This window comes from Methanoculleus caldifontis (assembly GCF_032842345.1).
Taxonomy (GTDB): Archaea; Halobacteriota; Methanomicrobia; order Methanomicrobiales; family Methanoculleaceae; genus Methanoculleus; species Methanoculleus caldifontis.
On record NZ_WBKO01000003.1, the window covers coordinates 1 to 108,297 of the forward strand.

The 108,297-nt window shown below is 63.2% G+C and carries 118 protein-coding genes, 4 tRNA genes and 4 rRNA genes (1 of these 126 only partly in view); 47 read left to right on the forward strand and 79 right to left on the reverse strand.

The window, feature by feature from the left end:
* The first annotated feature begins 98 nt into the window (after positions 1–98).
* From F8E02_RS11685 to rrf (F8E02_RS11710), 6 genes are all read left to right on the forward strand, one after another.
* A 16S ribosomal RNA gene (locus tag F8E02_RS11685) occupies positions 99–1,565 on the forward strand.
* Positions 1,566–1,636: 71 nt separating this feature from the next.
* A tRNA-Ala gene (locus tag F8E02_RS11690) sits at positions 1,637–1,709 on the forward strand.
* Positions 1,710–1,831: 122 nt separating this feature from the next.
* Positions 1,832–4,762, forward strand: a 23S ribosomal RNA gene (locus tag F8E02_RS11695).
* Positions 4,763–4,812: 50 nt separating this feature from the next.
* Positions 4,813–4,934, forward strand: a 5S ribosomal RNA gene (rrf, locus tag F8E02_RS11700).
* Between the two features lie 102 nt (positions 4,935–5,036).
* Positions 5,037–5,108 (forward strand) — tRNA-Cys (locus F8E02_RS11705).
* A gap of 91 nt (positions 5,109–5,199) precedes the next feature.
* A 5S ribosomal RNA gene (gene rrf / locus F8E02_RS11710) occupies positions 5,200–5,321 on the forward strand.
* The 16S, 23S and 5S rRNA genes sit together here with 2 tRNA genes alongside, the layout of an rRNA operon.
* A 182-nt stretch (positions 5,322–5,503) precedes the next feature.
* On the opposite strand, the gene F8E02_RS11715 is transcribed toward rrf (F8E02_RS11710), so the two are convergent.
* Positions 5,504–5,941 (reverse strand): hemerythrin domain-containing protein, encoded by a 438-nt coding sequence (locus tag F8E02_RS11715; protein ID WP_317065773.1) that lies wholly within the window; start codon positions 5,939–5,941, stop codon positions 5,504–5,506.
* A gap of 128 nt (positions 5,942–6,069) precedes the next feature.
* Positions 6,070–6,519, reverse strand: coding sequence for a hemerythrin domain-containing protein (locus F8E02_RS11720; RefSeq protein ID WP_317065775.1), 450 nt, complete (start codon positions 6,517–6,519; stop codon positions 6,070–6,072).
* Between the two features lie 154 nt (positions 6,520–6,673).
* Here F8E02_RS11720 and F8E02_RS11725 point away from each other — a divergent pair, with 154 nt between their 5' ends.
* On the forward strand, positions 6,674–7,987 hold the full coding sequence (locus F8E02_RS11725; RefSeq protein ID WP_317065777.1) for an APC family permease: 1,314 nt from the start codon (positions 6,674–6,676) through the stop codon (positions 7,985–7,987).
* A gap of 72 nt (positions 7,988–8,059) precedes the next feature.
* Entirely contained in the window at positions 8,060–8,941 is an 882-nt protein-coding gene (locus tag F8E02_RS11730; RefSeq protein ID WP_317065778.1) for a phosphate ABC transporter substrate-binding protein, read from the forward strand.
* Positions 8,942–8,959: 18 nt separating this feature from the next.
* Here F8E02_RS11730 and F8E02_RS11735 read toward each other — a convergent pair whose 3' ends face one another.
* Together F8E02_RS11735 and F8E02_RS11740 are read right to left on the reverse strand one after the other, a co-directional pair.
* On the reverse strand, positions 8,960–10,456 hold the full coding sequence (locus F8E02_RS11735) for an MBL fold metallo-hydrolase (protein WP_317065779.1): 1,497 nt from the start codon (positions 10,454–10,456) through the stop codon (positions 8,960–8,962).
* A 141-nt stretch (positions 10,457–10,597) separates the two neighbouring features.
* Entirely contained in the window at positions 10,598–11,104 is a 507-nt protein-coding gene (locus F8E02_RS11740) for a flavodoxin domain-containing protein (RefSeq protein WP_317065780.1), read from the reverse strand.
* 88 nt (positions 11,105–11,192) lie between these two features.
* Between F8E02_RS11740 and F8E02_RS11745 the strand changes: the two genes are divergently transcribed.
* Entirely contained in the window at positions 11,193–11,834 is a 642-nt protein-coding gene (locus F8E02_RS11745) for a tetratricopeptide repeat protein (RefSeq protein WP_317065781.1), read from the forward strand.
* Between the two features lie 150 nt (positions 11,835–11,984).
* On the opposite strand, the gene F8E02_RS11750 is transcribed toward F8E02_RS11745, so the two are convergent.
* The 31 genes from F8E02_RS11750 to F8E02_RS11900 all read right to left on the reverse strand — a co-directional run bounded on the left by F8E02_RS11750 (position 11,985) and on the right by F8E02_RS11900 (position 36,064).
* Entirely contained in the window at positions 11,985–13,205 is a 1,221-nt protein-coding gene (locus F8E02_RS11750) for an ABC transporter permease (protein WP_317065782.1), read from the reverse strand.
* Positions 13,202–13,873, reverse strand: coding sequence for an ABC transporter ATP-binding protein (locus F8E02_RS11755; RefSeq protein ID WP_317065783.1), 672 nt, complete (start codon positions 13,871–13,873; stop codon positions 13,202–13,204). The genes F8E02_RS11750 and F8E02_RS11755 overlap by 4 nt, the downstream gene beginning before the upstream one ends.
* 16 nt (positions 13,874–13,889) lie before the next feature.
* Positions 13,890–15,143, reverse strand: a complete 1,254-nt coding sequence (locus F8E02_RS11760; protein WP_317065784.1) for a COG1361 S-layer family protein — start codon at positions 15,141–15,143, stop codon at positions 13,890–13,892.
* A 713-nt stretch (positions 15,144–15,856) separates the two neighbouring features.
* A complete protein-coding gene (locus tag F8E02_RS11765; RefSeq protein WP_317065786.1) occupies positions 15,857–16,066 on the reverse strand; it encodes a helix-turn-helix transcriptional regulator in 210 nt (69 codons plus the stop codon).
* Positions 16,050–16,544 carry a DUF2178 domain-containing protein gene (locus F8E02_RS11770; RefSeq protein WP_317065787.1) on the reverse strand — a complete coding sequence of 165 codons (495 nt, stop codon included), beginning with the start codon at positions 16,542–16,544 and terminating at the stop codon, positions 16,050–16,052. The genes F8E02_RS11765 and F8E02_RS11770 overlap by 17 nt, the downstream gene beginning before the upstream one ends.
* 113 nt (positions 16,545–16,657) lie before the next feature.
* Positions 16,658–18,343, reverse strand: coding sequence for a glutamate--tRNA ligase (locus tag F8E02_RS11775; protein ID WP_317065788.1), 1,686 nt, complete (start codon positions 18,341–18,343; stop codon positions 16,658–16,660).
* Positions 18,344–18,347: 4 nt separating this feature from the next.
* On the reverse strand, positions 18,348–19,313 hold the full coding sequence (locus tag F8E02_RS11780; RefSeq protein ID WP_317065789.1) for a polyprenyl synthetase family protein: 966 nt from the start codon (positions 19,311–19,313) through the stop codon (positions 18,348–18,350).
* 13 nt (positions 19,314–19,326) lie between these two features.
* Positions 19,327–20,664 (reverse strand): RNase J family beta-CASP ribonuclease, encoded by a 1,338-nt coding sequence (locus F8E02_RS11785; protein ID WP_317065790.1) that lies wholly within the window; start codon positions 20,662–20,664, stop codon positions 19,327–19,329.
* A gap of 30 nt (positions 20,665–20,694) precedes the next feature.
* Positions 20,695–21,747, reverse strand: a complete 1,053-nt coding sequence (gene fni / locus F8E02_RS11790; protein WP_317065791.1) for a type 2 isopentenyl-diphosphate Delta-isomerase — start codon at positions 21,745–21,747, stop codon at positions 20,695–20,697.
* Positions 21,744–22,505 (reverse strand): isopentenyl phosphate kinase, encoded by a 762-nt coding sequence (locus F8E02_RS11795; RefSeq protein WP_317065792.1) that lies wholly within the window; start codon positions 22,503–22,505, stop codon positions 21,744–21,746. Before F8E02_RS11795 ends, fni begins: the two co-directional genes overlap by 4 nt.
* Positions 22,498–23,367 (reverse strand): mevalonate kinase, encoded by an 870-nt coding sequence (gene mvk / locus F8E02_RS11800; protein WP_317065793.1) that lies wholly within the window; start codon positions 23,365–23,367, stop codon positions 22,498–22,500. The genes F8E02_RS11795 and mvk overlap by 8 nt, the downstream gene beginning before the upstream one ends.
* A complete protein-coding gene (gene amrB / locus F8E02_RS11805; protein ID WP_317065794.1) occupies positions 23,368–24,156 on the reverse strand; it encodes an AmmeMemoRadiSam system protein B in 789 nt (262 codons plus the stop codon). It lies immediately after the preceding gene.
* Between the two features lie 27 nt (positions 24,157–24,183).
* On the reverse strand, positions 24,184–24,792 hold the full coding sequence (rpsB, locus tag F8E02_RS11810; protein ID WP_317065796.1) for a 30S ribosomal protein S2: 609 nt from the start codon (positions 24,790–24,792) through the stop codon (positions 24,184–24,186).
* A gap of 1 nt (position 24,793) precedes the next feature.
* Complete coding sequence (gene eno / locus F8E02_RS11815; RefSeq protein ID WP_317065797.1) at positions 24,794–25,981, reverse strand: phosphopyruvate hydratase; 1,188 nt, start codon at positions 25,979–25,981, stop codon at positions 24,794–24,796.
* 7 nt (positions 25,982–25,988) lie between these two features.
* Positions 25,989–26,156 carry a DNA-directed RNA polymerase subunit K gene (locus F8E02_RS11820; protein ID WP_317065798.1) on the reverse strand — a complete coding sequence of 56 codons (168 nt, stop codon included), beginning with the start codon at positions 26,154–26,156 and terminating at the stop codon, positions 25,989–25,991.
* A 28-nt stretch (positions 26,157–26,184) separates the two neighbouring features.
* Positions 26,185–26,258: transfer RNA gene (locus tag F8E02_RS11825), tRNA-Pro, on the reverse strand.
* Positions 26,259–26,447 carry a DNA-directed RNA polymerase subunit N gene (locus tag F8E02_RS11830; protein ID WP_317065799.1) on the reverse strand — a complete coding sequence of 63 codons (189 nt, stop codon included), beginning with the start codon at positions 26,445–26,447 and terminating at the stop codon, positions 26,259–26,261.
* 36 nt (positions 26,448–26,483) lie between these two features.
* The gene (locus F8E02_RS11835; protein ID WP_317065800.1) at positions 26,484–26,885 is read right to left on the reverse strand and encodes a 30S ribosomal protein S9; all 402 of its coding nucleotides are present in this window, start codon (positions 26,883–26,885) and stop codon (positions 26,484–26,486) included.
* 13 nt (positions 26,886–26,898) lie between these two features.
* Positions 26,899–27,321: a 50S ribosomal protein L13 gene (locus F8E02_RS11840; protein WP_317065801.1), complete on the reverse strand. Its 423-nt coding sequence runs from the start codon at positions 27,319–27,321 to the stop codon at positions 26,899–26,901.
* Positions 27,322–27,326: 5 nt separating this feature from the next.
* The gene (locus F8E02_RS11845; protein ID WP_317065802.1) at positions 27,327–27,692 is read right to left on the reverse strand and encodes a 50S ribosomal protein L18e; all 366 of its coding nucleotides are present in this window, start codon (positions 27,690–27,692) and stop codon (positions 27,327–27,329) included.
* A complete protein-coding gene (locus tag F8E02_RS11850; protein ID WP_317065803.1) occupies positions 27,689–28,519 on the reverse strand; it encodes a DNA-directed RNA polymerase subunit D in 831 nt (276 codons plus the stop codon). Before F8E02_RS11850 ends, F8E02_RS11845 begins: the two co-directional genes overlap by 4 nt.
* Positions 28,519–28,908 (reverse strand): 30S ribosomal protein S11, encoded by a 390-nt coding sequence (locus F8E02_RS11855; protein ID WP_317065804.1) that lies wholly within the window; start codon positions 28,906–28,908, stop codon positions 28,519–28,521. Before F8E02_RS11855 ends, F8E02_RS11850 begins: the two co-directional genes overlap by 1 nt.
* Positions 28,909–28,912: 4 nt before the next feature.
* Positions 28,913–29,458 (reverse strand): 30S ribosomal protein S4, encoded by a 546-nt coding sequence (locus F8E02_RS11860; protein ID WP_317065805.1) that lies wholly within the window; start codon positions 29,456–29,458, stop codon positions 28,913–28,915.
* Between the two features lie 12 nt (positions 29,459–29,470).
* A complete protein-coding gene (locus tag F8E02_RS11865) occupies positions 29,471–29,920 on the reverse strand; it encodes a 30S ribosomal protein S13 (RefSeq protein ID WP_317065806.1) in 450 nt (149 codons plus the stop codon).
* Positions 29,921–29,954: 34 nt separating this feature from the next.
* Positions 29,955–30,039: transfer RNA gene (locus F8E02_RS11870), tRNA-Ser, on the reverse strand.
* A 319-nt stretch (positions 30,040–30,358) separates the two neighbouring features.
* On the reverse strand, positions 30,359–31,324 hold the full coding sequence (locus F8E02_RS11875) for a deoxyhypusine synthase (RefSeq protein ID WP_317065807.1): 966 nt from the start codon (positions 31,322–31,324) through the stop codon (positions 30,359–30,361).
* 796 nt (positions 31,325–32,120) lie between these two features.
* The gene (locus F8E02_RS11880) at positions 32,121–32,903 is read right to left on the reverse strand and encodes a CBS domain-containing protein (protein WP_317065808.1); all 783 of its coding nucleotides are present in this window, start codon (positions 32,901–32,903) and stop codon (positions 32,121–32,123) included.
* Positions 32,900–33,739, reverse strand: a complete 840-nt coding sequence (locus F8E02_RS11885) for a CBS domain-containing protein (protein ID WP_317065809.1) — start codon at positions 33,737–33,739, stop codon at positions 32,900–32,902. The genes F8E02_RS11880 and F8E02_RS11885 overlap by 4 nt, the downstream gene beginning before the upstream one ends.
* A 7-nt stretch (positions 33,740–33,746) precedes the next feature.
* A complete protein-coding gene (locus tag F8E02_RS11890) occupies positions 33,747–34,694 on the reverse strand; it encodes a CBS domain-containing protein (RefSeq protein WP_317066042.1) in 948 nt (315 codons plus the stop codon).
* A 54-nt stretch (positions 34,695–34,748) separates the two neighbouring features.
* Positions 34,749–35,504 (reverse strand): CBS domain-containing protein, encoded by a 756-nt coding sequence (locus F8E02_RS11895; RefSeq protein ID WP_317065810.1) that lies wholly within the window; start codon positions 35,502–35,504, stop codon positions 34,749–34,751.
* Positions 35,501–36,064 (reverse strand): CBS domain-containing protein, encoded by a 564-nt coding sequence (locus F8E02_RS11900; protein WP_317065811.1) that lies wholly within the window; start codon positions 36,062–36,064, stop codon positions 35,501–35,503. Before F8E02_RS11900 ends, F8E02_RS11895 begins: the two co-directional genes overlap by 4 nt.
* Before the next feature lie 208 nt (positions 36,065–36,272).
* Between F8E02_RS11900 and F8E02_RS11905 the strand changes: the two genes are divergently transcribed.
* From F8E02_RS11905 to F8E02_RS11920, 4 genes are all read left to right on the forward strand, one after another.
* Entirely contained in the window at positions 36,273–36,914 is a 642-nt protein-coding gene (locus tag F8E02_RS11905; protein WP_317065812.1) for an Era-like GTP-binding protein, read from the forward strand.
* A 6-nt stretch (positions 36,915–36,920) separates the two neighbouring features.
* Positions 36,921–37,289 carry a DUF2073 domain-containing protein gene (locus F8E02_RS11910; RefSeq protein ID WP_317065813.1) on the forward strand — a complete coding sequence of 123 codons (369 nt, stop codon included), beginning with the start codon at positions 36,921–36,923 and terminating at the stop codon, positions 37,287–37,289.
* A gap of 23 nt (positions 37,290–37,312) precedes the next feature.
* Positions 37,313–37,687: a Zn-ribbon domain-containing protein gene (locus F8E02_RS11915; RefSeq protein ID WP_317065815.1), complete on the forward strand. Its 375-nt coding sequence runs from the start codon at positions 37,313–37,315 to the stop codon at positions 37,685–37,687.
* Between the two features lie 278 nt (positions 37,688–37,965).
* Entirely contained in the window at positions 37,966–39,135 is a 1,170-nt protein-coding gene (locus tag F8E02_RS11920; protein ID WP_317065816.1) for a KamA family radical SAM protein, read from the forward strand.
* A 186-nt stretch (positions 39,136–39,321) separates the two neighbouring features.
* On the opposite strand, the gene F8E02_RS11925 is transcribed toward F8E02_RS11920, so the two are convergent.
* From F8E02_RS11925 to F8E02_RS11940, 4 genes are all read right to left on the reverse strand, one after another.
* A complete protein-coding gene (locus F8E02_RS11925) occupies positions 39,322–39,513 on the reverse strand; it encodes a type II toxin-antitoxin system HicB family antitoxin (RefSeq protein WP_317065817.1) in 192 nt (63 codons plus the stop codon).
* A 184-nt stretch (positions 39,514–39,697) separates the two neighbouring features.
* Positions 39,698–41,053, reverse strand: coding sequence for a type IV pilin N-terminal domain-containing protein (locus F8E02_RS11930; protein WP_317065818.1), 1,356 nt, complete (start codon positions 41,051–41,053; stop codon positions 39,698–39,700).
* The gene (locus F8E02_RS11935; protein ID WP_317065819.1) at positions 41,050–42,168 is read right to left on the reverse strand and encodes a type IV pilin; all 1,119 of its coding nucleotides are present in this window, start codon (positions 42,166–42,168) and stop codon (positions 41,050–41,052) included. Before F8E02_RS11935 ends, F8E02_RS11930 begins: the two co-directional genes overlap by 4 nt.
* Before the next feature lie 36 nt (positions 42,169–42,204).
* Positions 42,205–43,173, reverse strand: coding sequence for a hypothetical protein (locus F8E02_RS11940; RefSeq protein WP_317065820.1), 969 nt, complete (start codon positions 43,171–43,173; stop codon positions 42,205–42,207).
* A gap of 181 nt (positions 43,174–43,354) precedes the next feature.
* On the opposite strand from F8E02_RS11940, the gene F8E02_RS11945 reads away from it, so the two are divergent.
* Positions 43,355–44,365: a radical SAM protein gene (locus tag F8E02_RS11945; protein ID WP_317065821.1), complete on the forward strand. Its 1,011-nt coding sequence runs from the start codon at positions 43,355–43,357 to the stop codon at positions 44,363–44,365.
* Entirely contained in the window at positions 44,362–45,138 is a 777-nt protein-coding gene (gene uppS, locus F8E02_RS11950; RefSeq protein WP_317066043.1) for a polyprenyl diphosphate synthase, read from the forward strand. The genes F8E02_RS11945 and uppS overlap by 4 nt, the downstream gene beginning before the upstream one ends.
* A 4-nt stretch (positions 45,139–45,142) precedes the next feature.
* Here the strand turns inward: uppS and F8E02_RS11955 are convergent, their stop codons facing one another.
* A complete protein-coding gene (locus F8E02_RS11955) occupies positions 45,143–45,733 on the reverse strand; it encodes an undecaprenyl diphosphate synthase family protein (RefSeq protein WP_317066044.1) in 591 nt (196 codons plus the stop codon).
* Entirely contained in the window at positions 45,730–47,367 is a 1,638-nt protein-coding gene (locus F8E02_RS11960; RefSeq protein ID WP_317065822.1) for a helix-hairpin-helix domain-containing protein, read from the reverse strand. The genes F8E02_RS11955 and F8E02_RS11960 overlap by 4 nt, the downstream gene beginning before the upstream one ends.
* 86 nt (positions 47,368–47,453) lie before the next feature.
* On the opposite strand from F8E02_RS11960, the gene F8E02_RS11965 reads away from it, so the two are divergent.
* The 7 genes from F8E02_RS11965 to F8E02_RS11995 all read left to right on the forward strand — a co-directional run bounded on the left by F8E02_RS11965 (position 47,454) and on the right by F8E02_RS11995 (position 53,697).
* The gene (locus F8E02_RS11965; protein WP_317065823.1) at positions 47,454–48,086 is read left to right on the forward strand and encodes a metal-dependent transcriptional regulator; all 633 of its coding nucleotides are present in this window, start codon (positions 47,454–47,456) and stop codon (positions 48,084–48,086) included.
* Positions 48,083–49,933, forward strand: a complete 1,851-nt coding sequence (gene feoB / locus F8E02_RS11970) for a ferrous iron transport protein B (RefSeq protein ID WP_317065824.1) — start codon at positions 48,083–48,085, stop codon at positions 49,931–49,933. The genes F8E02_RS11965 and feoB overlap by 4 nt, the downstream gene beginning before the upstream one ends.
* A gap of 14 nt (positions 49,934–49,947) precedes the next feature.
* A complete protein-coding gene (locus F8E02_RS11975) occupies positions 49,948–50,667 on the forward strand; it encodes an RAD55 family ATPase (RefSeq protein WP_317065825.1) in 720 nt (239 codons plus the stop codon).
* A 40-nt stretch (positions 50,668–50,707) separates the two neighbouring features.
* A complete protein-coding gene (dph5, locus tag F8E02_RS11980; RefSeq protein ID WP_317065826.1) occupies positions 50,708–51,460 on the forward strand; it encodes a diphthine synthase in 753 nt (250 codons plus the stop codon).
* The gene (locus F8E02_RS11985) at positions 51,457–52,026 is read left to right on the forward strand and encodes a DUF357 domain-containing protein (protein WP_317065827.1); all 570 of its coding nucleotides are present in this window, start codon (positions 51,457–51,459) and stop codon (positions 52,024–52,026) included. Before dph5 ends, F8E02_RS11985 begins: the two co-directional genes overlap by 4 nt.
* A 133-nt stretch (positions 52,027–52,159) precedes the next feature.
* A complete protein-coding gene (locus F8E02_RS11990) occupies positions 52,160–53,203 on the forward strand; it encodes a lysylphosphatidylglycerol synthase transmembrane domain-containing protein (RefSeq protein WP_317065828.1) in 1,044 nt (347 codons plus the stop codon).
* A gap of 47 nt (positions 53,204–53,250) precedes the next feature.
* Positions 53,251–53,697 carry a bifunctional nuclease family protein gene (locus F8E02_RS11995; RefSeq protein ID WP_317065829.1) on the forward strand — a complete coding sequence of 149 codons (447 nt, stop codon included), beginning with the start codon at positions 53,251–53,253 and terminating at the stop codon, positions 53,695–53,697.
* A gap of 478 nt (positions 53,698–54,175) precedes the next feature.
* Here F8E02_RS11995 and hisE read toward each other — a convergent pair whose 3' ends face one another.
* The 3 genes from hisE to F8E02_RS12010 form a co-directional block, all read right to left on the reverse strand.
* Complete coding sequence (gene hisE / locus F8E02_RS12000; RefSeq protein WP_317065830.1) at positions 54,176–54,469, reverse strand: phosphoribosyl-ATP diphosphatase; 294 nt, start codon at positions 54,467–54,469, stop codon at positions 54,176–54,178.
* On the reverse strand, positions 54,462–54,905 hold the full coding sequence (locus tag F8E02_RS12005; RefSeq protein ID WP_317065831.1) for a NusA-like transcription termination signal-binding factor: 444 nt from the start codon (positions 54,903–54,905) through the stop codon (positions 54,462–54,464). Before F8E02_RS12005 ends, hisE begins: the two co-directional genes overlap by 8 nt.
* An 83-nt stretch (positions 54,906–54,988) precedes the next feature.
* Positions 54,989–56,452, reverse strand: a complete 1,464-nt coding sequence (locus F8E02_RS12010; protein WP_317065833.1) for a sensor histidine kinase — start codon at positions 56,450–56,452, stop codon at positions 54,989–54,991.
* A 505-nt stretch (positions 56,453–56,957) separates the two neighbouring features.
* Here F8E02_RS12010 and F8E02_RS12015 point away from each other — a divergent pair.
* Positions 56,958–57,614: a DUF432 domain-containing protein gene (locus F8E02_RS12015; RefSeq protein ID WP_317065834.1), complete on the forward strand. Its 657-nt coding sequence runs from the start codon at positions 56,958–56,960 to the stop codon at positions 57,612–57,614.
* The gene (locus F8E02_RS12020; RefSeq protein ID WP_317065835.1) at positions 57,611–58,471 is read left to right on the forward strand and encodes a mechanosensitive ion channel family protein; all 861 of its coding nucleotides are present in this window, start codon (positions 57,611–57,613) and stop codon (positions 58,469–58,471) included. Before F8E02_RS12015 ends, F8E02_RS12020 begins: the two co-directional genes overlap by 4 nt.
* Positions 58,472–58,480: 9 nt before the next feature.
* Here F8E02_RS12020 and F8E02_RS12025 read toward each other — a convergent pair whose 3' ends face one another.
* The 5 genes from F8E02_RS12025 to F8E02_RS12045 form a co-directional block, all read right to left on the reverse strand.
* The gene (locus tag F8E02_RS12025; RefSeq protein ID WP_317065836.1) at positions 58,481–59,143 is read right to left on the reverse strand and encodes an MBL fold metallo-hydrolase; all 663 of its coding nucleotides are present in this window, start codon (positions 59,141–59,143) and stop codon (positions 58,481–58,483) included.
* Between the two features lie 123 nt (positions 59,144–59,266).
* Positions 59,267–60,004, reverse strand: a complete 738-nt coding sequence (locus F8E02_RS12030; RefSeq protein ID WP_317065837.1) for an SIMPL domain-containing protein — start codon at positions 60,002–60,004, stop codon at positions 59,267–59,269.
* A gap of 121 nt (positions 60,005–60,125) precedes the next feature.
* On the reverse strand, positions 60,126–60,797 hold the full coding sequence (locus F8E02_RS12035) for a potassium channel family protein (RefSeq protein WP_317065839.1): 672 nt from the start codon (positions 60,795–60,797) through the stop codon (positions 60,126–60,128).
* Positions 60,794–62,041 carry a serine/threonine-protein kinase gene (locus tag F8E02_RS12040; RefSeq protein WP_317065840.1) on the reverse strand — a complete coding sequence of 416 codons (1,248 nt, stop codon included), beginning with the start codon at positions 62,039–62,041 and terminating at the stop codon, positions 60,794–60,796. Before F8E02_RS12040 ends, F8E02_RS12035 begins: the two co-directional genes overlap by 4 nt.
* On the reverse strand, positions 62,031–62,828 hold the full coding sequence (locus tag F8E02_RS12045; RefSeq protein WP_317065841.1) for an FHA domain-containing protein: 798 nt from the start codon (positions 62,826–62,828) through the stop codon (positions 62,031–62,033). Before F8E02_RS12045 ends, F8E02_RS12040 begins: the two co-directional genes overlap by 11 nt.
* Positions 62,829–62,988: 160 nt before the next feature.
* Between F8E02_RS12045 and F8E02_RS12050 the strand changes: the two genes are divergently transcribed.
* Both F8E02_RS12050 and F8E02_RS12055 read left to right on the forward strand, forming a co-directional pair.
* On the forward strand, positions 62,989–63,273 hold the full coding sequence (locus F8E02_RS12050; RefSeq protein WP_317065842.1) for a hypothetical protein: 285 nt from the start codon (positions 62,989–62,991) through the stop codon (positions 63,271–63,273).
* 77 nt (positions 63,274–63,350) lie between these two features.
* Complete coding sequence (locus F8E02_RS12055) at positions 63,351–63,617, forward strand: hypothetical protein (protein WP_317065844.1); 267 nt, start codon at positions 63,351–63,353, stop codon at positions 63,615–63,617.
* Between the two features lie 9 nt (positions 63,618–63,626).
* Here the strand turns inward: F8E02_RS12055 and F8E02_RS12060 are convergent, their stop codons facing one another.
* Positions 63,627–64,058: a hypothetical protein gene (locus F8E02_RS12060; RefSeq protein ID WP_317065846.1), complete on the reverse strand. Its 432-nt coding sequence runs from the start codon at positions 64,056–64,058 to the stop codon at positions 63,627–63,629.
* Positions 64,059–64,172: 114 nt separating this feature from the next.
* Between F8E02_RS12060 and polX the strand changes: the two genes are divergently transcribed.
* Entirely contained in the window at positions 64,173–65,903 is a 1,731-nt protein-coding gene (gene polX / locus F8E02_RS12065; RefSeq protein ID WP_317065847.1) for a DNA polymerase/3'-5' exonuclease PolX, read from the forward strand.
* Positions 65,904–66,128: 225 nt separating this feature from the next.
* Here polX and F8E02_RS12070 read toward each other — a convergent pair whose 3' ends face one another.
* Positions 66,129–66,587, reverse strand: a complete 459-nt coding sequence (locus F8E02_RS12070; protein WP_317065849.1) for an FKBP-type peptidyl-prolyl cis-trans isomerase — start codon at positions 66,585–66,587, stop codon at positions 66,129–66,131.
* Between the two features lie 55 nt (positions 66,588–66,642).
* On the reverse strand, positions 66,643–67,254 hold the full coding sequence (locus tag F8E02_RS12075) for an FkbM family methyltransferase (protein WP_317065850.1): 612 nt from the start codon (positions 67,252–67,254) through the stop codon (positions 66,643–66,645).
* Between the two features lie 320 nt (positions 67,255–67,574).
* On the opposite strand from F8E02_RS12075, the gene F8E02_RS12080 reads away from it, so the two are divergent.
* On the forward strand, positions 67,575–68,825 hold the full coding sequence (locus F8E02_RS12080; protein WP_317065851.1) for a glycosyltransferase: 1,251 nt from the start codon (positions 67,575–67,577) through the stop codon (positions 68,823–68,825).
* A 432-nt stretch (positions 68,826–69,257) separates the two neighbouring features.
* On the opposite strand, the gene F8E02_RS12085 is transcribed toward F8E02_RS12080, so the two are convergent.
* Positions 69,258–70,874 (reverse strand): DEAD/DEAH box helicase, encoded by a 1,617-nt coding sequence (locus F8E02_RS12085; protein WP_317065852.1) that lies wholly within the window; start codon positions 70,872–70,874, stop codon positions 69,258–69,260.
* A gap of 91 nt (positions 70,875–70,965) precedes the next feature.
* Between F8E02_RS12085 and F8E02_RS12090 the strand changes: the two genes are divergently transcribed.
* Positions 70,966–71,691 (forward strand): uracil-DNA glycosylase family protein, encoded by a 726-nt coding sequence (locus tag F8E02_RS12090; RefSeq protein ID WP_317065853.1) that lies wholly within the window; start codon positions 70,966–70,968, stop codon positions 71,689–71,691.
* A gap of 5 nt (positions 71,692–71,696) precedes the next feature.
* Here the strand turns inward: F8E02_RS12090 and F8E02_RS12095 are convergent, their stop codons facing one another.
* Complete coding sequence (locus tag F8E02_RS12095; protein ID WP_317065854.1) at positions 71,697–72,392, reverse strand: Hsp20/alpha crystallin family protein; 696 nt, start codon at positions 72,390–72,392, stop codon at positions 71,697–71,699.
* Between the two features lie 185 nt (positions 72,393–72,577).
* Between F8E02_RS12095 and F8E02_RS12100 the strand changes: the two genes are divergently transcribed.
* Positions 72,578–73,429, forward strand: coding sequence for an MBL fold metallo-hydrolase (locus tag F8E02_RS12100; protein ID WP_317065855.1), 852 nt, complete (start codon positions 72,578–72,580; stop codon positions 73,427–73,429).
* Positions 73,426–73,698 (forward strand): ribonuclease HepT family protein, encoded by a 273-nt coding sequence (locus F8E02_RS12105; protein WP_317065856.1) that lies wholly within the window; start codon positions 73,426–73,428, stop codon positions 73,696–73,698. Before F8E02_RS12100 ends, F8E02_RS12105 begins: the two co-directional genes overlap by 4 nt.
* 2 nt (positions 73,699–73,700) lie before the next feature.
* Here F8E02_RS12105 and F8E02_RS12110 read toward each other — a convergent pair whose 3' ends face one another.
* The 4 genes from F8E02_RS12110 to F8E02_RS12125 form a co-directional block, all read right to left on the reverse strand.
* The gene (locus F8E02_RS12110; protein ID WP_317065857.1) at positions 73,701–73,862 is read right to left on the reverse strand and encodes a hypothetical protein; all 162 of its coding nucleotides are present in this window, start codon (positions 73,860–73,862) and stop codon (positions 73,701–73,703) included.
* 88 nt (positions 73,863–73,950) lie between these two features.
* Positions 73,951–74,610, reverse strand: coding sequence for a hypothetical protein (locus F8E02_RS12115; protein WP_317065858.1), 660 nt, complete (start codon positions 74,608–74,610; stop codon positions 73,951–73,953).
* A 49-nt stretch (positions 74,611–74,659) separates the two neighbouring features.
* Positions 74,660–75,847 (reverse strand): ATP-binding protein, encoded by a 1,188-nt coding sequence (locus F8E02_RS12120; RefSeq protein WP_317065859.1) that lies wholly within the window; start codon positions 75,845–75,847, stop codon positions 74,660–74,662.
* Positions 75,848–75,963: 116 nt separating this feature from the next.
* Positions 75,964–76,521: a GNAT family N-acetyltransferase gene (locus tag F8E02_RS12125; RefSeq protein WP_317065860.1), complete on the reverse strand. Its 558-nt coding sequence runs from the start codon at positions 76,519–76,521 to the stop codon at positions 75,964–75,966.
* A gap of 212 nt (positions 76,522–76,733) precedes the next feature.
* Here F8E02_RS12125 and F8E02_RS12130 point away from each other — a divergent pair, with 212 nt between their 5' ends.
* Positions 76,734–77,897, forward strand: a complete 1,164-nt coding sequence (locus tag F8E02_RS12130) for a glycoside hydrolase family 3 protein (protein ID WP_317065861.1) — start codon at positions 76,734–76,736, stop codon at positions 77,895–77,897.
* Positions 77,898–78,221: 324 nt separating this feature from the next.
* Here the strand turns inward: F8E02_RS12130 and F8E02_RS12135 are convergent, their stop codons facing one another.
* The 4 genes from F8E02_RS12135 to F8E02_RS12150 form a co-directional block, all read right to left on the reverse strand.
* Positions 78,222–78,749, reverse strand: coding sequence for a flavodoxin domain-containing protein (locus F8E02_RS12135; RefSeq protein ID WP_317065862.1), 528 nt, complete (start codon positions 78,747–78,749; stop codon positions 78,222–78,224).
* A 116-nt stretch (positions 78,750–78,865) separates the two neighbouring features.
* Complete coding sequence (locus F8E02_RS12140) at positions 78,866–78,994, reverse strand: hypothetical protein (RefSeq protein ID WP_317065863.1); 129 nt, start codon at positions 78,992–78,994, stop codon at positions 78,866–78,868.
* 59 nt (positions 78,995–79,053) lie between these two features.
* A complete protein-coding gene (locus F8E02_RS12145; protein ID WP_317065864.1) occupies positions 79,054–79,254 on the reverse strand; it encodes a type II toxin-antitoxin system HicB family antitoxin in 201 nt (66 codons plus the stop codon).
* Positions 79,254–79,514 carry a type II toxin-antitoxin system HicA family toxin gene (locus F8E02_RS12150; RefSeq protein WP_317065865.1) on the reverse strand — a complete coding sequence of 87 codons (261 nt, stop codon included), beginning with the start codon at positions 79,512–79,514 and terminating at the stop codon, positions 79,254–79,256. Before F8E02_RS12150 ends, F8E02_RS12145 begins: the two co-directional genes overlap by 1 nt.
* Before the next feature lie 176 nt (positions 79,515–79,690).
* Here F8E02_RS12150 and F8E02_RS12155 point away from each other — a divergent pair, with 176 nt between their 5' ends.
* Positions 79,691–81,463, forward strand: a complete 1,773-nt coding sequence (locus F8E02_RS12155) for an RNA-binding domain-containing protein (RefSeq protein ID WP_317065866.1) — start codon at positions 79,691–79,693, stop codon at positions 81,461–81,463.
* A 218-nt stretch (positions 81,464–81,681) separates the two neighbouring features.
* On the opposite strand, the gene F8E02_RS12160 is transcribed toward F8E02_RS12155, so the two are convergent.
* Both F8E02_RS12160 and F8E02_RS12165 read right to left on the reverse strand, forming a co-directional pair.
* The gene (locus F8E02_RS12160; RefSeq protein ID WP_317065867.1) at positions 81,682–82,059 is read right to left on the reverse strand and encodes an HIT family protein; all 378 of its coding nucleotides are present in this window, start codon (positions 82,057–82,059) and stop codon (positions 81,682–81,684) included.
* Entirely contained in the window at positions 82,047–82,682 is a 636-nt protein-coding gene (locus tag F8E02_RS12165) for an HNH endonuclease domain-containing protein (RefSeq protein ID WP_317065868.1), read from the reverse strand. Before F8E02_RS12165 ends, F8E02_RS12160 begins: the two co-directional genes overlap by 13 nt.
* 366 nt (positions 82,683–83,048) lie before the next feature.
* Here F8E02_RS12165 and F8E02_RS12170 point away from each other — a divergent pair, with 366 nt between their 5' ends.
* Both F8E02_RS12170 and F8E02_RS12175 read left to right on the forward strand, forming a co-directional pair.
* Entirely contained in the window at positions 83,049–83,351 is a 303-nt protein-coding gene (locus F8E02_RS12170; protein ID WP_317065869.1) for a nucleotidyltransferase family protein, read from the forward strand.
* Positions 83,335–83,679: a HepT-like ribonuclease domain-containing protein gene (locus F8E02_RS12175; RefSeq protein ID WP_317065870.1), complete on the forward strand. Its 345-nt coding sequence runs from the start codon at positions 83,335–83,337 to the stop codon at positions 83,677–83,679. Before F8E02_RS12170 ends, F8E02_RS12175 begins: the two co-directional genes overlap by 17 nt.
* A gap of 251 nt (positions 83,680–83,930) precedes the next feature.
* Here F8E02_RS12175 and F8E02_RS13125 read toward each other — a convergent pair whose 3' ends face one another.
* Both F8E02_RS13125 and F8E02_RS12180 read right to left on the reverse strand, forming a co-directional pair.
* Entirely contained in the window at positions 83,931–84,044 is a 114-nt protein-coding gene (locus F8E02_RS13125) for a type II toxin-antitoxin system HicB family antitoxin (RefSeq protein WP_394357934.1), read from the reverse strand.
* A gap of 182 nt (positions 84,045–84,226) precedes the next feature.
* On the reverse strand, positions 84,227–84,409 hold the full coding sequence (locus tag F8E02_RS12180; RefSeq protein ID WP_317065871.1) for a hypothetical protein: 183 nt from the start codon (positions 84,407–84,409) through the stop codon (positions 84,227–84,229).
* Positions 84,410–84,671: 262 nt separating this feature from the next.
* Between F8E02_RS12180 and F8E02_RS12185 the strand changes: the two genes are divergently transcribed.
* The 5 genes from F8E02_RS12185 (at position 84,672) to recQ (ending at position 89,299) form a co-directional block, all read left to right on the forward strand.
* A complete protein-coding gene (locus F8E02_RS12185; RefSeq protein ID WP_317065872.1) occupies positions 84,672–84,869 on the forward strand; it encodes a hypothetical protein in 198 nt (65 codons plus the stop codon).
* A gap of 605 nt (positions 84,870–85,474) precedes the next feature.
* Positions 85,475–86,020 carry a nucleotidyltransferase domain-containing protein gene (locus F8E02_RS12190; protein ID WP_317065873.1) on the forward strand — a complete coding sequence of 182 codons (546 nt, stop codon included), beginning with the start codon at positions 85,475–85,477 and terminating at the stop codon, positions 86,018–86,020.
* 120 nt (positions 86,021–86,140) lie between these two features.
* Positions 86,141–86,440, forward strand: a complete 300-nt coding sequence (locus F8E02_RS12195; protein ID WP_317065874.1) for a nucleotidyltransferase family protein — start codon at positions 86,141–86,143, stop codon at positions 86,438–86,440.
* 16 nt (positions 86,441–86,456) lie between these two features.
* A complete protein-coding gene (locus F8E02_RS12200; RefSeq protein ID WP_317065875.1) occupies positions 86,457–86,834 on the forward strand; it encodes a HepT-like ribonuclease domain-containing protein in 378 nt (125 codons plus the stop codon).
* Positions 86,835–87,040: 206 nt separating this feature from the next.
* Positions 87,041–89,299 (forward strand): DNA helicase RecQ, encoded by a 2,259-nt coding sequence (recQ, locus tag F8E02_RS12205; RefSeq protein WP_317065876.1) that lies wholly within the window; start codon positions 87,041–87,043, stop codon positions 89,297–89,299.
* A gap of 258 nt (positions 89,300–89,557) precedes the next feature.
* Here recQ and F8E02_RS12210 read toward each other — a convergent pair whose 3' ends face one another.
* Positions 89,558–90,409 (reverse strand): HFX_2341 family transcriptional regulator domain-containing protein, encoded by an 852-nt coding sequence (locus F8E02_RS12210; RefSeq protein WP_317065877.1) that lies wholly within the window; start codon positions 90,407–90,409, stop codon positions 89,558–89,560.
* An 80-nt stretch (positions 90,410–90,489) separates the two neighbouring features.
* Here F8E02_RS12210 and F8E02_RS12215 point away from each other — a divergent pair, with 80 nt between their 5' ends.
* The 5 genes from F8E02_RS12215 to F8E02_RS12235 all read left to right on the forward strand — a co-directional run bounded on the left by F8E02_RS12215 (position 90,490) and on the right by F8E02_RS12235 (position 94,249).
* Positions 90,490–90,864: a hypothetical protein gene (locus F8E02_RS12215; RefSeq protein ID WP_317065878.1), complete on the forward strand. Its 375-nt coding sequence runs from the start codon at positions 90,490–90,492 to the stop codon at positions 90,862–90,864.
* Positions 90,858–91,625, forward strand: a complete 768-nt coding sequence (locus F8E02_RS12220; RefSeq protein WP_317065879.1) for a hypothetical protein — start codon at positions 90,858–90,860, stop codon at positions 91,623–91,625. The genes F8E02_RS12215 and F8E02_RS12220 overlap by 7 nt, the downstream gene beginning before the upstream one ends.
* Positions 91,626–91,672: 47 nt before the next feature.
* Positions 91,673–93,640: a carbon-nitrogen hydrolase family protein gene (locus F8E02_RS12225; RefSeq protein WP_317065880.1), complete on the forward strand. Its 1,968-nt coding sequence runs from the start codon at positions 91,673–91,675 to the stop codon at positions 93,638–93,640.
* 112 nt (positions 93,641–93,752) lie between these two features.
* On the forward strand, positions 93,753–93,905 hold the full coding sequence (locus F8E02_RS12230; protein ID WP_317065881.1) for a hypothetical protein: 153 nt from the start codon (positions 93,753–93,755) through the stop codon (positions 93,903–93,905).
* Positions 93,890–94,249 (forward strand): nucleotidyltransferase domain-containing protein, encoded by a 360-nt coding sequence (locus F8E02_RS12235; protein WP_317065882.1) that lies wholly within the window; start codon positions 93,890–93,892, stop codon positions 94,247–94,249. Before F8E02_RS12230 ends, F8E02_RS12235 begins: the two co-directional genes overlap by 16 nt.
* Before the next feature lie 177 nt (positions 94,250–94,426).
* On the opposite strand, the gene F8E02_RS12240 is transcribed toward F8E02_RS12235, so the two are convergent.
* Genes F8E02_RS12240 through nifH form a run of 12 tightly spaced genes read right to left on the reverse strand, consistent with a single transcriptional unit; the run spans position 94,427 to position 105,167 of the window.
* Positions 94,427–95,158: an ABC transporter ATP-binding protein gene (locus F8E02_RS12240; protein ID WP_317065883.1), complete on the reverse strand. Its 732-nt coding sequence runs from the start codon at positions 95,156–95,158 to the stop codon at positions 94,427–94,429.
* Entirely contained in the window at positions 95,158–95,973 is an 816-nt protein-coding gene (locus F8E02_RS12245) for an ABC transporter permease (protein ID WP_317065884.1), read from the reverse strand. Before F8E02_RS12245 ends, F8E02_RS12240 begins: the two co-directional genes overlap by 1 nt.
* Positions 95,951–96,772 (reverse strand): molybdate ABC transporter substrate-binding protein, encoded by an 822-nt coding sequence (modA, locus tag F8E02_RS12250; RefSeq protein ID WP_317065885.1) that lies wholly within the window; start codon positions 96,770–96,772, stop codon positions 95,951–95,953. The genes F8E02_RS12245 and modA overlap by 23 nt, the downstream gene beginning before the upstream one ends.
* A 47-nt stretch (positions 96,773–96,819) precedes the next feature.
* Positions 96,820–97,470 carry a Fe-only nitrogenase accessory AnfO family protein gene (locus F8E02_RS12255; protein ID WP_317065886.1) on the reverse strand — a complete coding sequence of 217 codons (651 nt, stop codon included), beginning with the start codon at positions 97,468–97,470 and terminating at the stop codon, positions 96,820–96,822.
* A gap of 2 nt (positions 97,471–97,472) precedes the next feature.
* Positions 97,473–97,781: a 2Fe-2S ferredoxin gene (locus tag F8E02_RS12260; RefSeq protein ID WP_317065887.1), complete on the reverse strand. Its 309-nt coding sequence runs from the start codon at positions 97,779–97,781 to the stop codon at positions 97,473–97,475.
* Positions 97,768–99,159, reverse strand: a complete 1,392-nt coding sequence (locus F8E02_RS12265; RefSeq protein WP_317065888.1) for a nitrogenase component 1 — start codon at positions 99,157–99,159, stop codon at positions 97,768–97,770. Before F8E02_RS12265 ends, F8E02_RS12260 begins: the two co-directional genes overlap by 14 nt.
* A complete protein-coding gene (gene nifE / locus F8E02_RS12270) occupies positions 99,156–100,538 on the reverse strand; it encodes a nitrogenase iron-molybdenum cofactor biosynthesis protein NifE (protein ID WP_317065889.1) in 1,383 nt (460 codons plus the stop codon). The genes F8E02_RS12265 and nifE overlap by 4 nt, the downstream gene beginning before the upstream one ends.
* 16 nt (positions 100,539–100,554) lie before the next feature.
* Positions 100,555–101,931, reverse strand: coding sequence for a nitrogenase component 1 (locus tag F8E02_RS12275; RefSeq protein WP_317065890.1), 1,377 nt, complete (start codon positions 101,929–101,931; stop codon positions 100,555–100,557).
* 3 nt (positions 101,932–101,934) lie between these two features.
* A complete protein-coding gene (nifD, locus tag F8E02_RS12280; protein WP_317065891.1) occupies positions 101,935–103,545 on the reverse strand; it encodes a nitrogenase molybdenum-iron protein alpha chain in 1,611 nt (536 codons plus the stop codon).
* 21 nt (positions 103,546–103,566) lie between these two features.
* Complete coding sequence (locus F8E02_RS12285) at positions 103,567–103,986, reverse strand: P-II family nitrogen regulator (protein WP_317065892.1); 420 nt, start codon at positions 103,984–103,986, stop codon at positions 103,567–103,569.
* A gap of 15 nt (positions 103,987–104,001) precedes the next feature.
* Entirely contained in the window at positions 104,002–104,328 is a 327-nt protein-coding gene (locus F8E02_RS12290; protein WP_317065893.1) for a P-II family nitrogen regulator, read from the reverse strand.
* A gap of 17 nt (positions 104,329–104,345) precedes the next feature.
* A complete protein-coding gene (gene nifH / locus F8E02_RS12295) occupies positions 104,346–105,167 on the reverse strand; it encodes a nitrogenase iron protein (protein ID WP_317065894.1) in 822 nt (273 codons plus the stop codon).
* Positions 105,168–105,630: 463 nt separating this feature from the next.
* Between nifH and ilvB the strand changes: the two genes are divergently transcribed.
* Both ilvB and F8E02_RS12305 read left to right on the forward strand, forming a co-directional pair.
* A complete protein-coding gene (gene ilvB / locus F8E02_RS12300; protein WP_317066045.1) occupies positions 105,631–107,298 on the forward strand; it encodes a biosynthetic-type acetolactate synthase large subunit in 1,668 nt (555 codons plus the stop codon).
* A 442-nt stretch (positions 107,299–107,740) separates the two neighbouring features.
* Positions 107,741–108,297: the 5' portion of a methyl-accepting chemotaxis protein gene (locus F8E02_RS12305; RefSeq protein ID WP_317065895.1), read on the forward strand. Its footprint extends 1,987 nt past the window's final position; 557 of the gene's 2,544 nt are visible here — the first part of the coding sequence; its start codon is at positions 107,741–107,743; its stop codon lies beyond the right edge, outside the window.

Sequence of the window (108,297 nt, forward strand, 5' to 3'; positions counted from 1 at the left end):
CAATCGCGGGTTGGTTCTGACGTTGGCATTGGCAATGCGGAAATTTGTTCAGTAACCGCTAATTCCTCCCAAGTTTATCAGTAGTGTGCATACTTCAAATTCTGGTTGATCCTGCCAGAGGTCACTGCTATCGGGGTTCGATTAAGCCATGCGAGTCGAGAGGGTTCGGCCCTCGGCGTACTGCTCAGTAACACGTGGATAACCTGCCCTAAGGAAGGGGATACCCCCGGGAAACTGGGGATAATACCCTATAGGTTACCGATGCTGGAATGCTCGGTAACCGAAAGTTCAGGCGCCTTAGGATGGATCTGCGGCCGATTAGGTTGTTGTCGGGGTAATGGCCCAACAAGCCGATAATCGGTACGGGTTGTGGGAGCAAGAGCCCGGAGTTGGATTCTGAGACACGAATCCAGGCCCTACGGGGCGCAGCAGGCGCGAAAACTTTACAATGCGGGCAACCGTGATAAGGGAACCTCGAGTGCCTGTATATGCAGGCTGTCCAGGTGTCTAAAACACACCTGAAGAAAGGGCCGGGCAAGACCGGTGCCAGCCGCCGCGGTAATACCGGCGGCTCGAGTGGTGGCCACTTTTATTGGGCTTAAAGCGTTCGTAGCTGGGTCGTTAAGTCTCTTGGGAAATCCGGCAGCTTAACTGTCGGGCGTCTAAGAGATACTGGCGATCTTGGAACCGGGAGAGGTGAGGGGTACTTCAGGGGTAGGAGTGAAATCCTGTAATCCTTGAGGGACCACCTGTGGCGAAGGCGCCTCACCAGAACGGCTTCGACAGTGAGGGACGAAAGCTGGGGGAGCAAACCGGATTAGATACCCGGGTAGTCCCAGCCGTAAACGATGTGCGTTAGGTGTATCGATGACCACGAGTCATCGAGGTGCCGAAGGGAAACCGTGAAACGTACCGCCTGGGAAGTACGGTCGCAAGGCTGAAACTTAAAGGAATTGGCGGGGGAGCACCACAACAGGTGGAGCCTGCGGTTTAATTGGACTCAACGCCGGGAAGCTCACCGGATAAGACAGCTGAATGATTGCCGGGCTGAAGACTCTGCATGACTAGCTGAGAGGAGGTGCATGGCCGTCGTCAGTTCGTACTGTGAAGCATCCTGTTAAGTCAGGCAACGAGCGAGACCCACGCCAACAGTTGCCAGCATGATCTCCGGATCGATGGGGACACTGTTGGGACCGCCTCTGCTAAAGAGGAGGAAGGAATGGGCAACGGTAGGTCAGCATGCCCCGAATTATCCGGGCTACACGCGGGCTACAATGGGCAGGACAATGGGTATCGACACCGAAAGGTGAAGGCAATCTCCTAAACCTGTCCGTAGTTCGGATTGCGGGCTGTAACTCGCCCTCATGAAGCTGGAATCTGTAGTAATCGCGTTTCAAAATAGCGCGGTGAATGTGTCCCTGCTCCTTGCACACACCGCCCGTCAAACCACCCGAGTGGGGTTTGGATGAGGCTGCGGTTGTTGCCGCAGTCGAATCTAGGTTCCGCAAGGGGGGTTAAGTCGTAACAAGGTAGCCGTAGGGGAATCTGCGGCTGGATCACCTCCTAAAGAAATTCGCTTGGGAACTATGCGGTTGCTGGACAAACTGTAAAATTGCCGATGCCAACACGGAAACTCGGGCTCATAGCTCAGTTGGAAGAGCGCCGCCTTTGCGAGGCGGAGGCCGGGGGTTCAAATCCCCCTGAGTCCACTCGGCAGGACATTACAGTCCTGCCTTCCATGCACCCGGAGATGCAAGTCACCGGGGAAGGGCTGAAGGTCTTTGACCTGACGAGGCTGTGTATAGGTGCGTACTCTGGACGTTAAATGAGTTCAGCGGAGTGGCGATATGCCTGTCAGTGGATGGCTCGGTTCGAGTGCCGAAGAAGGGCGTGCCAAGCTGCGATAAGCTCCGGGAAGACGCATGGAGTCTGTGATCCGGAGATCCCCGAATAGGACTTCCCAACACTTCGGTGTTGATCCGTAAGGATCGGGAACCCCCCGAATTGAAACATCTTAGTAGGGGGAGGAAAAGAAATCAACCGAGATGTCGTTAGTAGAGGCGATCGAACCCGACAGAGTTCAAACTGAATCCCCTCACGGGGAGATGTGGTGTCGTAAGCCTACCGTCCGGATGCCAACGCGAAGTGGAAATCCTCTGGAACGAGGTGCCAAAGAGGGTGATAGCCCCGTACGCGTATGTCGCGGCGTCCTGGTAGTGTCTTGAGTACCGCGGGTCGGCATTCTCGCGGGAATCCGGGGGTCATCAACCTCCAAAACTAAATACTACTCGAAACCGATAGCGCATTAGTAGCGTGAGCGAAGGCTGAAAAGTAACCCTAGCAAGGTGGTTAAAAGCGCCTGAAACTGATAGGTGATGGTGAGTTACGGCGTGAAAGGATCTGCTGCGTGAAGGAACCCGTCGCGAGGCGGTAGTACGGGCGCAGTTGCCGATGTCGTAACGTACGTTTTGAAGAACGGGCCAGAGAGTTTATTCTGCAGGCAAGGTTAACCTCAAAGGGGAGCCGAAGGGAAACCAACAGGTCCGTAGCCTTCGGGCATGGGACGGCGTATTAAACGTGCGTGGAGTCTGCAGGATAAGACCCGAAGCCTAGCGATCTATGCGTGGGCAGGTTGAAGCGTGCCGAAAGGCGCGTGGAGGACCGCAAGCGGTATTGATATGCAAATCATTCGTGTGACCTGCGTATAGGAGTGAAAGATTAATCGAGCTGGGCATCCGCTGGTTCCTCTCGAAACATGCCGTAGCATGACCTGGCCAGAGGTAGACGGTGAGGTAGAGCACTGATTGGGGGAGCTGGGGGAGAAATCCCTCACCCCCCTGTCAAACTCCAAATTCCCCGTCGCCGAAGAAGGCTGGTAGTCCGGATTACGGGGTAAGCTTGTAATCCGTAAGGGAGACAACCCAGACCGTGGTTAATGTCCCTCAATGTAGGCTCAGTGTCAACACTGAAAGGCGTCCCAGGCCAAAGACAACTGGAAGGTGAGCTCAGAAGCAGCTATCCTTTAAAAAGTGCGTAACAGCTTACCAGTCGAGGTTTGGGGCACTGAAAATGGACGGGGCTTAAGCCTACTACAGATACCACGGACCACGCGCAAGCGTGATGGCGTAGAGAGGCGTACTGCTTGGGTCGAAGCAGGGGTGTAAGCTCCTGTGGACCGGGTAGTAATGAGAATTCTGGCATTAGTAGAAGCAAAGTTAGGTGAGAATCCTAACCGCCGGAGGGGCTAGGTTTCCTCGGCAATGTTCGTCAGCCGAGGGTTAGTCGGTCCTAAGATGTGTCGTAACTCGAACACGTCAACAGGGAAACAGGTTAATATTCCTGTACCATACGTCTGTAGCGGTTTACCGCCCTGACGCTTCGGGATATGCCGGGCAGGGTCGTCGCCCTGTCCAAGCGTGCAACCTCATGGAGTACCGCCATGGTGAGAAGTGAGGGAAAGCGTGACGGAGCAATCCGGCAAATTCCTGGAGCCCGTGAAAAGGGAGACGTATGTCCGTACCGAGATCTGACACAGGTGCCCCTAGCTGAAGAGGCTAAGGCGTGTCGGTTTAATCGTGTTAAGGGAACTCGGCAAAATGGCCCCGTAACTTTGGGAGAAGGGGTGCCTGCCTGGTGATCAGGCAGGTCGCAGTGACCAGGGGACTCTGACTGTCTAATAACAACATAGGTGACTGCAACTCGGTAACGATTCGTATAGTCACTGATTCCTGCCCAGTGCGAGTATCTGAACACCGGGTTCAACCGGACGAAGGACTCGTAAACGGCGGGGGTAACTATGACCCTCTTAAGGTAGCGTAGTACCTTGTCGCTTAATTGGCGACTTGCATGAATGGATTAACGAGAGTCCTACTGTCCCTAACACGAAACCGTTGAACATTTTGTCCTAGTGCAGAGACTAGGGACTCCAGATGGGAAGTGAAGACCCCGTGGAGCTTTACTGCAGCCTGTCGCTGTATTACGGTATTCCTTGCGCAGCGTAGATGGGAGGCGTCGATCCATCCCTTCCGGGGGGTGGGGAGCCAACAATGAGACACCATCCTAGGTTTACTGTAATACTCACTCTCGAAAGAGAGGACACCGGTAGGTAGGCAGTTTGGGTGGGGCGCCACACCCTCGAAAAAATATCAAGGGTGCCCTAAGGTCAACTCATGTGAGTCAGAAACTCACAGGAGAGTGTCAAGAGCATAAGTTGGCCTGACGCGATTCCGCATAGCAAGGAATCGCGAGAGGAAACTCGGGTCTAACGAACCAATGAGCCTTATTGATGAGGGCCATTGACGACAGAAAAGCTACCCCGGGGATAACAGAGTCGTCGCCGGCAAGAGCACATATCGACCCGGCGGCTTGCTACCTCGATGTCGGTTCTTTCCATCCTGGCCGTGCAGCAGCGGCCAAGGGTGAGGTTGTTCGCCTATTAAAGGGGATCGTGAGCTGGGTTTAGACCGTCGTGAGACAGGTCGGTTACTATCTATCTGGAGTGTCAGGAGTCTGAGGGTAAGACGGAAATAGTACGAGAGGAACTTTCCGTCGTCGCCTCTGGTCGATCGGTTGTCCGACAGGGCAATGCCGAGCAGCTACGCGATAAGGGATAAAAGCTGAAAGCATCTAAGCTTGAAACCCGACCTAAAAAGAGACTCCGCTGAGGACACGGGTATAAGACCCGTTTGATAGGCTTGGGATGTAAGCACGAAGGCAACGACGTGTTCAGTCCGCAAGTACTAACGTCCGATGCCTTCCGCTGAACTCAGACGAAATCCGGAGTACGCACCAACCACACAGCCCACTACTGGTAATAGCGGCCATAGCAGAGGGGAAACACCTGGACCCATTCCGAACCCAGCAGTTAAGCCCTCTCACGTGACGTGTGGTACTGAGGTACGCGAGTCCTCGGGAAGCTCGACTCGCTGCTATTACCTCCTTTCCATTGGAACGCTGTTCTTCTATTGACCTACCCTGGTTAAGGTGGGTAATCCTTAAATACCTGGGTAGCAAACATATAGGAGGCAATATCCCTTGCCAAGGTGGCGGAGCGGCCACGCGGTTGACTGCAGATCAACTACACCCCGGTTCAAGTCCGGGCCTTGGCTTTTGTCCGGGTGCGTAAGCAGCCGGGCAAGGAGAGAACCCATCAGGGTTTTCGACTTCGGCTGGCATCCATCAGGGTGTTCAGCACATGGTAATAGCGGCCATAGCAGAGGGGAAACACCTGGACCCATTCCGAACCCAGCAGTTAAGCCCTCTCACGTGACGTGTGGTACTGAGGTACGCGAGTCCTCGGGAAGCCCGACTCGCTGCTATTACCTCCTTTCCAAGACATCTACTGCTCTTCTCTGACTCTTTCACCAGGAGTCTCGACTATCCTGTTCCCGGTATCTTCAAGAACCGTCTCTTCTCCGGAACATGGTTTACTGCCGCGATGCGGCCTGGCAAAATACAAGGAAAGGGGGTCCGGAGGATCGCACTTCGCTCCTGCCCCTCACGGCTACACTGTCACATAACGCGCTGCTTTCTCTTTCTCCTCCTGGAAGATCTCGCTGAGTTCAAAAAGGACGCCCGCATCGATATGCCGCTCCGCCAGGACGAAGACGTCGGTCTCCTCCGTGGCGAAGTGCTCCTCGACCTCTCTCCTCAGGTTGACGAGCGCCGGCATCCAGTCCGCATCCCTGAGCGGGATCCGCTCGAACCGGGCAAGCGTATCGCGGACCCGCGCATGCTCGTCGAGCGATCGCCGGATCTCCTCCGGCACCGTGTCGCGGAGGTATGCATAGAGCGTGACCTCCTCCGCGTAGATATGGCCCGGCAACTCGCGCCGGAGCGTGATGCACCGCACGTCCCGCGCCTCGGGGCTGCTCTCGAGTTCGTCGAAGAGGCCCCTGATCAACTCGTGATCTTCACGTATCAACTCAAGAATCTGTGGCATCTGTCTACCTCCATCCGGACGAGCAATGGAGGGTGTGCCACTTAACCGTTTCGCCGGCAGATTCGGCGGGTTCCCGCCCGAAAAAATGGGGGCGCCGGTGCCTGTACACCCCGCCCCTTATCCCTGCTTCAGCGCGCCGCCATCGGCATTGCGCTCTTCTTCGACTCCTCGTACTTGCTTCCGATGCTTGAGAGCTCGTCGCTGCTCATCTCCTGTTGCATCTGCGGGAAGATGTGCTCCTCCTCCTCGCTGATGTGGTGCTCCACGTTCTCATGGATCACCTTGATCTTCGCAACCCAGACGTCCTCTTCGGAGGTCGACGCGCTGTCGAGCTGGGAGAGGAGCGACTTGACCGCGTTGTGCTCCTCGATCGCCTCAAGGGCCATGTCCCGCATCCCCGAATCCATGAGTTTCGGGTATACGGCCTGCTCTTCCCCGATCATGTGCGGCATGAGGTTCTCCTTTAAGGAGTTGTACTTCTGCTCGCGGTTGCTCGTGCCCTTGCTCGAGAGTTCCGAGAGCTGCGAGAGCACCATCTTGTGCTCCTGCTTCAGGATATCGATAACATTCTGCGCCATCCGATCACTCCCCCCTTAATGGCAGGGGAGCCATCATGGGCAGGTCCGGTATATATGAATTATCCCGGCCCCGGACGCCAGCCCCTCCGCCCCCTTCACGCTCCCCCGATCGCCTGCCGGATACCATAAATGCTCCGGGTGCCTAGATACCCGTATGCCGGAAGAGGGATCGGATGCCCCGGGCCGGGGAGGGAGACTCCGGCGCGAGCTCGGCCTGCCCGCCGTCACCCTGTCGGGGGTGGGGATCATTCTCGGGGCCGGGATCTACGCCCTGCTCGGCCAGGCCGCCGGAATGGCCGGGAACGCCGTCTGGCTGACCTTCGCCGTCGCCGCCGTCATCGCCGCGTTCAGTGCCCTGAGTTATGCGGAACTCTCGTCGATGTACCCCCGGGCGGGCGCCGAGTTCGAGTACGTCTTCCATGCGTTCGGGGAGAGACTTGCGTTCGTCGTCGGGTGGCTGATCGTCTTCTCCGGCATCCTCGGGGCCGCGACCGTCTCGCTCGGCTTTGCCGGCTACTTCTCCGACTTCACCGGCTTCTCCCTCATCCCTTCCGCCATCCTCCTCCTCGCCTTCCTCGCCGGTATCCTCCTCTACGGCATCAAAGAGACCGCCCGGGCCGCGATCGCCATGACGCTCATCGAGGTCGGGGGGATCGTCATGGTCATCCTGATCGGCCTCCCCTACCTCGGCCGGGTGGACTACTTCGAGATGCCCTTCGGGGTCTCCGGCCTTCTGCAGGCGTCCGCCCTCGTCTTCTTCGCCTACATGGGGTTTGAGGAGATGGTCAAACTCTCGGAGGAGACCCGCGAGCCGGAGAAGATCATCCCGCTCGCCCTGATCATCGCGCTCGCCGTCTCCATCTTCCTCTACGTCCTGGTCTCGCTTGCCGCCGTCTCGGTCGTCGGCTGGGAGCAGCTCGCCGCCTCCCGCGCACCGTTCGCCGAGGTCGCTTCCGTCGCCTTCGGCCCCGCGGCGTTCACCATCATCTCCGTCATCGCCCTCTTCGCCACCGCAAACACCGCCCTCCTGATGATGATGGCCTCTTCGCGGATCCTCTACGGCATGGCCTCCTCTACCGCGCTCCCGCCGGCCCTCGCCCGGGTGCATCCGCGAACCCGGACGCCCTGGGTGGCGATCGTCGTCGTCGTCCTCGCCTCCATGGCGTTCCTCTTCGCCGGCGAGATCGACTTCGTCGCGAACGTCACCAACTTCACGCTCTTTGTGACGTTCGTCGTCATCAACGCCTCCGTCATCCTGCTCCGTTACCGGGCCCCCGATCTCGTGCGGCCCTTCCGGATCCCGGGAGCCGTCGGGACGCTGCCGCTCGTCCCGGTCCTCGGCGTGGTCTCAAGCCTCTTCCTTCTCGCCCAGCTGGACGCCCTGGTGCTCCTGGTCGGCGGGGTCCTGGTCGTCGTCGGGACCGGGATTGCGCTCGCCGGGCACCGCGGGCTCCGTGGTACGCAATAGTCTATATTGTTGATATATATGAATTGATTATCATTCGGGAATCTCTATACTTGATCTCTCTCACCCATATGTATGAGAGACAACTCTTCTGCCCGGCGCGGCGGAGCGCTCCTCGCGATTCTTGCGCTCCTCGCCGTCGCCGTCATGCTCACTGCCGGATGCACGACAGGTACCGACGATGGAACGCCCGCTCCCGGGAACGGGCTCTCCGGGACCCTCGCGGTCACCGGCTCGACGACCGTCCTCCCGATCGCCCAGCTGACCGCCGAGGCCTTTATGGCCGAAAACTCCGGCGCGGATATCCAGGTCAGCGGCGGCGGGTCCAGCGTCGGCATCCAGGCCGTCGGCGAAGGCACCGCGAGTATCGGCATGGCCTCCCGCGACCTGAAGGACGTCGAGAGAGAGAAATACCCCGAACTCGTCAGTCACGCGATAGCCATCGACGGGATCGCGCTCATCGTCAACCCGAAAAACGCCGTCGACAGCCTGACACCGGACCAGATCCGGGGCATCTACAACGGCACCTACACCGACTGGAACCAGGTCGGCGGAGCGAGCGGTCAGATCGTCGTCGTCGGCCGTGATAGCGCATCGGGGACCCGCGAGTACTTCCACGAAGCCGTGATGCAGAAGGAGGACTTCGTCAGGACCCAGCTCGAGAAGAACTCGAACGGCGCCGTGGCCCAGACCATCTCGCAGACGCCGGGGGCCATCGGCTACGTCGGGCTCGGCTATCTCGAGGGGAACGTGAAAGGCATCTCCGTTACCGTGAACGGAAACGCCGTCCCGCCCACGCTCGAGACCGTGAAGGCCGGGACGTACCCGATCTCGCGCGAGGTCTTCATGTTCACGAAGGGCGAGGCGTCCGATCTCGCGAAGGCGTACATCGAGTTCATCCTCAGCCCCGACGGTCAGGCGATCGTCGAGGAAGAGGGCTTTGTCCGGGTCGATTAAACTCCCCGGAGCCTTTTTTCAGTTCCCTTTCGACTCTTTTGCCTGGTAGCGTTCGGTCGTGCCGACCGCTTCCAGTCTTCCGTCCGCCGAGAGGACCGAGACAGCGCCGTGGCCGCCCGCGACCAGGCACCGGCGGCCGCGCGGGGCGAGCTCTCCGTCTATCTCCCTGACCAGTTCGAGCAGCGCCCTGCGCTCCTGCCGCGCCCGCTCGCTGTCGACGTTGACCGACGTCACCAGGAAGTCCGCGAGCGAGTTGTAGCGTTTCCGGTCGTCGTCGAGGCTCCCGAAGTTGATCAGCGTATCAGCGGTGAAGATGATCCCGTGGTCGGGGCAGAAGAAGTAGACCTGGCCGTGCATGTGCCCGCCGAGCGACTCGAGCACCTCGAACTCGAGGTCGTGGACCCGGAATCGCGCGAGGATGGGGAAGATCGAGCGCATGCCGAGGTGCTCCCCCGAAAAGAGCGTCGGACTCCCCGGCGGGTTGAAACGCGAGAAGAGGTTGATGATCGTCGTGTAGACCTCTTCGAGGATCGAGGACTCGCTGCGCGAACCGTATGCCCGGTTCGCCTGTCGGATGATCTCAAGCGAGCCCGGGTGCATGAACGTCTCCGCGTCGAAGAACCCGCCCGCCCCGCAGTGGTCCGCGTCGGCGTGGGTGAGGTAGACCCGCCGGATCCGCTTGAGGTCGCCGAGGCCGTAGTGCTGGAACATCCGCACGGCGTCCTCGTGGTAACTCCCATACCCCGTATCGATCATGACGGTCTCGTCCGGGGCTCTGAGCAGGAAGATGTTCCCCCCGCCCGGCATCTGGAAGCAGAAGACCTCGACGTCGTCGGTGAGCGGGATCCGCTGGACGTCCGCGTAGAACCGGTCTGTCGTGGTGTTTTTGAGCGTCCTCCCCGTGAGAAGGATGCACTCGAAGACCTCTTTTGGGTCCTGGCCGAGGCTGTTGAGCTCCTGGACGATATGGTTGACGTCCTGGAGGAGGGAGAGGAGGAAATCGTCCTCGGCCGTCCCGATCAACCCCCGCACCGTCTGGGCGAACCTGACGTAGAAGACGGTGTCGTCGAGTTTCTCGCCTGTCGTGTCGTACTCCAGGATCTCGAGGCGGTAGCGCGACTTGAGGCGGTCGAGCAGGCTCTCTACGATCGTGCTCTCTTCGACGTTTAAGCTGATGGTGAGTCTGTCGGGGTCGCACCGCCGGTCGTCGAAGTCGATGTAGGCGATGTTCGCCCCGGCTCCGGTGATGTAGGTGAGGAGTTCGAAGAGAGACCCGGGCTGGGGAGCTACGTATACGGAGAACTTGAGGAACCCGAGCGTGGGGAGCGACTCCTGGAGGTAGCCGATGGCGTGGAGGTCTTCCTTCATCCGCGCGTAGGTCGCGGGCGTCGCGGTCACCTCAAAAAAGACCGTGGCGGGATCGATCCTGCGGTCGAACTGGATGCGGTTGATGTTGCCTGAGTAGGACTTGATGATCTCGGCCGCGCGGTGCAGCGCGCCAGGCTTGTCGGGCATCCTGGCGACAAAGGAGTATTTATTCAACGGTTCACCTGATGATGCATCATCAATGGGGCGTCGTCCTATAAGCACCTTTTTGTGCGTATGTGAGGGCCGGAATGAGAAAATGAGGGGTTCCGGTGCCTGCCATGCGGATGGTTACGCCGGTGCAATCTTTCCGCGCACCGCCTGTGCCCAGGCGCGGACGGCCGACCAGTTGCGGTAGTCCCCCGTCTTTGCCCGGATGAGCTTGACGATCGTCCGGTCCGTGAAGGAGAGGCCGTCGGTCTCAATCTTCCCGCGGAAGAGGCCGACATCTGCCGGCTTTACGAGCATCCTCACCTGGTCCATCGAGGCCTCCGCTTTCCTGAGGTATTCGGGTTTATCTTCTTCTATCGTGAGCCCCGCGGCGAAGTAGGCGACCGGCATCTCGCGCAGGCGCTGCTGGTTTCGCTCGATGAAGACCTGCGATTCCGGGAGCCACTTCCCCATGTAGATCGGGCTCCCGATGACCGCTGCGCGGTAGGGGGAGAGGTCGTCGACCTCGGTGACCGGCCGGACGTCGACCGCATCGCCGGCCTTCCTGAGTTCATCGCCGATCGCCTCCGCCACCTCTGCGGTCGAGCCGTAGCGGGTCGCATACGCAACAAGAATCCTGTCTGGCATACGGGAGTAATCTCTCGCGCAACCGGCCTTAAACATTACCGGAGAGTACGGGTTATGTTCTTATGGGTTGGCCTCCCCTAAGGGTCCGATGGCGACCAGAGATGACGGTGCCGGAGCATGGTACCACAGAGGGCAGGTCTGCTGCACCAACAGAAAACTCGACGAAGCGCTTGCCTGCTACGATAAGGCGCTTGAACTCTCTCCCGACAACCCTCTCCTCTGGAGGCGGAAGGGTTTTGCTCTCATCAAGGCCGGCCGTTACGCCGAGGCGACCGTCTGCTTCGACCGGGCGCTCGCCATCGACCCGGACGACGCGACGGCCTGGCAGCGGAGAGGGTATGCTCTCGCCTGCATGGGGAGAAAGGAGGGCGCCGTCGCCTGTTTCGATCAGGCGCTCGCCCGGGACCCGGAGCATATCCTCGCCTGGCAGAGCCGGGGATGGCTGCTCGGGACCCTCTGCCGCTACGACGAGGCGGCGGCCTGCTACGAGACGGTCCTCCGGATCGATCCCGACCGCGGGTCGGCTGCCTGGCACCGGGAGCGGATGCGGGAACGGCGGGATCTTGCGGCGCTCGCTTCCGAGGTCCGCGAGGCCGAGCGGTTCATGGAAGTGCCGGCCTGTATCCGCGAGGTCGTCCGTGAGCGGGACTACGGGAACGCCGAACTCGCGCGCGCGGTGCTCAGGGAGATGGTCGGGCAGGCGGAGAGGCCGGCGGTCCAGCACCGGTGAGCCCGAACTCTCTTTTTGGGCGGTATTCCTTTACGTGAAGGTGTGAAGGGAAGGCTGCGGCTATCGCCGGATTCCTTCGCGGCTTCGCGCCTTCACGTGGGATAGTTTACAGGGATAGTCGCAATGCCTGACGCGAAGCCGCGACAGAGATTACTCCGCCCGCAGCGCCTCGATCGGGTCGAGGTTCGAGGCCCGCCACGCCGGGTAGACCCCGGTGACGATGCAGATCGCGGCACCGACGGCCATCGCCATCGGGACGTAACCGATGCTCGACGGCGCGAAGAAGTACTCCGCTGTGCCGACCATGCCGAGCACGACGATGTAGCCGATGACGATGCTCGCGACGGCGCCGATGGTCGCCCCGACGAGGCCGAGGATCCCGGCCTCGTAGATGAACATCCGGAGGATCTCTGTCCGCTGCGTCCCGATGGACCGGAGGATCCCGATCTCCCGGACCCGTTCGTTCACCGACATCATCATCACGTTGAAGATCGAGACCGCGGCGACGAGGAGGGAGATTCCCGCGATCGCCATCACGAACGTCGTCATCGTCGAGACCGTCGCGGTGATGCTCTCCATCATGCGGCTGCTGTCCTGGACGGTGACGGTATCCTCCTTCTTGTTGAGTTCGCTCTCGATCGCCGCCTTGACCGTGGCGATGTTGTTTAAGTCGTTCACGACGACGTTAACCTGGTTGAACTCCCCTTCGCCGCCGTAGATGCCGGTGAAGAGCTTATCCGTGCCGATGATCGCCATATCCGTGGAGAGGTCCATCGACATCCCCCGCTCCTCGAGGATCCCGACGACCCGGACGGTCGTGGTCGACCCTTTGTCGGGGTCGCCGATATCGATCTTGCTCCCTATCTTGAGGCCGCGCCGCTCGGCGAGCGTCGGCCCGACGACCACCGAGGTCGTGCTTTTCGGGTACTCTCCCGTCTCGACGGTGAGGATCTTGCGGATGATCTCCGCATCGAGGCCGTAGATCGTCGCCCTCCCGGTCTCCGACCCGATCTCGATCCTGTCGGACTCGGACCTTACGGTGTAGGCGGTCCCGTACTTCGCGACGATCCGCTCGATAGTCCGGAACTGGTCGCGGGTGATCGTGTCGTCGTCGGAGGAAGAACCGCCACCTCCGCCGCCGGGCCCCATCATCATCCCGCCTCCGCCCCCGGTGTAGGGGGTGACGGTGAGCTTGTTTGCCATGTCGGAGAGCTGTTCCGTGACCGAGAGCGTCATGTTCGCCCCCATCATCCCGATCGAGGCGATGGCGACGACGCCGATGACGATCCCGAGGGCGGCAAGGACCGACCGGAGGAGGTGAAGCCGGACACTCCTCATCGAGAGCGCGAGGACGATGTCGTTCCCGATCATGCCACCCTCCCGTCCCGTATCGTGATCGTCCGGTCCGCGTATCCGGCGGTCTCCGGGTTGTGGGTCACCATCACGAGCGTCCGGCCCCGGCTATGCAGGTCTGCGAGGATCTCCATGATCTGCAGGCTCGTCTGCGAGTCCAGGTTCCCGGTCGGCTCGTCGCAGAGGAGGATCGCCGGGTCGTTGACGAGCGCCCGGGCGATCGCGACCCGTTGCTGCTGGCCGCCGGAGAGTTCGTTCGGCTTGTGGGTCGAGAGGGTTTCGTCGATCCCGACGAGGGCGAGGAGGTCCTGCACCCTCCCGGTGTCGTCGTTCCTCCTGTGCTTCATGATGTAGGGATATTCGACGTTCTCGTAGCCGGAGAGGAGCGGGATGAGGTTGAACTTCTGGAAGATGTAGCCGATGGACGTGAGCCGGAGGCTGGTCAGCTCCCGGTCGTCCATCTCCCGGATGTTCTTCCCGGCGAGGAGGAGGTCGCCCGAGGTGGGGCGGTCGAGGCACCCGATCTGGTTGAGGAGGGTCGACTTGCCTGACCCCGACGGTCCCATGATGGCGACGAACTCCCCCTCCTCGATGGTGAGGGAGATCCCGGCGAGGGCCGTGACGTCTCCCGAACGGAGGGGATATACTTTGGTGACGTCGTTGAGTTCGATGACCGGACTGCTCATGCATCTTCCTCCCGGGCTACTTCCGCATCCGGTTGCGGATCTGTCCGAGATACCCCTTCCGCCATGCGACGACGACGGCCACGCCGCCGACGATCACGAGGAATATCTCAAGGAGGGGTATCTGAGAGAATCCGCCGCCGAACGAGCCGAACATGCCCATGCCGCCTCTCGCATTCTGGGGGCCGCCGGTGCCGCTGATGCGGGTCTGGCCCTGACCACCCGCGGCCTCCGGCGCCTGTCCCGCCGAGGCGAGGGAGACGGTCACGGTCTCCGTGAAGGTCTTCCCGTCCGCATCGCGGTACTGGACGACGAGCGGGATAGAAGATGTGCCCTGCGCGGTGCACGTGACCTCGAAACTCGCGAAGTCGTCGGGCTCCAGCCCGCCGACGACGTAGACCGGGTAGGGGTCCGTCGGAGTCGCCGGGCCGTCGACGGTGACCTTGACCGAGTAGGCGTCTTTGAGGCCGGCGTTGGTCACGTCTCCGGTCAGCGTGATCGCCCCGCCGCTCTGCGAGACCCCGATGTTGTTGACTACCATGTCGGGCTCGACCGCCCGCTCGCCGATCTCGACCGGGACGGCCAGGGTGGTGTGGTGCTCGTTGATCCCGTTCCGGTATGAGATGTCGAAGGTGAGTTCGGTCGATTGCGAAGCCGTGACCTCGAACGACGCGGTCTTCTCCTCGTCCGGTGCGAGGGCGCCGAGGAAGACGGCGGTCCGGGTACTCTTGACACCTTCGCCCGACGGGGTGATGGTGACGCCGTTTACGCTGCTCTCACGGGGGTTCCCGACGGAGAGGACGATGGTGTCCTTGCTGTTTGCCGGGTAGGTCTCCGGGGCGCTGACGACGGAGACCCGGATCCCCGTGCTCTCGACCGTCACCGGAACGGAGTAGCGGATGCTCCCGCTGTCTCTGAGGTCCAGGTAGAAGACCGGGTAGTAGATGCCGTCCTGGGTGCTGGCCTTCACGGTGAACGTGAACGACATCGTGTTGCCGGGGCCGATGGTGCCGACCGAGTTGTAGGTTTTGTCGTTGACGACGGCGATACCGTCGGAATAGAGTGCCGCCCTGCTGATGGCGACGCCGCTCGACCCGGTGTTCTTGATCTCGACCGTCACCGTACCGGTGTCGCCGCGCATGAGCGTGCCGGGGTTGACGGTGATCCCGGTGATCGCGATCTGCGCCTCCGCCGTCGTCGTCGTCTCCGCCGCGCTGGCGGCGCCCACGGTTGCCGAGAGGAGGAGGATCAGGATGCAGAGGTGCGGTTTCATCGGTTCTGCCTCCGGCGCATCGGCCCGCCGGACCCTGTCGGGAGGAGCTGCGGTGCCTGTACAGGCACACGGCACCTGTGCTGTTCGGGTATTGTTCTTGCGGTTGTCATGGTCTTTCACGTACCCTTGATCTTATGCCGCGCCCCTCCTGCGATATCGGTGAAGGGCTGGCTGGCATGTAATGTATTGTTTACATATTGTTATATATTTTTTACTTTGCGTCGATGACTGCAGCACACAACCGGTACCTCCGGGATGGCTCCCACGTGCCGCGCGAAAAACAGAACGGCCTTCCATGGCTATACCAATCACCCTCTAAAAGAGGAGAAGGAGGGATGCAGGGGGGGTGTTTCATGAGTATCGGGTGATCTGCTCGGACGGGATGGGTCGCGCGGCATGCCCGGGTTCCAGGCGGGCATGCCGCCCATACTGCTGTCCGCTCCCTCTCTGCCCGTCACCGTCGGAGAAGCAGCGACGGGTCCCTCCTCTTCTGCTGCTTTCATTCCATCCGGGGATGCCTCCCCGTCGGTTCGGTTCGTAGTGGCGGTCCTCTGTGGGTGCGGGGCCGACTCGCTACGTTAAGTATGTTATACATTTTGTTATTAATAAATTACGAACAGGGCAGCGACAGGTCGTCGGCGGGGGGAGCAGAGAGGGGAGCAAAAGCGGTACGGCAGGAATACGATGCTCGGCTACCGGACCGGATAGCCCGACTACTTCGATCCTGCGGCGTTGTCGTAGGTGAAGACCTCCTCGATCGCGACGCCGAAGAACCGGGCGATCTTGAAGGCAAGTTCGAGCGAGGGGTCGTACTTTCCCTTCTCGATGGCGAGGATGGTCTGCCGGGTGACCCCGAGCTCGTTCGCGAGCCCTTCCTGGGTCAGGTCGTGCATCGCCCGGTAGACTTTAATCTTGTTCTTCATCTCTATCCCATTCTCCATACTTGCGGGCGTAGTACACCCTGAACCCGACATAGAGGAAGATCACCAGACAGAGGAGCACCAGCTGGCCGACGGCGAACCTGCCGAAGAGATTGAAGGGCAGAACGTCGGGCTCCGTCAGCCGCATCACCAGGTGCGTGGCGTTCGGATCCAGTGGATGAGGCGGCCGCAGGCCGAGCGGCCTTGAGAACGCAACGACCGCGCTCCCCAGGCTGAGCGCGAAGAAGGCCACCCAGGAGACCTCAAGCGTGCGAAGTGCCGCCTTCTGGGTTATCATCGCCGTCCGTTCATCCTCTATCGTCTCTTCGACTCTCTTTCGTGCCATGTAGATAAGGAGGATGCCGAGGACGAACGCGACCTGGATCAGGAGCGGCTTCTCAAGCTCCACCGAGAGCCAGAAGATCCCGACCTCGATGAGCGCAACGATGCCGGCAAGAAGATAGAACGAGTTTCGTTTCATGTGCAGCCGTTGTACAGGATCTTGTGCATTGTGTTATTAATGCGTAACCCCGGACGGAGGCGGCGATGAAGCTCGCGGCGGAGCCGGGACCAGAAATAGGGTGGGGATCTGTCTCACCGGTGCGCGAAGTAGGCGCTCACCCGGCCGCCGTCCGCCGAGTCGATCCGGGCAAACCCGATCCGCTCGAACTGGACGACGCGGTCCGCCTCGCCAGCGACCAGCGGTTCGCAGAGCCCGGAGAGATCCCCTTCCTGCCTGAGGATGGTGCAGGGGAGCCCCGTGCCCGCCGGCAGCCACTGGATGATCGGTGCCTTCTCGCGCCGGGCATCCTCAAGCGAGTCGCCGGCGTAAGAGACCTCCAGCACGTCCCCGACCTGCTCGAGCCGGATATTGTAGAGGTCCTTTAGCCGGACCATGCTCCGCCCCTCGATATCCGCCTTCGGGAGGAGGACCCTCCCCTCGGCGACCAGGGTGCGGACCCCGCGGGAGGGGTCGGCCGGGTGGAGGGCCGCGTGGGCCGAATGGAGCGGTGCGCCCGCCACCGTCACCTCGACCGGGTCGGGCACGAAGAAGTAGCGGTTCGCCTTCGGGTCGACGAGTTCCTTGTTCTTGGCATACAGGTTCTCCCAGGAGAACGAGATGTCGGTCTCCCCGATCCCGATATCGACCATGGCGTTCCGGACCGCCTCGGCCTCGATGCCCCGGCGCGCGATCGCCCGGAGCGTGCCGAGATGGACGTCGTCCCAGCCCGTATAAAGCCCGCTCTTGATCCCCTCGCGCATCCCCGAGGTCGAGAGGACGACGCCCGAGATCCCCATCCGCCCGTAGTGGCGGTAGACCGGCGGCTTCCAGCCGAAGTACTCAAAGATGTAACGCTGCCTTCCGGTGTTCGCGATATGATCCTTCCCGCGGATGACATGGGTGATCCCGAGCAGATGGTCGTCCACCGCGACCGAGAAGTTCATCAGCGGAAAGACCGTGGCGTCGACCCTCGGGTGGAGGGGCGCGTTCACGATCCGCATCGCCGAGTAGTCGCGCATCGCCGGGTCCGGGTGGGCGAGATCCGTCTTCACCCGGACGGTCACGTCGCCCTCGTAGAACCCGCCCTCAAGCATCCGCTGCCAGAGTTCCAGGTTCTCCTCCACCGTCTGCTCCCGGCAGGGGCACTCCTTCCCCTTGAGTTTGAGTTCGCGGAACCGCTCGGCGTCGCAGACGCAGACGTAGGCGCCGCCGATCTCGATCAGTTTCCTGCAGAGGTCGTAGTAGATATCGAGCCGGTCGCTCTGGTAGACGATATCGGTGATCCCGAGTCCGAGCCACTCGATATCCTCCCGCACCATCTCGTAGGCCTCGGGGTCGACCCTCTTTGGATCGGTATCCTCGATCCGGAGGACGTACCGGCCGCCGTAGCGCCTGACATAGTAATCGTTCAGGATGGAGGCGCGGGCGTGGCCGAGGTGCAGCGGCCCGCTCGGGTTCGGCGCAAACCGCATCACCACGCCGTTCTCGGCGCCCTCGAGAGCGGGGAGTTGCCGCACGTGCTCGTGCGTCTCGGAGAGTTCCGCGAGGAGTTCGGGGGCGATCGTCTCGAGACGGTTCTTCCTCTCCGCCTGGCTCATCGCCGCCACCTCCGCGATCGCCTTCCCTGCCAGGGGGCCGAGTTCCCGCGCCCGGCTCCGGAACTCGGGGTGCTTGCCGAGCACCGTGCCGATGACCGTCCCGCTTTTGGGGGCCGCATCGTGCTTCACGGCGTTCTGGAGGGCGTAGATGAGGAGCAGGTGCTCGAGATCGGCGTCCATGGTATCAGTAGCCCCGGGCGATGAAGTAGTCGGCGATCTCTCCAAGCAGACGCTTCTCCTCGGAGTCGGGAAGGATCGAGAGCGCCTCTTTGGCGATGGTGGCACGCTCGACGGCTTTTTCCCGGACGGTGTCGATGATGCCCGCGCCCTGCAACCGTGCGATGAGACCGTCGATCTCCTCGGCCGAGAGGCTCCGCCGGTAGGGAGCGAGGTCGATCCCTTTCTCGCGCGCGAGGATGGCGATCAGGGTCTGCTTCCCCTCCCGGATATCCGACGCCCGGTCCTTGCCGCTCTTCTCGGTGCTCGCGAGAAGGTCGATAAGGTCGTCCTGGATCTGGAAGGCGATACCGCTGTTCACGCCGAACTGGTAGAGGGCGTCTGCCTGGACCGGCGTTGCGCCCGCAAGCATCCCGCCGATGGCGGCGGATGCGCCGTAGAGCACACCGGTCTTCTTGCTGACCATCTCGAGATACTCCATCTCCGAGACGTCGTCCCGCTTCTCGAACGCCATATCCATGCTCTGCCCCTCGCAGATCTCGGCACATGTCCGTGCGAGCATCTTCGTCGCGTGGACCTTCGCGAGGTTGTCGGCCTCGGAGAGGCAGATGAACTCAAACGCCTTCGCGTAGAGGACATCGCCTGCAAGGATCGCGGTCGGCTCGTCCCAGACCGTGTGGACGGTCGGAACACCGCGCCGGGTGACGTCGCCGTCCATGATGTCGTCATGGATGAGGGTGAAGTTGTGGGTCAATTCCAGCGCGAGGGCCGCGGGGATCAGGTCGTCGGAGGAGCCTTTCCTCACCGCGTCCGCGGCGAGGATGACGACCACCGGGCGGAGCCTCTTGCCCCCTGCAAGCAGCAGGTGGGCGCTCGCCCGGAAGAGGTCGCCGTGGACATCTCCGAAGTAGCGGTTGATCACTTTGTCGATCCGATCGGCGTTCTTCTCCAGGTAGTCTTCAAGCGTCGTCATGCCGTCCTCTCTCTTACTTGATCAGCACCTTGTTCCCGTTCCTCACGACGTGGAGGTCGTTTCCGAGCGTGTACCCCATCTCCTCCGCGAACTTCGCGTACCCTCCGGTCATCCCGATGTCGCCGTGCGACGGGATGATGTGCTGGGGGTTCAAGAGGTGCAGGAACTCGTAGTGGTCCTCCCGGTAGGCGTGGCCCGAAACGTGCAGCTCGTCGAAGATCCGCACGCCCGCCATCTTGGCGCGTGCCTCGACCAGGTAGCGCTGCCCGTAGTTCATCGGGTTCGGGATCACCTTCGCTGAGAAGAGGATCTTGTCGCCCTTCTCCAGTTTGTAGGGGGTGTCGCCCATCACGATCCTCGTGAGGATCGCGCCCGACTCTCCCTGGTGGCCTGTGACGATCGGGAGGAACTTGTCCTTCCCGGTCTTCATGATCCGGCGCAGCGTCCGGTCCACGGTCCGGCGGTTGCCGAACATCGAGAGGGTCTCGGGGAACCCGACCAGCTTGAGCTGCTCGGCCGCGGAGCTGTAGCGCTCCATCGACCGGCCGAGCAGGACCGGTTTTCTGCCGATCTCGTGGGCGCACTCGGCGATGGCCTTGACACGGGAGATATGCGAGGAGAACGTCGAGACGAAGAGAGCGCTCTTGTCGTCCTCGTAACTCGTGATGGTGTCTCTGACGAGGTCCCGCGCGATCCGCTCGCTCGGGCACCGCCCGTTATCGGCGATATTGACGCTCTCGGTGATGAGGGCGATCACGCCCTCCTTCCCGATCTGGCGCAGCCGCGCGAAGTCCGGGGGAGCCCCGAGCACCGGCGTCCGGTCGAGCTTGAAGTCGTTTGCGTAGATGACTGCGCCCTCCGGGGTGTGCAGGACCGGGAAGACGGTGTCGATGATCGAGTGCTGGGCCTGCACGAACTCGAGCGTCAGGTGCGGGGAGATGGTGTAGCGCTGCCCGGCCTTCAGGGCGAAGAGCTTATTGTTCACCCCGAACTTCTGCTCCCCGGCGATCTGCTGCCGGATCAGCTCCGAGGTATAGGGCGTGCTGATGATGGGCGCATTGTAGCGGTGCGCAAGCTTCGGGATCGCACCGATATGGTCCAGGTGTCCGTGCGAACAGACGATCGCCTTGACACTCCCCTCTATTGCATTCATGATGGTGTCATCAGGAATGGCCTTCATCGCGATCAGGTCCAGGGAATGCATGTTCTCGATGTCAGCATCCTCGTGGATCATCACCTGGTCGAGACGCAGGCCCATATCAAAGATGACAATCTCTTTTCCGCAGCGGACGGCAGTCATATTTCTGCCGACTTCGTTATACCCGCCCACTGCTATGATCTCAATATCCATGTAGCCTCCTTGTTGGATGGTTTTTTGTTGTTAGTCGCTGGTCTCAATCATCTGCCGGGTCAATCCGGTGATATACGTCCGTGCGTGCGCGAGACTCCCGACCGTGCGGGATCCCGTCAGGAACATCGCGACCGCGAGTTCCCGGTGTATCGCCTCGACGGCTGCAAAGAGAGCGTCGTCGCTCTCCATGGCCGGTTTCAAGAGAGGGAGCGCCATGCCCCCCAGATCCGCCCCGAGCGCAACGGCTTTTGCGATATCGATCCCCGATCGCAGACCGCCCGTTGCGATGATCGGGCCGCCGGTCTTCCGTACCTCACAGAGGCTCACCACGGTCGGTATGCCCCAGGAGAGGAATGCTTCGCCGAGATCGGCAAGGTCGGAGTCGTTCGCCCGCAGGCATTCGATCTTTGCCCAGGACGTCCCTCCGTAGCCGCCGATATCAATGGCGCTTGCTCCTGCTCCCCAGATTGCCCTTGCAGTTCCGGCAGCTATGCCGGAGCCGGTTTCCTTCACGATGACCGGACGGGAGAACTCCTCACAGAGGCTCCGGAGCGCTTCAAGGCTCCCCTCCGCGTTGTGATCGCCCTCCGGCTGGATCGCTTCCTGAAGCGAATTGACATGGATGGCGATCGCCTGTGCGTCGATCATCTCGACGGCCCGTTCCGCCCACTCGATGCCGTGGTCGCGGAGCTGGATGATCCCCAGGTTGGCGCAGAGGAAGGCATGTGGCGCCTCCTCGCGCACGATGGTGAAACTCCCCTCCAGTTCGGGCTTCTCCAGTGCCGCTCGCTGAGAACCGACGCCCATGCCGAGGTTGAACCGTTCGGCCGCGCGTGCGAGCCGCCGGTTCACCTCCAGGGTGTCCGGGTGTCCTCCGGTCATCGCTGCAATGAAGAGAGGGGAGCCGAGTGTCGCGCCGAGGAACCTGGCTCTGGTATCGATCGTGTCCATGTCGCATTCGGGAAGGGCGTTGTGGACCAGCCGGACGTCGGAGAACCCGGCATCGCCTGCCTCTATGGGCTTTTCGGCGCAGATGACCAGGTGGTCCCGTTTCCTTGACGACGTGACGGTCTCTCCCGTCATGGCGCATCCCTTCCGATGGTCGTTCCCCCGTGTCCGGTATCGTCCAGGAACCTGTCTATCTTTGATACGTGGAATATATGCGACTCGATCCCGGCGTCGGCAAGCTCGAGGAGTTCCATGATCTTTCCCCGCATGCCCCCGGTCACGTCGGTCTTCCCCGACCCGCCGATATCGAGCGTCGCAACATTCTCCCGGTCGATGCGCGGGACGACCGACCCGTTCTGGAGGACGCCGGGAACGTCCGTCGCAAGTCCCACGCGCCTGCTCGAGAGTTCGACGGCAAGCCGGGTCACGAGCTGGTCGCCCGACACGATGCAGGACCCCTGCAGACGGTCCATCACCACGTCGCCGTGCAGCACGGGCACAATCCCGTGTTCTGTCATCTCGACGATGTGGCGGGTCTCGAACGAGACCAGCCGTCCGCCTTCGGCGAGACCGAGGTCGAGCGGGTGGATACCGATCGCTTCGACCCCTGCATCCCGCAGAGATCCGACGACCGCGGCGTTCAGGCGTGAGACGGCCGCGTGCGTCTCATAGATTCCGGGGACGTTCTCCCCGGTCAGGCCGTCGCCGATACGGTAGCGCCGGGCCTCCGGGTGCCCGCACGACCCCGCGCCGTGGACGAGGACGAGTGCCGCTGCTCCCCGCGCGGCAAGGTGTGCCGCGATCTCGCGCAGGCGGGCGTGATCGATGGCGCATTCACCGGATTTATCGGTGATCACGCTGCCCCCCAGTTTCAGTACCACGGTCTCAGTCATGCTTCTCTTTTCTCGCGCCGTCCGTATCGATCGTCGTGATGATCGCCTTGCCTTCGCAGGCCTCGATGGCCCCGGCAACCCGGCTCTTCGAGCGCCGGGGACAGAGGGCGATGATGCACCCGCCGCCGCCGGCACCGGTGATCTTCGCGCCGTAGGCGCCGCTCGCCCTCGCCGCAAGCACGAGTTTGCTGCTCGCGGGGTGCCCCACGCCCAGCGCCTCCAGGAGGGCGTTGTTCATGTCCATATACTGCCCGAGCTCCTTCGGGTTATTGATGCTGTGCAGCGCGGCAAGCGTCAGGGCCCCGATGGCATCGAGTATCGGGTTTGCGACATCCGGGTGCTTCTTCTGCAGGCTTCCTACCTGCTCGACCATCTTTGCGGTGCTGTGCGGCACCAGGGTGTTTCCCACGACGACCTGCAGGCCCTGCGGCGGGAGACGGCGCTTGGAGTTCCCGGTGATGAGCACCATCCCGCCGTTTGTCGAGACGTAGGTGTCGGTAGGGCTTGCCCGCCCGTTCTGGACCTTCTTCTCGATATTGAACGCGATATCCGCGATCTCGTCCCGGCTGCGGCCGATCCCGAACTCGTCGTTGATCGCGCAGAGCGTCGCCACCGTCACCGCGGCCGAAGAGCCGAGCCCCGACGAACTCTGGAGCTGGGAGTGGATGTAGACGCTGCCTCTGACGCCCATCCTCCGGAAGCATTCATCGATGTAGGGAGACTTCGCGCGTGTCGGATTTCGCGACTTCCTCACCGTGACGTAGACACGGGGTTTTATCGCCATCGCGACGCCCGGTTTCCCATAGACCACGGCATGCTCTCCAAAGAGGAAGACCTTGCCCGGCGCGCTCCACGTTGCCAATCACACCACCGCTATCGCAGCATACCCCACTACCTGATCGAGGTCTTCCGTCACGTCGCCGCTCGTCGTGTACCGCAACAGTTCCGCCCGTGTCGCACCGAGCGACCGGCAGGCGATGCACGTCGTTGCTATGGGGCCGTAACCGCAGGCTGTCGCTCCCGTCTCCTGGAGCCGCCGGTAAAACTCCGGCACGTCCAGGGTTCTGAGCGCCTCGATCGCGTAGAGGTCGTGTTGTCGGGCCGTCGCGTCCGGGACGTAATGCGAGAAGTCGCTTGAGGCGACGATGCGCACATCCCTTCCCGTGCGCTCGATCGCCCGGAGGACTTTCTCCGCAAGGGCAGCCGCCGCCTCGGAGCGCTGGTCCCCCATCAGGACGGGGGCGACCCGCGCCCGCGGGAACCGGTACTTGATGATCGGCATCTGGACCTCGACGGAGTGTTCGTTCCGGTGCGAGATCTCGTCGATCTCGATACCCAGTGCCTCGACGAACGCCGTATCGACGTCGACGAGTCCAAGCGGCGTCTCCCACGGCACCGCGGAGGCACAGGTCATGTACCCCCGGTGGCTCGGGCCGATGACGACGAACGTGCCGTCAAAATCAGGCGGGATGGTAGAGAAAGCACAGGCCGCCGTCTCCCCCGAATAGATGTAGCCCGCGTGGGGGGAGACGATCCCCCGGGCGTCGAGGCCCGGGCCCCTCTTCTGGAAGAATGTCTCCAGCAGCTGCTCCAGATGCCTGGGCTCGGCAGGATAGAACATTCCCGCTACACTGCATGGGCGCATATCCATCAAGGTCGGGCTCTTGTGCCTTCTATCTTATAACTCTGTCTCAAAGTCTTCAGGGGTGAGCGATGTGGTCACACCGCGCGCACGGAGCATCTCTTTGGTCAGGAGGTAGTAGATCATCGAGAGCGCCTTTCTGCCCTTATTGTTCGTCGGGATGACCACGTCGACGTACTTGGTCATGTTGTTGGTGTCGCAGAGGGCGACGATCGGGATACCCGCCTGCACCGCCTCGGTGATCGCCTGGGAGTCGCCGATGGGGTCGGTCACGATGACCACTTCGGGCTCGATGTATTTGTTCAGGCGCTGGTTGGTGAGCATGCCCGGGATGAAGCGGCCGATGACCGACATGCCGCCGACGGCGTCGGCGAACTTCCGTGCCGGGTACTGGCCGTACTGCCGGGAGGTGACGACCAGGATCTTTGCCGGGTCATACTGCGAGAGGAACTTCGCCGCAGTCTTGATCCGCTCGTCGGTCGCCTGGATGTCCAGGATATAGAGCCCATCCCCGCGGACGCGGTAGATGAACTTCATCATGTCCTTGCTCTTCTGCTGGGTGCCGATGTGCACGCCTGCTGCGAGGTACTCTTCAACGGGCACCAGTGGTTCTTTCAGTTCAATCTCGAGTTCGTTTCCAGTCAAGTTAGATCAGCTCCTCTATACGAATCAGTTCATTCAGCTTTGCTATCCGTTCTCCGCCGACTGCGCCGGTCTTGATGAAGATGCATCCGAACGCGGTCGCAAGGTGCGCGATCGTCGCGTCGGTGGTCTCCCCTGACCGGTGGCTCATGACGGTCTCCATGCCGCTCTCCTGAGCGAGGCGGATAGCCTCGAAGGTGTCGGTGAGCGTTCCGATCTGGTTTGGTTTGATCAGGACGCAGTTTGCCGCGCAGGTCTCGATACCCCTCGTGATCCGCTCGACGTTGGTCACGAAGAGGTCGTCGCCGCAGATCAGGCAGCGGTCGCTGACCTGGTCGGTCAGCTCGGCAAACGCCTCGAAGTCCTCCTCAAAGAGGGGGTCCTCGACGTAGACGAGGTTGTAGCGGTCGACGAGGTCTGCCATGTAGGCGATCTGGTCCTCGCGGGTCCGCGCAGCGTCCCGATAGCGGTAGCGCTCGCCGTCCCAGAGTTCGCTCGCCGCGACGTCGACGCCCATCCGGACCTCGACGTTCGTCTCGTCGGAGACCGTGGCGATCGCCTCGCTGATGATCTCGAACGCCTCGACATCGGAGATTGCAGGTGCCCAGGCACCCTCGTCTCCTTTGCCGGAGAGTTTGCCCCGCTCCTGCAGGATCTTCTTTACGGTCTTGTGAACGGCAGCGTTCACGAAGACGCCTTCCGTCGCGCCGGATGCCCCGGTGGGAACCACCAGGAACTCCTGGATCGACGTGGCGTTCGGGGCGTGCGCGCCGCCGCCGATGACATTGCCGAGCGGCAGGGGCGTCTCGCTCGCGAACGCGCCGCCCAGATACCGGAAGAGCTCCAGGTTCAGGGACGATGCGGCCGCCTTTGCACAGGCAAGGGAGAGTGCCACGGCGACGTTCGCGCCGATGCCACTGAAGTCCGGCGTGCCGTCGCTCTCGCGGAGCAGTGCGTCGAAAGTGATCTGATCGCGGGTGTCTTCACCGATGAGCGATGGAATCAGGGTTCTTTTTGCATCCTCGATAGCCTCGCGCGGCGACCGCACCTTCGCTTCATAGGTCCCGGTGCTCGCGCCGCTGGGTGCCGCTGCCCGCCCGAAGCCGCTCTCCGTGTAGATCTCGGCCTCGACGGTCTCATTCCCGCGGCTATCCAGGATTGTTCTCAGAGTTATCTGTTCGATGGTCGTCATCAGATCACTACTTTCTCTTCACCGTAATAGGGATCACGTCTAGATCGAACTCGGCGAGTGCGATCTCAAGCGGCTCTGTCCGGGTCGTGTTAACCAAAACCGGTGCACCCATCGATATCTGCAGAGCACGAGCCCCTATGATCCGCGCTCGTTCATACCGGGTATACGATTCCATCGTGCGCCTCAAAATCATTAATAATAAATGGGGTCGCTGAGATTTGAACTCAGGTCACAGCATCCCGAACGCCATAGGATGGCCAGGCTACCCCACGACCCCTCATTGGTACGGATTCAGGTCCTCCACAAGTTCTTTGTGTGTCAGCAGCATCCGCCTGCAGCAATAACGCTCCAGGCCGAGATCGTCGAGGATCCGTCTTGGATCCTCGCCTGCATCTCGTCGCTCCTTGAACTCCTTCCAGGTTGTAGAGACGACCTTACCGCATGTAAAACATCGTACTGGTATCATATAAGTTGTCCTGCATCCCTTATATGTTTTTCGGCCTCACCGGTAGGACTTCTGGAACTTTGCGCGTGCACCGCGGCCGTGCGGCTTCTTGGTTTCCTTCTGCCGCGAGTCATTGACGAGCAGCGTCCGGTCGTACGCGACGAAGGCTTCCTTGATCTGGGGGTCGTTGTGCCATTCCACAATCCCGCGCGCAAGCGCCGTCCGGATTGCCTCGGCCTGGCCCATCGTACCGCCGCCTGCGACGTCGATTGCCGCGTCGACACCGTCGAGCGCGTTCGGCATCAGCAGCAGCGGCTCGGCGATCTTCAGGCGAATCAGCTCGGTCCCGAAGATCTCGAGAGGTACGGAGTTGATGCGGACCCGGCCGTTGCCGGGCTTTAAGGTCGCGCGGGCGATTGCCGTCTTTCTCTTACCGCTTGTATTGATAACCTTTGCCATTCCATCACCCTGTTTAATACTTTGCTCCGAGGTTGGTGCTTATCGCCCCGACGGTCACGTATCTCGGGCTGCTCAGCCGGCTGAAGTGGGCGGACTCGAGAGACTCCGTCTCCATTCCGACGAGGTCCACCGGAACGCCGACGTAGGTCTTGATCCGCTTGAACGCGGCGATACCGCGCTCGCGCTTGTAGGGAAGCATTCCGCGGATGGTGCGCTTGACGATATGGTCGGGCCTGCGCGGGAAGAACGGGCCGCCCTCGCGGGATCCGCGCTCGCGCTTCGTGGTGTAATTCTCAATTACCTGCGCCCTGCTGCCGGAGATGATTGCCTTCTCCACATTCACGATGGCGATCTCTTCGCCCGCGAGCGCACGCTGCGCGACGATGCTGGCCATTCTTCCGAGCAGTAGTCCGTCTGCATCGATTACTGTAACCATCCGTCTCACCTGAGGATCCGTATTCTGCTCCCCGCCGGGTTATCCCGGACGAGGTCCTCGATAGTCATGCACGTCCCGTTCGCACCCGTGATCTTGCTCACGGCGGCCTCAGAGAAGTCCAGCGCGGCGATCTTCACCGGCAGGTTGAGCGCACCGCTGCCGAGCACCTTGCCCGGCACCAGGATCGTCTCGCCTTCGTTCGCGTAGCGGTCGATCTTGCTGAGGTTCACCTCGGCGTAGTTCTTCCGGGGCGCATCGAGTCTCCGTGCGATCTCGCGCCAGATCTTAGCTTCGTTCACCCGCGACGCGTCTTTCAGCGTCACGATGAGGGCGGCCAGCCGGGGGTTTGATTTATCGGTTGTCTTGGTCATTCAGTCCCCTCTCCCGTTATCTCGTTCATCACGTCTACCAGGTCGTCTGATGCTTTCTGGATATACTGTAGCGCTCTCTCGATGATCTCCCGAACGGGCATCGATCCGTCGCCTTCCACCACAAAGATGAATTTCCCTGCCTCGGTGCCGATGTGGATGGCTGCTTCAGAGCCGATCCCGCCGGCGAGGCATGCCCGCTCGCAGAGCCTGCAGAGGGAGCAGAATTCTTCCTGCCCTGCTTTGACCCTGACTCTGCCCTGTCCCGCTTCAAGGACATGGCGCGGGCACTCTTCGACGCACATGCCGCACCCGTCGCACCGCTCGTCGATGGCGATCACCGGGTAGTTCTTGTAGCCGCAGGCGGTCGTCGCCTGCCACTTGGCATGCTCTTTTCCGGTGCCGACGGTTGCCTGGGCCTCGAGCACGATCTTCTGGTCCTCGGCGAGGTCGATGATGGGGATCTTCTCCTCTGCCGGTGCGGCGTCGGGGTCCTGGGGTATGAGGTCGCTTGAGCAGACCGTCCTGGGACCCTCGACGGAGAGCGTGTAGGTGGCGGTGCAGGCTGAGCACCCGGCGCCCTCGCAGGAACACTCGCTGCGCGGTTTGTAGACCTTGAGGTCGGTCCGCAGGGGGATGAGCCCCAGCCGGTGCGTCAGCATCTCGTCGAAGAGGACGCTTGTGTTGTCGTAGATGCGGACATCTTCGATGGCGAGCGTCGGCACCTCGCTGATCATCGCCCGCCTAAACATGTTGGCGAACGATGTGGAAACGCCGCTGATGGTGAATTTGGCGACTCTCTCATCCAGTCGAGAAAACGCTAACTCCATTACACTCTCCTTCCTCTCCGGCCGCCCTTTCCGCGGATGCTGTCGTGGGGGACCGGGGTGACGTCTTCGATGCGGCCGATCCGCATTCCGGCACGGGCCAGAGCGCGGATGGCTGCCTGAGCGCCGGGACCGGGGCTCCGCTGCTTGCCGCGTCCGGGTGCGCGCACCTTGACGTGGACACCGACGATCCCCTTGTCGCGGGCGTTCTGTGCGACCTGGATTGCCATCTGCATGGCTGCGTAAGGAGAGCTCTCGTTTCTGTCCTGCTTCACGACCATGCCGCCGCTGCTCTTGGTGACCGTCTCGGCCCCGGAGAGGTCGGTGATGGTGATGATGGTATTGTTAAAGGAGGCAAAGATGTGCGCGATGCCCCATTTCTCTTCTGCCATGGTTTTACCTCACTCCTGCGCGGGCGATCCGGCTTCTCTCGGGGTGGACGTCGTTCATGAGCGGGGAGGGGCCGTAGTAGGTGATCTCCTGCTCCTCTGCCCGTGCGACCCGGTATCCCGGGATGGTTACCCGGCGGCCGCCGATCGCGATGTGTCCGTGGACGATGAACTGGCGGGCCTGCTTGGGGGAGCGGGCGAATCCTCTGCGGAGGACCAGCGTCTGGAGGCGGCGGTCGAGCTGCTGCTCGACTTTGAGCGCGAGAACTTCGCCGATGTCGGCACCCTCGCCGACGAGGCCGTAGCGGTAGAGGTGGTTGACGAGCTCGTCCCGCTTCTTCTGGTAGTCCTCTGAGAGGCCTCCCGACCGGAGCGCTACAAGCTCACGGGCGGCGGCGCGGTACTTCCGCAGCACGCTCTGGGCCTTCCAGAGTTCGCGCTTGTTCCGCAGGCCATAGTCGATGAGGAGCCGCTTCTCGTCCTCAAGTCTCGTCTTCTCGAACCGCCGCTTGGGCGTCGCGTACTGCTTGTGGTTCTTTCCGGGGTATCCCATTCAATCACCCAATTAGTCCTTCTTTCTCTTGACGCCGACGGTCGTGCCCGTTCTGCCGGTGGACTTGGTGCGCTGGCCACGGACCTTCTGTCCCGTCTCGTGCCGGATGCCGCGGTAGCTGCGCATCTTCCTCATGCGGTTGACGTCGTCCTCGTTCATCATGGAGAGGTCGGTGCCGAGGAGGTGCCGAACTTCTCCGGTGTAGACGTCTTTCTTGCGGTTGGCCATCCAGGCGGGCACCTGCTCAAGGTAGGTGTCGACTACGTTTGAGATCCGGGCGACGGACTCGTCGTCCATCTTACCGAGCACGGCAAGGGGATCGACCTTGGCGAGGGCGGCGATGGTGCGCGAGGTGTGCGGACCGATGCCCATGATGCCGGTCAGTGCGATGTGCACCCTCTTGGTGCCGTCGAGATCGGTGTTCCTGACTCGAACAAAGTACTTTATCTCTTCTTCATCCATGTGATCGCCTCATCATCGACGTTGTCGGTGAAAGCGCTGAGGGAGGGATTTGAACCCTCGAGTCCCAGGGGGACACAGGTTTAGCAAACCTGCGCCATACCAGGCTTGGCTACCTCAACATAGAACTTCGCATCTTTCGATACTCGCAACACACAGGTGTTGCTCCAGACACAGCATTCTATGACTTGTGCCTATAGATTTTGGTACGGCAGACTAATAATAATTGTGGTGGCCCGGGACCGGGATGGCAGGTGGCGCCGGCCTCCAAAGGCATCCTTCGCGAGCCGTAACCTGCACCTGACGGGCATGAGCCCGTGCCGTCGTCACCCCTTGCACCAATGCCTCACGCGAAGCCGCGAAGCCGCGAAAGGGCTGCTAACCCTGACTTCGCGTTCTTCGCGGCTTCGCGTGAGCCCGAGAATCAACCCGCGGTTTCCGTCAGGGCGACCGGGGGGCCCGCTCGACACCGCTGCCGATCAACCCCGACGCGACGATGGGGAGCGCGATCGTGGCGTCGCAGAAACACTGGACGCGCGGGCACGCCGGCGCCTCCTTGCCCCAGCTGATCGCCTCTTCAAACGTGCACCCGGAGAGCCCGCCCCAGTGGGGGGCGTCGGTGGTGTACTGGATGGCGTAGGCGTGGCCGCCGAGGTGCTGCTCGTGGATCGAGGCGATGACCTGGGTCTGCTGGATGAAGTTCTTCGGGACGCCGCCGCCGACGTAGATGACCCCGGTCTTCTTCGACTCCTCGACCATCCGCGTGATCTCGTCGGTGTCGGCGAGCTGGTCGATGTCGACGTCGACCCCGCGCCGGCGGGCCATGACGAGGCCGATCCCGATGGAGGAGTCGCCGAGGGCGGGGATGAAGATCGGGACGCCGTACTCGGCGCAGGTGGCGACGAGCGACTGGCCTTCCGGCCGCCGTTCGCGGAGCCACTCCCCGAGGAGCCGGATGAACTCGCGCGACGAGCCCCTGAACGGTGCAATCTCGTCGGCGAACTTCGAGATCTCGGCGTCGATGCCCCTGAACTCCTCTTCATACGCGAAGACGTCGTAGATGCGGTCGATCCCCTTCTCGAGAAGCGCGGCATCGTCGGCGTGGTGGTGGCCGAGGTAGTGGCGGACGCCGAGGTGCTCGCAGGTGTCGTGGAAGATGTTTGCGCCCGTCGAGACCAGGACGTCGATGTAGCGGTGCCTGACGAGTTCGATCAGGATGTTCTGCATACCTGCCGGGATCATCGCTCCCGACAGCCCCATGAAGATCGTGCAGTCCGGATCTCTGACCATCCCGGTCCAGATGCCGAGCGACTCCCCGAGCTTTCGCCCCTGAAAGCCGGTCTTGCTCATAGACTCAAGGAGTGCCGTTACATCCCTGTTCGGTTTGACTGGCTGCGTTGGTTTCATGGAAAATCCTGGTATCCGTTTCTGGCTATGGTGTATTAATGGTTGGGGGGCGGCTCGCTCATCGGGGAAGGAGCTCGAGCACCGGCGGGTGCGAGCGGGGGTCGGGGTTCTGGAACTATCTTATATTGTAGGTGGGGGCGCGGTGAGGGAGACCTGCCTCCGGGCCGCCCCCTGTCGCCATCCCCGGCGTCGCCCTGTCTACGATGATGCTCCCGCTCAACGGACCTACCTGACTTCGCGTTCTTCGCACCTGGCGGTGCTCATGCTCGCTTTGCTCGCAAGTCGCACCTCCGGTGCTCCAACTCCGCTCCGCAGGAGCGTCGTTCTTCGAAGCCTGAGGGCTTCTCATGCTCACTTCGTTCACGCTTCGAAGCCTGAGGGCTTCTCATGCTCACTTCGTTCACGCTTCGAAGCCTGAGGGCTTCTCATGCTCACTTCGTTCACGCTTCGAAGCCTGAGGGCTTCTCATGCTCGCTTTGCTCGCACTTCGCACCTGACGGTGCTCATGCTCCTGCCCTGCAGGCAGTCGCACTTCGCGTTCTTCGCGGCTTCGCGTGAGTGAAAGTACGGGATACTGACGGGGTCTCACGCGAAGGCGCGAAGCCGCGAAGCCGCGAAGGAAACTCCGGAGTGCGACCGAAGGTCTTTGAGGCGCGAACGGAGTGAGCGTGAGCCCCGTCAGGTGCGCAGTCCGATAAGAACCCGTGCGTGGGCTTGTAGTAACACAGCTAGATGAGCGAATCAGAATATCGCGGCCGGCCGCCCGAAAAAAAGAGTTGATATGGGAGGCCCCGTCTCACAGGGCCTGGACAAGCGAGTTCCGGGTCACGAGGCCGGCAATTTTGCCGTTCTGCATGATCGGGACGGAGCTGATGCTCTTCTTGAGCATCAGGTCGATGACGTCGGAGACGTCCGTGCTCGCATCCATCGAGATCAGGGGCGAGGTCATGATGTCCCGCACCAGGAGGTTCCGGATCCGGTAGTCCTGGTGGGTCCCCTCCACGAGGTCCTTGATGGCGTGGAGCGCCTTTGCGACGTCGGTCTCCGTGACGATACCGAGAACGGTGTCGCCGTCCTCGACGATGAACCGGTTGATCTCGTTGTCGAGCATCCTCCGGCGGAGGTGGACGGCCCGCTCCTCGACCTGGATGGTGTGCACCGGCTCCATGACGTCCAGGGTGCCGCCGGCCGGCCGGAGCACCTTCAGGAGGTCCCCTGCAGTCACCTGCCCGATCAGGCGGTGGTCGGCGTCCAGCACCACAACGAGTTTGTAGCGCTGGAGCAGCGGCACCAGGACGTCGATGCCCTGGTCCGGGTATGCGGAGGTGAAGTTCTCCTCGACCGTGTTCGCGACATGGATGGATGTGGCTTTCAGCGCCTGGGTCTTCCTGCTCCCGAGCGTCTCGGCGATAGCCGCCCTCGACGTGGTGCCGATGACCGCGCCGTTATTGGTCACGATCAGCGGGTCGACACCCTCGCCGAGCATCTTATCGAGCGCTTCGCTGATAAAGGCGGATTTTGCGATGGTGACGGGTTTTGCCATCACGTCCTTGACAAGTAACTGAAATTTCTCGCTCATTTTGCCACTTCCTTGATGATATCATCTCTCTTGAGCATGCCCCGCATATCGTCGCCCTCCGTGACGACGAGGCTGTTGATGCCGTTCTCAAGCATCAGCCCGACCGCATCCTGGAGGGACGCGTCGGGACGGATGGTGACGACCGGGCGGCTCATGATGTCCTCTGCGACTGCCGATACCTCTACGACGTACCTGAAGCGTTTCTGGCCTGCCGGCTCCTCCTTCCGGAGGTGCGTCACATCCCTGCGGGGCAGGTTCGTCCGCTCGTCCTGGTACTCGTAGAATGCAAGGTTACTCTCAGTGATAATGCCCGCAAGGCTACCATTGTCGTTAACAACAATAAGTTTATCGTTTTTTCCCTTAATCGTGTCAATGACGTGGTCTAACGAGTGATAGCGGTTCACCGTGGCCGCATCTTCCATGGTCTCGTCGACCCGGGCGGAGAGCCCTCCCACGTGGGCCGACCGCATGACGTCCCTCTTCGTCACGATGCCGACCACCTTCCCCTCTTCGACGACCGGCAGCCCCGAGATGTCGCGGTCGAGCATCGTCGCCGCAATGGTCCGGACGCTGGTCTCCGGCGCGACGGTGATCACCCCCTGTGCCATCAGGATACTGACCGGGATCCGGTCGATCGGGCGCCGCCGCCACATCGGCTCCGTCTGCCTGAGTCGGTAGGCGATATCCTTCTTGGTGAGGATACCCTTCAGTTCGTCTCCTTCCATCACCGGCAGCCTCGATACGCGGTGCTTCAGCATCAGCCGCCGCGCGTAGGCGACGTTGTCGCCCGGTGCAACGACGTACACCGGTGCGGACATCACATCTATGGCACGCATGCTCTTCTCACTCCTCGGAAAATGCTTTCACAAGGTCGTACTCCGTCACGAGCCCGACGAGGTGGGCGTCTTCGATGACGGGCAGCGCCCCGACGCGCCGCCGGATCATATCGACGGCAATCTCGTGGATGTTCCGGTCCGGCGTGGTGGTGTGGAGTTCTCCTGAGAGGAGCGACCGCACCGGCGTTCCCATCACCTCGGCGGAGTCGCCGGTCGTCAGCCGCTCAAAGACCTTGCCCTTCCCGAGGTAGGTCATGATATCGGTGGCGGTGACGATCCCGCAGAGGACGTCGTCAGCAACGACCGGGAGTCGCCGGAACCGGCACTTCACCATCTCCTTGCAGACGCTCTCGATCGAGGCGTTGGGGTTCGTGACCCGGACCGAGGCCCTCATGACATCTTCGACCTTGCGGGTCGAGTTCTCGGTGGTGAGTACCCTGAGCACGTCACGCTCGGTCACGATGCCTTTTAAGTCCTCCTCCCCGTTGACGATGGGGATCCCGCCGATATTCCGGTTGATGATGACGTCGACGGCGTCGGCGATGCTCCCGGTGACGGGCATGGTGACCAGCTGCGGGGTCATGATCTCGCGCAGCCCCTCGTTGATGGCCGCAAGGAAGTTCCCCCCGTGCTTCACCTGTACCAGGTTGAACTTGTCGCCGCCGCCCATGAAGTTGATGATATCGCCGACGGTCACGATCCCCCGAAGGCGGTGGGTCCCGGCGTCGACGACCGGCAGCCTGCGGAACCCTTCGCGAGTCATGATCTCGACCGCCTGGATGATCGGGGTGGTCTGTTGCGCCGTCACGACGGAGCGCGTCGCGATCGCCATGATCTCGCCCTCGTTCCCGGCTATCCGTGTCTTGAAGTTGACAGGCCCGCGATCGCGTCTGCCCGGCATCTTCAGGAGCCTGTCGGCCGGGTTTCTCTCAGCGTTATTGTTGTTCGGTTGCATCATATCACTCCTCTGGAAGTATTCCTCTGGAAGTTATGGCACCCGGAGAAAAATTCAACGGGTGAAGCTGCTCAGAACATCGTGACGGTCGATGACGCCGACGAGATGCCTCCGCTCGTCGATGACGGGGAGGAGGCTGATGTCGTGTTCGACCATCAGCCTGCTCGCCGTCGCGATCGGGTCATCCGGCGTCACCGAGATGACGGGCGTCGTCATCACCCGCTCCACGGTGGTATCTGCCTGATTCTTCACCGTGCTGCGGATGCCCCCGGCGCGCAGGAGGTCCCGGCGGGAGAGGAGTCCGATGACCTCCTTCTTCTGCACCACCGGGAACGCGACAAAACCGCTCGTGACGATCAGGCTGTAGATCTTGAGGACGGGGTCCTCCGGCGTGCAGGTGACGGGGTCCTGCGACATGACATCCCCGACCCTGCCGGTGATCGCGTGGCGGGAGATCAGGACGGGAAAGAGCTCCGAGAAGAGAACCCCGCCGAGGAGCGCCCCGTCTTCATCGACGATCGCAGCGCTGTTCGTGCGGGCGTCCAGTATGGCGAGGCCGACCTCGTGGAGGGAGGTCTCCGGGGCGACCGTCGCGGCCTCCCGGACGAACCCCCCGATGGTGACGTTCGACTTGGTGTCCACCACCCGGAGAACATCGGAGATATCGAGATAGCCTTTCAGGCGGTTCCGCTCATCCACGACGAAGAGCTCGCGAAAGACGTCGTCCCGCAGGACGCTCCGTGCTTTCGTGGCATACTCGTCGTAACGCAGGGTGGGAATGACCCTCATGAGGTTTGTGGCCACTTTCATAGCAACTGCTCCTCCTCCCGACAGACGGGGCAGAGCATAAGGTTGTCGACCCTTGACAGGTTGTCCGACATATCCCCGCACCGGTCGCAGACGCCCATCGCGTACTCCTCCTCGCGGTTGATCTCGATGAGATCCGCGAGCAGTTCGTTCACCTCGGTTGCGACGGTGAGGATATCGCGGACCGTGACGATCCCGATGACCATCTGGTTCTCGACGACAGGGAGCCTGCGGACACGGTGCTTCACCATCATCGCCGCAGCATCTCCGACGAGCCTGTCGGATCCGATCGTGATAAGCGGGGTGCTCATGATCTCGCTGACCTGAATGCTGCTCGGCTTTATGTCTTTTGCCACCACTTTGCAGTTGATATCCTCCTCCGTAACGATCCCGGTGGGCAGGTTGTTTTGCAGTACAATACAACTCCCGACCTCGTCGCGGCACATGATCTGTGCCGCCCCGGCGACGGTCTCGCCCACATCGACGGTGGTTGGATGGCTCTGCATGACCTCCCTGACTGGTACGCGTGTCTCGAAGTGGATCGCATCGCTATTATTCATCATGGGATTCTCCTAATCTGGTCGCTATAAGGTCCGATTCTCCAGGTGCAAGTGTATCTAGGTTTCAACACTATAAAAGAATTCTCACGCTCGGGAATTCCCATTTTCTCCGATTTCCGGAGCATGCGCCGGATGGAACATATAATTATATTTATTCCCGGGTTCCATACTCACCTGGGTGTAGGTGAATCGGCCTATCCGAGGGAGCTTAATGACGTTCTTAGTTCGTACGAAACAGAAGATCTCGCGGCTCTTGAGTGCTTTCTTTAAGAAGCGGACCTGCCGCATCGGGATATACGGGCCTCCCAATGCAGGCAAGACGACGCTCGCGAATAGAATTGTCCGTGACTGGGCCGGCGATGCGGTCGGGCCGGTCAGTGAGGTGCCCCACGAGACCCGCCGCGTGCGGCGCAAGGAGGACATCACCATCAAGGCCCAGAACGGCAACTCGGTCACCATGGATATCGTCGATACGCCGGGCGTGACGACCAAGATCGACTACAACGAGTTCGTCGAGTACGGTATCGAGAAGGACGAGGCGATCAAGCGGGCACGCGAGGCGACCGAGGGGGTGGCCGAGGCGATGCACTGGCTCCGCGAGGATATCGACGGCGTCATCTACATGCTTGATTCGACGCAGGATCCGTTCCAGCAGGTGAACATCATGCTGGTGGGGATCATCGAGAGCCGGAAACTCCCGGTCCTGATCGTCGCAAACAAGAACGATCTGCCCGACGCGTCTCCTGCGCGGATCAAGAGCGCGTTTCCCCAGCATCCCGTGATCGCGATATCCGGTCTCGAAGGGACCAACGTGGACGAGTTGTACGAGAAGATGACATCGTATTTCGGGTGAATGGAGATGATACAGGGTGTACAAATTGACCTGATCTCGGCAGAACGCCTCGATCGGCTGACGGCGATGGAGAAGGTCCGCCTGATCCTCGACGATGTGATGGAAGGGAACATCGTTGTCCTGGAGAAGGGCCTTGCGCCTGACGAGCAGAGCAAGCTCATCGAGATCACGATGCGTGAGATCGCGCCGGACGGGTTCTCCGGGATCGAGATGGAGACCTACCCGGTCAAAGAGGCGTCAACCGGGTTTTTCGGGAAACTTCTCGGCGGGAAGCGCTCCGAGACCCGCCTGACCGTGATCGGGCCCGCAAACCAGCTCAAGACGCTCAAGAAGGAGAAAGATCTCATCAGTGCGTGGGTCTCTTCCTCGCGGTGAACGGGTAGCGGGGGTGATACACGATGCCTCATAAGTGTACCCAGTGCGGCAGAGAGTTTGAGGACGGCTCGACGAAGATACTGAAAGGGTGTCCGAGTTGCGGCGGCAAGAAGTTCCTCTACATCCGTGAGGCCGAGCGGCACGACGACGTGCTCAAGGAGAAGACCATCGACGAGATCGCCCGCGAGACGGGGGAGGACGTGCTTGAGGTCCGCGAGGGCCGGCGGCGGGAGGAGATCGAGGTCTTTGAGCGGATAGAGAGCATCCGGATCCTGGGTCCGGGTTCGTACGAACTGAATCTCGATAAGATGGCCCGGTCGGACGAGGTCGTCGTCGGGCTGGAGAAGGAGGGGAGATACGTGGTGGATATCCTCTCCATGGCCCGGAAGAAGAAGTGATCCGTGTCTGCCGGACTGAGCGGGGAGTCCGGCGGATCTCCTGCAAATTCTGTCATCCGACCGAAAATTTAAATATCCTCAGGCCCTTTTTTCAGGTACAAAACGTAACCCGACACTCCATGAAGCATGTCGGGGCGACGGTTTCCTGCATGAGAGCATGAACCTTTCATGAGCCTTTACGTGGATCGGGTCTCTCGATCTCGCTCTCGTGCACCCTGGCCCCGAGATGCTGGTCTGCCTGTATCCCTTAGCAGAGAGTGTCGATCTGGAGGTATATCATGAGAACAACGTATCTATCATCGCTCGACAAGGTTCCCGGCATCAGCCCGGAGGAGCGTGCCGACCTCGCGCCGGTAACGGACCTCTTTGCGTTCCGATCCAATGACTACTACCTCTCGCTGATCGACTGGGAGGATACGAAGGATCCCATCCGCCGGCTGATCATACCCTCCCGCGAGGAGCTCGAGGTCTGGGGGGATGCCGACCCGTCGTCGGAGCACCGCTACACCCGGGCGCCGGGGCTGCAGCACAAGTACCGCGAGACGGCGCTCCTGCTCGTGAGCGACATCTGCGGCGGCCTCTGCCGCTACTGTTTCCGCAAGCGCCTCTTCATCGACGATGCGCGGGAGGTGAATAAGGACGTCTCCGGGGGGCTTCTCCACATCCGGGACCACCCGGAGATCACGAACGTCCTCCTGACGGGAGGCGATCCCCTCTGCCTCGATACCGGCAGGCTTGCGGATATCGTCCGCCGGCTCAGGGAGATCGAGCATGTCGGGATCATCCGGATCGGGACGAAGATGCCCGCATACGACCCCTACCGGATCATCGACGATCCGGCGCTTCTTGAGATGATCCGGGAGTTCAGCGCGGGCGAGAAGAAGATCTACATCATGGCGCAGTTCAACCACCCGCGGGAGTTGACCGACGTGGCCTGCCAGGCGATCCGTCTCCTGCAGGAGGCCGGAGCGGTCGTGATGAACCAGACGCCGCTGATCCGGGGGATCAACGACGACCCGGAGGTGCTTGCGGCGCTCTTCGATAAACTCTCGTTCATCGGGGCGAACCCCTACTACGTCTTCCAGTGCCGCCCGACGACCGGCAACCGGACGTTTGCGGTGCCGGTGGAGGAGTCCTACCGGATCTTCGAGCAGGCCCGGTCGAAGTGTTCGGGGCTTGCGAAGCGGGCACGGTTCGTGATCTCCCATGCGACAGGCAAGATCGAGGTCGTGGGGCGGACCGGCGAGCTGACGTTCTTCAAGTACAACCAGGCGGCGAGCCCGGAGGACCTCGGCCGGTTCATGGTCTACAAGAGCAACCCGGAGGCCTACTGGTTCGATGACTACACGGATCTGGTGGACGAGGGACGGGTCTGGGGGCCGGACGAGCCGGTGCGTGATGTTCCGGAACTCTCGGTCTCGCCGGATACGGGGTGCACGCTGGGGTGAGGGGGGTTCCCGGGAGTTTCCATCCAGGGATCAGGTCCCTATCCTTTGTCGGCGGGGGCGCTCTCCGGGGATTGTGCCGGGCGGCTCCCCGGAGCGGCCTATCATCGTCTCACGCGAAGACGCGAAGTACGCGAAGTGTGTACGGATGTTGACCGGATGTGCCGGCTTATGAAAAGGGGTCTGAGCCTATGCTCCGGCAAGCGGGGGGATCCGGAGCCCGCACCGGAGCCGCAGGATCAACCATTCGTCGATGACGCCGGCAAGGTTTCTCCTGCACTCCTCAAGTGTCTTCCCTGTTGCCCAGACCCCGGGAAGGTCTGGGACTTCCCCGTAGCATGGGTTCGGTGTCCTCGATGAGTTCGTAACGGGCGTGTTCAAGTGCCGCGTTGATGTATTCAGGGATCATTCTATCTATAGGATTGGTTCCATCTATTGGGTTTTCGTTCACCGGTTTGGGGTGGGGGTTACTTACCCCCCGATGCAGTTGCCATAGTCCCGTGCCGGAGCGAGGGTTATGGGCCTGTGATCGGTCATACAACCCTGCCGCCCCGGTTGCCATCCATTAGAACGGGTAGTCATTGGGGTTGCTGATATACTCCTCGATGTTCCTGAAGGTTACGTCCGTTCCGCCGCTGGTGACAAAGAATCCATCGCGGGCGATCACGACCCCTTCGAAGAATTCACCGTTGAAGGTCACCTTCCCGTTGGGGGCGAAGAAGACACCGGTTACGCCGCTCCCTCCCATTCCGGTTATGGTGATGTCGCCGGTGCGTGCGATGATGACGACGTTGGTTGCGGTAGGTCTCCAGGATGTGGAGGTGTAACTGTCGGCGAACACCTTCATATTGCTTGTCAGGGCTCCCCCCGAGACGTAGCCTCTTGCTGCATACCAGTCGGCGGACTTCACGGCAGGTAGATCCTTGTCGGGCATCTTGAACCCCGGTACTGTTGCTCGGTGGATGCATTTTGCAAGAATCCCGGCATTGTAGTAGTCGGGAGTTGTGATCCCGCCGGTGTAGTAAATGCGTGCATCATCAGCGATCCATGGGGTCCAGCCCAACGTGAGATCCCCATCGACGTAGACGTTCCCGTGGATCCGCGCGTCCTTCAGGCGGAAGTTGCCGTTGACATAGACGTCGCCATAGATCTCCCTTGCTCCCGACCATAACTCTAAATTGCCGTTGACATAGATGGAGCCGGGTTCTTCCGTCGACCCGAGGCCGGCGCTTCCATGGTTGAGAGCAACATCCCCATCGAAATAGATGTCCGAGACGGCGATGGAGGCGCCGAGATTGGTATCCGCCGTGTCCAGACCTCCGGTGATGATGACCGTTGCTCCCGGACCGTAGACGCTGTCCCCACTGAACCGAAGGACGTTACCGTAGACGAAGACGTTCTCGTCGATGACGAAGTCGATGAAGGACTCAGGTTTTGTGGTCGGCACCGGGACCCGGCCCCGCCACCCCTCGGAGACGTGGACAAGATAGTCCCCGCCGCTACGGTCAGAGTAGACCATCAGGACCTCCGCTTTTGGGGGCGCCCCCGTTGCTCCGGGAGAAGACGCTGGCGGAGTGTAGACGAGGATATCCCCGATGCCCCAGGCCGTCCAGCCCGCGCCGTCGCCATTTGTAGAGAGCGCCCGGATGTCGTGCACCGCGGCCCCGTCGTCGATGTAGATTCGGAGCTGGTCCCGCGGTATCGAGTCTCCCCCGAGGTGACGGATGGCGACGCTCCCGTCATTGCCGTAGGTCACGTTGAAGGTGATCGACGGGAGGACCGGGGCCGCCTGCTGGGAGAGGAGGGCGACCGTGAAGACGCCGATGCCAAGCGCGATGACCGCTATGAGGAGGATGGGCCCGAGGGACTCGGCGATCCCCCGGTCGTTCTCGGTGGGCTGTGTTTTCGGCGATTGGATCATCCTGTCGCCCTCGTTCCTATTAACTCTAAGGTGTCCTCATCAATCTCGGCGTCCCCGACAAAGTAGCACGGGTCATTCTTCGAGATGTCCAGGATTAACAGGGTGGGATCTGCCGGTCTGATGTTGGTGAGGGTGATAGGGTGATCCGACTTGCCGTTAATAATTTGGAAGTTGTTGACGTAGAACTCTGTCTGGACTTCTTTCTTGGAGGGGGTTGTCATGACGATTGAGGAGTCAAAGTTGCTGTACTCGTAGATCCGTCCTCCGACTATGGTTCTATCCCCCAGAGAGAAGCCGTTCTTGGTGATTGTCACGTCGGTTGCGGAGATGTGCCATCCGCCGTGCCCGATGGCAAAGAACCGCATTGCGCAGTTTGGGCCACTGTTGAGCCCGATCTTCAGTTTATCGTTTTTGGCAAAGGTAACCTGGCCCGTGTCGAGGTCGAGATACGTATTGCTGTCGCTAAGGATAAATTCAAAGGAACCGCTGTACGTCCAGGTCGTCGCACCGCCACTGCTTTTTCCATCCTGGCTGAGGTAGATCGAGTTGTTCGCCAGCATTCCGACAAAGTGGTTGACCACCCAGGCATCCCGCTCCTCGGTTGTGTCAAAGGAGATGTTCAGCTCGCTCTCTATCCATCCCCCTCCTCCCGGTCCGGCCGGCACGTCCGGTCCGGCCGTCCCGGCCGTCCCGGAGAAGGTCGCGGACTTCAGCAGGACCGCACCTCCTCCGCCGTCGTAGACGACCTGCACCCGTCCGGGAGCGGAGGTTACGCCGTACTGCAGCACCTCGCCGATCGACCAGGGCCAGGCGCCGCCGGAAAGGCTGGGGGGATCTTCGAGGCGCATCCCGTCGGCCAGGATGTAGAACGAGCCTTCCGCAAGGGAGTCTCCGCCGTTGTGGGTCAGGCGGACGGCGGTATCGGTCTCTGAAACAAGGATATCTACCTGCGGCGTCCCCTCCGGCGCCGGCTGGGAGTAGATCGTGACGGCGACGATCCCGACGCCCACCACGACGACCGCGAGGAGGAGGACGATGCTGACGACCTCGGAGACCGCATGGTGGTTATGCCGGATACCGCGGCCGGATTCGTGCTGCATTGCCTTGCCGTTCACTCTTGACTCACCTGCTCTCTCCAACCTTCTCCTCTCCTAAGCCATGATCGACTGCTGGAGCCCGACGCTGAGTCCGACGCGGGTGACGTCGAGATCGACGTATTGGATCCGGGTGGGCTCCGCTCCTGTCTCCGGGCGACAGGTCATGCTCACCTGATTCCCCGTCTGGACGATCCTGACCGGGAGTGCGTCATCCCCGGCGCCCCATACCACGCCCTCACGTTCCGTGGCGTCGATGAAAGCCTGCCGCCACGCCGTTGCGGTCGCCTCGTCGTGCGCATTCACCGTCACCGTGATATCTCCCCCGGCTTCGGCAGTGGCGGAGACCTTCGTCACACCCTCCCGGAGCCGGGTGTCCACCCGGGCAACCCCCTGTCCCCAGGTCTCCTGGCCGCCGAAGATCTGGACGGCGGCGATCTTTACCCGCAACCGATACTCCAGGTCCGTCGAAGTGCTGCTGTTGACACTGTATACCGACACCAGGGGAGAGAGCCGGACGGCTGTTCCCGAATCCTGTTCGAGGAAGAGGCCCCCCATCTGGTAGACGTAGCGCTGCCGTATCCAGTAGTTGTTCGAGGACTCGTAGGCGATCTCACCCATCGTGTATGGTGCGATCACGTTCCCCCCGTTCCTGGTGATCGTGAGGGTATCCTGGTGCTCGTTCACCGAGACCTTCCCTCCCGATGCGATGGGGGCGAGCACCGGGAAGAGAACGCCCCCGCCCTGCGTGTAACCCCCGCCTGTCCCGAGGTCGAACGCGGTGCTGAGCGTCACGCCCTCAGCGGATCGCGTGGTATTCAGAGAATTGATCCAGAGCGAATCCAGAGCAATCTTATAGTCCACGAACCGGCCCTTCACCGCGTTCATGTGCGCGATCTCGTCCTCCCTCCCCGCCGCCGGCACGCCGTAGAGCTGGTACAGCGAGAGGGCCACGACGATAACCCCCAGTATCAGCACGAATCCGACAACTTCCGAGAGGCCGTCGTCACGCGCGCGGGATGGCATAGTCAAAGTAATTCTCTGTCAGAGGGCTATATCTATCTATTGCTCCCCGTCGCCGCCGTGCTGCCGGGAAAACTCAAAACCGGTGGATATCCCTCGCGTTCCGGCCCATGCTGAGCCCCTTTGCCCTTCCTCCCCCCACCATCAAACCTTTTCACCTTGGCCCGCCCATAATTACTCCAGTATGCAACAGGAGTCGGGAGTATCCCCGGATGGAATAGCCCTCTCGCCGGGGTGCGTCCTCTGCCACCAGGGTGCAAAGATGGTCCTCTTCGTGACCGGCCGGTGCCACCGCACCTGCTGGTACTGCCCGCTCTCCCGCGAGCGAAAGAATCTCGACGTGGTCTACGCAAACGACCGGAAGATCTCCTCGCCGGCAGACGCCATCGCCGAGGCCGAGAAGATGAGCGCCCTCGGCACCGGGGTCACCGGCGGCGAACCCCTCCTCGAGCTCGACCGGGTGGTGGAGTACTGCAGGGCGCTCAAGGAGCGCTTCGGCCCGGACCACCAGATCCACCTCTACACGGCCCTCGCCCCGAACGAGGCCATGCTCCGGCGCCTGCAGGGGCTCGTCGACGAGATCCGGCTCCATCCACCCCACGAGGTCTGGCCGCGCATCCTCGAGACCGATTACGCCCGCTCCGCCGTCCTCGCCCGCGAGATGGGCTTTGTCATCGGGATCGAGGTCCCGGCGCTCCCCGGCATCGGGGCCCTCGCCGCCGCCCTGCCGCTCCTCGACTTCCTCAACATCAACGAGCTCGAGTGGGGCGAGACCTGCGCCGCCGCCATGCGCGAGCGTGGACTCGAACTCGAGGACGGGATGCACAACGCGGTCCTCGGCGCCCGCCGGTGGGCGGAAGAACTCCCCCGCGACCCGAAAGTCCACTTCTGCTCGTCGGTCTTCAAGGACTCGGTCCAGTTACGGGAACGATTAAAGCGGATCGCCGCCAACACTGCGCGACCGTTCGAAGAGGTGACGGATGACGGGACTGTCGTATACGGCGTGCTCGAGCCTGCAGGCGCCGTCGACGAGTTCCTGGAGATGCTCGATGAGGACGATTACGCAGTCTGCGACGGAAGGATCGAGATGGCGTGGTGGATGCTTGCCGGGGACGGCGCCGCGCTGCCGGGCAGGAAGTACGTCGTCGAGCGCTACCCGGGCGGCGGCATGGTGGTCGAGGTGACGCCGCTCTGACGCTCAGAACCGGGATAGACGCCCTCTACGAGCGCTACCTGCGGTGGCAGGTGAAGCACATCCCCCGGCACGTCGCCGTGATCCAGGACGGGAACCGCCGGTTCGCCCGCAACCAGGGTATCGAGACGGCGACCGGCCACCGGCTCGGTGCCGATACCACGGAGCAGGTCCTCGACTGGGCGTGCGACCTCGGCGTCCGGCACATCACGCTCTACACCTTCTCCACCGAGAACTTCCGGCGGGACCAGGGCGAGCTCGCCTCGCTCTTCGCGCTCTTCCGCGAGAAGTTCACCGCCATCATCAAGGACGAGCGGGTGCACCGGAACCGTATCCGGGTCCAGATGATCGGCGACCGCTCCCTCCTCCCCGACGACCTCCTCGCGACGATCGACGCGGCGGAGGAGGCGACGGGGGCGTATGACGACTATTTCATCAACGTCGCGCTCGCCTATGGCGGCCGGAACGAGATCGTCCACGCCGCCCGGTCGATCCTCGGCGAGGTCCGGCAGGGCGCCCTCGACCCCGCGGCCATCACCCCCGACACCGTCGAGAGCCACCTCCACCGGGGAGCCCCCATCCCCCCCGTCGACCTGATCATCCGGACCGGCAACGACTCCCGGACCTCGAACTTCCTCCCCTGGCTCGCGAACGGCCACGAGTCGGCCGTCTACTTCTGCGCCCCCTACTGGCCGGCGTTCAGGAAGATCGACCTTCTCCGGGCGATGCGGGTCTACGACCAGCGCATGCGCTTGAAAGAGCGTCTGGCCCGGTAGGCTCTCACCTTCCAAACCGCCGCGCCCGCGACTGGAAGTCCCTGAGCGCCCGGAGGAAGTCCACCTTCCGGAGCAGCGCCCAGTTGACGTCGAGGAAGAAGAGTTCCGAGTAGACCGACTGCCAGATCAGGAAGTCGGTCAGGTGGTCGCCGCCGGTCTTGATGACCAGATCCGGCTCGTACTTGAAGGTGAGGTAGGACTCGAGCACGTCCTCGTCGACGGAGTCCGGGTCCATGCCGTCCTCGGCCATCCGCCGGACGCAGCAGGCGATCTCCTCCCGCCCGCTCTTTCCGATCGCGACCGTCACGTTCATCCCCTCGCCGCGGACCTCCTTTGTCTCGCGGTAGTGGAGCGTCAGGCGTGCGATCGAGGAGATTGTGCGGATACGGGGGAGGCAGCGCTCCAGCCGGGCCGGGTCGGGGGTGCTGATATGGAACATGGCGCTCCGGATCCCGAGGTCGCGGCACCACTCCGCGGCGCGGTAGAGGTTGTCCGGGGCATCGAGCATGTCCTGGCCGGTGATCATGAAGCAGATCTGCTCGGGAAGCGTGTGGAGGTCCGAGAGCAGGATCCTCTCGTAGAGGCGGTAGATCAAGACCGCCACTCCAGCAGCCCGGATAGTGAGAGGGCATTTAAGATCTCGTCCGGAGCGCACCAGCCCCGGCGTGCCAGCATGATCCCGTTACGCATATTTGCAAACTCGCCGGTGCGGTGAGCGTCGGTCCCTGCAGCCAGTTTCACTCCTCTCTTCTTCGCTTGCTGAATATAAATATCCTCAAGATCGAGCCGGTGGGGCGACGAGTTGATCTCGAGCGCGGTCTCCGTCTCCGCCGCGTGCGCCATGACGCGTTCGAGGTCGACCGCGTAGGGGGGCCGCCGGTCCAGAAGCCGGCCGGTGGGATGGCCGATGATATCGACGTGCTCGTTCTCCATCGCGGTGAGGATGCGCCGGGTCAGGACGTCCTGGTCCTGGGCGAACCCCGAGTGGACCGAGGCGATCACCAGATCGAGATCGGCGAGGACCCGGTTCTCGTAGCCGAGGCTCCCGTCGCTCCTGATATCCACCTCGCTCCCGCAGAGGAGCTCGCAGTCGTGCCCCCGGTTGATCTGCTCGATCGCGGCCCGCTGCTTTGCGAGGGCCTCCGGGCTCACCTTTGAAGAATGGTCGGTGATCGCGATGTACTCGTAGCCCCGCTCGTCCCCCGCCTCCGCCACGTCCTCAAGCGACTGCCTCCCGTCGCTCCAGACGGTGTGGGAGTGAAGGTCGCCCCGCACGTCGCAAAGGTCGATGAGGTCGGGGAGGGCGTGCCGGAGGGCGAGTTCGACCTCGCCGCGGTCCTCGCGGAGTTCCGGGGGGACGGCCTCCATGCCGAGGAAGGCGAAGACCTCTTCCTCGCTCGCGAAGGTGTGGAGCCGGCCGTCGGCGTCGACGAGGCCGTCGGGCGAGAGCCGGTAGCCTCTCGCGAGCGCCGCCTCCCCGAGCCTCTCCAGGAACCCGGCCGACCCCGTGGCGCAGAGGAGCGCGGTGCCGTACCGGGCAGGCTCGGTGAACCGGACCGAGAGAGGCGCTCCTCCGGCGACGGCGGCGATCCGGTCCGCGAGGCCGTCCGGGGCGGCGGTCGTCACGATTGCGACCCTCCCGATCGTGGGGGCGCCCCGGCGGTAACTCCCTGCAACGGCGTGCTCTCCGTCCAAAAAGAGCGCCGCGACCCTCGCGACCAGCGCCCCGGCCTGCGGCCGGGTCATCCGGTCCGGCCGGTCGCGGGACTGCCGGATCCCGCGTGCGATCATCTCCTCCTTCTTCGCCCCGAAACCGGGGAGCTTCCGGACCCGGCGGCTCTTCACCGCCCGCTCGAGATCGTCGAGCGTCAGGATGCCGAGCCTCTTCCAGAGGAGGTGCAGGGTCCGGGGTCCCACCCCGCTGATCTCGAGGAGGGCGATGAGCGATTCTGGGACGACGGCCCGGAGGTCGTCGAGTTCCTGAAACGACCCGGTCTGTGCGATCTCGCGGATCTCTCCGGCTATCCTCTCGCCGATCCCCGGGATGCGGATGAGTTCCTCCTCGCCGAGCCCCGCGACCGGGAGGGCGAGCCGCTCGACCTGCCGTGCCGCCCGCTCGTAGGCCCCGCTCCGGTGCCGGTCGTCCCCCGCGATCACGAGCAGGCGGCTCATCGATGCAAGCCGGTCGGCGATGGCCTCGTTTGTGACCTGCTCCTCCTCGCTCACCATTCCCGATCAAACCCCGGTTCTGTTGGCGCCTGATCCCATGGCACCATACAAACTCATAAACTGCTACAGGTAAAAAAGAATGTAGCATGCTTCCCTCCGCATTCGAGGATTACCTTGAAGCAATCCTCACGATCACGGGAGACGGCGGACGGCCGGCGACGCTCGCAGAGATAGCGGCGGCGCTCGGCACCGGGGCGGCGGCGGCCGAGACGACCGTCGATTCGCTCGCGGAAGAAGGATACCTGGAGCGGGTATCCGGCGACGCCGTCAGGCTGACCGCGAAGGGATCCACGGTGGCATCAACGGTGGCGCGGAAACACCGGGTCCTCCAGTGTTTCCTGACCGAGATGCTCGGCGTCGACGAGGCTGCGGCGGATAAAGAGGCCTGCACGCTCGAGCACGGCATCTCCGATGAGACGATCGAACGGCTCTCCTCCTACATGGGCGGCACCCGGTGCCCGCCGGGGCATCAGGGATGCTGCCGGGGTCGCGAAGCCTGCACCCTCCTCGACTGCAAGGAAGGGGATCTCGTCCGGGTGGCGATGGTCCGGGGAGCCCGGCGGAACCGCCGGCTCCTCGACCTCGGCATCTTCCCTGGCGAGGTCGTGGAGATCCGGCGCAAACTCCAGAACAAATCGGTCGTCGTCAGGGTAAAGGATTGCGACATCGCCATCAGCCCCGAGATCGCGGCGTCGATCCTCGTGGAGTCGTGTCCATGAAGTTCGCCCTGATCGGCAACCCCAGCGTGGGCAAATCCCTGATCTTCAACCAGCTCACCGGTCTCGGGGTCGAGGTGAGCAACTACCCCGGCACCACCGTCGAGCTGCAGCGGGGCAACACCTGCTTCCAGCGCGAGATCGTCGAGTTGATCGACCTCCCCGGCGTCTACTCGCTCGACGGGAGTTCGGACGAGGAAGCCCTGGCCCGCCGGCTCCTTGAAGCGCAGGAGGCCGACGCGGTCATCGCGGTCGTCAACGTCACGCGCCTCGAGCGCAACCTCTACCTCCTCCTCCAGGTGGCGGAGTACGGCATCCCGATGGTCGTCGTCCTGAACATGGCCGACGACGCCGCGCGGCAGGGGCTCGAGATCGACCCCGGCCCGATCCGCGACCTCCTCGGCGTCGAGGTGATCCAGGCGGCCGCAGCGCAGGGGAAGAACATCGACCGGATCATCCCGGCGGCTCTTGCCGCTTCCCCGCCGCGGATGGTCGAGATCCCCTACGACCACCATGTGGAGGCGGCCGTCAGGAGCCTTGAGAAGATGTTTGCGGCCGACCGGCGTGAGAGCCTCTTCGCGCTCCAGGGGCTCGGCGACAACCCGGACCTCCTCGAAGCGGCCGGCACGATCGCCGACGAGATCGAGTCCCGGCACCGGATGACGGTCGCTCAGATCATCGCGACCAACCGGCACAACTTCGCCCGCCGGATCGCCGACCGTGTCATCACGAAGGAGGCGCCGGCCCCCCGGACCGACCCCGACAGCATCCTGACACGGTTGATACCCGGGATCCCGATCCTCCTCTCGATCCTCATCGGGATGCTCCTCTTCGTCTTCGTCGTGGGTTCGTTCCTCGAAGGGATCATCGTGGAGCTCTTCGACCTCTTCGCGATAGAACCGTTCCTCGCGCTCTCGCTGCCTCCTCTCGCCGAAGAGCTGGGGATCTCCATCCTGCTCGCCCTCCAGGCCGGCCTGGGGATAGCCTTCCCCTACGTCTTCCTCTTCTACATCATCATCTCGATCCTCGAGGACTCAGGGTACATGACGCGGGCGGCGTTCCTCGCCGACAACGCGATGCACCGGGTCGGGATGCACGGGGGAGCGGTCATCCCCCTCACCCTGGCGTTCGGGTGCAACGTCCCGGCCGTGATGAGCATCCGGCTTCTCCGCTCCCGGCGGGAGCGGATCATCGCCTCGTTCCTGGTCACGATGGTCCCCTGCTCGGCGCGGACCGTCATCATCGCCGGGATCGTGGGGAGTTTCGTCGGTATCGGGGCGGCGTTCAGCGTCTACGGGATCGTCTTTGGCCTGATCCTCGCAACAGGCCTCGTCCTCTCCCGCGTGACCCCCGGCGATCGGTTCGGGATGATCATGGAGATGGTGCCCCTCCGGCGGCCCGACCCGAGGCTGGTGACGAAGAAGGCCTGGGCGCGCCTCTCGGAGTTCCTCTTCATCGCCATGCCCCTCCTCCTCGCAGGAAGCGTCGTCCTCGGCCTGCTCGAGTTCTTCGGTATCATGGCGATCTTCGGGAGCCTGATGGAGCCCTACACCACGGCCCTCCTCGGCCTGCCCGGCTACACGGCGACGGCGCTCATCTTCGGGATCCTCAGAAAGGAGATGGCGTTTGAGACCCTTGCGATCCTCGCGGGAACCGCCGATCTCGGTTCGGTCCTCACGTCCCTCCAGCTCTACATCTTTGCGGTCGTGACGGTCCTCTTCGTCCCCTGCCTCGCGACGATCACGGTCCTCCTGCGCGAAGTCGGCTCGAAGATCACGCTGGCGGTCACTGTCTATACCGTGGCGCTCGGCCTCCTCATCGGAGGCCTTATCTACCGTCTCCTGGCATAATACTCTGTAGCGCTATGTACCTCTACGAGACCGGCATCCCGGTGATCGACAGGGATTTCCGCGGCCTGCGGGCTGCGACGAACATCCTCCTTCTCGCGCCCCCCCTCTCCTACGCCGAACATCTCGCATACCGGATCGCCTACCCCCGCGACGGGGAGTGGACGGTCGTCCTCTCGACCGACGAGCGTGCCTCCGATGTCGCCGGGGCGTTCCGGCGGCAGGGGCCGGGCATGAACCGGGTCGGGATCATCGATGCCGTCACGAAGAGTTCGGTGCCGAACCTGCGGGACACGCCGAAGGCGAAGTTCGTCACGAGCCCCCTCGACCTGACGAGCATGGGGATCAAGTTCTCGCGGATGGTCGAGGATATGTGGAGAGAGGCGGTGATAGCCGAGCCGCCTGGCCCGATGCCCCCGCCGGTCCGGCTCTGCCTCAACTCGGTCTCGACGCTCCTCATGTACGCGCGGCTGGAGGTGACCTTCAAGTTCCTCCACGTCATCACGAACCGGGTCAAGAAACTCGAAGGGGTCGGGATCTACGTCCTCAACAGCGAGTCGTTCGATGAGCGGACGGTCTCGACGATCAAGCAGTTGATGAGCATGGTCATCGAGGTGAGGACGGACGACGGGCGGCAGTCGGTGGAGCGGGACTTCCGGGTCACGGGGATCCACGGCAGGACGACCCCCTGGATCCGTTACTTCTACGAGGATGGAGCGCTCACGATTGAGGGATGACGATGACACTCTTCTCGCCGCGTCCGGGGGCGGACCGGCCATGCTGACGTTCGTGGGCCTCGGCCTCTACGACCTCGGGGACATCTCGGTCAAAGGCCTTGAGTGTGTAAGGAATGCCGACGCCGTCTTTCTCGAGGCCTACACCTCCCGGCTGATGGGGACGGACGTCCCCGCGATGGAGGCGTTCTTCGGCAAAGAGGTCCGCGTGCTCGGACGCGAGGACGTCGAGCAGGACCCCCGCGAGATCCTCGATGCCGCCGCCACGGGCCGGGTGGCGTTCCTGACCGGGGGAGACCCGATGGTCTCGACGACGCACGCGGATCTCCGGATGCGGGCGGCAGCCGCGGGGATCGAGACCTCGATCATCCACGCCTCGTCGATATCGAGCGCCGTCTGCGGCCTTTCCGGCCTCCAGAACTACCGGTTCGGGAAGTCCTGTTCGGTGCCGTTCCCGGCGAAAGGCTGGTTCCCGACGGCCCCCGTCGAGACGGTCGCGGCGAACCTGGCCTTGAATCTTCATTCGCTCGTCTACCTCGACATCCAGAAAGACCGCTACATGCGCGTCTCAGAGGCGATCGCGATCCTCGAGGAGATGGCGGAGAAGGCCGGGATCGAGCCGCCCGCGCTCTACGTGGGGATCGCCCGGGCGGGCTCGGCGCAGCCGGTCGTCCGCGCGGGGACCGGCGCGAGACTGAAAGAGACGGACTTCGGGCCCCCGCTCCATATCCTCGTCGTGCCGGCGGAGCTCCACCCGGTGGAGCGGGAGTACCTGGAGGCCTTCGCCGGCCTATGATCCTTGAGGCGTACGGGGACCTCTTCTCCGCAGCTCTCCGCCGGACCTCCATCACGGTTCCGGGGGGGACCCTCCTCTACCTGGTGGCCGGCGAGGTGCTCGAGATGGCCGCCGCCTACCGGAGCGACGGCTTCTCGTTCCTTCATGGGGATGACCCGGTGAACGCGCTTGCCGCGTTTGCCTACGGGCTCGGCTGGCTGGACGCGGGCTCGCAGCTCGGTCTGCTCGGCCGCGAGGCTGCCCACTCCCCGGATACCGTCGACGCGGAGATCCCGGCATCACGGCAGGCCCACCTTGTCGAGAAGACCCACCGCTACCGGCGGATGCTCTCTGCCGCCCTCGCGGCGGCCGAAGTGGGGCCGGACGTCGCGAGCCCGCTCCACGCCGGGGCCCGGGCTTTCCACGCCGCGGCTGAATCCTGGTACGCGGAGGGCGTCGAGCACCTCGAGGGCGGCGACCTCCCCGGCGCCCTCGCCCGGTTCAGTTACGGCTACGCCTGGCTCGATGCCGGCGTCCGTGCGGGGCTCTTTGCGATCGCCGGCGACCGGGGACTCTTTACGGTATGAGGCTCCGGGGGATATCTTTTCTCGCCCGGAATAAACTCATCGTTAAATAGTTGCTGCACGATACTTTATTAGTCCGATTTCGGGTGTTTTTTCGTGAAATCGCCCGAAGGTCTGCCGGCCGGGGAACGTGGTGATGAAGAAGTCTCAGTGGAAGTGGCTGCTCGTCTCGATCGGGTTCAGCACTCTCGTCATGGCCGGCGTCCTGTACTTCACCGTCGACGAGACGACGATCGAGTACCTCAGCCGCGTGAGCCCGTTCTACCTGGCTCTTGCCGTCCTCCTCCACATCCTCTCGCTGGTCTTCTGGGCGATGCGGATCAAACTGATGTCGGCGTCGCTCGGCTACCGGGTGGGCTTGAAACACTGCCTGAACCTGGTCCTCGCCAACATGCTCGTCGCGGCGGTCACCCCGTCGCAGGCGGGCGGGGAGCCGGTCAGGGTCCACGAGCTCTACCGGGCGGGCGTCCCGGTCGGCGACGCCACCGCCGTCGTCGTGATGGAGCGGATCCTTGATGGGATCGTCCTCGGAGCCCTCGGCGCCTTCTCCATGCTCTTCCTCGGGAGGTACTGGAGCAGCCTCACCTCCGGCTTCAGCGGCGCGAGTCTCCTGATGTACTCCGCCTGGATCTTCGTCATCCTCGGCGTGCTGGCCTTCGTCTACTCGGTGAAGAACCCCGACAAGCTCAAGCGTGCCCTCAAGGGGATCTCCCGGTGGGTCGACCGGCGCCGGCGCGTCAAGAGACTCGATAGCCTCTTTGAGTCGATCGACCGCGAGGTGGACAACTTCAACTGCGGTCTCGTCAAGTTCGTGAACCACGGCAAGGTCGGCCTCGTCTGGGGATTCATCTTCACGGCGCTCTTCTGGTTCTCGGAGTTCGCCATAGCCTCGATGCTTCTTATGGGCCTCGGCCAGTCGCCCTTCATCATCGAGTCGTTCGTCGTCCAGCTCGTCCTCGCCGTCATCATGATGATCCCGCTCACGCCGGGCGGGTCGGGGGTCGCGGAGCTCGGCGCCACGTCGCTCTACAGCCTCTTCGTCCCGTCCGCGATCGTCGGCGTCTTCGTCCTCCTCTGGCGGCTGATCCTCTACTACCTCAACGTTTTCCTCGGCCTGCTGCCGGGTCTCTCCATCGTGCGGCGCGAGTTCCTCGCCCGGGCCGGAAAGCAGCGGCGGTGATTGACCCCAAGGTTTAAACACTATCAGGCTGATGGTCACAGGATCACATGACTGCTCAAAGTTGCAGGGTGCAGGGCGTCTTCATGTCGGTGAGCGAGATGGGAGCGGCGCCGACAGTCGTCCTGGACGCCGGGGCCGACAGCACCGTACCAATCTACGTCGGGCTCTGGGAAGCGATCTCGATCAATAACGCCTTAAATAGCGAGATGCTCCCCCGCCCCATCACCCACGACCTGATCATCGAGCTCTTCCGGAACTTCGATATCTCCCTCGACGGCCTGCACATCGACTCCCTGGAGGAAGGGGTCTTCTACGCCAAACTCCTCCTCCGGCAGGGGACCCGGACCGAGATCATGGACTGCCGGCCGAGCGACGGGATAGCCATCGCTCTCCGCTACCGGGCACCCATCATGATCGAGGACACGGTCGTCGAGTCCGCGGCGGTCAAAAAGGACGATCTGCCGAAGATGGTGGATCTAAAGGAGTATCTTTAGCGGTCGAAAGGCCGCTGAATGCCGGTGAACCGGGCCGCGACTCCCCGGGTGGGACTCCATAATCGCCTGGTACCACTCGATGTGAGTGGAGGCCGCCTCCTCGCGTGAGATACGGCTGTAGAGGCAGCAATTTGGTCTCACGCGAAGGCGCGAAGCCGCGAAATCCGGTCAGACATTGGTGAGCCCCTTCGCGTTCTTCGCGGCTTCGCGTGAGGCATGAGCCGGGTCCGGCCTCCCGGCGGCAACCCTGTTCTTGAAAAATATGGCTCTGTTGAAATGGTCTACACCCTCTGGAGAACACTCAGTTACGTGGAGAGGGTACTGGTGTGACCTCACGCGAAGCCGCGAAGGCGCGAAGCCTGAAATGGGTGTTGACAGCCTCTTTCGCGTTCTTCGCGGCTTCGCGTGAGTCAAGATGTATGGATAATCCTGCAATGGACTCGATCTCAGGGAGAGGGTTTCAACAGAGCCAAAAATATTACTTCCGGCGCGACGCCAGTTCCGCGAGCACGTCCTCGACATCCGTGCCCGAGGCCTTGAGCGCCACCAGGAAGTGGAAGAGAAGGTCGGCGGCTTCCGAGACCGTCCGTTCCGGGACCTGATTCTTTGCGGCAAGGATGAACTCGACCGCCTCTTCCCCGACCTTCTCGAGGGACTTGTCGACCCCCTTCCGGTGGGTCAGGACGGAGCTGACGTAGCTCTCGGCCGAGGGGTGCTCCGCACGGTCGAGGATGACCTCCCAGACCTCTTCGAGGACGGCCCAGTCACGCATGGGTCTCCTCCTCCCGTGCCAGGACCTCGCCGAGGTCGGTATCGAAGTAGCGGGAGAGCAGAAGCCGCGCTTTCTCGATGGTGCATCCCCCTTTCCCGATGGCTATGCCGAGATCGCCCTTGTTGATATAGATGGTGAGCCTCCCGTCCTCCTCGCGGCGGGTGCCGACCACCTGGGCCGGTTTGAAGACGTTCCGGGTGAACGTCTCGACCTCCGAGGAGTACTCGACCATCTCGGTCCGCCTCCCGAGGACCCGCTGCATCTTGCGGATGTTGCTTCCCTTTCTTCCGATGGCGAGGCCCATATCTCCTTCTTTTATGATGTATACGATGCGGTCGAAGCGCTCGTCGATGATGCAGTCGAGCGCCGTCGCCCTGGTAAGAATTCTCAGCTCTTCGATGTATCTTCGTTCTTTAAAACATATTGTTCGTATCATTAGAGAAGTCCCCGATGGGAATGATGCGGTATGATATAGTCGCTCGGGGAATATATATCTAGGTTCCTTTCGTTCCTGCCGGGCTAGCACTTCTGCAGGATCACCTTGATGGCCGCTCCTTCTCCCGGTCTGCCGGGTATGCGGTCCGCCGCCCAGACGCGGCCGCCGTACCGGGCGACGAGGGTCTTGACGATATGGAGGCCGAGTCCCCTGCTCCCCGACGCGGACGCGGTCTTGTTCCCCCGGTCGAACCGGTCGAAGATGTTGGGCTTTAAGTGGTCCGGTATGCCGATACCGTTGTCGGCGATCGTCATCGTCACGGTATCGGCGGTCTCCGTGACGGAGATCTCGACCCTGACCTTCATCCCCCCGAACTTGACGCTGTTGCTGATCAGGTTCGATACGACGTCTTCGAGGAGGGGGCTCGCCCAGACCATGCGGCTCTCCGGCTCGTAGCGGATGTCGATCCCGGCGTAGCGCCGGATCTGACTCTCGACGATCCTGTTCAGGTCGACCGGTTCGAGTCGGATCCGGTGCTCGTCGAGCGCATTTAGGAGTTCGACGTTCTTGATGACGGTGATCCCCTGCTCGACCGTGTTCTTGACCCTCTGCGCGAGTTCCGCCTCCTCGCCGGAGAGCCGCTCGCGGAGCATCTCGATGACCGTCGCCGCGACCATGCTGGTGTTGTAGATATCGGTCCCGAGCAGGTCGAGGTAGAGGCCGGCTTTCCGGCCGGTCTCCTGGAGGGCCCGATCGCGGAGGAGGTCGCCGGAGATGTCGCGGCAGACCCCGGCGGCCGAGGCGATCTTCCCCGCCGAGTCGTGCAGGGGGTGGATGATGATCTGGAACGGCCGCCGGTCGCCGCCCCAGGTCAACGACCGGGTCTCCGTGATGACCTCTCCCCCGGCGATCGCTCTCTGCGCGGCCCCGACCAGGAACTCCGCCTCATCGGCCGGGAAGAGGGCGCGGGCGCTCCTGCCCACGACCTCTTCGGTATCGGGGGCGCCGGTCCGGAAGAACCGGGTGAAGATGCCGTCCCCGTCGAGGGTGAAGATCATGCCGGGCAGGGAGGCCGCGAGGATCCGGACCTGCTCCTCCGGGATGCCGGGGTCCGTCTCCGCAGAGGCGTCCCGGAAGGTCTCGAGCACCCCGGCGAGCCTGCCGGCTTCGTCGTGGAGGGGGGCCGCCATGCAGACGACGGCTCTCCCGGACGCGAGGGGGATCCGCGACTCGGCGAGCATCCCTTCGCCCTCGTGGGGCAGCAGACGGTAGTCGCCGCTCCCGGGCTCGTCCCGGGCCAGGACGCAGTCCGCAAGCGTGGGGCGCTTCTCGCCGAAGAGCGCCTGCCCGTGGGCAAAGCCGTCTCTCCCGACGATCTCCTCCGCGGAGACGCCCGTATACTGTTCCATGCCGTTGTTCCAGACGACGACCCGCCCTGCGCAGTCGAGGACAAGTGCCGGCTGCTCCAGGTGGTTGAAGATACTCATGGGTATTCGGCTGCAGTTCGTGGACTCGCTGAATCGTTTCTGGTTCATCTTCACACGCATCACCCGGGAACGGCTCTCGCCCCCTATAAAGCCGCCAGCCGATCCACCGGATCTCGCGGGTGTCTCTCGTGCTGGCGGGTGCCGCGTCATGCACTCTTGCCGGCCCCGGCCCCGGGGATCGCCCTGCCTTTCTGCGGCTGCTTCGGCGGCCGTCATGAAGACAGGGCGATCCCGGGGTCCGGGACGAACGCGCTGGAAAAAGTGTCTGGAAGCGCCGGTTAAAAGGGTGTCTGTTTATTCCTTCAGGTATATATCTCCCGTGGGATGTAATATTTATACTTTGCCTGATGACTCCGGTGCATATCCGCCACTGTTTGATCTATCGCTCCGTTTTACACTTTCCCGGGCTTAACGGCCCACTCACAGTACCCTTTTGCCCGCGGGTGCGGGAACGCGGGAGAGGCCGTCTGGGGCCGGTGAAGTAACTTAATATTTGAGTATTTGCAGATCATAGATGATGTTCGGGCGCTACATGGGCTCTTTTCATCGGGAATACGGCGATATTATGGTGGAGGCCGAGCGGGCTAACGGTCTTCTCACCTACCGGCGCAGGTGCGGGGAGCAGACGTTCGAGCGGATCCTGGTCACGAAGACGGGCGAGATGATCATCAACCCGGTGGAGCCGGTCAATCTCCCCAAAGAGATCACGAACTACCTCCAGGTGGAGTTCTCCCCGATGGTCCTCGAGCCCGGCACCACCCAGACGGTCTACCTGAAGTTCCCCGTTGAGATCGGCGTCTTCCTCGAGTCTGCAAAGGACATCGAGGTGCTGGACGTCTTCGCCAACGGCAGCCAGAAGTACACGCTCTACGGTCCCCAGACGAACGGGGTCATCGCCCGGTACCACCGGAGCGCGGTCTACTCCGAGATCCCCTCAGTCGAGTGCTTCTGCGAGGGCGTGATGGAACTCTCCATCACGAACGCATCCCGCGAGTGGGTGGAGGTCTCGCAGGTCGTCTTTGACAGCACCGATATGAAGATCTACTACAACGACTTCGTGACGACCACCGCCACGATGAACATCATCAGCGCCAACCTGGCGGAGACGGACTTCGTCGACGCGCCCCTCCGGCCGGGGATGGTGAAGTCCGTCGAGCTCTATGCGGCCCGCAAGATCCCGGTGATCAACCGGGGCTACCTGATGGAGTGGGGATTCACATGAACTTCAACGTGACCGAGATCCTGGAGATGCCCGTCGGCATCGGGGATATCACCCTCGAGCATCTCGTCTACTTCATCGTCATCCTCACCCTCGGCGTCACCGTCGCGAGGATCGTCTCAAAGAACGTCCGACGAGCCCTCACGGACAGGTTGCCCAAGAGCGAGCGCGAACTGGTGACGAAACTGATCTACTACGTCATCGTCGTCTGGGCCTTCGTCTTCGCCCTCCCGCAGCTCAACGTCGACCTCTCCGGTCTCCTGGTGGCCGGAGGAATCGTCGGTCTGGTCATCGGTTTCGCAAGCCAGAGCGTCGTCTCGAACCTGATCTCCGGTCTCTTCCTGATGTTCGAGCGCCCGATCAAGATCGGCGACAACATCAACGTATCGGGCGTCACCGGCAGCGTCGAGGACATCCGCGTCCTCTCGACCGTCGTCAAGATGTACGACGGGATCTATGTCCGGATCCCGAACGAGAAGATCTTCACCTCGAACATCACGAACTACGTCCAGAACGCGGCCCGGAGGTTCGAGTACGAGATCGGGATCCGGTACCAGGACGACGCGGACAAGGCGATCCGGATCACCAGAGGGGTCATCGCGAGCCACCCCTTCGCGCTGAAGAACCCGGCCCCCTCGGTCTACGTCGACAACCTCGGTGACGACGGGGTCAACCTGATGGTTCGCATCTGGGCGCCGGCCCGGGAATGGTGGGATGTCAGGACCGACCTCCTCTGGAGGATCAAGCAGGAACTCGAAGCGAACGGCATCGAGATGCCCTTCCCGCAGCGCACTGTCTGGTTTGCCGACGGACTCGAGGTGAAGAACCGGGCTGCCCGAAAGAACGAGAGGGAGGAGTAACCCTTTTTTTCAGACCCGGTGCACCCTCCCGGCCCCACCCGGCCGGAAGGAGTCCGGGTAACGCCCCGCGAGGTCCCCTATCCTATCGGTGCAGTGGGATGCGGAGAGGTACTTCACCCCGGCGAGGGCCCCGACGTCCTCGTCGGTGACGGTGTGCAGCCCGCCGATGACGCCCCATACCGGCCCGACCTCTGAGACCCGATCGACTATCCGGCCGACGTGGGGGTGGGCGCACCCGGTGACGACCAGGTAGCCGTCCGGCACGGCGATCGCGAGCGACTGTTCGCGGATATCGGTCCCGAGCGGTCCGGTCGCCGCGATCCCCTCAGCGATCCCGGTCCAGCCGGCCGTGATCCGGGGCTCGGTGTACTCCCGGATGAGCGCGAGCGTCTTTTCGGAGAAACCGTCGTGGACGTAGACCTCCATCGACGGGTTTGCCGCGAGGATCGCCGCGATGCCGCCGATATGGTCGTGGTGGTCGTGGGAGAGGACGAGCGTTCCCACGGCCGCGGGATCGATGCCGAGCGCCTGCATGTTCCTGAGGAGGACGTCGCCGCGCTCCCCGGTATCGAAGAGCAGCCCCGCCTCCTCTACCAGGCAGGAGAACCCCCAGTCGGGGGTGAGCCCCTCCCGGCAGGGGATGTTGTTGTAGACCTCGATGATGGTGGGCATAGAAGAGACTCCACCTACCTGATCATCCCTCGGGGGCGATTATCCTTCCCGATGAGGCAGGAGGCCGGGTCCGGGGCTCGGAGCACCCCGGACCTGCAGACGAAAAATGGGTTTGCGAGAGGGTTACACGATGACGTAGGAGATGGAGACGCTCGCGGTCACGTCGATCTCACCGGCCTCGAGCGGGGTCGGGACGGCGCTGCCCACCGCCTTCTCCATGCCCATGTAGCGGCTGTCGTAGGCCATGGGGATGTAGTTGTTCCCGACGTTGACCTCTTTGACGTCGACGATCCTCTTGCCGAGGGCCGCGGCGACCGCGTCCGCGTCGCCCCGCGCCTGCGCCACGGCGGCGGTCAGGGCCTGGGAGCGGAACTCCTGCTGCCTTGCGTCGCTTAAGGTGAACGCGAACCGGTCGACCCGGTTTGCACCGTTCGCGACGGCGATGTCGACGATCTCGCCGGCACGGTTGACGTCGTTTAGCGTGACTTCAAGGGTGTTGGTGACGCGGTAGAACCTGACCTTTGAGTCGCCGAAGGGCCGGCTGTCGCTCTCGGTCACCGGGTAGATGCTGTAGGCGGCGGTCCTGATGTCCCTGGCCGGGATGCCGGCGTTCTTCAGGGCGTTGATCACGGTGTCCATCTTCCGGGCGTTCTCTTGCTGCGCCGTCTTGACGTCGGCGTGCTCGGTCTCGACCGCGAAGACGATGACGGCCTGGTCGGGCGTGGTCGTCACTTTGCCGGTGCCGAAGACATAGATCAGTTTGTCTTTAGATTCCTCCGGGAGCTGGGCGGTGACGTTCCCGATCACCGCTGCGCAGAGGACCATCAGGGCGATCCCCAGAAGTGCTGTCTTTCCTCGCATAAGTATCAATCATCTCTTGGTTCGGTCAAAATAAATATCTTGCTTTAGCTACGAGAATTTTCGTAACTTTACTTTGAGGAATCGCTAAACGGGGTGTTTATATTTGGATTTGAGTCGCCGCTCACTCCCCGCCGCTCTCCGGGATCAGCCCGGCCGCCGCCACCAGCCGGGCGATCAGGACCGCGATATAGAGGGTCCCGCTCACGGTCTCGAGCAGGGCAAGCGACCGGGCCTGGTCGGTGAGCGGCGTGATGTCGCCGTAGCCCAGCGTCGCGAGGGTGACGAAGCTGTAGTAGATGAACGTGGGGAAGGTGAAGGCCGCGTCCGGCTGGCTGCTCGCAAACGATCCGGGGTTGACGGTCTCGACGAGGCTGTAGGCGGTCGCCCAGGTGAGGCCCATGAGGAGGTAGACGGAGACCGCTCCGGAGATGGTGTCGGAGGTGACCCGGCGTGCACTGACGACCCGCAGGAGGCAGATGAGTGCGGTGAAGGCGTAGAAGAGGAGCGTGAAGATGCTCTCGGCAGTGCCGAGGGCGGGGACCCCGGTGATGATATAGAGCCAGCCCAGGCCGAAGGCGGGGACGGCGAGGAGGGCGGCGATCACGACCTGCCGCCGCCGGTTGCTCACGGCGTAGACGCCGGTGGTCAGGACAAACCACGAGAGCACTTTCAGGGCGATCGGGTCTGCGCCCACGTAGGGGTAGACGGCGAGCAGGAGGATGAGGGCGGCGAGGAGGTAGTGGAACTGCATGGCCCTGGCGCGGGCGAGGTACCGGGCGAGAGGCCCTCTCATGCTCCGGCCTCCAGGGCCCTGATCGCGTCGAGCATCTCCCCGGCGGACCGGTAACGGTCGGCGGGGTCTTTTGCGAGGCAGCGGAGGATGACCGCATCAAGCCCCGCGAGGGCGGGGTCGAGCGCCGACGGGGGAGCCGGCTCTGCGTTCCTGACGGCGAGGGCAAGTTCCCCGGCCCCTTCGCCGGCAAACGGGGTTTTGCCCGTCGCCATCTCATAGAGGACGGCGCCGAGCTGGTAGATGTCGGTCGCGGCCCCCGTCCGCCCGAACCGTTCCGGGTCTATCTGTTCGGGGGCCGCGTAGGCGAGGGTGAACCCGGCGGCACCGGTCTCCCGGGTCTCCGCCGGCCTCGTGCTCGTCCCCCAGTCGGCGATCTTCGGCGTCAGGTCGTCGGCAAGAAGGATGTTGCCGGGCTTGATGTCGCGGTGGACGATACCCCGCCCGTGGGCGTAGGCGAGCCCGGCGGCGATCCCGGCAGCGATCCGGAGGGCTTCGGCCGGCGGGAGGGGTTTTTTCAGGCTATCGAGGCTCCGGGGCAGGTACTCCATCTCGACGAACGGGATGGGGAGGATGTTGACCGAGCGGACCCGGACGATGTTCGGATGGACCAGGTCCTCCTGGAACCGCATCTCCCGCATGAAGGTCTTCCCGGTCGCCTCGTCGTAGGAGACCGGGACCTTGACCGCCACGGTCATGCCGTCGTCGCCTCTCATCGCGGAGAAGACCTGGCCGAGCCCCCCTCTCCCGACGAAGGCGACCCGGTCGTAGCGGCCGGCAAGTTCCGCCGGGAACCCTGGCGGGTGGAGGGGCGGCATCGTCTGATATGCGTCGGGCGGGACGGTGGCCGCCGCCGCCTCTTCCTGCGGCCTCCTGAGGTGCATGCCGATTGCGGCGCCGGCGCCGACCAGGAGGAGGGCGAGGAGAACCCCCGGCCAGGGGGACCCGTCCTGGCCGGGGCTTGCAACGGTCTCCGTCGGCACCGGGGTGACGGTCGCTTCCGGTGACGGAAGGGCGGTCGGGGTTGTCGCCGGCGTGACGGTCGGTTCCGGCGAGGGGACTGTCGTGGGCGTGGGCTCCGGCGTGGTGCCGCCTTTGCCGTTGTCCGGCTTCTTTGTGGCCTCGAGAGCCTTCTCTGAGGCGCTGGAGTGCTCCGGGGGGCCTCCCGCGCCGGCTACCGCGGGGACGAGGGCGGCGAGAAGGAGGGCGGCCGCGAAGAGGAGGGCCGCCATCCGGTCAGGCCGCATCCGGCGGTCGCACCCCCCCGGGCAGGACGAAGACGAGCGTCGCCCCCGAAGGCCCCTTCGCGAGTTCGACGAGGTCGCCGTCGCAGAGCTCCCGCTTCGCCCCCCGCCCGACCTCGTTCCCGTTCACGAAGGTCCCGCCCGTGCTGCCGGAGTCCTCGATGAACCAGGCGCCCTGCCGCCGGGTGAGCCGGGCGTGCGGGCGCGAGACCCGGGTGACCGCCGCGTACTCCTCGCCGAGCACGATCTCCTGCCCGGACCGCGGGGGCGCGTCCGGGTCCGCCCGGCCCAGGGCGACACTCTCCTCCCCGACCGGGAAGACCTTCCCGTCGTCCGCCCCCCCAAGGAGGATGAGGGCCGGGCTCTGGTCGGCGAACTCGCCCGAGAACGTCTCCCGGACACCGGCAAGCTTCTCTGCGAGCACGGCGTCCGTGAGCGTCAGGTTCAGGTTCGCAAACAGTCCGAGACTCCTCGTGATCGCCTCAAGCCCCCCCGGCACGAGCGAGTACTTCCAGACCGGGTGGACTCCCTTCGCCGTCGGCCGCGAGAGGCCCGCCTCCTTCCGGACGACCCCGATGCCCATCAGTTTGTCGAGGTGCTTCTTGGTGTTCTCGTAACTCGTCTCGATCTCGTGGGAGATCTGCCGGACGTCCTTGGGTTTCCGCTCGATCACCTTCAGGATCTTCAGGCGCGTGCTGCTGCTCAGCACGTCCAGGTATTCGGAGAGTTCCTGTAAGTCGTCGGTGCTGGTATCGAGGATCAGTGTCCTTGAGTCGTCGTCGCGGGTCATGGCTCTCCTGCCGGCCTCCTATAGTGGTATGGTTTCGCGAGGCCGCTGATGAAGGTTGTGCACCGGGGCGGGGCGGGCTGCCGCTCCAGCGGGAACCTGCAGAACGGGGGAGTTCCGGCCTGGATCATGTTTATACCGGAGGACCGATCAGGAGGGGGACATGCTTGGCGATATCGAGGCGGTGCAGCAGCGGGCCGTGATGGTGGAGATCGAGGAGATGATCCAGTCGACCCCCGACCATGCCGACATCCGGAAGGCGCTCACGGCGCTCGACTTCGTGCCGAAACAGGACGACGCCGAAGTCGCAATCTGGGTGCATCCCGTTCTGCGGATCTTCGTCCTGCTCCAGATGAACGTCGGGGGCGGCTACGCGGGCTACAAGGTCGCGACCTACGAGGACCTTGAACGCCCCGGAAGGGAGTTCGTCGGCTACAACGCCCGGTGACGCCTTCGTCCCCCCTCCCCCACCCGCCGTCCCTGGCCGGGTCAGGTTTATCCGGGTGTACGCAGTATCCCGTCCGCATGCGAGAACAGATACTGGTTGACCGGGAGCAGCAGGAGGCCATGAGGGGCAGGGTCCGGGAGGCGATCGCCGGCGGCGAGACTTACGACGAGATCCGCAAGGCGCTCAAAGATCTCGGTTTCCAGGCGAAGGAGGACAACCCCGCCCTCGGCCTCTGGGAGAACCCCGAGCACGAGCTCTTCGTCATGGTCCACATGGACCCCCAGACCGGCAGGCTGCGGGACTCCGATGTCCGGACGTTCGAGGAGACCGAAGGGGACGAGTGACCGCCAACTTCAGGGATCGGCGACGAGCATGATGTAGCCGCCGATGAGGACGACGACGAAGACGAGGATGGTGACGGGTATCGCAAGCGTCCGTTCAAGCACGGCAAAGAATTCCACGCCCGTGATCTCCCCGACGAGCACGAAGAGCCGGAAGAGGAACGTGACCAGGAAGACGGCGCCGAAGGCGTTGAAGACCGGGGCCGGCAGGTTCAGCGGGAAGACGAGGACGCCGAAGAGGTCGCCGAGGAGGAAGAGCGCCGTGATCAGGAAGAGGAGGCCGAGGCTGGCGTTGAGGAACTCCACGATCCGGATAAAGATCGGCGACTGGACGTAGTCGCCGGAGAGGATGTTCAAGACGGCGAGGAGGATCAGGAAGACGATGAATCCGGCTATCCTTGAGATGAGGATGCCGCCGACCGACTCCTTCTTCCGCTCCCGCACCGCGATCCCTCAGTGAGGGAGTGCCTTCCACCCATATGGAGCTACCGGCGGTGATCTCTCCGGCCTGCTGGATTTATCTGCCGGCGGCGCCAATGCCGGGGGGGTGACAGAGGCGTGGCGGAACGGTTGCCGGTGACGAACCTCGAGGTCGCGGCGGCGTTCTACGAGGTCGCCGACCTCCTCGAGATCAAGGGCGTCCCCTTCAAGCCGCAGGCCTACCGGCGGGCGGCCCTGGCGCTTGAGGCCCTGCCGGAGGATCTCGCGGACGTCGTCAGGGAGGACCGCCTCGACGAGATCCCCGGCGTGGGGAAGGGCATCGCCGACAGGATCCGGGAGTTCGTCGGGACCGGAAGCCTCGCGCTCCTCGCCGCTCTCCGCGAGGAACTCCCGGAGGGAGTGCAGCACCTGACCCGGCTCGAGGGGATCGGGCCGAAGAAGGCGATCGCGCTCTCCCGCGACCTCGGCATCCGGACCGTCGACGACCTGGAGGCGGCGGCAAAGGCCGGCCGGGTCCGGGACCTGCCCGGCTTCGGGGAGAAGACGGAGCAGAAGATCCTCGAGAGCATCCTTCTGTACCGGACGGCAAAGGGGCGCCACCTCCTCGGCCGCATCCTCCCGGTCGCCCGCGAGATCGAGGCGCGGCTCGCGTCACTCCCCTCCGTCCGGCAGGTCAGTCTCGCCGGCTCGATACGCCGGCGGAAGGAGACGATCGGGGACGTCGATATCCTCGCGGCCTCGTCACGCCCCGAGGAGGTGATGGAGGCCTTCGCCACCCTCCCCGGGGTCGAGCGGGTCCTCGTCCGGGGGCCGACGAAGACCTCGGTGGTCCTCGCGACCGGCATCCAGGTCGACCTCCGGGTGGTGGAGGGCGGGCATTTCGGGGCGGCGCTCCAGTACTTCACCGGCTCGAAGGAGCACAACATCGCGATGCGAAAACTCGCGATCGCGCGGAACTGGCGGTTGAACGAGTATGGGCTCGTCGACCTTGCGACCGGGGAGACGGTCGCGGGAGAGGACGAGGCCGGGATCTACCGTGCGTTCGATCTCGCCTGGATCGAGCCCGAACTCCGGGAGGACCGGGGCGAGCTCGAGGCCGCCCGGACCGGGACACTGCCCGACCTCGTCGGCTACGGCGCCGTCCGGGGCGACCTCCACGTCCACACCCGCTGGAGCGAGGGCGCCCACTCCGTGGCCGAGATGGCGGAGGCGGCGCGGGCTCTCGGCTACGAGTACATCGCCATCTGCGACCATGCCGAAGCCCTCCATATCGCCCGCGGCCTCTCTCCCGAACGCCTGGCCGACCAGGCCCGCGAGATCGAGCGGGTCAACCGGGAGAACGGCGGTGAATTTACTGTCCTCACCGGGACGGAGTGCAACATCGATCTCGATGGGAACCTCGACTTCCCCGACAGCCTTCTCGCCGACCTCGACGTCGTCGTCGCGAGCGTCCACTCCGGGTTCAACCAGACCGAGCGGGAGATGACCGAACGGGTCGTCGCGGCGATGGGAAACGAGCACGTGGACATCATCGGCCACCCGACGGGCCGGATCCTCCTCTCCCGCGAGCCCTACCGGATCGATCTCTCCGCGGTCTCTGAGGCCGCGGCGACGCTCGGCGTCCTGCTGGAGATCAACGCCTACCCCGGCAGGCTGGATCTCTCCGACGTCAACGTCCGCTCGGCCCGCGGGCACGGCGTCTCCTTCTCGCTCGGCTCCGACGCCCACAACAAGGAGAGCCTCCGGCAGATGGAGTTCGGGGTCGCGGTCGCCCGGCGGGGCTGGCTCACGCCGGAAGCGATCGCGAACACCCGGCCGCTTCAGGAACTCCGGGGGTTCCTGCGGTAGCGGTTCTCACACCCTGCCGGTTCCTGGAACTCACGCGAAGCCGCGAAGTGCGAGCGTAGCGAGCTTGAGCACCGTCAGGTGCGAAGTGCGATGTTCCGTTAGGAACGGAGCTCGAGCACCATCAGGTGCGAGGAACGCGAAAGGGGCTGCCGGTCATTTCTTCGCGGCTTCGCGCCTTCGCGTGAGATCCTGGGTCCGAGAACAGCCCCCGGAACCGAAAAAAAGTTAACTGGTGGTCTCCGCCCTCACCGGGGCGCCGACGATGTCCACGAGCCGGATCTCGAACGTCAGCGGCTGGCCGGCGAGGGGATGGTTCGCGTCGAGCGTCACGGTCGACTCCGAGACATCGCTGACGGTCACGACGGCCGCCCTCCCGTCCGGCTGCTGCACCTGGAGGTGCTGGCCCGGTTCGGGCTCGATCTCTTCGGGGAACTGCCCCCGGTCGACCGTCAGCATCATATCGTCCCGCCGCTCGCCGTAGGCCTCCTCGGGCCGGATGGTCGTGCTCTTCGTCTCCCCCGGCTCCATCCCGACGACGGCCTGCTCGAACCCGGGGATGATCTGCCCGCTCCCGATGGTGAACTCAAGGGGAGAACTCTCATCGGAGGAGTCGAAGACCGTGCCGTCTTCCAGTTTCCCGGTATACTGCACCCTGACGGTATCGCCTTCTTTTGCCTGTACCATGCTGCTTCACCGGCGGGGTGGTGATCGCCGGTTCCTATTTATGAGTGCCGGTCCCTCACCTGCCGCCCCGGCGGACGGCGTGGAGGACCCCCATCACGCCCCGCACATCGTAGCCGGGCGTCCGTTCGATCGTGAAGTCATAGTGTTTCCCGATGTAATCGAGAAGCCTGCGGTTCACCGCCCCCCCGATCGGAGGCATGTGGAGCTCCATCTCGATCCGCCGCACGGAATCGAGGTCCTGCGGCCGGATCGTCCACTCGGCGCCCTCGCAGTCGCATTTCAGGAAGTCGCACCCCCCGGCCGCATCGGCGAACGCACCGAGGCTCCGGGTCGTCACGGTGACGGTCCCCCCGCCCCAGGCGATCCGCTGCCTCCCCCCATCGCCGAGCGCCCCGGCGACCACCGTGACGCCGGCGCCGTTCGCCCTGACGTTCTCGCGGAGGACCTCCGCGAGGACGGGTTCGACCGCCAGGACCCGGCCGGCTCGCCGGGCGGCCCTGATGCAGAAGGCTCCCACGTTCGCCCCGATATCGATGACGATATCGTCCGGCCGGATGTCGTCGAAGTGGTACTCGCCGACGACGTAGACGGCGTCGGCGCCCGGCGGCATCCTCCTGAAGGTCACGCCGTCGGCGGTGGTGACCGTATGCGGGGCATCTGGATCCATTGCGCTCTCTAGCGTTTGGGTCCCGGCATATATGGGCGTTCCTCCCGGCGTTGCGGGCCGCGCTCCACCGCAACGGGGGCCCCGCGCTCTCCCGTCCGGAGCCGCCCGGGAGGGTCCGATTCATGCCCCTTTATTAACCTTTTTTGTAATTCCCCTCGTCGACGAGAGCGGCGTGTGCTCCTTTTAGACCTCAATGTGTCGCGTTATTAGAAATCTGGCTTATTAAAATTAATATAATAATAACGATATTTTTATAATGCCGGCATGCCGATGCTGTATCGTAGTACGTCTCTACATAATCTATTGAGGGGAGATCTGCGATGGCCTACATGAACGGAATAACCTGCATCTGCGACAACGGCCGGACACTCGAGGACCACCGGCCCATCGTCGGCGACGACGTCATCTCCGGAATCTACCGCAAAGCGGTGGCGCTCCAGGGGAAGAGAGTCCTCCATGTGAACTCGACCTACCAGAGCGGCGGCGTTGCGGAGATGATCCTCTCGCTGGTTCCGCTCATGAACGACGTCGGGGTCAAGACCCAGTGGAATATCCTGACCGGCGAGGGCGACTTCTTCACGATCACGAAGAACTTCCACAACGCGCTCCAGGGACAGCCGATAGCCTTCTCTGACATGGAGAGGGGCCTCTACCTCCAGACGAACGAGTGCTTCTCCGGGCAGATGGCGATCGACCACGATCTCGTGGTCGTCCACGACCCGCAGCCCCTGCCGCTGATCCGGTTCTACCAGAAGACCCAGCCCTGGGTCTGGCGCTGCCACGTCGACCTCTCGAACCCCGACCCCGCGCTCTGGGAGTTCCTCAAGGGCTTCGTCCTTGACTACGACCGGATGGTCATCTCCCACGACCAGTACCGGCGGTGCGGGATGCCGATGGAGCAGCGGATAATCCGGCCGGCGATCGACCCGCTCTCGGAGAAGAACCGCGACCTCTCCGAGGCCGAGATACAGGACCTGCTCACACAGTACAACGTGCCGATCGACAAGCCCCTGATCACCCAGATCTCGCGCTTCGACAAGTGGAAGGACCCCGAAGGCGTCGTCGACGTCTTCATCGAGGTCAAAAAGCATGTCGACTGCAGGCTGATCCTCTGCGGGAGCATGGCCCCCGACGACCCCGAAGGCTGGGAGATCTACCGGCGGGTCGAGGAGAAGGCGCGGCCCTACATCGAGACCGGCGACGTCATCCTGATCACCGCCGAAGACCACCTGCTGGTCAACGCCCTGCAGCGGGTCTCCTGCGTCATCCTCCAGAAGTCGCTCAGGGAGGGCTTCGGCCTGACCGTCACCGAGGGGCTCTGGAAGGGCCGGCCGGTCATCGCCTCGCGTGTCGGCGGGATCCCGCTCCAGATCGAGGACGGCGAGACCGGGTTCCTCCTCGACCCGACCGACACGGACGGGTTTGCCTGGAGGATCCGGCAGGTCCTCGAGAACCCCGAACTCGGCGAGAGGCTCGGCCGGGCCGGCAAGGAGCACGTCAGGAAGCACTTCCTGATCACCCGGCTCCTCACCGACTACCTGGAGATGCTCCACGCCGAACTGAACACCTGAAAGAAAAGATATTCCTCAACTATTATCGGAGGGCGGGCCGTGCGGGATATTCACGGCCGCCCTCTTCTCCGGGTGCCCGGCAGAATCGCGCCCGACTCCGGGCACCCGTCTCTGGTGAAGGGCAGAGGTCCGCATGGCCGACCGGACCCGGCGCACCTGTTTATCGTCCTGTATTGTGGGTCAAGGGCAGGTCGTATGGATGGTTTTCGATGGCGATGAGACTTCGGAAAATTCAGAGGCTTCACCGGACCCGTTGACGCAACCACCCCCCTTCGTTGGGGAGAGGATCGCCATCAAGATATATATCTCTTTCTTCCTGCCGGGGCAGGTGCCGACGCCCCGGAACACCCCGCAGCTCGTGCGGGCCGGCGTGGCGTTCCCCCGGCGACCCGCGGCAGAAATGGGCGGAGATTCCGGAAAACCGCTCCGCCGTTACCGTCCTTCGGGAGACCTGCCGCTCTCCGGCGACCCGGCGACCCGGATCGGGTCGAGCAGCCTGACTCCCGCGATCGTCTTTCCTTCCATCCGCTCGATGATCACCTCGACGGTGTCGGGGGGCACCTCGACGGTGGAATACCTGTCGTAGATGTTGATCGCGCCGATCGTCCGCCCGGGAATCCCGGTCTCGCCGGCAAGCGCCCCGACGATGTCCTTGGGCCGGATCCGGTGCTCCCGGCCGAGGGGGATCTCGAGGATCGCGAGGCCTCTCGTCCCGCCGATATCCTGGACCGGGCCGGATCCCCGGTCGCTGGGGGCGTTCGCGCCGAGGTGCATCTTCAGGAGAGCGGCCGCAACCTCAAGCGAGGTGTAGTCCTCGGCGATGATCTGCTCGACCAGGTTCACGTAGCGTTCGAGGCCGCCTTCCTCGACGACCTGCCCCACGCGGTCGATCATCCGCCGGGTCCGGCTCTCCTCGACGTCGCCCTGTGTCGGGAGCGGGATCCGGCCGATCCGGATCTTGGTGTAGTCCTGGATCGTCCGGAGCTTGAAGTACTCCTTGGGGCCGACGAACGTGACGGCACGCCCGGTCCGCCCGGCCCGCGCCGTCCGGCCGATCCGGTGGATGTAGTACTCGATGTCCTGCGGGACGTCGTAGTTGATGACCAGGTCGACGTCCTCGACGTCGATCCCGCGAGCCGCGACGTCCGTTGCGACCAGGATGTCGATCGATCCTGCCCGGAACTTCGCCATCACCCGGTCGCGGAGGGTCTGCTTCATGTCCCCGTGGAGGCCTTCGGCGAAGTAGCCGCGGGCCTGGAGATGGGTGGTCAGCTCGTCGACGCCCTGCTTGGTGTTCGAGAAGACCAGGGTCAGTTCGGGGTCGTACATGTCGAGGAGCCGGGAGAGGACCTCGATCTTTTCGCGGTTGCGCACCTCAAGGTAGAGCTGCTCGATCTGCGGGACGGTCACCTCGCGGCGGGCGACGGATATGAACTCGGGATTCTTCTGGAACCGCTTTGTGATCTCGAGGATCGGCTTGGGGAGCGTCGCCGAGAAGAGGACCGTCTGCCGGTCGTTCGGGGTCTCTTCGAGGATCTTCTCGATGTCCTCCCGGAATCCCATATCGAGCATCTGGTCCGCTTCGTCGAGGACGACGAGGCCCACGCGGGCAAACGAGAGCGTGCCCCGGTCGAGGTGGTCGAGGACCCGCCCGGGCGTCCCGACGACGACCTGGACCCCGCGCTCGAGACCCTTGAACTGCCGCTCGATCGGCTGGCCGCCGTAGATCGGGAGGATGTTGATGCCCTTGTGGTACTTCGCCAGGCGGGCGAACTCCTCGGCGGTCTGGATGGCGAGCTCGCGGGTGGGGGAGAGGACGATGACCTGCGTCGCCCGGTTGTCGGGGTCGACCCGCTCGATCGCGGGGACGGCGAACGCCGCCGTCTTGCCGGTCCCTGTCTGGGCCTGGCCGGTCACGTCGCGGCCCTCGAGTATCACGGGTATCGTGCTGGTCTGGATCGGCGTCGGTTCCTCAAAGCCCATATCTTCTATTGCCCGGAGTGTCTTTTGCGAGATATTGAAGTTCTGGAAGGTGGTACTGTTCTCCATTCATTCATCTCTTGGTGCTGATACGTCTTTATATGTCGCATGGAGGTGCGGCCGGAGAACGTATATCCGCCCGGCGGGCGAACCTGAAGGGATGATTGTCCGGCAATCCCTCCCGTCCGCGGGCGTTCGGGAGGCCTACCTCCGCTACGCGCGCGACCGCCCGGACCTGGCCGGGGTCCTCCTCCCCGCCCTCCTGCCCCACGAGGTCTGCGGGGCCGTGCCCCCGCGCCGCGTGAAGGTGCTCTTCGTCGCCGAGTCCCCGCCCTGGGCCGCCGGAGGCCGGGAGGTCGCCGGACCGGCCGACTGCGCCGACCCCCGCTACCCCTACTTCTGGAACGACCGCTACGAGGCGCGGCCGGTCCGGGGACCGCTCTCCGGAGGGCTCGCCGAGAACCTCTTCTGCCTGCTCGGCCTTACCGGCCGGTCACGCCGGGAGAACCTCGACCTCTTCTCCGGCCGGGGCTGCTACCTGGTCGACACCATCCAGTGCGTCTTCCGGAAGAACCGTCGTCCGGCGATCCCATCCGACCTCGTCCGGCTGAGCGCCCGCGAGGTTCTCGGCCGGGACCTTGCCGCCCTCGCCCCGGAGTACGTCGTCGCCCTGGGCAACACGGCGCTCGCGGGGCTCCGCCGGCTTGAGCCCTACGCCGGCGCTCTTGCCGGCGCGGAACAGGTCACCGCGATCCCCGATGCGTTGCGGGACGCCCTCCTCGAGGAGCACCACCTCCTCTGCCTGCCCTATCCGGGCGGGCGCAACCGGCGCTACCTGGACCGGATCGCGTCGGGGTTCGATCTCGTCGGGGACCTTGCAACCTGATCCGCTCAGCCGAGCTTCTTCTTTCCCTCCTCAAACATCTTCTCCTTCTGCCGGCGGAGTTCGGCGGCCCGCCTCTGCTCCTCGGGGCTCCCCGTCTCCTCGAGTTCGATCTTCTCCGCCGCCTCCGCCATCGCGCGGGCGTCCGGGTACCCCGACGGCTCCATCTTCTCGCGGGCCTCCCGGTACTCCTGCTCGACCTGCTGCCGGCGCTCCTCTGCGGCAGAGGTGCCGGTCCCCCTGCTCTCTGCGGCAGCCTCGCCGCCGATCGGGATCTCCTTGCCGCGGTCTTCGGGAACCTTCTTCAACCGCACCTCGAGGACCCCGTTCTTGAAGGTGGCGTGTGCCTCCTCCTCCCGGACGTCGGTGGGCAGGGTGACCGTCCGGGAGATCGCGCCGACCCTCCGCTCCCGCATGTGGTAGCCGGCCTGCTCCTCCTCTTTTGCCTCCTCCCGCCGGGCGGCGACCCGGAGCGTCCGCGGGTCGAGGAGCCTGACCGAGATCTCTTCCGTCTGGACGCCGGGGAGGTCGGCAACGACCACGACGTCGGACTCGTGTTCGAGGACGTCGATCATCGCCCCGGCCCCGCCGCCGAGCGGCGCCCCGGAGAGGCGCTCCATCGCCTCGCCAAACTGCTTCTGCATCCCTGAGATCATCTCTTCGATCTCGCTCCAGGGCCCCTGGCCCGATCTTCTCAATGCCATGATCACTCTCTCCTTGTCTCCTGACGGTCCCTGGTCGGGAGCAATTCATATATACGTTGCTGTGGGGGTGCCGGGATGCTGAAGGAAGACCCCGGCGGCGGCCTTCCGGTCGATCGGGGGGCCGGGCGGGGTTTTTTCCTCCCGCTCCCCAGGGTTGATATAGGGGAAGCTCCCAGTCGGGTGCCATGAGTCCCAGGACTGCAGAAGAAGTGGCCCGGAAGACCGCGGTCGTGCTGCCGGCTGCCGGCACCGTGACCGTCATCCCCCGGGATAACCTGAGGATCCACACCTACGAGGCGCCGGAGACGGCGGTCTTTGTCAACTCGCACATCCTCGAGACGGAGGACCGGCTGATCGTCGTCGACACCCAGCTCCTCCGCCCTCACGCGGAGGAGTTCCGCCGGTACGCCGACAGCCTGTCAAAGCCGATCGACCGCGTCATCATCACGCACAGCCACCCGGACCACTGGTTCGGCTGCGAGTACTTCCGCGACGTCCCGATCCACGCCCTCGCGGAGGTCGCCGACGGGATCACGGGCGGCGGGGAGGCGATGATCCAGGCCTACGCCCCGATCTTCGGGGACGCGATCACGGAGACCGTGACGGCGCCGGAGCACGTCATCCGGCCCGGGACCGGGACCGTCGACGGTGTGCGGCTCGTCTACGAGAAGGTCGACGGGGGAGAGGCCGGCGTCAACCTGGTGATCGAGCTCCCCGACCAGCGCGTCCTCCTCGCCCAGGACATGGTCTACAACCGGGTCCACGTCTTTCTGCAGCAGAAGGAGATGGGGCCCTGGCTCGCCCACCTCCGCCGCTACCTGGAGGGTGAGTACGACTTCGTCCTCTCGGGCCACGGGCTGCCGGCGAACATGCAGGCCCTCGCGGACATGGTCGGGTACCTGGAGACGGCAGAGACCGCGCTCGCGGAGAGCAACGACGTGGAGAGCCTGAAGAAGCACCTGGTCGGGAAGTACCCGCTCTACCGGGGGGACTACATCCTCGATATCAGCGGGCGCTACCTCTATGGAGGGGAGTGATCCCGGTCCCGCCGGACGGGGCCGCCCGGAGGATGGTCATGCCGTCGCGTGAAGGTCGGAGACTCCTCTCCAATATCGCGGAGGCGGTCGGCCGTATCGCGGAGTTCACCGCCGGGAGGACCTGCGAGGAGTATAGCACGGACCCGGCGCTCCGGTCCCGCGTGGACCGGGAGGTCGCGATCCTCGGCGAAGCCCTGAGCGAGCTCCTCCGGCGGGAGAAGGCCTCCGGTACGCCTTCGACCTCGCGGGTGCGCAGGCGCGGCCGGTGAGATCAGTCGTAGAGGCCCATCGCCAGGTAGTCGTCGTCTGAGAGTTCGTCCCAGAGTCCGAGGACGATCGAGCCGTCGGAGAGGACGTCGCCGGGGATGACCAGGTCGGAGTCGACTTCCCGGACCTCTTCGGCGCCTTCTCTCGTTCTCACAAGGACTTTCATGGTTATCCTCTCTCCTGCACCTGCCTCTCACCGTAAGGCTATATGGTTGTTCCGGGAGGCACCCGTACTTCACGCCGGGATGTCAGGGTCACTCCCGTCCCGGACAGGAGAGTTCGCAGGCGCGGCAGTGGTCGATCGGCTCCCTGCCGGTGGCTTTGTCGACATCCAGCCGCGCCAGGCACCGTTCCCGGCTGTACCTGCCGGTGCGAAACGAGCCCATCGGGCAGGCGCGGGCGCAGGGGGCCTCGCACCCCTCGCAGGGGCTCTCCCTCTCCGGGAGGGCCCGGCCGGGGCACTCGAGGTCCGTCCAGACCGCCCGGAACCGGACTCGCGGCCCGTGGCGGGGGACGATGACGAGGTTGTTCCTCCCGATCCTCCCAAGATCCGCCATGCAGGCCGCGTCCTTGAGGTAGATCCCGCCTTCCTGAAGCCGGTAGGGGATGAGCCGGGACCGGACCCCGTGCTCCTCCTCGAGCCAGCGTGCGAGGGCCTTCCCTACCCCTGCGAGGATCCGGTCGCCGGGGGTCCCGCGGCCCGCCTCCCAGAGGTCGAGTTCGGGGCGCTCCGGGTCGTGGTGGAGGCCGAGGACGATGTAGGTCCCCCGGTCCGCCTGCGAGCCCCGGTGTCCGTCCGCGATTGCCGAAGGGCAGTCGACGAGGCCTGCCGCCGCCACGGCGCCCGCCAGGTCCGCGCCGAGCTCTCGGGCCTTCTCCAGGGCTGCACTGATGATCTCCCGGTCGTCGGGCATGGGAGAGGATATGGGGGGGATGGTGAAGAACGATCCGGTCGTGCTCCTATCACGCCAGGAACGGGAGGATCGGTTCCAGATCCCGGTACCCGACCAGTTGCCCTGCTGCTCGCTGCTGGGACCGGTCGCCGCCGTAGACCACGAACGATCGTTCCGGTGTGTTGCCGGAGAGACCGTTCCAGTACGTTATCTCCTTGAAGAAATCGGAACTTGCTGTTCTGCCTGACTTTATCTCGACCGGGATAGGGTCCCAGCCCCCGTATTCAATGATGCAGTCGATCTCGTGACCGAGTTTATCCCGCCAGAAGTAGAGGTTGGACTCTTTACCTCGGTTGAAGCGGTATTTCAGGAACTCTGTTATGACGAGCGATTCAAAAAGCCCTCCTTTCAAGGGGTGGTAACCGAGATCGTCGGCACTCTGCACCCCGGCAAGGTGGGCAGCAAGGCCGGGGTCCGTAAAGTAGAGCTTGGGCATCTTCACAAGCCGCTTGTTGAAGTTCTTGTGGTGGGGCCGGATCAGGACGATCAGCATTGATGTCTCAAGGAGGGATAGCCATTCTTTCGCCGTGTTATAGGTGATGCCGCAGTCGTTGGCGAGGGATGAGTAATTCACCACCTGGCCCGACCGGTAGGCACACATCTTCATGAACGTCTGGAATGCCGAGAGGTTCTGCACCTGCTTGAGAAGGCGGAGATCACGTTCGAGGTAGGTCTGGATATACGATGAATAAAAGTCTCGCGGGTGAATATCGTTGTTATAGGGGCGGGGGAAGAGGCCGGCGTAGAGGAGCTCCTCGTACCGCTCGACCTCGATGCCGGCACGGGCAAGTTCCCCCATCGAGAGGGGAAGCAGTTTGACGATCCCGACGCGACCGGCAAGCGACTGGGATATTTGCTCCATCATCAGGAAATTCTGGGATCCGGTGAGTATGAACTGCCCCGGCCTCTGATTCCTGTCGAGCACTCCCTGGAGATACGAAAACAATTCCGGAACTCTCTGCACCTCATCGAAGATCGCTCCGGTCTTTTCGTATTGCGCAAGGAAACTGCGGGGATCCTCTTCTGCGAAGGCCCGGGTGTCGGGATCTTCCAGCAACGCGTAGGGTAGCTGCGGGAACACCGATCGGACGAGTGTTGTCTTTCCCGACTGGCGGGGACCGATCACGGATACTGCCGGAAACCCGAGCGCGAGCGACCGGATCTTCTCTCCGGCGTCCCGCCCGATGGTCCTCTGCATGTGGGTGGACATATTATAAATCTAATTTATAATTTGTCCACATAGATGTACCTCTCTGCATCGTGCTCTTTCGTGCCCTTGTCCTCGGAGTATATACCGACCACTCTTCTCTGTGCCTAACCCCCGGTCCCGGGCCTCTCCAGCACGTAGGCGAGCGTCCCCTCCTCGAACCCCTCGCCTGCCGGTGCCGGGCCTGCCGGGACGAACCCGTTCTTCTCCAGCACCCTTATGGACCCGACGAGCTCCGGGTAGGTCGTCGCCAGGACCCGCCGGACGCCGGGGAGGGAGAAGGCCGCCGTGACGATATGCCGGACCGCCTCGGTCGCATACCCCCGGCACTGGAACTCTTCGAGGACCGAGTAGCCGATCAGCACCGTGCCCGGCTCCGCCGGCGCGGAGGCAAGCCCCCCGCTGCCGACGAGGACCCGGCCGCCCTCCGCCGGCTCGTCCCGCACCCAGTACCAGGTGACGAAGCGCGGGTCGGCGTTTCTGGCGGCCATCCGGATGAACTCTTCGAGGGTTCTGTCGTCGAGGAGCGGCGGCGGCCACGCACCCGGGACGGCGGCGGCGAGGAGATGGGCGAGTTCTCGGTGATCGTTGCGGTCGCTCTCGAGGATCTCGAGCGTGGCGGGGATGAGGTCGAGGCGTTCGGTGCGGATATGGAGCGGTTTCATCGTTTTCACAGTCTGAGTGTGGTTATCTCCGGCGGTATGGTTCTTATCCGTTCCGGATCTCGCCCTGCTGGGCCGGCGGGCAGGATGCCGACGGTCGGGTTCTCGCCTCTGCCCTGACGACCCACGGCATCCCGGGACGGCGGGGGCCATACGGCCATTGGCCGCCACAAAAACCATGCACGCATTTATTCCGGCAGGTTTCATCCATTAGTATGTTCAACCGCTCCCTCACCGGCCTTCTCCTCATCCTCGCGGTCTGCATCGCGGGCTGCACGTCCGCCCCGGACACCCCGGACGCCGTCAACCGGACCCTCGACTCCCTCACCCTCGAGGAGAAGATCGGGCAGATGCTCCTCGTCGGGTTCCGCGGCTATACCGTCGACGACGACTCGCAGATCGCCCGCGATATCGCGGCCGGGCGCGTGGGGGGAGTGATCCTCTTCGACCGGGACGTGGCGCTCGGCACCAGCGAGCGGAACATCAGAGACCCCGCCCAGGTCCGGGCCCTGACCGCCTCGCTCCAGGGCTACGCCGGAGAGATCCCGATCTTTGTCGCCGTCGACCAGGAGGGCGGTGCGGTCTGCCGGCTGAAGGAGTCCTACGGGTTTCCCGCGACCGTCTCGGCCCGGTCGCTCGGCGATCTGAACGATGAGGCCGCCACCCGCGAGGCCGGGCGGGCGCTCGCGGCGATGGTTGCCGGGAGCGGGTTCAACGTCAACTTCGCGCCGGTCGTCGACCTCGACGTCAACCCCGCTTCGCCGGCCATCGGGCGGCTCAACCGGAGTTTCTCCGACAACGCCACCGTCGTCGCAGAGAACGCCCGCTGGATCATCGAGGAGCACCACAACCTCGGCGTGATGACGGCGATCAAGCACTTCCCCGGCCACGGGAGCGCCGTGACCGATACGCACGCGGGGTTCACCGACGTCACACGGACCTGGAGCGAGGAGGAGCTCCGGCCCTACCGCGACCTGATCGGCCTGGGTCTGCCCGACATGGTGATGACCGCCCACGTCTACAACGCGAACCTGGACCCCGACTACCCGGCGACGCTCTCGGAGGCGACCGTCACCGGCATCCTCCGCGACCGGCTCGGCTACGACGGCGTGGTCGTGACGGACGCGATGGATATGGGCGCCATCCACGACAACTACGATCTCCGCGAGTCGCTCCGGCTCTCGATCAACGCCGGGTGCGACATCTTCCTCTTTGCGAACAACCTGGTCTACGACGAGGAGATCGCGGAGAAGGCCGTCGGGATCGTGAAAAGTCTCGTCGAGTCTGGGGAGATCTCCGAGGAGCGGATCGACGAGTCCTGCGGGCGGGTCCTCAGGCTGAAGATGCGCTGCCTGGCCGGGAGCCCGGCCGCGCCCTGATCCTCGCATCCGGCTCTCCCGCGTTGAATCCGGCGATACCGGAAGGGATAGCATCCGGACTTTTCACCCTCCCGGCATACCTTCTCCGGGACCGGGCAAACAGAGTGGCAGCCTCCGGGGCGGTTCTGGTGCTTGCGGTCGTGCCTCGCAGCATCAAAACCACCCTCCCCGGCCTCTTCCTCGCAGAGCCTCTCTCCGCTTCGGGCTTCCAGGTGACGAAGTCTCTTGAGACAGCGGTATCCTCCCTCCGGGCCGTCGGCTTCACGAGGTCTCTCTTCGGGTGCCGATGCCGGCAGAAGAGCCTGGAAACGCCCTCGCTATAATTTACGCTGCAGGAACGGCAATCTCCCGCGCGATGCCGGCCGCCCAGGCCTCGATCTCGTCCCAGTTCCGGAAGTCCCCCTCGGGAAGGACCTCGCGCCCTGCCGGCAGCCTGCGGATGAGCCGGTGCGGGAAATCGAGTTTCGCCGGGTCGAGCGCGCCGGAGAAGACCCGGGTATTCCGGGGATGGACGAGCCGGCGGAGTTCGGCGATCTCGTCGGGCTCGATCCCCGGGGCGTCCTGCGAGACGGCCTCCGGCTCGGGCTTTAGCGGCCCGCTCGAGAAGAGCCAGACCGGCCGGCCGTCGAGAACGTCGCTGTTCTTCCGCACGAACTCCGCCGCCTCCCGCATCCAGTGCCCCATGTAGACGGCGCTCCCGATCACGACGGCGCCGTAGTCTCTTATCTCCGGCGCCGCGTCGACGCTGCGTGCCTCCGCCTCCAGGCCGTGCTGCCTGAGTTTTTCGGCTATGAACTCCGCAATGCCTTTCGTCGACCCGTATCTGCTCGCATAGAGAACGATCACGTTCATGGTCCGCCGGCCTCGCAGGGGGATAATCCCGCCCGGTTCATAAGCGTAGCGGAAGCGGTGGATCCATACGGCGGAGGCCGCAGGCGGGTGCGGCCGGAGAGAGAGGAGGGATCTCCTCACCGCACGTGCCGCCCGCACCCGGCGATCTCGCGGCCGGCCCGCAGGTGCCGGTCTTTCTCGACGCCGCTTGCCCGGATGATCTCTATCTGGTAGCCGATGACCTCCTCGACCGTGAACGCTTCCATACGCTCTCGCAGTTCCCGCCCGTTCTCCGGCGCCGGAGAAGATTACCCTCGATTGACTGCTACGTAGATGGCTGAAGACCGCGAGCGGGGAACCGGGAACCCGTCCTCCTCGAGCCCCGCGATGTGGGCTCGATCGCCTCGTGCATCCGCTCTTCCGCTTCCTCGTGGGTCGCTCCGGTGGCCACGCATCCCGGAAGATCCGGGGAGTATGCCAAGTAGTTGCTGTCGGTCTGCTCGAAGATGACAAGAAATCGATACATTATTCATCCCTCGTTTTAAGTCCTGCCTGTTTGAGAACGCTGTTCAGCGTTCCCGGAGCAAGTTTGTCTGCCGGGTGCCCGGCGATGGTGATACGACCGGTGCGATGTTCTGTAAGGAACGGAGCTTGAGCAACCGAAGGTTGCGAAGTTTTGACGGAGGCTTTATACTGCCGGTGACTGCCCCGGGTCGCCACCAGGTACCATCCGTCCGCTTCGATCATCGTTATGCAGTCTCTCACTTTCATTCTTTCTCCGCCCATACCCGCTGATCCGGAACCCCGGACGCACCATGCTTACTATAGATGATCGGAATCACGCACACATCACGCATCATCACGCATCATAAGTCCCGGTTCCCCTGACCTGTTCGTGTCTTGCTCAAGTGAGGAGGCTATCCCTTTGTATCTGGATCAAATGTCTGACAGTGCCGGCGGCCGTGCAGAAGACGAGGAAGAGGCTTAAGGAGGAACTGACTCATCTTTTATGTAAACTGGATGACCGGGAGGAGAGGGCGATGTATGAGGATCTGGGCGCTCAACTGCGGGAGATGATGGATCTCCCGGCCGAAACCGAGTGGATCGAGTTCAAGGAGGCAAAGACCAACTTTGATTTCGATGATGTGGGCAGGTATTTCTCGGCACTGAGTAACGAGGCCAACCTGTATGGGAAATCGGCAGGCTGGCTGCTCTTCGGCATCACTGATAGATCGCCCCGAAAGATTGTCGGCTCAAATTATCGCCTCACTCCTCCTGGCCTCGACCGGCTCAAAGAGCAGATCGCTCAGCATACAAATCATCTGATGACGTTTGCCGGTGTCCATGAACTCACGGTCGATGGGAAGCGGGTGGTGATGTTTGAGATCCCTCCGGCTTCCCGCGGCATTCCCACCACGTGGAAGGGTGTTGCGCATGGCCGTATCCATGAGTCTCTCGGACCTCTTGCCCTCCACGAGATCGAAGAGATACGCCGGCAGGCCCCTCTGGACGACTGGTCTGCGAAGGTCTGTGAGGGGGTGACGTATGCAGATCTTGATCCTGAGGCGATCGCCTTTGCGCGGGAGAAATACAAAGAGAAATTCCAGGAGAAACACCGGGATCGTGCAAAAGAAGTCGACGAGTGGGATGACCTTACTTTCCTTACGAAGGCGAAAGTATGTAATCAGGGTCGGATTACGAATACTGCGGTCATCCTCCTTGGAAAGAGTGAGGCAGCGTCCCTTCTCTCACCCGCAATTGCGCATATCACCTGGGTTCTCAGGGACAAGGATGAGATCGAAGTCGACTATGCCCACTTCGGCCCACCGCTGATCCTCGCCGTCGACAGGGTTTTTAGCAAGGTCCGAAACCTCACCGTCCGCTATATTTCAGGAGAGACGCTGTTCCCCCTTGAGGTGACGCAGTATGACCCCTGGGTGATCCGTGAAGCGTTGCACAACTGCATCGCCCACCAGGACTATCGGCAGGCTGCCCGCATTACCGTGACTGAGAGGCCGGGTTCCCTGATGTTCACCAATCGCGGCGATTTTATTCCGGGGACTGTCCAGAGGGTGATTGAACGGGATATGCCGTCGGATCAGTATCGAAACCCTTTCCTTGCCGGCGCAATGGTCGAGTTGAACATGATCGATACCATCGGCAGCGGGATCAAGCGGATGTTTAGAATACAGCGGGACCGCAACTTCCCGATGCCTGACTATGATCTCGACGAGGAAAGTGTGGTGCGGGTCACGATTCCCGGCCGGCTGATCGACGAGCGGTATACCTGGATGCTGATCGAGCGGAAGGATCTTACGTTGATGGATGTAATCGCTCTCGATAAGGTACAGAAGGGTCGGCCGGTAACCAGAGAGGAGCGAGATGTTCTGCGCGAGAAGAGACTCATCGAAGGGCGATCTCCGAATTTGTATGTGTCGGCGAGTGTCGCCGCCGAGACTGATACGCGGGCAGACTATATCCGGAAGCGGTCGTTTGACAGGGCTTACTTCAAGGATATGGTGGTGGCGTACCTGCAAACGTATCATGAGGCAAGGTGGCCGGAGATCGAAGGCCTGTTGCTGGACAAAGTTTCTGATGCTTTGAACGAGAAGCAAAAGCGCGAGTTCATCAAGTCCCTCCTGAAGGAGATGCGAAAGGAGGGGACGATCGTGACCGTCGGGAAGACGAGGGGCGCGAAGTGGGTGCTCACCCCATCCTCTTCTAAGAAGGTATGATTGGGGAGAATTGGGGAAATTAATCCCAATTTCCTGCAACCGTTTGGAAAATAAACCTCTATTCTGTGATATTTATACAACATGGATTGGGGGAGATTGGGGATCGGTTGTGGAATATTGGGGATGCCATTTCAAACATCGACCTGAGATAGCATAATCTGGTGTTGCGGATCAGGAGCTTAACGCGCTGCACTCATTCTGGTGTCCCGAGCAGCTCCTCAGTACACCCTCCTCTCCGGGATCGCCCCCCGCACCCCGCCCCGGGGGTCTTCCACGTCCCCGGCATACCGGGGGATGACGTGGACGTGGAGGTGCATCACCGTCTGGCCGGCGGCTTTTCCCACGTTCACGCCGACGTTGTAGCCGTCGGGGTGGAGCCGGCCGTCGAGGAGGGCTTTCGCCTCCCGGACGAGGGCGAGGAGGGCGGCCTGTTCCGCGTCGGTCGCGTCGAAGAGGGTGGGGATGTGGCGGAAGGGGATGAGGAGGAGGTGGCCGGGGCTGACTGGATATCGATCATAGCGGGCGTAGCAGAGACTGTTTTCGAGGACGATCTCCTCCTCCGGGGGGTTGCAGAACGGGCAGGTCAGGGGGTCCATGCGGCGTACCCCCGGACGTGGATGAGGTAGGCGCATTTCTCGATGAGGTGGTCGAAGGCGCGGTCCTGCCAGTTGTTTCCCGGGGTTTCGAGGCCGAGGAGGGAGACCGCGATCTCCCGCTCGAACGGCCGGGGGGCGTGGTCGTGGAGGAGGTCCCAGTAGCCGATGATGCAGTCCCGCCGGGATTCGAGGAGCGCCGGATCGGGGATATGGTCGCGCTTCTTGGCATTGATTGAACCGAGGGCGGGGAGGAGGTTCCAGAGGTCGTTGTTCTTCCAGACCGCGAACGGGAGGACGTGGTCGATGTGCATCGCCTCCGGCGAGTGGATGGCCTTCCCCGACCAGACACAGGCGAGCGTCCCCTCCTCCGCAAAGATTGACTGGTAGATGTTCCGTGCATCCGCGACCGCCCGCTCGGTCGTCGGGGTCCTGGTGAGCAGCGAGAGCATGCACTCCTCGGTGACGGTCCCCGTCCTGTCCGCGGCCGCGGTGAACTCGGCCCACTTCTTCAGGAGGCACTCCTCCCCGGAGATGAACCCCCCGAAGTGCTCGAAGACCGTGCAGAGGTCGCGGGAGAGGGAGAACCGGCCGGGAGGGGGTGAGGTGAACGACGCGTGCCCCATCAGGGGCAGGCGGAGTTTGAGAAAACGCGGAGCGTTTTCGAGTGACGACGGGCCGAAGGGTGCGACTGCCTGGCAGGCAGGCCGAAGTCGTAGAAGAGGCTGAGGAACAAGCGACCGAACAAGTAGTCGAACAAGTGACCGAACAAGTACAGCGCCTCCTGATCTGCTTGAAGGAGATGTCTGAAAAAAGGAGAGTGATACCCCGGCGGGGTGATGGCGGTGCCCACCGATACCACGTTCAGCACCCGGCGGTTCCCGCCCTCCTATCCGCCGCCGAGCACCCGCACAATCACCGCCCCCCCCTGCGACCGCCAACCCGGGGGAAAAGCGTTATCCTGATGGGCGGGTAACAGGAGTATGATAGGCATGCTTACGGCTGATGGCATCCTCGGCACGCTGGCGGAACACCGGGAACGGATCAGGAGCCTTGGCGTCCGGCGGATCGGGGTCTTCGGGTCGTTTGTCCGGGGCGAAGAGCGCGAAGAGAGCGATATCGATATCCTCATCGAGTTCAGGGAAGGAGGGCGCTCCTTTGACACGTACATGGACCTCAAGTTCTTCCTCGAAGATCTCTTCGGAAGGAGAGTCGACCTCGTCGACCGCGATGCCATAAAGCCGGCTCTCGCACCACACATCCTCCGGAGCGTCAGGTATGTCCCGGGAGTATAACCTCTATCTCCACGATATCCTGGAGGCCATTGGGAGAATTGAGCGGTATACTCGGGGAATGGATTACGAGGAGTTCCTGGCAAACTACCTGGTGCAGGACGGAGTGATCCGGAACCTCATGGTCATCGGGGAGGCCGTGAAACTCATCCCCGAACCGCTGAAATGCGAGCATGCCGATATTTCCTGGAGGAAGATTGCAGGGATGCGCGACATCCTCATTCACGCATACTTCGGGATCCATAACGAGATCGTGTGGGACGTTGTCAGGAACAAGATCCCTGAATTACAGATTGCAATCAGGCAGATGCTCGATAGCGAGGCTGCCTGATCACCCCTCTGCCGTGGACTGGCGCACATGGCTCCCGGTCTGCCCGGTGACGACGAATCCATACTGTTTCGAGAGTATCTTTATCATGGTCTCGCCCGATACCGGCCTAAGCCCGGGCACCCTCGGTCACCTCAAACGTCGTGATGATCGGTCTTCTCCCGTCTTCCAGCGGGAATTCTTCTAAGTACAGCTCCGTAGCCTCCTTGAGGTTGGCTACAGCCTTCGCACCTCTGGTGCTCGAGCTCCCGCCCTTACGGCCGGTCGCACTCCTCTACCGTCTTGCCCTGGCTGACGGTGCCGATCTCCGGGCACTCCGCGACGTACATATCCTCTTCCCTGTAGAGCACGGCCGTGAACGTCCCCATGATCTCACCGATAGAGTAGCATCTCCCTTTGTGGTGATAATACTGACCGACGTGGTCGGGCGGTCCTCTTGCCTGCCTGGAAGAGTTCAAACGCGGGTTCGAATCCCGGCCGGGGCGAGTCTCCGTTCTTCAGGCCGGAGAGGGATTGCGGTACTCATGCCCTCCTGGCGCCTGTTATGGTCCTACCCGCCGCCCAGCACCTTCACGACCACCTCCACCACCCCACCGACGACCCCGCCGGCCCTGGCGCTCACCGTCGAACCCCTCCTCTCTCGCACCTTACGGTGCTCGAACTCCTGCTCCGCACCTCGCACCTGTGGTGCTCGAACTCCGTTCCTGGTGGAACATCGTTCTTCGGTGCTCATGCTCCGGCCCTTCAGGCCATCGCACCTTTCGGCCAGTCGTTCCTGACCTGCCTTCTCCGCCCACCACCCCTCCAGAGCCCGGATCCTGTCCAATCTAGACGACGCCATCCGAACCGCAGTGCGAGCGTCTTCAGTGGACATCATCCCCCAAGCAATTTTTCTCAGTGCCGGGGCATAGATCGCCCCGACAAACGACCCTCTTCAGACAGAGATATGTAGATTGAAGCACCAGAGGATCATATATCGCAGAGGTGAAGTTGCCATGAGCCAGGTAAAAGAGGAGATCATCAACGAGTTGAACGACCTCCCACCTCGGACCTACGGTGAGGTGCTCGATTTCATCCGGTTCCTCAAATCCCGGCGCAGGAAGGCCGCCCCGGACACCGCCCTCGCGAGCGAACCCGTGCTCCGGAAAGACTGGCTCCGACCCGAGGAGGAAGAAGCGTGGAGCGATTTGTAAGAGGCGATGTTGTCGTTGTGCCGTTTCCCTTCTCGGACCTGTCGACGGTGAAGCGGCGGCCAGCTCTTGTCGTTGCGGCACCTGGCGGTGACGATGTCATCCTCTGTCAAATCACGAGCCCAGCAGGTCCGGGATCGCTACGCCGTCGGTATTACTGAACTCGACTTTGTAGAGGGAACACTCCACAAACCGAGCAATATTCGGCCGAACCGGCTCTTTTCTGCCAGTGTCGACCTGATTCTTTATCGAGCCGGACGTCTCAATGACCAGGCTGTCACGTCGGTCATCGATAGGATCATCGGGATCCTGCAGGCGGAGTGACTCCCAGCCGGGAACCCGCAGTTGAGGCCTTCGCGCTATTTCACTTTCAACCCGGGCACGGCCCGCCTTTAACAATCTCTTCTCCTCCAGACACTCCTATGGTACATACCCTTCTCCTCCGCAGCGACCAGACCTTTTTCAGAGATCCTGACGTCTTCGAGCCGGCAGATCGTCTCTCCGAGCACCTCCACCCCCGCGACGCCCGGAACTCCTCTGGTCCTCCCGGGACAGGAACTCGTGCTCCACGATTGTTTAATATATTGAACGATCATTCAATATATTGTATGCTCCGGGAGTTCGAGACGTTTGTCGGGTTCCGGGTCCTCGCCTGGTTCCTCACTCACCCCACGGGCGAGATCCACATCAATAAACTCGCCCGGGAGATCGGGGTCAGTCCGGGAAGCGTCAAAGCGTATGCCGATGCCTTCGAGCGCGACGGGTTGATCACCGTCACGCGCCTCGGCACCGCACGGCTCCTCTCCCTCGACAACGACTCCTTTGCCGTCCGGGAGTTGAAGCGGGCCTGCATGGCCCTCCTGCTCGTCCGGGCAGGCATCGAGGACCTCGCGCCGGAGAGCATCGCGGTCGCGGTCTACGGGAGCACTGCGGCGGGGACCTTCGATGAGCAGAGCGACGTCGACATTCTGATCATCGGTGACGAGAGTCAGGTCGATCACGGCCGGGTGCCGGCACTTGAGGCGGAGACCGATCGAGAGGTGCAGTTGACGGTTGTCCCCTACTACCGGTGGGAGCAGATGAAAGAGGAAGGCGACCCGTTTGTCGCGAGCGTCCTGCGAAACCACATGCTTGTTCGAGGGGTTCGCCTATGAGGTGGCGGGAGTGCGTCGACCGCGGCCTCTTCCCCCCCTCCTCTTTTCGCGGACTGAACCTTTGTGCCGGCGTACGGGAGATGTCTATACTAAAGAGAACAGCGCATATCCCGATCAGAAATGGATACCGTCACCCGCGAGGCCGGTGGGGAGTGCGCGAGGATCATCCGCATTCTCCAGGGAAACAAGAGATACCTGGAAGAGACCTATCGCTTCGGGTCCATCGGCATCTTCGGCTCGTGCCGGCTTGGCGAGGAGCGCGAGGGGAGCGACGTGGACATCCTGGTCGAGTTCTCCGAGGTGCCGGGGATCTTCGGGTTTCTCGAGGCTTCGAGCGGTACCTCTCCGAGATCCCCGGCCGAAAAGTGGACCTGGTCGAAAAGAGCGCGCTCAAACCCCGCATCGGCCGCCGCATCTTGAATGAGGTCATCTACGTATGACGGCTCCGCGGGACACCCTCGACTACCCGGACGATATCCTTGATGCCGTCGAGAAGATCGAGATCTTCACCCGGGGCATGTCGTATGAGGAATTCTCTGATGATGCCAGGACCGTCTATGCAGTCACGCGAGCGTTGGAAGTGATCGGCGAGGCGGCGAAGTGTATTCCCCGGGGGATCAGGGAGGATTATCCCGGGCACCCCTGGACTGAGATGGCTGGTATGCGCGACAAACTGATCCACGCCTACTTCGGGATCAACAGGGCGACCATCTGGAGGACAATCCGGGAAGATATCCCTCCCTTCAGATCCGCGATGCAGGCCCTCCGGGATGACCTGGGCATGGACGGGTCCTCGAGCGGCGAGCGCCGGTAAGCACCGATGGCGTCGGGAGGGTCCCGGTCCGCAACCGGTTCGGGACGGTTTAGTGCGGCGCTTCCGGTGCATGCCCTGTTCTGGCCCCACGGGACTGGTCTCCTCAACATCGTTGCATGCCCTTCCGGTCGGGCGTACGGCAGGGATTAAGAACCCGAGGGCAGTTGGCAACTGTCTTATTACTGTGGATATAACCACTCTCTTGAATGGCCTCCCTCTACGCAGCCCTCGAACACTATTACGGTTACTCCTCGTTCCTCCCCTTCCAGGAAGAGATCATCCGCGATATCCTCGAGAAAAAGGACGTCCTCGCCGTCCTCGCGACCGGCGGGGGCAAATCCCTCTGCTACCAGCTCCCCGCTCTCGTGACGGGCGGGCTCGCCGTCGTCGTCTCGCCCCTGATCTCGCTCATGAAGGATCAGGTCGACTCGCTCACGACGCAGGGGGTCCCCGCAGCCACCCTGAACAGTTCGCTGCCCTACGACGCGATGGTCCGGACCCTCGCGGACCTCGAGGCGGGCCGGCTCCGCCTGCTCTACGTCTCGCCGGAGAAGGTGGTCCAGCCCCGGTTCCTCGCCACCCTCCGCGAGTCGGGCGTGACCCTCATTGCCGTCGACGAGGCGCACTGCATCTCCGAGTGGGGCCACCAGTTCCGGCCGGAGTACCGGCAGTTGAGCGTCTTAAAAGAGCAATTCCCGGAGGTCCCCATGATCGCCCTGACGGCGACCGCGATCCCCGAGGTCCGGCAGGACATCATACGGCAGCTCAGCCTTGCGGACCCGTCGGTCTACGTCGGGAGTTTCAACCGCGAGAACCTCCGCTATACCGTCGCCGGCAAGAAAGACACGTATCCTCAACTCATCGACTACCTAAGGAGCAACCCGAACCGGTCGGGGATCGTCTACTTCTCAAGCAAGAAGCGGACGGAAGAGATCGCGGAGCGGCTGCGGGACGACGGAGTCCGGGCCCTGCCCTACCACGCGGACCTGCCGGACGCCTACCGCCACCGGGTGCAGGAACAGTTCATCCGCGACGAGATCGACGTGGTCTGCGCGACCAATGCCTTCGGGATGGGCATCGACAAGCCCGACGTCCGGTTCGTCATCCACTACGATATGCCAAAGAGCCTCGAGGCGTATGCCCAGGAGACCGGGCGTGCAGGGAGGGACGGCGAAGCAAGCGACTGCATCCTCTTCTATAGCCCCGGCGACCGGTGGAAGAACCGGGCCGTGCTCGAGCGAGACAGCCTGGACCGGCCGGACCTCTACCCGCTCGCCGTGCAGAAACTCAACGATATGATCGCCTTCTGCGAGACCACCCGGTGCCGCCGGGAGCACCTCCTCAGGTACTTCGGCGAGACCTTCACCGGCGTGCCGTGCGGGGCCTGCGACGCCTGCCTGCAGCCGGAGGAGTTCATCGACGGGCAGGAGATCGCCGAAAAGATTGTGAACTGCGTCGCCGGCCTGCCGGGAAGATTCGGCGTGACGCACATCGGAGCCGTGCTCACCGGGTCAAAGAGGAGTAAGGTTCTGGCAGAAGGCCACCAAAACTTCCCAGCATATAACTCCGGGAGCGAGTATACACGCAAGGAATGGTCTTCATTCATACGGCAATTCATCGCGAACGGCTACCTCGACCAGAGTTCCGGGAAGTACCCGGTCGTCACCCTGAATGAGCGGAGCCGGGCCGTCCTCTCCGGCGACGAGAGCGTCCGGCTCGCGAGGCCGGAGGGTCGGGGAGCTCGAGACACGAGGGACGGCCCGGACGAGAAGCCTTTTGACGCAGAACTCTTTGAGGAACTGAGAACCGTCCGCAAACGGCTTGCGGATGACCTGAGCGTCCCGCCCTACGTGGTCTTCCACGACCGGACCCTAAAAGAGATGGCCCGCCGGTATCCGCAGACCCTCGAAGAGTTTGCATCCATTCCCGGCGTCGGGAAAGCGAAACTGGAGAGGTTCGGCGAGACTTTCATCGCTGCAATCGGCAATTGCCGGCCCGCACAACCCTGGGATGGCCTGGATGCCGGAGGCGCAGCGTCACGTCCCGGCGGCGAGCCCCGTGAACCCGCAGCGCCCGGAGGAGCCCTGCCGTCCCCGCAACCGGTCGCCCCGGCGCCCGACGAGGTCCCGGACGACGCCCTCCTCGAAGAGGCCTATGCACTGCAGGGGTATATCCGGGAGCTGCGCGAGGAGCTCCGCCGGGCTGAAGAACTCCATAAAGCGCTGCTCGCGAGAGCACGCGAGATGGGCATCCAGGAGAGCGGGGCCTACGCCCTGACGACGGAGATCAGCCGGAAGCGTCATGTCGTCACGGAGCGGTTCTACGAGCGCTACCCGGAGGTCTTCGTTCAGATTGCGAAGGTCACCGTCACCGCCGCCGAGCAGGCGGTCGGGAAGGAGGCGCTTGAGGAGTGCGTCGAGTACGAGGAGTCGGAGAAGGTGAGCGTCCGGAGCAAGGCACCGTAAGAGGGTTCAGTCGAGCATCGCCCGGACCCGGCCCACGACCCGGTTCGCCGATGCCACCACATCGCGGGGCGTCGGCGAGCCTGGTAGACGCAGCCGTAGTAGCCGTCGCGGTAGTATCTTGCCCCGGGACCGGAAGGGTGAACGAGGCTCCGGAGGGTATGTTCGTACCGTCGAACATATGTTCGGAATTCCGAACATGCGGTGATCTGAGCCTGTCGGTGCGACCTCGTGGCCCGCGGAGACCTGTCCGCACGGCGATCACGCCCCCGGACCGGGAATCAACCCGCTCACGCACGCGATATGCTCCCCGGCCTGCGTGATCCGGATCGAGAAGTTCCGGCCCCGCCACTCCCGCTCCACGTAGCCCTGCTCTTCGAGTTCCCTGAGGTGGCCGCGGTTCGTCCGGTTCAGGAGCGCCCGCTTCTTCCCGGCCCGCAGGTAGCCGTCCCGCTCGGCCGTGTGCAGGTTTTCGTAGCCGTGGACGCTGGCGTCGTGGAAGAACTCGATGATCTCCTCGCTTGTCATCCCCCCGGCCCCGGCCTCCTTGCGCCGGAAGAGCTCGACGAGAAGCCTGACGTTCTCCGGCCGGGGCATCATGATCCGGAACCGCTGGAAGACCTCGGTCCGGACGTCCTCGACGATCGAGAGGCCGTGCTCGCACTCCTCCCCGTCCCCCGTCGCGTAGCGGTCGGCGCCGACGTAGTAGAGCGGAACCTCGTGGACCATCGCAGCGAGCGTCACTGCGACCGAGGTCTTGCGCCCGCAGGAGGACATGTTGACGTAGACATCGTTCCCCGCCTCTTTCTCGGTGCGGATGAGGTAGGAAACGACTTTCAGGACGTCGAGAATATCGAACATCGCGACCGGGACGAACGTCACGGCGATCCCGAGGTCCTGCAGCCGCTCCGTCACCCGGCCGACGAAGTAGTGCTGTTTTTTGACCATGCCGGGATCGAGGTCGGCATCCGGTGGGACTGCGAGGATGTAGGCCCGGTCGGCCTTGTTCTTCGTGAACAGCGCCACCGCCCGGTCGATCTCGTGGCCGAGGGGGATGATGTGGACGACGTCGCGCAGCCCTCCCGCCGGGCTCCGGTCGATCTCATCAGTCATGTTCCTCACAATATTCACTAAATACACGTGAAGATGTTAATGTTTCGGTCCTGCGCATCCCCTATAGGAGGTATCACACCATGAGAACCAATCTCCAGGGTCTTGCCGGGCGGCGGATGGAACTGACCGCCGTATTCTGGCAGTACGGAACTTACCGGCACAACGGCCGCTGCGGGAAATCCATCCTGCTCCGGCAAGTCAGCGACCGCTCCGGCCGGCTGCTCGCCGACCATATCTGGATCAATTATACCGCCGGGTTCGACGCGGCAGGAGAGTTCTCCCGCGGCGATCTCGTCCGGTTCGCGGCCACGGTCGCCGAGTACGTCAAGGGCTACCGGGGGGAGAAGATCGACGACCGGCTGTTACGGCCGCCGGCGGTCGACTACTGCCTGAAATTTCCCCGCAGGGTAGAGAGGATCGGCAGGGCCGCCTGCCCGGAGGCGAGGCGATGCTGATGGAGGAGCACCGGCAGGAAGAGGCCGGCCGGCTGCTTGCCGACCTCGATTTCTCGGCCCTCTACCGGGAGTACGCGTGGCGGAACGACACCTGGGAGAAGGGATTCCCCGACATCCTCCGGCTTGAACGGGAGGTGACGGTCGCCGCCAGGAGCCGGACCCTCGGCCTCGACCACGTGCGGCAGGTCGCCCGCTGGGGCGGCCTTGCGGGCCGATTCGACTGTCCCGACCCGCTCGCCGTCACCCTCTATGTCGGCGATGCCCCGGCATACTGGCTGGTGCGTGACTCCGGGGAGACCGTCCGGGATATCGAGCGGCAGGTCCGGGGATTCGGGCCGACATACGCGAGTAAACTCCTCCGCTTCGCCGTTCCGCAGGTCTTCGGGGCGCTGGACACCCGGCTGGTCCGGGTCTTCGGCCGCGGCGACCCCGCGATGCAGCGGTATGCTCTGCTTGACCTCGCCGCGGAGCAGTTTGGCAGCCGGTGGGCGATCCCCGTGACGCAGCCGGGATGGCCCGGGGAGTACGGGACCTGGACCGGAGTCCTGCACGCGCTCGCGAGCGCCCTCAACCGGGAGGAGGTCTGCTGCCCGCACCCGGCGGGGTTCGCCGCCGCGGGCCTCCGGAGCCGTGGCATCTGGGTTGCGGCGGACGTGGAGATGGCGCTCTTCTCCTACGCCTCAGCGGTCGTCCGGGAGCCGTTCAAAAGCGAAACCCGGATGAGGGAGCAGCGGGAAGACTCAATCACGGGAGCGGTATGATGGCGCATAACGAACGGTGCAGGGCGTGTAAGAAGACGGTACAGGCGATGCTTGAGAAGATCTACGGCAGGGTGGAGCCGAACTACCAGATTGGCCTTGGAACCCGGCCGGAAGATTACGCCGGGGAGGCGGTCTATCCGGCGCTGTCGAGGGTATATGACGCTCTCCAGGAGCACAGGGGCTATGGTGACTTCGTCCGGGCAGAACGCATAGCCGCCGACTTCTTTGTCCCTGAGCCGGGGTTTGTCGTGGAATTCGACGAGTCGCAGCACTTCACGAAGCCGCGGCTGATCGCGCTGGAGAACTACCCGGCCGCGATGCAGGCCGGGTATTCGGTCCCGCGGTGGAAGGAACTCTGTGCGAGCCTCGATAGGCGTGACAACGATCCCCCATACCGGGACGAGCAGCGTGCCTGGTACGACACGCTCCGCGATTTCCTGCCGGAGATCAAGGGATATCTGCCGACGGTGAGGCTGTATTCGCGCGAGATGGTCTGGTGCGAGCTTGATCCGGAGAAGCCGGGGGATGTGGAGAGATTCGGAGATCTGCTGGCACAGAAACGTGGATCCCCGGATAACGTTCAGGCCGGCGAGCTAGGGAATGAGAACAAGGCAGACAACTGGATTGTAACGGTCACCCTCCGTTCAGACCGGGCTGCCCTGGAAGAGAAGGATCCGAAGTACAATGGCGTGAGAATCAACGAGTTGAAGCTGATCATAAGCGAGATCCTTGCTCAGACCCGAGGGGATGGCGTCATACTCTTCCCCGGGGGCTGGGTCCATACCGGCTTTGAGCCTGCCGAGTCGATCTATCCTGTGTTAGAAGGCGAGATCAAGCAGGTGCTCAGCATGACTGACCGCGACGTCATTGCCTGTGTCGGTGTAGACGGAAAGTATGATCGTCCTCTGGAGGATGACCCGTATGATCAGGATCAGATCGCAGTCGCGGTAAGCAAGTCCGGCATCATTGCAGCGGGTCGGAAATTCTATCCCACGAATGAAGAAGAGCGAAAGCACATTACGCTTGCCGATTCATATCTGGCCCGCCAGAACGGGTTCCCCCGGACATTCGATCTGAACGGAACTCGGTACTTCCTTTTCGTCTGCTATGATATCTATGGCCCCAGATCCGACCCCGATCGGTATTCCAATCCCGGTGTCGATATTGGGCTGAATCTGATCCACCGGTTCTGCCCGAAAGGCGAAGGCCCTTCCCAGGAGAACTACTTCCCCCGGTATGGGTTCGCGGGCGCTTCGAAGATCTGGGGAATACCGATCTTTGGTACCGGCATCTACTACCGGCGAGATATCCCCGCCGATTGGCCGACAGGGGTCTACTGGAAACCGGGAGGTCGGGTGCGATGCACCTACGAGGAGATCGCGCTGCCGGTCGATCGAAGCATCGGACCGATCTCCGTCCCGGAAGGCCACGTAGAAGTCAGGGTGTTCTCTGATATCCGGCGTAATCTCAACTCAATGCAGGTTCCTGCACCTGCAAGGGTCGAGAAAGGTCCGCAGGTAGCGGTTCAGAAGAGTGCCAGACCCCGTGTGCAGCCAGGGAGAGATGCTTTTGCAAATGTCGTCACAGCATTCGAAGCCAAAAGCCGGTTCCCCAGGGGGTTGCAAAGGAAGTTTGCCGGCCGGGATCAGTGCCGGTACTCGTTCCCTGCTTGGCAGCGGATCAACGATAAGCCAATCAAGTACGTTTGCTACGAGTTTAACGACTGGATTGGCCATGGGAAGCCGGAGATCTCGGTTGAAGTGCTCTTCGGTCTTGAAGCGTTCAGGGATATTGCGGAGATCATCCATGCACGGGCGCCGGCGGTGCAGGAGAGACTCCCACATGCCGCTGAACTGAACTGGAAGACATCCACCCGTGGATGGCTCCGGCTACAATACTCATTCCCTGACACGGTGGAGCCGGGCCTCATCGCTGATTCAATGGCGGTTCTCGTCGAAGAAACCCGCGAGACAGTGAATAACTGGCTGAAAGAGAGAGGAATGAGCCATTACTGACCTGGTGTAGAGGCCAGCTCCCTAAGTACTAATCTGGATTAGTACTAATCAGGATTAGGGTTTCGTCGGCCGCGAGACCGGGCGGGCCTTGCTCGATGAGGGGCGGCGTCTCGTGCAGAAAGCGGAGCACGTCCGGCACGATCCCTATCCGAACGAGCGCTTCTGCCTTGTTGCCGGGGGCATCGAAGGAAAGGACCGGCTCCGCGAGGAGGGGCTCCTCGCCTACGACCTCACTGACATCGAGGCGGCGTGCAGTGCCGGGTAGGCTGCGGCCGGGTTTGTTGTCTGAAAACTGAACCCTTTTTGTACCCATATGTTATCCGCGAGAACCTCTCTTCCTTGCAGAATATCGAGTGCATATTCATCCACGGATCGTTTGCAAAGGGGACCGCAGGGGGAAGGAGCGATATCGACCTCTTCATCGTCGGCGACGTGGACGAAAGGGTGCTGATCCCGCTCGTGAATGCGAGCGAGCGTGCGACCAACCGCGAGATCAACTACACGCTCATGCATGCTAGCGAGTTTGCACGGCGAAAGGAGGGCGGCGATCCTTTCGTGAAGAATGTAATGGGTGAGAGAAAGATCATGAATCGTCGGGACCTGCGATGATTGAGGATCTTGAGAGGCAGGGGCTGATCAGGAGGCTCCCTTCCGACACGAGGCAGAATTTGCGGTGAGGGCGGCCGGGGCTCTGATGCAGAAGATCGAGACGCTCCTTGCATGATCTCTGTTTCTCGGCCGCGAGGGTTCCCGCCATTCACCTCGCCGAAAGACCGGCGGCCCCCCCTACCCGTGGTGCCTCCCGCACCCGCACGCGAACTCCGCGATGAACCCCTCCCTTCCCGACGCCAGCACCTCGCCGGGCGTCCCCTCGAAGACGACCCTCCCCTCCTCCATGACGCAGACCTTATCGCCGAGTTCGAGGGCGTCGCGGAGCGCGTGGGTGACGAGGACGCAGGGGATTCCGGCGGCCCGGATCGTCTCGCGGAGTTCGCGGCGCATCTCTCCCTGGACGCGGACGTCGACCGCGGCGAGCGGTTCGTCGAGGAGGAGGAGATCGGGCCTGACCGCGAGTGCCCGGGCGAGCGCCACCCGCTGGCGCTGCCCGCCGGAGAGCCGGCCGACGTTGACGCCCGCGAGGTCGGAGAGGTGCATGCGTCCGAGTTCCCCGGCGACGCGGGCGGCGATCTCCTGTCGCGGGACCTTCCGGCACCGGAGGCCGAACGCGACGTTCTCGAAGACCGAGAGGTGCGGGAAGAGGGCGTAGGACTGGAAGAGGTGGCCGATGCTCCGGTCTTCGACCGGGACGTCGATCCGCCGTGCGTCCGAATAGAGCACCCGGCCTGCAAGGGCGATCTCCCCGCGGTCCGGGGCGAGCAGTCCTGAGACCAGGTTGAGGACGGTCGACTTGCCGGCCCCGTTCTCCCCGATCAGGACGAGGGTCTCCCCCGGCCCGACCGAGAGGGAGACGTCGAGTTCGTAGTCCCGCAACTGTTTTACGGCACGCATGGAGAGCATCAGACGGCCCTCCGGGTAGTGTACCGGACCGCGAGGATCACGGCAAACGAGATGATCACGAGGACGATCGCGATGCTGATCGCGTCGGAAAGGTCTCCCTGCATCGTCGTGTAGATCGCGAGCGGCATCGTCTGCGTCCGGCCCTGGAAGTTGCCGGCGAACATGATCGTCGCGCCGAACTCCCCCAGCGCCCGGGCGAACGAGAGGATCGCCCCGGAGATAAGGCCGCTCCACGCGAGCGGGATCGAGACGCGGAAGAGGACGGCGAGCCTCGATGCCCCGAGCGTCCGTGCCGCGTCCTCGTACTGCGGGTCGACCGCCTCGAAACTCGCCCTCGCCTGCCGGATGTAGAACGGGGAGGCGACGAAGACCTGCGCGAGGATGACCGCGACGGTCGTGAACGCGACGTTGATCCCGAGCCCGTCGAGGAACTCCCCGACGACGCCCCGGCGGCCGAAGGCCATCAGGAGCGCGATGCCCGCCACTGCTGGCGGGAGGACGATGGGGAGGTCCGTGAGGGTATCGACGATCTCCCGGCCGCGGTAGCGCACCCGCGCGTTGACGTAGGAGAGCGGCGTCCCGAAGAGAACGACGATCGCGGTGCTTACCGAGGCGGTGGCGAGGGAGAGCACGAGCGCGTCGACGACGACCGGCTGCTGCAGCGACTGGATGAACGCCTCGGGGGTGATCCGCAGGAAGAGCGAGGCTATCGGGACCGTCACGAAGAGGAGGAAGCCCGAGATGAGGCAGAAGACGAGGAGGGAGAGAACTGTCCCTCCGGGTCTTGCGGCCCTATCGGACCGGGTCGAATCCATAAGATTCCAGGATGGCGCTGCCTGTCGGGCCGCGGACGAACGCGATGAACGCGGCTGCCTCGTCTTTCTGCTCTGACGACGCGAGTATCCCGATCGGGTACTCCGCGACGACGTTGTACTCCGCCGGGATCTCGATCCTCCGGATCTGGGAGCGATCGTCGGCACGGACGTCCGACTTGAAGGTGAACGCCGCATCTGCCTCACCGAGCGTCAGCTTCGGCATCACCGTCGTGATCGCCGTCTCCTCGGAGACGACGTTTTTCATCACGGCGTCCCGGTATGCCGTGCCGTAGGCGGGGTCGGCCGCCATCGTATCGAGCACCTGCCGGGCGTAAGATCCGAACGGGACGTCCTTCGTCCCGAGGACAAGTTTTACGCCCGGCCGGGCGAGATCGGCAAGATTCATGATCTTTGCCGGGTTATCGGCGGGAACGATCACCGCAAGCGAGTTCTCGAGGAAGACCGCGACCGTGTCGTTCTCCATGAACCCGCCGTCCTGCAGGGCTCCCATATGCTTCGTGTTCGCCGAGACGAAGACGTCGGCCGAAGCACCCTGTTCTATCTGGGTGCGGAGCGCCTGCGAGCCGTCGAAGACGAAGTCCACGACGACGTCCGGGTTCTCCGCCGTATACGCCTCCCCAAGCCCGGTGAACGCTCCCGTGAGCGATGCTGCAGTGAAGACCGTCAGCGTCGTCTGCTGTGCGTTCGGCTGCGTGGTGCCGGTGCATCCCGCAACGGCGAGCATTGCGGCGACGAGGAGAAGCGGCACCAGCAGTGTAAGGGTGGTGTGGGATCTCATGGTATGCCTCATGGACGGGTGTCCCGGTCGTGCAGGTGCCCGGCGCCTCACCGGCCGGCCGGCATCCTCGTCAGCCGCAGGCTGACCTCGTTCCTCCCGCACGGTCTGGCCTCCACGCCATATCCTCTCCGTTCCGCCTCCATCCCGATCCAGGGGGGCACGTGGTCGCAGATCACCTCCAGCGCGTTGAAGTCGGCCCGGCAGATGAACTCCCGGAGGACCTGTTTGCTGCTGACGAAGGGCGCCTTTCCCTGGATCTCCTTGATCGAGATGAAGAACCGGCCGGGCGCGACCTCGACGGGCACGGGGATCTCGACGGCCGGTGCCGCCGCGCTCTCCTCCTCCTCCTCGCCCTTCAGCACGCCGTCGAGGAACTCGTCGGGCCGGCCGGAGACCTCCCAGACGCTGCACCCTGCCTTCTCGAGCTCGAAGTACATGGCGCCGCTCGCCGACTGCGCGGCAAAGATCCTGCAGGTGCCGAGGAATTGCATGAGATCGCCCATCTTCGAGCGCAGTTCCGCGAGCCCCCCCTCCGGGTCGATGGCAAGCTCCATCTCGCGGCCGGCCGTAAATGAGGGGCCGCACTTCCTGTACACGACGACCGTTCCGGGTTCGCCGAACCTGCCGGAGCACCCGTCCGCGTCGAGGAGCACCGCCACCTCCCCGGTATCGCCGTGCCCTTCGCACTTTTTGCACATTCTTAGATCACCAGCCGTTCCACGACGTTGCCGCCTTCGATATGTTCGTTCAGGATCTCTTCGACGTCGTCGGGCGTGACCGACCCGTACCAGACGTTGTCCGGGTAGACCACGACGATCGGCCCCTTCTCGCAGATGCCGAAACAGCCGGTGTTGTTGATGAAGACCTCGCCGCCGAGTTCTCGTTCGTCGATCTCTTCCATGAACTTCATCATGACGGCCACGCCGTCCTTGGAGTGGCAGAACCCTTTCTGCTGGCCGTTTGCGCGTGAACTCGTGCAGATGAAGATGTGACGTTCAGGCTTTTGCATTGGATTCACCTCGTTCGTTGAGCAACTCTTCTCTCCGCAGTCTGCGGTAGGAGCCGTACTTCGCTTCCAGCAGGGTGTTGGTGAACCGGTCGAGAAAGGCGAGGGTGCCCGTGTAGCCGACCGAGAGGATCCTCTGCCCGCCGACCCGGTCGTGGACGGGGTAGCCCACCCTGAGGCCGGGGATCCCCTGCCGCTCGGTCAGGTACCTCCCGCCCGAGTGGCCGACGGCGAGGTTCGCCGACGTCCGGACCGCTGCGTCCTCGATCGTCACGAAATCCGCTTCTTCGAGGACGATCGTCTCTTCCAGCGCGTCCTGTAGCAGGGGCCGCAGCAGCGCGGATAGGGCGCTGTTCTGCGTTCCGCTGGCGATGACGGCAGGAACCGAACCGTTCTCCAGGCAGAATTTTGCCAGGGCGTAGATCAGTTCGGGTTCGCCGTAGACGACCGGCCGCGCCGCCGCGTTGATCTTGTGGGCGTCGGCCATAGCGTCGCAGAGCCATCCCCGCTCGAGCACGAGGCTCGCGGGCACGGGCCGCCCGCCGAGGTCCTTCAAGGTCCCGACGAAGAGGTCCGTGTTCTCAAGGCCGATCGGGAGCGGGAGGTCGATCAGCGGGACGCCGAACCGCTCTTTGAGGAAGCGGCCGGGGGAGAGACTGTCCGGGCAGGTGAGGCCGAACTGGATGGTGGCCCGCGCCCCGCTCATGCGAGCGATCGCGGCGGCCGGGGTGCCGCCCGGCGCGATCTTCGTGTAGCGTCCCCCGAAGGGACGGTCCAGCGTCAGCGAGTAGTCGGGCAGCAGCGTGTACTCAAGGCCCATCAGGTCGAGGAGGCGCTTTATCTCCCTGATATCGGCGGGGCTGATGTTCGGGACGATGACGTTGATCCCGCGGTGCCGTTCGGCCGGCCGGGCGTAGTGGGCGATGACCGCCCGCGTCGTCGCCCAGAACCCCTCGGTGTGGGTGCCGCCGTAGCTCGGCGTGGAGACGGGGATGATCTCGATCTCCCCGATCTCCCGGTCCCTCCGGTAGGTCTCGACGAACCGCCCGACGTCGTCGCCCATGGTCTCGGAGAGGCAGCTCGTCAGGATGCCGATGACCTTCGGCCGGTAGACCCGGATCACGTTGTCGAGCGCGATCCTCAGGTTCGCCTCCCCCCCGAAGATCGCCTGCTTCTCGTTTAAGGACGAGGAAGCGATGTCGATCGGCTCGTTGAAGTGCTCGACGTTCGCGAGGCGCATGTAGGTGCTGCACCCCTGCGAGCCGTGCACCAGCGCGATGGAGTCTTCTACGCCCCGCAGGGCGAGGACCCCGCCGAGCGGCATGCACATGTGGCACTGGTTCTCGTTGACCTGTTTTGCCCGTGACGTTGTCTCAGTCATCCTTCCGCCTCCTCGAAGGGGTTCTTCTTCACCCGTTCCCAGACCGGGGAGCAGGTGGTGGCGTAGACCTCGCGGGCGAACCGGATCGCCCCGTCAAACCCGGCAAGACCGTCTTTGCGGTCGTGGTTGTGGTCGACGAAGCCGATGCCCAGTTTGTGTGCGAGGAACCGCTCTTTCACACCGCCGGCCATCATGTCGACGTCTTTTTCCAGCAGGAACTTCTCGATCTCGGCGGGGTTGGCGTCGTCGATCACGACCGTCCCCTCGCTGACGATGGCGCCGATCTGCTCGTAGTCCTCCTGCTTGCCGGTCTGCGTCCCGGTGAAGACGACCTCCATGCCGAGTTCCTGCAGCTGGCGGATGATGGCGAGCGCCTTGAACGCGCCGCCCACGTAGATCGCCGCCCGCTTTCCTGCGAGTCTCGCCCGGTACTTCTCGACGACCGGCCGGACCCGTTCCATCTCGCGCTCGATGAGCGCCTCCGTCCGGCGGACGATCTCCTCGTCCCCGTAGAACCGGGCGATCCTGCGCAGGCTCTCGGCGGTGTTCGCGGCGCCGAAGAAGTTCACATCGATGTACGGGGTGCCGTACTCCTTCTCCAGGTTCATCGCCACCCAGTGCATCGAGCCGCTGCACTGCACCAGGTTCAGGCAGGCTCCGGGCGCCCTCTTCAGGGCGGCGACGGTCGAGTCCCCGGTGAAGGCCACGTTGATCTCGATGCCCATCTCTCTGAGGTAGCGCTCGACGAGCCACTTCTCGCCGCCGAGGTTATACTCCCCGAGAAAGTTGAGTTTCCGCGTCTTCTCTACGGTCTCTCCGTCTTTTGGGCGGATCAACTTCAGCAGGGCTTCTCCTGCCGCCCGGTAGCCGACGATCTTGTTGCCCGAGAGAAAGCCGCTCGACTCCACCGGGATCACGTCGATGCCGTGCCTCCCCGACGCCTCCTTGCAGACGGCGACGATGTCGTCGCCGATCAGCCCGACGACACAGGTCGCGTAGACGAATATCGCCGGGGGATGGTACTTCCCGACGACCTCGTCGATACAGGCGACAAGTTTCTTCTCTCCACCAAAGACCACGTCCCGCTCTTTCAAGTCGGTGGAAAAACTCTGCCGAAACATCTCCGGGCCACTGGACAGGCTGCCGCGGATATCCCACGTGTACGCCGCACACCCGATCGGGCCGTGGACGAGGTGGACCGCATCCGTCACCGGATTTAGGACCACCCTCGCCCCGGAATACACGCAGGCACGCTGGCTCACGGCCCCGGCCAGACTGTCGTCGGCGCAGTGAATGCGGCTTTTGTTCTTTCCCGTGGTCACGATGGAGAACTGCCTCTCATCGATGCACGCCGTAGGCACCGAACACTCGTTCTCCATGTCTCTTTCACCAGTCTTAGAGGATCAGTTCGTAATCTTCGTCCAGGGAGTCGCGGTCCCGCCGCTCGAGCAGCGCGTTGCTGATCATCTCGATCAGCCGCAGGCACCCACGGTAGCCGACGATCGGCATCAGCGGGTGCACGGCCCGGTCGAATACGGGGAACCCGACCCTGACCAGGGGGATGTCCTCGGCCCGCGCGATGTACTTGCCGTGCGTGTTGCCGATGAGGAGGTCGACCGGCTCTTCCTTGATCCACTGGTGGAGGTCGAAGAGGTCCCCCTCGGCTTTGACCCTGCTCCCTTCGATGCCCGCTTCTTCGAGCATCCCGTTGACGGTCTTCTCGAATTTGTTGCCGGGCGTTCCCGTGACGACGTACTTCGGGATCATGCCCATCGTGATGAGGAACTCTGTGAGCGGGACCAGGATGTCCGGGTCCCCGAAGACCGCTACCGTCTTCCCCTCGTACTGGAAGTGGGTGTCGATCAGGGTGTCGATGACCTGCCCGCGCTCGACTTCGAGCGATTCGGGCACGTCGACCCCGAACCCTTCCTTCACCGCCATGATCAGGTCGTCGGTCGCCCGGACCCCGATCGGGATCCTGAGGGGGACGCCGGGCACGCCGCACTTCGCCTGGAGAGTCGCCGCCGCCTCGTCGGAGGACCAGGCGCCGAGCGAGAGGGTCAACTTCGAGTTGCCCGATTCCTTTATCTCCGCGATCGTCGCGCCGCCCCGGGGGTACATCTCGTAGGTCTTTCGCATCGGCGAGTCCATCACGCCCGTGGTGTCGGGATACATGATCGAGGGGACGCCCATCTCGGTCACGATCCTCCTGATCTCCCGCATATCGCCGGGGTTCACGAACCCCGGGAAGATGTTCGCCCGTTCCTTCTTTTCGCCGCCGTCCGACTCCGCAAGGTAGGATACGATCCCCTTGCACATGTTCGAAAACCCGGTGACGTGCGAACCGTGGTAACTCGGCGTGTTGGCGTGGATGACGTACCTGCCTTCGGGGATCTCCGACTGCTTGATGATCGTCGGGATATCGTCCCCGATCGTCTCGCTGAGGCACGTGGTGTGGACCGCGATGATCTCCGGGTCGTAGATGGCAAAGACGTTCTTGATCGAGGTCTTTAAGTTTGCAGCCCCGCCGAATACGGACGCTCCTTCCGTGAAGGAACTCGTCGAGGCCATCGCCGGCTCGTGGAAGTGCCTTGAGAGCGCCATCCGGTGGTAGGAGCAGCACCCCTGCGACCCGTGGCTGTGCGGGAGACAGCCGTGGATGCCGAGGGCTGCGTACATCGCGCCGACCGGCTGGCATGTCTTTATCGGGTTGATCTTTCCTGTCGTGTGTGCGCCTTCGGTGAGAGGCTTATCTGGTGTGCAGTCGAGCATCGTTCAGTCACCTCCGGTTCCGCTCTGTTCCCAGGGCGGGGTGATCATCTTCCATGCGGGCGTGGAGAGCGAGTGCGCCACGTCCTTTGCGAAGGTCACCGCCCCCCTGAAGCACGTGTACGGACCGCTGTAGTCGTACGAGTGGATCTGCTTTGAGGGGAGGCCCATCTTGTGCGTGACGTACTTGTCCTTGATCCCGGTGAAGATCAGGTCGGGCTTGAAGATCTCGACCAGTTCTTCGGTCTCGAAGTGGTTGGCGTCGTCGATCATGATCCCGCCGTCGACCATGTCCGGGTACATCCCCTTGTAGTCGTTGAGGATGCCGGACGCGGCCAGTTCGTCGTACTTCTCCTTTGACATCTTCAGGTGCAGGTGGGGCGGCCGGTACTCTTCGGGGTCCGGTTCGACGTGGAGTTCGGGGATGTTCTTTGAGTCCGCATCGCTCTTGATCGTCGGTATGACCTCGCGCCCCTCGTAATCGTCGCGGTGGGCGAACTCGTAGCCCGCGACCACGACTTCCATGCCGAGGTTCCTGAGCAGGAACTGGTAGTGGTGGCTGCGCGACCCGCCGACGAAGGCAAAGGCGGTCCTGCCTTTGAGGACCTTCCGGCACCGCTCGATCTCCGGCGTGACCGCGGCAAGCTCGCGCTCGATGACGTGTTCCGTCCTCGCGATCAGGTCTTCGTCGCCGAAGCACCGGGCTATCTCGCGGAGCGTGTCGATCGTCGCGTCGATGCCGATGAAGTTCACCTTCAGCCAGGGGATGCCGTACTTCGTCTCCATCATCTCGGCGATGTAGTTGATCGAGCGGTGGCACTGGACGAGGTTTAAGTGGGCCCTGTGCATGTTCTTGATCTTCGCATAGGCCGAATCGCCGGTGAGGGTCGAGCCTACCGTATACCCGATCTCTCCGAGGATCCTCTCGATCTCCCAGGTGTCGCCGCCGATGTTGTACTCGCCGAGGATGTTGAGGACGTACTTCCCGTCCACCTTCTCGGTCCCGGTCCCGATGATGCGCTCCATGATCTGGTTGTTGGCGATGTGGTGGCCGGCCGACTGGCTGACCCCCTTGTAGCCTTCGCAGTTGTAGTGGATCACCGGAATACCGTGCCTCTCCTGTGCCGCCTTTGCGACAGCGGAGAGATCGTCGCCGATAAGCCCGATCGGGCACGTCGCGCAGATGTTGATGGCCCTCGGGTGGAAGATCTCCACGGCCTCGTCGATCATCTTCGCGAGCTTCTTCTCGCCTCCAAAGACGATGTCGCTCTCCTGCATGTCGGTCGAGAAGCACATCGCTGTGTAGATCTGCTCCGGGGGAGTTCTCTCGTCGGCCCGTGCCTTGTTCCGCCGCGTCCCCCAGCTGTAGTAGGCGCACCCGATCGGGCCGTGGGTGATCGTGAGCATATCCTTGATCGGCCCGACGACCACGCCCTTGCACCCGGCGTAACTGCATCCCCGCTGGGTTATGATGCCGGGAACCGTCCGGGTATTCGCCTCGATCTGCGGGCAGGAACCGCCGGATGGATCCTTCTTGACGATATGCTTGCTCCGGTTCTTTCGCACTTTGTCCGGAAGCGGTGCCAGCAGCTCGTCGACGTTTAGGTCCGTCGTCATCTCTTCTCTCTCCTGTACTCCTTACCAGATTGCAGCGTCACCGGACTCGCCCGTGCGGACACGGACTGCATCGGCAACAGGCGTCACGAAGATCTTCCCGTCGCCTGCACCGCGCTCCGTGCGGTTGGCTCTGATGATCGCCTCAACGATCCGCGGCACGTCCTCGTCGTGGGCGAGGATGGTGAACAACCGCCGCGGAAACATCCTTTTGTCGTCGAGGAACGTGACGACCTGCTCTTCGGACTCCTCCCTCTCGATGACGTCGGTAGCGGCCATCCCCATGAGTCTCTCCTTACAGGGGGCGTTTATCTCCTCATGCGGCAGCAGTTTTCCTCTGCCCATCGCTTTGACGGCGGTGAAACCGGCGACGCCCGCCTCGATCAGGGCACGTTTCGTCGCACCGGTCTTCTTCATCCGCACGATGGCCATGATCTCTTTCATCTCAGCACCGCCGGTTCAGAGGCCTTTGCTCCCCGTCGAGACGGTGTACGCCTCTTCCACGGGGCTGATGAAGATCTTCCCGTCGCCGAAGTTGCCGCTCTGGCCGGTCCTGGCACTCTTGAGGATTATGTCCACGATCCTGTCCCTGTCCCCGTCCTCTATCGCGACGAGGATGAGGGTTTTCGGGATCTCGTCGTAGTAGACGTCCCCCATCCGGATCCCCTTCTGCTTGCCGCGGCCGACGACGTCGACGACCGTTGCAGCGTTGAATCCTCCGGCCGAGAGGTTCTCGAGGACTTCGTCCTTCTTCTCCGGCCTGACTATCGCTCGTATAAACTGCATCTGCTTCACCTCCAGTATTACAGGCCCAGGAACCCGTGTTCCATCATCAGCTCTTCGAGCCGGTCCTGCGTCATGGGCTTGGGCACGACGAACATCGTGTTGCCGTCGATGGCCCGCGCGAGGTTCCGGTACTCGTTCGCCTGGTTCGCCTCGGGATCGAAGTCGACGACCGTCTTCTTGTTGATCTCGGCCCGCTGGACCAGGTTGTCCCGTGGGACGAAGTAGATCAGTTGCGAGCCTATCTCTTCGGCGAACGCCTTTAAGAGGGCAAGCTCGTTGTCCACTTTCCGGCTGTTGCAGATGATGCCGCCGAGCCTGACTTTGCCGTTCTGGGCGTACTTCTGGATGCCTTTGGCGATGTTGTTCGCGGCATAGAGGGCCATCAGTTCGCCCGATGCCACGATGTAGATCTCCTCGGCCTTTCCTTCCCGGATCGGCATCGCGAACCCGCCGCAGACGACGTCGCCGAGCACGTCGTAGAAGACGTAGTCGAGGTCGCCGGTGTATGCTCCGAGAGACTCGAGGAGGTTGATGGACGTGATGATCCCCCTGCCGGCGCAGCCGACCCCGGGTTCGGGGCCGCCCGATTCGACACAGCGGGTGTTCCCGAATCCGGGTTTGAGGATCTCCTCGAGCTCGATGTCGTCGCCCTCGTCACGGAGGGTGTCGAGCACCGTCTTCTGGCACAATCCGTGGAGCAGGAGCCGGGTAGAGTCGGCCTTCGGGTCGCACCCCACCACCATCACCTGTTTACCGGCCTCCGCGAGCGCCGCCACCGTGTTCTGCGTTGTCGTCGATTTGCCGATACCGCCTTTTCCATAGATTGCAACTTGTCTCATGCTGTTTCCTCGATTCGTTGCCACCTGAAAGGTCGGCATACGAATATTTAGTTTTTGTGGAAGGAAACTTCCTTCCATCAGTATATAAATATTTCTACAACGGCGGGCGGAGCCCTGCGCACCGGGGCAACGGCAGCAGGGAGCGCCGTTCTGCGGACATCGTCCGGACCCCGCGATCGACGGCGAAAACACCCCCGGACGCGCGGGGTTCCGGAGCGGTTGCCGGGGTTTCGGCGTCTGCAGCCTCTTCCCGATCCATTCATATCCCCCGGGAGCAAATACTCCGGCGTGGTGGACAACCATGACGGATCGTTTTGTACGGCCGCTGCATTCGTGCCGATGGGCACACGGCGGAAAGGATTTGTAAACAGCCCGACTCTCTCCGGCTGAAGAGCGAACGCTTACACGACTATTCTCTCTGCACGCTCCCGGCAGGGGACCCTCCCGCCCGGGTGAGCGCATGCTGAAGACCGGCGCGGGCATCCTGCTCGACGGGCTTGCCGAGCAGGGGGTGACGACCATCTTCGGGTATCCCGGCGCCGCGGTCCTCCCCATCTACGACGAACTCCCCTACTCGGGGATCCGGCACATCCTCGTCCGGCACGAGCAGGCGGCGGCGCATGCGGCCGACGGCTACGCCCGGGCGAGCGGCAGGACCGGGGTCTGCCTCGCGACCTCCGGCCCCGGCGCCTGCAACCTGGTCACGGGGATCGCGACCGCCTACATGGACTCGGTCCCGATGGTCGCGCTGACCGGCCAGGTCCCGACGACATCGCTCGGAAACGACGCCTTCCAGGAGGCGGACATCACCGGGATCACCGCCCCGATCACCAAGCGAAACTACCTCGTCAGGCGGACGGAGGACCTTGCCGGGATCGTGAGAGAAGCGTTCTCCATCAGCCGGACCGGGAGGTGCGGGCCGGTCCTCGTCGATCTCCCCCGCGACGTCCTCGCGAACCGGATCGAGCACGACGGGACCCCGCCGCCGCCGGCCGTCCGGAAGGGCCGTCGGCCGGCAGACCGGCGCCAGATCGAGAAGGCCGTCGCCGCGCTTGCGGCGGCCGAGCGGCCGGTCATCTACGCCGGGGGCGGGGTCGTGGCCTCCGGCGCCGCAGCGGAGGTCGTCGCGCTCGCGGAGGCCCTGCTCGTCCCGGTCACGACGACCCTGATGGGGCTCGGTCTCATCCCCGGCGACCACCCGCTCAACCTCGGCATGCCGGGGATGCACGGGACGAGGTACGCGAACGCTGCGATCACCGAGTGCGACCTCCTCTTTGCCGTCGGGGTGCGGTTCGACGACCGGGTCACCGGACAGCCCGGGACCTTCGCGCCCGGCGCCGCGGTCGTCCACATCGATGTCGACCCGGCCGAGATCGGGAAGATCAGGCCGGCCGATATCCCCATCGTCGGCGACGCGAAGGCCGTCCTCGCGGAGATCCTCGGCCGTATCCGGAAGAACGGGTCCCATGATGCCTGGATCAGCAGGATTTCGCGGCTCAAGACCGCTCATCCTCTCCGCTGCCCGATCGAAGCCGGCCTCTACCCGCAGCGGATCGTCAGGGACCTCTGCTCGCTTCTTGGAGGCGCCGGGATCATCGCGACCGAGGTCGGCCAGAACCAGATGTGGACGGCGCAGCACTACTGCTTCCGGCATCCCCGGTCGTGGATCTCGTCCGGCGGGCTCGGGACGATGGGCTACGGCCTTCCCGCGGCGATGGGGGCGCACTTCGCCCGCCCGGACGAGACGGTCTGTCTCGTCGCGGGCGACGGCAGCCTCCAGATGAACATCCAGGAGCTCGGCACGATCGCCCAGTATGCCGTCCCCCTCAAGATCCTGGTCTTAAACAACTGCTACCTCGGCATGGTCCGGCAGTGGCAGGAGCTCTTCTACGACCGCCGGTATGCCTGCACCGATCTTCCCACGGTGGACTTCGCGAAGATCGCCCGGGCCTACGGCATCGAGGCCGAGACGGTCGAGGACGGGGAGGACGTGAAGGGCACGCTCTCAAACGCCCTCGATCACCCCGGCCCCTACCTCGTCGACTTCAGGATCGAGCGGGAGGAGAATGTCTTTCCCATGGTCCCCCCGGGTGCCGCGATCAACGCGATGATCGATCCGGGGGTGGGGTAACCCCCCTTTTTTCCGGCCGCTGAACGGGGGGCGTGCAGGAGCAGATCCGGGGCGGCGATCGCCGGGGTATCTCCGCGCGGGACCCAGGATCGGGAGCGCCTGGAAAGCCGGATGGATGGTGTCGCTGGTGATTGTCCCTTTAAAACTATTGTATATGATTCAAAATGTCTCAAAGACTCTATATCTCTGTAAAAAGATAACGATAGTTTAATCTACCCAAACTGGGTACAAAAACCTGGAAGCGGGATCCCGGCGGCAGCTGCACGCAGCACCGGAGAGGCGGCGTGCAGCACCCGCCGACACCGTATCGCCGGGAAATCCGGCGGTCTCCGGTCCCGGCCGTTGAGTGGCAGGGCTCGTTCCCCGCACGGAGGGGGGTTCCGGAGGCTCTGCGATGAATCTCCTACCCCTCGCCATTCAGCATTCAACAGGGTGATCTACCTTGGATACAGCGACACTGAATAACGCACTCGACCAGATCGTCGCCGGGAACTACTCCACCCGGATCGACGAAACCACCGTCGGAGACGAACTCCGGCCGCTCGCCGGCCGGCTCAACGCCGCGCTTGCCGCACTGGAGGGCCGCGAAGAGGCTCACCAGAAGGAACTCCGTGAGACGGCCGCTCTGAAGCGGCGGTTTACGCTGATGATCCGCGACAACCCGCTCGCGATCGCCGTCCTCCGGCCCGACAAGAGCCGGATCGACATCAACGACGAGTATGCCCGGATGTGGCGGGGCACCCGCAAGGAGACCCTCGCAAAGAAGATCTACGACTACGACGTCACCATTCTCGACGGGGAGCACTTCTACGCCTGTTACGAGACGAAGCAGCGGACACGGACGACCGTACTCGCAAAATGGCCCGACGGCGTGAAGAAGTACCTCACCTTAAACGCCATCCCGATCCTGGACGAGAAGGGCGAGATCGAGGTGGCCTTCTACGTCTGGAACGACACCACCCACGAGCACGACCTGGTCGAGCAGGCCCGGGATAAAGC

Excerpts from the sequence above, each read along its gene's own strand:
- F8E02_RS11715 (WP_317065773.1), bottom strand. The coding sequence starts at position 5,941 with ATGCCACAGATTCTTGAGTTGATACGTGAAGATCACGAGTTGATCAGG.
- F8E02_RS11720 (WP_317065775.1), bottom strand. The coding sequence starts at position 6,519 with ATGGCGCAGAATGTTATCGATATCCTGAAGCAGGAGCACAAGATGGTG.
- F8E02_RS11725 (WP_317065777.1), top strand. The coding sequence starts at position 6,674 with ATGCCGGAAGAGGGATCGGATGCCCCGGGCCGGGGAGGGAGACTCCGG.
- F8E02_RS11730 (WP_317065778.1), top strand. The coding sequence starts at position 8,060 with ATGAGAGACAACTCTTCTGCCCGGCGCGGCGGAGCGCTCCTCGCGATT.
- F8E02_RS11735 (WP_317065779.1), bottom strand. The coding sequence starts at position 10,456 with ATGCCCGACAAGCCTGGCGCGCTGCACCGCGCGGCCGAGATCATCAAG.
- F8E02_RS11740 (WP_317065780.1), bottom strand. The coding sequence starts at position 11,104 with ATGCCAGACAGGATTCTTGTTGCGTATGCGACCCGCTACGGCTCGACC.
- F8E02_RS11745 (WP_317065781.1), top strand. The coding sequence starts at position 11,193 with ATGGCGACCAGAGATGACGGTGCCGGAGCATGGTACCACAGAGGGCAG.
- F8E02_RS11750 (WP_317065782.1), bottom strand. The coding sequence starts at position 13,205 with ATGATCGGGAACGACATCGTCCTCGCGCTCTCGATGAGGAGTGTCCGG.
- F8E02_RS11755 (WP_317065783.1), bottom strand. The coding sequence starts at position 13,873 with ATGAGCAGTCCGGTCATCGAACTCAACGACGTCACCAAAGTATATCCC.
- F8E02_RS11760 (WP_317065784.1), bottom strand. The coding sequence starts at position 15,143 with ATGAAACCGCACCTCTGCATCCTGATCCTCCTCCTCTCGGCAACCGTG.
- F8E02_RS11765 (WP_317065786.1), bottom strand. The coding sequence starts at position 16,066 with ATGAAGAACAAGATTAAAGTCTACCGGGCGATGCACGACCTGACCCAG.
- F8E02_RS11770 (WP_317065787.1), bottom strand. The coding sequence starts at position 16,544 with ATGAAACGAAACTCGTTCTATCTTCTTGCCGGCATCGTTGCGCTCATC.
- F8E02_RS11775 (WP_317065788.1), bottom strand. The coding sequence starts at position 18,343 with ATGGACGCCGATCTCGAGCACCTGCTCCTCATCTACGCCCTCCAGAAC.
- F8E02_RS11780 (WP_317065789.1), bottom strand. The coding sequence starts at position 19,313 with ATGACGACGCTTGAAGACTACCTGGAGAAGAACGCCGATCGGATCGAC.
- F8E02_RS11785 (WP_317065790.1), bottom strand. The coding sequence starts at position 20,664 with ATGGATATTGAGATCATAGCAGTGGGCGGGTATAACGAAGTCGGCAGA.
- fni (WP_317065791.1), bottom strand. The coding sequence starts at position 21,747 with ATGACGGGAGAGACCGTCACGTCGTCAAGGAAACGGGACCACCTGGTC.
- F8E02_RS11795 (WP_317065792.1), bottom strand. The coding sequence starts at position 22,505 with ATGACTGAGACCGTGGTACTGAAACTGGGGGGCAGCGTGATCACCGAT.
- amrB (WP_317065794.1), bottom strand. The coding sequence starts at position 24,156 with ATGGATATGCGCCCATGCAGTGTAGCGGGAATGTTCTATCCTGCCGAG.
- eno (WP_317065797.1), bottom strand. The coding sequence starts at position 25,981 with ATGACGACCATCGAACAGATAACTCTGAGAACAATCCTGGATAGCCGC.
- F8E02_RS11820 (WP_317065798.1), bottom strand. The coding sequence starts at position 26,156 with ATGGAATCGTATACCCGGTATGAACGAGCGCGGATCATAGGGGCTCGT.
- F8E02_RS11830 (WP_317065799.1), bottom strand. The coding sequence starts at position 26,447 with ATGATACCAGTACGATGTTTTACATGCGGTAAGGTCGTCTCTACAACC.
- F8E02_RS11835 (WP_317065800.1), bottom strand. The coding sequence starts at position 26,885 with ATGGCAAAGGTTATCAATACAAGCGGTAAGAGAAAGACGGCAATCGCC.
- F8E02_RS11840 (WP_317065801.1), bottom strand. The coding sequence starts at position 27,321 with ATGGTTACAGTAATCGATGCAGACGGACTACTGCTCGGAAGAATGGCC.
- F8E02_RS11845 (WP_317065802.1), bottom strand. The coding sequence starts at position 27,692 with ATGACCAAGACAACCGATAAATCAAACCCCCGGCTGGCCGCCCTCATC.
- F8E02_RS11850 (WP_317065803.1), bottom strand. The coding sequence starts at position 28,519 with ATGGAGTTAGCGTTTTCTCGACTGGATGAGAGAGTCGCCAAATTCACC.
- F8E02_RS11855 (WP_317065804.1), bottom strand. The coding sequence starts at position 28,908 with ATGGCAGAAGAGAAATGGGGCATCGCGCACATCTTTGCCTCCTTTAAC.
- F8E02_RS11860 (WP_317065805.1), bottom strand. The coding sequence starts at position 29,458 with ATGGGATACCCCGGAAAGAACCACAAGCAGTACGCGACGCCCAAGCGG.
- F8E02_RS11865 (WP_317065806.1), bottom strand. The coding sequence starts at position 29,920 with ATGGATGAAGAAGAGATAAAGTACTTTGTTCGAGTCAGGAACACCGAT.
- F8E02_RS11875 (WP_317065807.1), bottom strand. The coding sequence starts at position 31,324 with ATGAAACCAACGCAGCCAGTCAAACCGAACAGGGATGTAACGGCACTC.
- F8E02_RS11880 (WP_317065808.1), bottom strand. The coding sequence starts at position 32,903 with ATGAGCGAGAAATTTCAGTTACTTGTCAAGGACGTGATGGCAAAACCC.
- F8E02_RS11885 (WP_317065809.1), bottom strand. The coding sequence starts at position 33,739 with ATGCGTGCCATAGATGTGATGTCCGCACCGGTGTACGTCGTTGCACCG.
- F8E02_RS11890 (WP_317066042.1), bottom strand. The coding sequence starts at position 34,694 with ATGCAACCGAACAACAATAACGCTGAGAGAAACCCGGCCGACAGGCTC.
- F8E02_RS11895 (WP_317065810.1), bottom strand. The coding sequence starts at position 35,504 with ATGAAAGTGGCCACAAACCTCATGAGGGTCATTCCCACCCTGCGTTAC.
- F8E02_RS11900 (WP_317065811.1), bottom strand. The coding sequence starts at position 36,064 with ATGATGAATAATAGCGATGCGATCCACTTCGAGACACGCGTACCAGTC.
- F8E02_RS11905 (WP_317065812.1), top strand. The coding sequence starts at position 36,273 with ATGACGTTCTTAGTTCGTACGAAACAGAAGATCTCGCGGCTCTTGAGT.
- F8E02_RS11910 (WP_317065813.1), top strand. The coding sequence starts at position 36,921 with ATGATACAGGGTGTACAAATTGACCTGATCTCGGCAGAACGCCTCGAT.
- F8E02_RS11915 (WP_317065815.1), top strand. The coding sequence starts at position 37,313 with ATGCCTCATAAGTGTACCCAGTGCGGCAGAGAGTTTGAGGACGGCTCG.
- F8E02_RS11920 (WP_317065816.1), top strand. The coding sequence starts at position 37,966 with ATGAGAACAACGTATCTATCATCGCTCGACAAGGTTCCCGGCATCAGC.
- F8E02_RS11930 (WP_317065818.1), bottom strand. The coding sequence starts at position 41,053 with ATGATCCAATCGCCGAAAACACAGCCCACCGAGAACGACCGGGGGATC.
- F8E02_RS11940 (WP_317065820.1), bottom strand. The coding sequence starts at position 43,173 with ATGCCATCCCGCGCGCGTGACGACGGCCTCTCGGAAGTTGTCGGATTC.
- F8E02_RS11945 (WP_317065821.1), top strand. The coding sequence starts at position 43,355 with ATGCAACAGGAGTCGGGAGTATCCCCGGATGGAATAGCCCTCTCGCCG.
- F8E02_RS11960 (WP_317065822.1), bottom strand. The coding sequence starts at position 47,367 with ATGGTGAGCGAGGAGGAGCAGGTCACAAACGAGGCCATCGCCGACCGG.
- F8E02_RS11965 (WP_317065823.1), top strand. The coding sequence starts at position 47,454 with ATGCTTCCCTCCGCATTCGAGGATTACCTTGAAGCAATCCTCACGATC.
- feoB (WP_317065824.1), top strand. The coding sequence starts at position 48,083 with ATGAAGTTCGCCCTGATCGGCAACCCCAGCGTGGGCAAATCCCTGATC.
- F8E02_RS11975 (WP_317065825.1), top strand. The coding sequence starts at position 49,948 with ATGTACCTCTACGAGACCGGCATCCCGGTGATCGACAGGGATTTCCGC.
- dph5 (WP_317065826.1), top strand. The coding sequence starts at position 50,708 with ATGCTGACGTTCGTGGGCCTCGGCCTCTACGACCTCGGGGACATCTCG.
- F8E02_RS11985 (WP_317065827.1), top strand. The coding sequence starts at position 51,457 with ATGATCCTTGAGGCGTACGGGGACCTCTTCTCCGCAGCTCTCCGCCGG.
- F8E02_RS11990 (WP_317065828.1), top strand. The coding sequence starts at position 52,160 with ATGAAGAAGTCTCAGTGGAAGTGGCTGCTCGTCTCGATCGGGTTCAGC.
- F8E02_RS11995 (WP_317065829.1), top strand. The coding sequence starts at position 53,251 with ATGACTGCTCAAAGTTGCAGGGTGCAGGGCGTCTTCATGTCGGTGAGC.
- hisE (WP_317065830.1), bottom strand. The coding sequence starts at position 54,469 with ATGCGTGACTGGGCCGTCCTCGAAGAGGTCTGGGAGGTCATCCTCGAC.
- F8E02_RS12005 (WP_317065831.1), bottom strand. The coding sequence starts at position 54,905 with ATGATACGAACAATATGTTTTAAAGAACGAAGATACATCGAAGAGCTG.
- F8E02_RS12010 (WP_317065833.1), bottom strand. The coding sequence starts at position 56,452 with ATGCGTGTGAAGATGAACCAGAAACGATTCAGCGAGTCCACGAACTGC.
- F8E02_RS12015 (WP_317065834.1), top strand. The coding sequence starts at position 56,958 with ATGGTGGAGGCCGAGCGGGCTAACGGTCTTCTCACCTACCGGCGCAGG.
- F8E02_RS12020 (WP_317065835.1), top strand. The coding sequence starts at position 57,611 with ATGAACTTCAACGTGACCGAGATCCTGGAGATGCCCGTCGGCATCGGG.
- F8E02_RS12025 (WP_317065836.1), bottom strand. The coding sequence starts at position 59,143 with ATGCCCACCATCATCGAGGTCTACAACAACATCCCCTGCCGGGAGGGG.
- F8E02_RS12030 (WP_317065837.1), bottom strand. The coding sequence starts at position 60,004 with ATGCGAGGAAAGACAGCACTTCTGGGGATCGCCCTGATGGTCCTCTGC.
- F8E02_RS12035 (WP_317065839.1), bottom strand. The coding sequence starts at position 60,797 with ATGAGAGGGCCTCTCGCCCGGTACCTCGCCCGCGCCAGGGCCATGCAG.
- F8E02_RS12040 (WP_317065840.1), bottom strand. The coding sequence starts at position 62,041 with ATGCGGCCTGACCGGATGGCGGCCCTCCTCTTCGCGGCCGCCCTCCTT.
- F8E02_RS12045 (WP_317065841.1), bottom strand. The coding sequence starts at position 62,828 with ATGACCCGCGACGACGACTCAAGGACACTGATCCTCGATACCAGCACC.
- F8E02_RS12050 (WP_317065842.1), top strand. The coding sequence starts at position 62,989 with ATGCTTGGCGATATCGAGGCGGTGCAGCAGCGGGCCGTGATGGTGGAG.
- F8E02_RS12055 (WP_317065844.1), top strand. The coding sequence starts at position 63,351 with ATGCGAGAACAGATACTGGTTGACCGGGAGCAGCAGGAGGCCATGAGG.
- F8E02_RS12070 (WP_317065849.1), bottom strand. The coding sequence starts at position 66,587 with ATGGTACAGGCAAAAGAAGGCGATACCGTCAGGGTGCAGTATACCGGG.
- F8E02_RS12075 (WP_317065850.1), bottom strand. The coding sequence starts at position 67,254 with ATGGATCCAGATGCCCCGCATACGGTCACCACCGCCGACGGCGTGACC.
- F8E02_RS12080 (WP_317065851.1), top strand. The coding sequence starts at position 67,575 with ATGGCCTACATGAACGGAATAACCTGCATCTGCGACAACGGCCGGACA.
- F8E02_RS12085 (WP_317065852.1), bottom strand. The coding sequence starts at position 70,874 with ATGGAGAACAGTACCACCTTCCAGAACTTCAATATCTCGCAAAAGACA.
- F8E02_RS12090 (WP_317065853.1), top strand. The coding sequence starts at position 70,966 with ATGATTGTCCGGCAATCCCTCCCGTCCGCGGGCGTTCGGGAGGCCTAC.
- F8E02_RS12095 (WP_317065854.1), bottom strand. The coding sequence starts at position 72,392 with ATGGCATTGAGAAGATCGGGCCAGGGGCCCTGGAGCGAGATCGAAGAG.
- F8E02_RS12100 (WP_317065855.1), top strand. The coding sequence starts at position 72,578 with ATGAGTCCCAGGACTGCAGAAGAAGTGGCCCGGAAGACCGCGGTCGTG.
- F8E02_RS12110 (WP_317065857.1), bottom strand. The coding sequence starts at position 73,862 with ATGAAAGTCCTTGTGAGAACGAGAGAAGGCGCCGAAGAGGTCCGGGAA.
- F8E02_RS12115 (WP_317065858.1), bottom strand. The coding sequence starts at position 74,610 with ATGCCCGACGACCGGGAGATCATCAGTGCAGCCCTGGAGAAGGCCCGA.
- F8E02_RS12120 (WP_317065859.1), bottom strand. The coding sequence starts at position 75,847 with ATGCAGAGGACCATCGGGCGGGACGCCGGAGAGAAGATCCGGTCGCTC.
- F8E02_RS12125 (WP_317065860.1), bottom strand. The coding sequence starts at position 76,521 with ATGAAACCGCTCCATATCCGCACCGAACGCCTCGACCTCATCCCCGCC.
- F8E02_RS12130 (WP_317065861.1), top strand. The coding sequence starts at position 76,734 with ATGTTCAACCGCTCCCTCACCGGCCTTCTCCTCATCCTCGCGGTCTGC.
- F8E02_RS12135 (WP_317065862.1), bottom strand. The coding sequence starts at position 78,749 with ATGAACGTGATCGTTCTCTATGCGAGCAGATACGGGTCGACGAAAGGC.
- F8E02_RS12140 (WP_317065863.1), bottom strand. The coding sequence starts at position 78,994 with ATGGAAGCGTTCACGGTCGAGGAGGTCATCGGCTACCAGATAGAGATC.
- F8E02_RS12145 (WP_317065864.1), bottom strand. The coding sequence starts at position 79,254 with ATGTATCGATTTCTTGTCATCTTCGAGCAGACCGACAGCAACTACTTG.
- F8E02_RS12150 (WP_317065865.1), bottom strand. The coding sequence starts at position 79,514 with ATGGGCGGAGAAAGAATGAAAGTGAGAGACTGCATAACGATGATCGAA.
- F8E02_RS12160 (WP_317065867.1), bottom strand. The coding sequence starts at position 82,059 with ATGGACCCCCTGACCTGCCCGTTCTGCAACCCCCCGGAGGAGGAGATC.
- F8E02_RS12165 (WP_317065868.1), bottom strand. The coding sequence starts at position 82,682 with ATGGGGCACGCGTCGTTCACCTCACCCCCTCCCGGCCGGTTCTCCCTC.
- F8E02_RS12170 (WP_317065869.1), top strand. The coding sequence starts at position 83,049 with ATGCTTACGGCTGATGGCATCCTCGGCACGCTGGCGGAACACCGGGAA.
- F8E02_RS12175 (WP_317065870.1), top strand. The coding sequence starts at position 83,335 with ATGTCCCGGGAGTATAACCTCTATCTCCACGATATCCTGGAGGCCATT.
- F8E02_RS13125 (WP_394357934.1), bottom strand. The coding sequence starts at position 84,044 with ATGGGGACGTTCACGGCCGTGCTCTACAGGGAAGAGGATATGTACGTC.
- F8E02_RS12180 (WP_317065871.1), bottom strand. The coding sequence starts at position 84,409 with ATGAGCACCGAAGAACGATGTTCCACCAGGAACGGAGTTCGAGCACCA.
- F8E02_RS12185 (WP_317065872.1), top strand. The coding sequence starts at position 84,672 with ATGAGCCAGGTAAAAGAGGAGATCATCAACGAGTTGAACGACCTCCCA.
- F8E02_RS12190 (WP_317065873.1), top strand. The coding sequence starts at position 85,475 with ATGCTCCGGGAGTTCGAGACGTTTGTCGGGTTCCGGGTCCTCGCCTGG.
- F8E02_RS12195 (WP_317065874.1), top strand. The coding sequence starts at position 86,141 with ATGGATACCGTCACCCGCGAGGCCGGTGGGGAGTGCGCGAGGATCATC.
- F8E02_RS12200 (WP_317065875.1), top strand. The coding sequence starts at position 86,457 with ATGACGGCTCCGCGGGACACCCTCGACTACCCGGACGATATCCTTGAT.
- recQ (WP_317065876.1), top strand. The coding sequence starts at position 87,041 with ATGGCCTCCCTCTACGCAGCCCTCGAACACTATTACGGTTACTCCTCG.
- F8E02_RS12210 (WP_317065877.1), bottom strand. The coding sequence starts at position 90,409 with ATGACTGATGAGATCGACCGGAGCCCGGCGGGAGGGCTGCGCGACGTC.
- F8E02_RS12215 (WP_317065878.1), top strand. The coding sequence starts at position 90,490 with ATGAGAACCAATCTCCAGGGTCTTGCCGGGCGGCGGATGGAACTGACC.
- F8E02_RS12220 (WP_317065879.1), top strand. The coding sequence starts at position 90,858 with ATGCTGATGGAGGAGCACCGGCAGGAAGAGGCCGGCCGGCTGCTTGCC.
- F8E02_RS12225 (WP_317065880.1), top strand. The coding sequence starts at position 91,673 with ATGCTTGAGAAGATCTACGGCAGGGTGGAGCCGAACTACCAGATTGGC.
- F8E02_RS12240 (WP_317065883.1), bottom strand. The coding sequence starts at position 95,158 with ATGCTCTCCATGCGTGCCGTAAAACAGTTGCGGGACTACGAACTCGAC.
- F8E02_RS12245 (WP_317065884.1), bottom strand. The coding sequence starts at position 95,973 with ATGGATTCGACCCGGTCCGATAGGGCCGCAAGACCCGGAGGGACAGTT.
- modA (WP_317065885.1), bottom strand. The coding sequence starts at position 96,772 with ATGAGATCCCACACCACCCTTACACTGCTGGTGCCGCTTCTCCTCGTC.
- F8E02_RS12255 (WP_317065886.1), bottom strand. The coding sequence starts at position 97,470 with ATGTGCAAAAAGTGCGAAGGGCACGGCGATACCGGGGAGGTGGCGGTG.
- F8E02_RS12260 (WP_317065887.1), bottom strand. The coding sequence starts at position 97,781 with ATGCAAAAGCCTGAACGTCACATCTTCATCTGCACGAGTTCACGCGCA.
- F8E02_RS12265 (WP_317065888.1), bottom strand. The coding sequence starts at position 99,159 with ATGACTGAGACAACGTCACGGGCAAAACAGGTCAACGAGAACCAGTGC.
- nifE (WP_317065889.1), bottom strand. The coding sequence starts at position 100,538 with ATGGAGAACGAGTGTTCGGTGCCTACGGCGTGCATCGATGAGAGGCAG.
- F8E02_RS12275 (WP_317065890.1), bottom strand. The coding sequence starts at position 101,931 with ATGCTCGACTGCACACCAGATAAGCCTCTCACCGAAGGCGCACACACG.
- nifD (WP_317065891.1), bottom strand. The coding sequence starts at position 103,545 with ATGACGACGGACCTAAACGTCGACGAGCTGCTGGCACCGCTTCCGGAC.
- F8E02_RS12285 (WP_317065892.1), bottom strand. The coding sequence starts at position 103,986 with ATGAAAGAGATCATGGCCATCGTGCGGATGAAGAAGACCGGTGCGACG.
- F8E02_RS12290 (WP_317065893.1), bottom strand. The coding sequence starts at position 104,328 with ATGCAGTTTATACGAGCGATAGTCAGGCCGGAGAAGAAGGACGAAGTC.
- nifH (WP_317065894.1), bottom strand. The coding sequence starts at position 105,167 with ATGAGACAAGTTGCAATCTATGGAAAAGGCGGTATCGGCAAATCGACG.